This window comes from Prosthecobacter sp. (assembly GCF_034366625.1).
GTDB lineage: Bacteria > Verrucomicrobiota > Verrucomicrobiia > Verrucomicrobiales > Verrucomicrobiaceae > Prosthecobacter.
Map to the genome: position 1 here is coordinate 173,015 of NZ_JAXMIH010000011.1, position 113,013 is coordinate 286,027.

The 113,013-nt window shown below is 60.0% G+C and carries 106 protein-coding genes and 1 tRNA gene (2 of these 107 only partly in view); 66 read left to right on the plus strand and 41 right to left on the minus strand.

The window, feature by feature from the left end:
- From U1A53_RS14455 to U1A53_RS14480, 6 genes are all read right to left on the minus strand, one after another.
- Positions 1-199, minus strand: the beginning of a protein-coding gene (locus U1A53_RS14455) for a DUF1501 domain-containing protein (protein ID WP_322281991.1). The gene continues 1,271 nt to the left of window position 1, outside the view; the window shows 199 of its 1,470 coding nt (coding positions 1-199); its start codon is at positions 197-199; the stop codon falls past the left edge of the window.
- A gap of 39 nt (positions 200-238) precedes the next feature.
- Positions 239-1,276, minus strand: coding sequence for a tRNA pseudouridine(13) synthase TruD (locus U1A53_RS14460; RefSeq protein WP_322281993.1), 1,038 nt, complete (start codon positions 1,274-1,276; stop codon positions 239-241).
- Between the two features lie 49 nt (positions 1,277-1,325).
- Positions 1,326-4,088, minus strand: a complete 2,763-nt coding sequence (locus U1A53_RS14465) for a PSD1 and planctomycete cytochrome C domain-containing protein (RefSeq protein WP_322281994.1) — start codon at positions 4,086-4,088, stop codon at positions 1,326-1,328.
- A gap of 9 nt (positions 4,089-4,097) precedes the next feature.
- Positions 4,098-5,546 (minus strand): LamG-like jellyroll fold domain-containing protein, encoded by a 1,449-nt coding sequence (locus U1A53_RS14470; protein WP_322281995.1) that lies wholly within the window; start codon positions 5,544-5,546, stop codon positions 4,098-4,100.
- On the minus strand, positions 5,543-6,076 hold the full coding sequence (locus U1A53_RS14475) for a sigma-70 family RNA polymerase sigma factor (protein WP_322281996.1): 534 nt from the start codon (positions 6,074-6,076) through the stop codon (positions 5,543-5,545). The genes U1A53_RS14470 and U1A53_RS14475 overlap by 4 nt, the downstream gene beginning before the upstream one ends.
- 91 nt (positions 6,077-6,167) lie before the next feature.
- Positions 6,168-7,322 carry a glycosyltransferase family 4 protein gene (locus U1A53_RS14480; protein ID WP_345786490.1) on the minus strand — a complete coding sequence of 385 codons (1,155 nt, stop codon included), beginning with the start codon at positions 7,320-7,322 and terminating at the stop codon, positions 6,168-6,170.
- A 262-nt stretch (positions 7,323-7,584) separates the two neighbouring features.
- Here U1A53_RS14480 and U1A53_RS14485 point away from each other — a divergent pair, with 262 nt between their 5' ends.
- The gene (locus tag U1A53_RS14485) at positions 7,585-8,532 is read left to right on the plus strand and encodes a class I SAM-dependent methyltransferase (RefSeq protein ID WP_322281999.1); all 948 of its coding nucleotides are present in this window, start codon (positions 7,585-7,587) and stop codon (positions 8,530-8,532) included.
- On the opposite strand, the gene U1A53_RS14490 is transcribed toward U1A53_RS14485, so the two are convergent.
- The gene (locus U1A53_RS14490; protein ID WP_322282001.1) at positions 8,529-9,191 is read right to left on the minus strand and encodes a GNAT family N-acetyltransferase; all 663 of its coding nucleotides are present in this window, start codon (positions 9,189-9,191) and stop codon (positions 8,529-8,531) included. The two genes, U1A53_RS14485 and U1A53_RS14490, sit on opposite strands and share 4 nt — an antisense overlap.
- An 80-nt stretch (positions 9,192-9,271) precedes the next feature.
- Here U1A53_RS14490 and U1A53_RS14495 point away from each other — a divergent pair, with 80 nt between their 5' ends.
- Positions 9,272-10,987 (plus strand): DUF4407 domain-containing protein, encoded by a 1,716-nt coding sequence (locus U1A53_RS14495; RefSeq protein ID WP_322282003.1) that lies wholly within the window; start codon positions 9,272-9,274, stop codon positions 10,985-10,987.
- A 378-nt stretch (positions 10,988-11,365) separates the two neighbouring features.
- Here U1A53_RS14495 and U1A53_RS14500 read toward each other — a convergent pair whose 3' ends face one another.
- On the minus strand, positions 11,366-11,710 hold the full coding sequence (locus U1A53_RS14500; RefSeq protein ID WP_322282004.1) for a hypothetical protein: 345 nt from the start codon (positions 11,708-11,710) through the stop codon (positions 11,366-11,368).
- A gap of 1,019 nt (positions 11,711-12,729) precedes the next feature.
- On the opposite strand from U1A53_RS14500, the gene U1A53_RS14505 reads away from it, so the two are divergent.
- From U1A53_RS14505 to U1A53_RS14525, 5 genes are all read left to right on the plus strand, one after another.
- The gene (locus tag U1A53_RS14505; RefSeq protein ID WP_322282006.1) at positions 12,730-13,191 is read left to right on the plus strand and encodes a hypothetical protein; all 462 of its coding nucleotides are present in this window, start codon (positions 12,730-12,732) and stop codon (positions 13,189-13,191) included.
- 134 nt (positions 13,192-13,325) lie between these two features.
- Positions 13,326-13,991, plus strand: coding sequence for a hypothetical protein (locus U1A53_RS14510; protein ID WP_322282007.1), 666 nt, complete (start codon positions 13,326-13,328; stop codon positions 13,989-13,991).
- Between the two features lie 202 nt (positions 13,992-14,193).
- Positions 14,194-14,631, plus strand: a complete 438-nt coding sequence (locus U1A53_RS14515) for a hypothetical protein (RefSeq protein ID WP_322282009.1) — start codon at positions 14,194-14,196, stop codon at positions 14,629-14,631.
- A gap of 702 nt (positions 14,632-15,333) precedes the next feature.
- Positions 15,334-15,690 (plus strand): DUF5655 domain-containing protein, encoded by a 357-nt coding sequence (locus U1A53_RS14520; protein ID WP_322282011.1) that lies wholly within the window; start codon positions 15,334-15,336, stop codon positions 15,688-15,690.
- 264 nt (positions 15,691-15,954) lie between these two features.
- Complete coding sequence (locus U1A53_RS14525; RefSeq protein ID WP_322282012.1) at positions 15,955-17,367, plus strand: DUF1501 domain-containing protein; 1,413 nt, start codon at positions 15,955-15,957, stop codon at positions 17,365-17,367.
- A 389-nt stretch (positions 17,368-17,756) separates the two neighbouring features.
- On the opposite strand, the gene U1A53_RS14530 is transcribed toward U1A53_RS14525, so the two are convergent.
- Both U1A53_RS14530 and U1A53_RS14535 read right to left on the minus strand, forming a co-directional pair.
- Entirely contained in the window at positions 17,757-18,734 is a 978-nt protein-coding gene (locus U1A53_RS14530) for a S1/P1 nuclease (protein WP_322282014.1), read from the minus strand.
- 113 nt (positions 18,735-18,847) lie between these two features.
- Positions 18,848-21,139 (minus strand): DUF1549 domain-containing protein, encoded by a 2,292-nt coding sequence (locus U1A53_RS14535; RefSeq protein WP_322282015.1) that lies wholly within the window; start codon positions 21,137-21,139, stop codon positions 18,848-18,850.
- Positions 21,140-21,288: 149 nt separating this feature from the next.
- Here U1A53_RS14535 and U1A53_RS14540 point away from each other — a divergent pair, with 149 nt between their 5' ends.
- The 5 genes from U1A53_RS14540 to U1A53_RS14560 all read left to right on the plus strand — a co-directional run bounded on the left by U1A53_RS14540 (position 21,289) and on the right by U1A53_RS14560 (position 23,654).
- On the plus strand, positions 21,289-21,936 hold the full coding sequence (locus tag U1A53_RS14540; RefSeq protein WP_322282016.1) for a hypothetical protein: 648 nt from the start codon (positions 21,289-21,291) through the stop codon (positions 21,934-21,936).
- Between the two features lie 51 nt (positions 21,937-21,987).
- On the plus strand, positions 21,988-22,695 hold the full coding sequence (locus U1A53_RS14545) for an HAD-IA family hydrolase (RefSeq protein WP_322282017.1): 708 nt from the start codon (positions 21,988-21,990) through the stop codon (positions 22,693-22,695).
- Between the two features lie 26 nt (positions 22,696-22,721).
- Positions 22,722-22,796: transfer RNA gene (locus U1A53_RS14550), tRNA-Lys, on the plus strand.
- 160 nt (positions 22,797-22,956) lie between these two features.
- Positions 22,957-23,199 carry a hypothetical protein gene (locus tag U1A53_RS14555; RefSeq protein WP_322282018.1) on the plus strand — a complete coding sequence of 81 codons (243 nt, stop codon included), beginning with the start codon at positions 22,957-22,959 and terminating at the stop codon, positions 23,197-23,199.
- On the plus strand, positions 23,199-23,654 hold the full coding sequence (locus tag U1A53_RS14560) for a type II toxin-antitoxin system VapC family toxin (RefSeq protein WP_322282020.1): 456 nt from the start codon (positions 23,199-23,201) through the stop codon (positions 23,652-23,654). The genes U1A53_RS14555 and U1A53_RS14560 overlap by 1 nt, the downstream gene beginning before the upstream one ends.
- 9 nt (positions 23,655-23,663) lie before the next feature.
- Here the strand turns inward: U1A53_RS14560 and U1A53_RS14565 are convergent, their stop codons facing one another.
- Positions 23,664-24,569 (minus strand): ImmA/IrrE family metallo-endopeptidase, encoded by a 906-nt coding sequence (locus tag U1A53_RS14565; protein ID WP_322282021.1) that lies wholly within the window; start codon positions 24,567-24,569, stop codon positions 23,664-23,666.
- Between the two features lie 1,122 nt (positions 24,570-25,691).
- Between U1A53_RS14565 and U1A53_RS14570 the strand changes: the two genes are divergently transcribed.
- On the plus strand, positions 25,692-26,258 hold the full coding sequence (locus tag U1A53_RS14570; RefSeq protein WP_322282023.1) for a hypothetical protein: 567 nt from the start codon (positions 25,692-25,694) through the stop codon (positions 26,256-26,258).
- Between the two features lie 352 nt (positions 26,259-26,610).
- On the opposite strand, the gene U1A53_RS14575 is transcribed toward U1A53_RS14570, so the two are convergent.
- The 4 genes from U1A53_RS14575 to U1A53_RS14590 all read right to left on the minus strand — a co-directional run bounded on the left by U1A53_RS14575 (position 26,611) and on the right by U1A53_RS14590 (position 30,782).
- Positions 26,611-27,648: an AAA family ATPase gene (locus U1A53_RS14575; protein ID WP_322282024.1), complete on the minus strand. Its 1,038-nt coding sequence runs from the start codon at positions 27,646-27,648 to the stop codon at positions 26,611-26,613.
- Entirely contained in the window at positions 27,645-28,631 is a 987-nt protein-coding gene (locus tag U1A53_RS14580; protein WP_322282026.1) for a CHC2 zinc finger domain-containing protein, read from the minus strand. The genes U1A53_RS14575 and U1A53_RS14580 overlap by 4 nt, the downstream gene beginning before the upstream one ends.
- A 116-nt stretch (positions 28,632-28,747) precedes the next feature.
- Positions 28,748-28,996, minus strand: a complete 249-nt coding sequence (locus U1A53_RS14585) for a hypothetical protein (protein ID WP_322282027.1) — start codon at positions 28,994-28,996, stop codon at positions 28,748-28,750.
- A gap of 469 nt (positions 28,997-29,465) precedes the next feature.
- Positions 29,466-30,782, minus strand: coding sequence for a tyrosine-type recombinase/integrase (locus U1A53_RS14590; protein WP_322282029.1), 1,317 nt, complete (start codon positions 30,780-30,782; stop codon positions 29,466-29,468).
- A gap of 209 nt (positions 30,783-30,991) precedes the next feature.
- Here U1A53_RS14590 and U1A53_RS14595 point away from each other — a divergent pair, with 209 nt between their 5' ends.
- The gene (locus U1A53_RS14595; protein WP_322282031.1) at positions 30,992-32,551 is read left to right on the plus strand and encodes a PQQ-binding-like beta-propeller repeat protein; all 1,560 of its coding nucleotides are present in this window, start codon (positions 30,992-30,994) and stop codon (positions 32,549-32,551) included.
- Here the strand turns inward: U1A53_RS14595 and U1A53_RS14600 are convergent.
- On the minus strand, positions 32,535-33,419 hold the full coding sequence (locus U1A53_RS14600; protein WP_322282032.1) for a hypothetical protein: 885 nt from the start codon (positions 33,417-33,419) through the stop codon (positions 32,535-32,537). The two genes, U1A53_RS14595 and U1A53_RS14600, sit on opposite strands and share 17 nt — an antisense overlap.
- Positions 33,420-33,512: 93 nt before the next feature.
- Here U1A53_RS14600 and U1A53_RS14605 point away from each other — a divergent pair, with 93 nt between their 5' ends.
- The 3 genes from U1A53_RS14605 to U1A53_RS14615 all read left to right on the plus strand — a co-directional run bounded on the left by U1A53_RS14605 (position 33,513) and on the right by U1A53_RS14615 (position 36,147).
- A complete protein-coding gene (locus U1A53_RS14605) occupies positions 33,513-34,610 on the plus strand; it encodes a transporter substrate-binding domain-containing protein (protein WP_322282034.1) in 1,098 nt (365 codons plus the stop codon).
- A 106-nt stretch (positions 34,611-34,716) separates the two neighbouring features.
- Entirely contained in the window at positions 34,717-35,421 is a 705-nt protein-coding gene (locus tag U1A53_RS14610; protein ID WP_322282035.1) for a hypothetical protein, read from the plus strand.
- A gap of 174 nt (positions 35,422-35,595) precedes the next feature.
- Positions 35,596-36,147: a hypothetical protein gene (locus U1A53_RS14615; RefSeq protein ID WP_322282037.1), complete on the plus strand. Its 552-nt coding sequence runs from the start codon at positions 35,596-35,598 to the stop codon at positions 36,145-36,147.
- A 21-nt stretch (positions 36,148-36,168) separates the two neighbouring features.
- Here the strand turns inward: U1A53_RS14615 and cobA are convergent, their stop codons facing one another.
- Positions 36,169-37,692 carry a uroporphyrinogen-III C-methyltransferase gene (cobA, locus tag U1A53_RS14620; RefSeq protein WP_322282039.1) on the minus strand — a complete coding sequence of 508 codons (1,524 nt, stop codon included), beginning with the start codon at positions 37,690-37,692 and terminating at the stop codon, positions 36,169-36,171.
- Positions 37,693-37,794: 102 nt separating this feature from the next.
- Here cobA and tilS point away from each other — a divergent pair, with 102 nt between their 5' ends.
- Positions 37,795-38,766 carry a tRNA lysidine(34) synthetase TilS gene (gene tilS / locus U1A53_RS14625; protein ID WP_322282041.1) on the plus strand — a complete coding sequence of 324 codons (972 nt, stop codon included), beginning with the start codon at positions 37,795-37,797 and terminating at the stop codon, positions 38,764-38,766.
- Here the strand turns inward: tilS and U1A53_RS14630 are convergent, their stop codons facing one another.
- Genes U1A53_RS14630 through U1A53_RS14640 form a run of 3 tightly spaced genes read right to left on the minus strand, consistent with a single transcriptional unit; the run spans position 38,767 to position 41,933 of the window.
- Complete coding sequence (locus U1A53_RS14630) at positions 38,767-40,002, minus strand: DUF1015 family protein (RefSeq protein WP_322282043.1); 1,236 nt, start codon at positions 40,000-40,002, stop codon at positions 38,767-38,769.
- A 30-nt stretch (positions 40,003-40,032) separates the two neighbouring features.
- Positions 40,033-41,514 carry a CbiX/SirB N-terminal domain-containing protein gene (locus tag U1A53_RS14635; protein WP_322282044.1) on the minus strand — a complete coding sequence of 494 codons (1,482 nt, stop codon included), beginning with the start codon at positions 41,512-41,514 and terminating at the stop codon, positions 40,033-40,035.
- Positions 41,515-41,555: 41 nt separating this feature from the next.
- Entirely contained in the window at positions 41,556-41,933 is a 378-nt protein-coding gene (locus tag U1A53_RS14640; RefSeq protein WP_322282046.1) for a DUF721 domain-containing protein, read from the minus strand.
- Between the two features lie 102 nt (positions 41,934-42,035).
- On the opposite strand from U1A53_RS14640, the gene U1A53_RS14645 reads away from it, so the two are divergent.
- Positions 42,036-43,163, plus strand: coding sequence for an Lrp/AsnC family transcriptional regulator (locus tag U1A53_RS14645; protein WP_322282048.1), 1,128 nt, complete (start codon positions 42,036-42,038; stop codon positions 43,161-43,163).
- Between the two features lie 32 nt (positions 43,164-43,195).
- Here U1A53_RS14645 and U1A53_RS14650 read toward each other — a convergent pair whose 3' ends face one another.
- The 4 genes from U1A53_RS14650 to U1A53_RS14665 form a co-directional block, all read right to left on the minus strand.
- Complete coding sequence (locus tag U1A53_RS14650) at positions 43,196-43,786, minus strand: hypothetical protein (RefSeq protein ID WP_322282050.1); 591 nt, start codon at positions 43,784-43,786, stop codon at positions 43,196-43,198.
- A 167-nt stretch (positions 43,787-43,953) separates the two neighbouring features.
- Positions 43,954-44,661: an FkbM family methyltransferase gene (locus U1A53_RS14655; protein ID WP_322282052.1), complete on the minus strand. Its 708-nt coding sequence runs from the start codon at positions 44,659-44,661 to the stop codon at positions 43,954-43,956.
- A 122-nt stretch (positions 44,662-44,783) separates the two neighbouring features.
- Positions 44,784-45,647, minus strand: a complete 864-nt coding sequence (locus U1A53_RS14660; RefSeq protein ID WP_322282053.1) for a sugar phosphate isomerase/epimerase family protein — start codon at positions 45,645-45,647, stop codon at positions 44,784-44,786.
- Between the two features lie 113 nt (positions 45,648-45,760).
- A complete protein-coding gene (locus tag U1A53_RS14665) occupies positions 45,761-46,384 on the minus strand; it encodes a hypothetical protein (RefSeq protein ID WP_322282054.1) in 624 nt (207 codons plus the stop codon).
- Between the two features lie 125 nt (positions 46,385-46,509).
- Here U1A53_RS14665 and U1A53_RS14670 point away from each other — a divergent pair, with 125 nt between their 5' ends.
- From U1A53_RS14670 to U1A53_RS14690, 5 genes are all read left to right on the plus strand, one after another.
- Positions 46,510-47,124 (plus strand): PEP-CTERM sorting domain-containing protein, encoded by a 615-nt coding sequence (locus U1A53_RS14670; RefSeq protein ID WP_322282055.1) that lies wholly within the window; start codon positions 46,510-46,512, stop codon positions 47,122-47,124.
- Positions 47,125-47,177: 53 nt separating this feature from the next.
- Positions 47,178-48,230 carry an NUDIX domain-containing protein gene (locus U1A53_RS14675; protein ID WP_322282056.1) on the plus strand — a complete coding sequence of 351 codons (1,053 nt, stop codon included), beginning with the start codon at positions 47,178-47,180 and terminating at the stop codon, positions 48,228-48,230.
- 7 nt (positions 48,231-48,237) lie between these two features.
- On the plus strand, positions 48,238-48,594 hold the full coding sequence (locus U1A53_RS14680; RefSeq protein WP_322282058.1) for a dihydroneopterin aldolase: 357 nt from the start codon (positions 48,238-48,240) through the stop codon (positions 48,592-48,594).
- A 98-nt stretch (positions 48,595-48,692) separates the two neighbouring features.
- A complete protein-coding gene (locus tag U1A53_RS14685) occupies positions 48,693-49,010 on the plus strand; it encodes a hypothetical protein (RefSeq protein WP_322282059.1) in 318 nt (105 codons plus the stop codon).
- A gap of 42 nt (positions 49,011-49,052) precedes the next feature.
- Positions 49,053-49,961, plus strand: coding sequence for a peptidylprolyl isomerase (locus U1A53_RS14690; RefSeq protein ID WP_322282060.1), 909 nt, complete (start codon positions 49,053-49,055; stop codon positions 49,959-49,961).
- Positions 49,962-49,990: 29 nt separating this feature from the next.
- On the opposite strand, the gene U1A53_RS14695 is transcribed toward U1A53_RS14690, so the two are convergent.
- Entirely contained in the window at positions 49,991-51,520 is a 1,530-nt protein-coding gene (locus tag U1A53_RS14695) for a PQQ-binding-like beta-propeller repeat protein (protein ID WP_322282061.1), read from the minus strand.
- Positions 51,521-51,613: 93 nt separating this feature from the next.
- Here U1A53_RS14695 and U1A53_RS14700 point away from each other — a divergent pair, with 93 nt between their 5' ends.
- The gene (locus U1A53_RS14700) at positions 51,614-52,624 is read left to right on the plus strand and encodes a ThuA domain-containing protein (protein ID WP_322282063.1); all 1,011 of its coding nucleotides are present in this window, start codon (positions 51,614-51,616) and stop codon (positions 52,622-52,624) included.
- 46 nt (positions 52,625-52,670) lie between these two features.
- On the opposite strand, the gene U1A53_RS14705 is transcribed toward U1A53_RS14700, so the two are convergent.
- From U1A53_RS14705 to U1A53_RS14730, 6 genes are all read right to left on the minus strand, one after another.
- Entirely contained in the window at positions 52,671-53,447 is a 777-nt protein-coding gene (locus tag U1A53_RS14705) for a transporter substrate-binding domain-containing protein (RefSeq protein WP_322282064.1), read from the minus strand.
- 9 nt (positions 53,448-53,456) lie between these two features.
- A complete protein-coding gene (locus U1A53_RS14710) occupies positions 53,457-55,409 on the minus strand; it encodes an NAD(+) synthase (protein WP_322282065.1) in 1,953 nt (650 codons plus the stop codon).
- Positions 55,410-55,452: 43 nt separating this feature from the next.
- Positions 55,453-55,872, minus strand: coding sequence for a DCC1-like thiol-disulfide oxidoreductase family protein (locus tag U1A53_RS14715; protein WP_322282066.1), 420 nt, complete (start codon positions 55,870-55,872; stop codon positions 55,453-55,455).
- A 2-nt stretch (positions 55,873-55,874) separates the two neighbouring features.
- Positions 55,875-56,528, minus strand: a complete 654-nt coding sequence (locus tag U1A53_RS14720) for a DUF1361 domain-containing protein (protein WP_322282067.1) — start codon at positions 56,526-56,528, stop codon at positions 55,875-55,877.
- Positions 56,529-56,626: 98 nt separating this feature from the next.
- Positions 56,627-57,697: a 23S rRNA (adenine(2503)-C(2))-methyltransferase RlmN gene (gene rlmN / locus U1A53_RS14725; protein WP_322282068.1), complete on the minus strand. Its 1,071-nt coding sequence runs from the start codon at positions 57,695-57,697 to the stop codon at positions 56,627-56,629.
- An 18-nt stretch (positions 57,698-57,715) separates the two neighbouring features.
- Positions 57,716-58,333, minus strand: a complete 618-nt coding sequence (locus U1A53_RS14730) for an MBL fold metallo-hydrolase (RefSeq protein ID WP_322282069.1) — start codon at positions 58,331-58,333, stop codon at positions 57,716-57,718.
- Between the two features lie 110 nt (positions 58,334-58,443).
- On the opposite strand from U1A53_RS14730, the gene U1A53_RS14735 reads away from it, so the two are divergent.
- The 5 genes from U1A53_RS14735 (at position 58,444) to U1A53_RS14755 (ending at position 65,819) form a co-directional block, all read left to right on the plus strand.
- Positions 58,444-60,861 carry a carboxy terminal-processing peptidase gene (locus tag U1A53_RS14735; protein WP_322282070.1) on the plus strand — a complete coding sequence of 806 codons (2,418 nt, stop codon included), beginning with the start codon at positions 58,444-58,446 and terminating at the stop codon, positions 60,859-60,861.
- Between the two features lie 55 nt (positions 60,862-60,916).
- The gene (locus U1A53_RS14740; protein ID WP_322282071.1) at positions 60,917-61,393 is read left to right on the plus strand and encodes a MogA/MoaB family molybdenum cofactor biosynthesis protein; all 477 of its coding nucleotides are present in this window, start codon (positions 60,917-60,919) and stop codon (positions 61,391-61,393) included.
- Between the two features lie 98 nt (positions 61,394-61,491).
- The gene (locus U1A53_RS14745) at positions 61,492-62,211 is read left to right on the plus strand and encodes a (Fe-S)-binding protein (protein WP_322282072.1); all 720 of its coding nucleotides are present in this window, start codon (positions 61,492-61,494) and stop codon (positions 62,209-62,211) included.
- A complete protein-coding gene (locus U1A53_RS14750; protein ID WP_322282073.1) occupies positions 62,208-64,331 on the plus strand; it encodes a LutB/LldF family L-lactate oxidation iron-sulfur protein in 2,124 nt (707 codons plus the stop codon). Before U1A53_RS14745 ends, U1A53_RS14750 begins: the two co-directional genes overlap by 4 nt.
- Before the next feature lie 114 nt (positions 64,332-64,445).
- Complete coding sequence (locus U1A53_RS14755) at positions 64,446-65,819, plus strand: Gfo/Idh/MocA family oxidoreductase (protein WP_322282074.1); 1,374 nt, start codon at positions 64,446-64,448, stop codon at positions 65,817-65,819.
- A 9-nt stretch (positions 65,820-65,828) separates the two neighbouring features.
- Here U1A53_RS14755 and U1A53_RS14760 read toward each other — a convergent pair whose 3' ends face one another.
- Genes U1A53_RS14760 through U1A53_RS14775 form a run of 4 tightly spaced genes read right to left on the minus strand, consistent with a single transcriptional unit; the run spans position 65,829 to position 73,127 of the window.
- The gene (locus tag U1A53_RS14760; RefSeq protein WP_322282075.1) at positions 65,829-67,235 is read right to left on the minus strand and encodes a DUF1501 domain-containing protein; all 1,407 of its coding nucleotides are present in this window, start codon (positions 67,233-67,235) and stop codon (positions 65,829-65,831) included.
- Positions 67,235-68,635 carry a DUF1501 domain-containing protein gene (locus U1A53_RS14765; protein ID WP_322282077.1) on the minus strand — a complete coding sequence of 467 codons (1,401 nt, stop codon included), beginning with the start codon at positions 68,633-68,635 and terminating at the stop codon, positions 67,235-67,237. The genes U1A53_RS14760 and U1A53_RS14765 overlap by 1 nt, the downstream gene beginning before the upstream one ends.
- Positions 68,636-68,640: 5 nt before the next feature.
- Entirely contained in the window at positions 68,641-72,345 is a 3,705-nt protein-coding gene (locus U1A53_RS14770; protein ID WP_322282078.1) for a DUF1553 domain-containing protein, read from the minus strand.
- Positions 72,342-73,127, minus strand: coding sequence for an IclR family transcriptional regulator (locus U1A53_RS14775; protein ID WP_322282079.1), 786 nt, complete (start codon positions 73,125-73,127; stop codon positions 72,342-72,344). Before U1A53_RS14775 ends, U1A53_RS14770 begins: the two co-directional genes overlap by 4 nt.
- Before the next feature lie 104 nt (positions 73,128-73,231).
- On the opposite strand from U1A53_RS14775, the gene queF reads away from it, so the two are divergent.
- Together queF and queC are read left to right on the plus strand one after the other, a co-directional pair.
- Positions 73,232-73,663, plus strand: a complete 432-nt coding sequence (queF, locus tag U1A53_RS14780) for a preQ(1) synthase (protein ID WP_322282081.1) — start codon at positions 73,232-73,234, stop codon at positions 73,661-73,663.
- On the plus strand, positions 73,660-74,322 hold the full coding sequence (gene queC / locus U1A53_RS14785) for a 7-cyano-7-deazaguanine synthase QueC (protein ID WP_322282082.1): 663 nt from the start codon (positions 73,660-73,662) through the stop codon (positions 74,320-74,322). Before queF ends, queC begins: the two co-directional genes overlap by 4 nt.
- Here queC and U1A53_RS14790 read toward each other — a convergent pair.
- The gene (locus tag U1A53_RS14790; RefSeq protein WP_322282084.1) at positions 74,304-75,767 is read right to left on the minus strand and encodes a sigma-54 dependent transcriptional regulator; all 1,464 of its coding nucleotides are present in this window, start codon (positions 75,765-75,767) and stop codon (positions 74,304-74,306) included. The genes queC and U1A53_RS14790 overlap by 19 nt on opposite strands.
- A 123-nt stretch (positions 75,768-75,890) precedes the next feature.
- Between U1A53_RS14790 and U1A53_RS14795 the strand changes: the two genes are divergently transcribed.
- The 6 genes from U1A53_RS14795 (at position 75,891) to U1A53_RS14820 (ending at position 83,139) form a co-directional block, all read left to right on the plus strand.
- The gene (locus tag U1A53_RS14795) at positions 75,891-76,487 is read left to right on the plus strand and encodes a TetR/AcrR family transcriptional regulator (protein ID WP_322282086.1); all 597 of its coding nucleotides are present in this window, start codon (positions 75,891-75,893) and stop codon (positions 76,485-76,487) included.
- A 67-nt stretch (positions 76,488-76,554) separates the two neighbouring features.
- Positions 76,555-77,709 carry an efflux RND transporter periplasmic adaptor subunit gene (locus U1A53_RS14800; RefSeq protein ID WP_322282088.1) on the plus strand — a complete coding sequence of 385 codons (1,155 nt, stop codon included), beginning with the start codon at positions 76,555-76,557 and terminating at the stop codon, positions 77,707-77,709.
- A 30-nt stretch (positions 77,710-77,739) separates the two neighbouring features.
- Complete coding sequence (locus U1A53_RS14805; protein ID WP_322282090.1) at positions 77,740-80,919, plus strand: multidrug efflux RND transporter permease subunit; 3,180 nt, start codon at positions 77,740-77,742, stop codon at positions 80,917-80,919.
- A gap of 7 nt (positions 80,920-80,926) precedes the next feature.
- A complete protein-coding gene (locus U1A53_RS14810) occupies positions 80,927-82,435 on the plus strand; it encodes an efflux transporter outer membrane subunit (RefSeq protein ID WP_322282092.1) in 1,509 nt (502 codons plus the stop codon).
- Between the two features lie 45 nt (positions 82,436-82,480).
- Positions 82,481-82,690: a hypothetical protein gene (locus U1A53_RS14815; protein WP_322282180.1), complete on the plus strand. Its 210-nt coding sequence runs from the start codon at positions 82,481-82,483 to the stop codon at positions 82,688-82,690.
- The gene (locus U1A53_RS14820; protein ID WP_322282094.1) at positions 82,597-83,139 is read left to right on the plus strand and encodes a hypothetical protein; all 543 of its coding nucleotides are present in this window, start codon (positions 82,597-82,599) and stop codon (positions 83,137-83,139) included. Before U1A53_RS14815 ends, U1A53_RS14820 begins: the two co-directional genes overlap by 94 nt.
- Here the strand turns inward: U1A53_RS14820 and U1A53_RS14825 are convergent.
- Positions 83,136-84,110 (minus strand): squalene/phytoene synthase family protein, encoded by a 975-nt coding sequence (locus U1A53_RS14825; protein WP_322282096.1) that lies wholly within the window; start codon positions 84,108-84,110, stop codon positions 83,136-83,138. The two genes, U1A53_RS14820 and U1A53_RS14825, sit on opposite strands and share 4 nt — an antisense overlap.
- A 63-nt stretch (positions 84,111-84,173) precedes the next feature.
- Here U1A53_RS14825 and hemW point away from each other — a divergent pair, with 63 nt between their 5' ends.
- Entirely contained in the window at positions 84,174-85,262 is a 1,089-nt protein-coding gene (hemW, locus tag U1A53_RS14830) for a radical SAM family heme chaperone HemW (RefSeq protein WP_322282098.1), read from the plus strand.
- Here hemW and U1A53_RS14835 read toward each other — a convergent pair whose 3' ends face one another.
- Entirely contained in the window at positions 85,263-85,784 is a 522-nt protein-coding gene (locus tag U1A53_RS14835) for a DUF5362 family protein (RefSeq protein ID WP_322282100.1), read from the minus strand.
- A gap of 113 nt (positions 85,785-85,897) precedes the next feature.
- Between U1A53_RS14835 and U1A53_RS14840 the strand changes: the two genes are divergently transcribed.
- From U1A53_RS14840 to U1A53_RS14905, 14 genes are all read left to right on the plus strand, one after another.
- Entirely contained in the window at positions 85,898-86,665 is a 768-nt protein-coding gene (locus tag U1A53_RS14840; protein WP_322282102.1) for an RDD family protein, read from the plus strand.
- Positions 86,662-87,633, plus strand: coding sequence for a stage II sporulation protein M (locus tag U1A53_RS14845; protein ID WP_322282104.1), 972 nt, complete (start codon positions 86,662-86,664; stop codon positions 87,631-87,633). Before U1A53_RS14840 ends, U1A53_RS14845 begins: the two co-directional genes overlap by 4 nt.
- A 4-nt stretch (positions 87,634-87,637) precedes the next feature.
- The gene (locus U1A53_RS14850; protein ID WP_322282106.1) at positions 87,638-89,062 is read left to right on the plus strand and encodes a DUF4129 domain-containing protein; all 1,425 of its coding nucleotides are present in this window, start codon (positions 87,638-87,640) and stop codon (positions 89,060-89,062) included.
- Positions 89,059-90,369 (plus strand): DUF4350 domain-containing protein, encoded by a 1,311-nt coding sequence (locus U1A53_RS14855; protein WP_322282107.1) that lies wholly within the window; start codon positions 89,059-89,061, stop codon positions 90,367-90,369. Before U1A53_RS14850 ends, U1A53_RS14855 begins: the two co-directional genes overlap by 4 nt.
- Before the next feature lie 13 nt (positions 90,370-90,382).
- Positions 90,383-91,216, plus strand: a complete 834-nt coding sequence (locus U1A53_RS14860; RefSeq protein ID WP_322282108.1) for a KilA-N domain-containing protein — start codon at positions 90,383-90,385, stop codon at positions 91,214-91,216.
- Positions 91,217-91,238: 22 nt separating this feature from the next.
- The gene (locus U1A53_RS14865) at positions 91,239-92,261 is read left to right on the plus strand and encodes a MoxR family ATPase (RefSeq protein ID WP_322282110.1); all 1,023 of its coding nucleotides are present in this window, start codon (positions 91,239-91,241) and stop codon (positions 92,259-92,261) included.
- 5 nt (positions 92,262-92,266) lie between these two features.
- On the plus strand, positions 92,267-93,571 hold the full coding sequence (locus tag U1A53_RS14870) for a DUF58 domain-containing protein (protein WP_322282111.1): 1,305 nt from the start codon (positions 92,267-92,269) through the stop codon (positions 93,569-93,571).
- 87 nt (positions 93,572-93,658) lie between these two features.
- Positions 93,659-94,789 (plus strand): DegT/DnrJ/EryC1/StrS family aminotransferase, encoded by a 1,131-nt coding sequence (locus U1A53_RS14875; protein WP_322282113.1) that lies wholly within the window; start codon positions 93,659-93,661, stop codon positions 94,787-94,789.
- Positions 94,776-95,558 (plus strand): class I SAM-dependent methyltransferase, encoded by a 783-nt coding sequence (locus U1A53_RS14880; protein ID WP_322282114.1) that lies wholly within the window; start codon positions 94,776-94,778, stop codon positions 95,556-95,558. Before U1A53_RS14875 ends, U1A53_RS14880 begins: the two co-directional genes overlap by 14 nt.
- Positions 95,542-96,498, plus strand: coding sequence for a glycosyltransferase family 2 protein (locus U1A53_RS14885; RefSeq protein ID WP_322282116.1), 957 nt, complete (start codon positions 95,542-95,544; stop codon positions 96,496-96,498). Before U1A53_RS14880 ends, U1A53_RS14885 begins: the two co-directional genes overlap by 17 nt.
- On the plus strand, positions 96,495-96,938 hold the full coding sequence (locus U1A53_RS14890) for an FdtA/QdtA family cupin domain-containing protein (RefSeq protein WP_322282118.1): 444 nt from the start codon (positions 96,495-96,497) through the stop codon (positions 96,936-96,938). The genes U1A53_RS14885 and U1A53_RS14890 overlap by 4 nt, the downstream gene beginning before the upstream one ends.
- A gap of 5 nt (positions 96,939-96,943) precedes the next feature.
- Entirely contained in the window at positions 96,944-98,053 is a 1,110-nt protein-coding gene (locus U1A53_RS14895) for a sensor histidine kinase (protein WP_322282120.1), read from the plus strand.
- Complete coding sequence (locus U1A53_RS14900; protein WP_322282122.1) at positions 98,040-98,717, plus strand: response regulator transcription factor; 678 nt, start codon at positions 98,040-98,042, stop codon at positions 98,715-98,717. The genes U1A53_RS14895 and U1A53_RS14900 overlap by 14 nt, the downstream gene beginning before the upstream one ends.
- Before the next feature lie 114 nt (positions 98,718-98,831).
- The gene (locus U1A53_RS14905; RefSeq protein WP_322282124.1) at positions 98,832-100,802 is read left to right on the plus strand and encodes a tetratricopeptide repeat protein; all 1,971 of its coding nucleotides are present in this window, start codon (positions 98,832-98,834) and stop codon (positions 100,800-100,802) included.
- A 57-nt stretch (positions 100,803-100,859) separates the two neighbouring features.
- Here U1A53_RS14905 and U1A53_RS14910 read toward each other — a convergent pair whose 3' ends face one another.
- Complete coding sequence (locus U1A53_RS14910) at positions 100,860-102,020, minus strand: hypothetical protein (RefSeq protein WP_322282125.1); 1,161 nt, start codon at positions 102,018-102,020, stop codon at positions 100,860-100,862.
- A gap of 147 nt (positions 102,021-102,167) precedes the next feature.
- On the opposite strand from U1A53_RS14910, the gene U1A53_RS14915 reads away from it, so the two are divergent.
- Positions 102,168-102,503 carry a DUF433 domain-containing protein gene (locus U1A53_RS14915; protein WP_322282127.1) on the plus strand — a complete coding sequence of 112 codons (336 nt, stop codon included), beginning with the start codon at positions 102,168-102,170 and terminating at the stop codon, positions 102,501-102,503.
- Positions 102,500-102,841, plus strand: a complete 342-nt coding sequence (locus U1A53_RS14920; protein WP_322282129.1) for a DUF5615 family PIN-like protein — start codon at positions 102,500-102,502, stop codon at positions 102,839-102,841. Before U1A53_RS14915 ends, U1A53_RS14920 begins: the two co-directional genes overlap by 4 nt.
- Positions 102,842-102,901: 60 nt before the next feature.
- On the opposite strand, the gene U1A53_RS14925 is transcribed toward U1A53_RS14920, so the two are convergent.
- Complete coding sequence (locus tag U1A53_RS14925) at positions 102,902-103,675, minus strand: hypothetical protein (RefSeq protein ID WP_322282131.1); 774 nt, start codon at positions 103,673-103,675, stop codon at positions 102,902-102,904.
- Positions 103,676-104,149: 474 nt separating this feature from the next.
- On the opposite strand from U1A53_RS14925, the gene U1A53_RS14930 reads away from it, so the two are divergent.
- The 5 genes from U1A53_RS14930 to U1A53_RS14950 all read left to right on the plus strand — a co-directional run bounded on the left by U1A53_RS14930 (position 104,150) and on the right by U1A53_RS14950 (position 106,400).
- Positions 104,150-104,308 (plus strand): hypothetical protein, encoded by a 159-nt coding sequence (locus U1A53_RS14930; protein WP_322282132.1) that lies wholly within the window; start codon positions 104,150-104,152, stop codon positions 104,306-104,308.
- 162 nt (positions 104,309-104,470) lie between these two features.
- Positions 104,471-104,668 carry a CsbD family protein gene (locus tag U1A53_RS14935; RefSeq protein WP_322282133.1) on the plus strand — a complete coding sequence of 66 codons (198 nt, stop codon included), beginning with the start codon at positions 104,471-104,473 and terminating at the stop codon, positions 104,666-104,668.
- A gap of 101 nt (positions 104,669-104,769) precedes the next feature.
- The gene (locus U1A53_RS14940) at positions 104,770-105,072 is read left to right on the plus strand and encodes a hypothetical protein (RefSeq protein WP_322282135.1); all 303 of its coding nucleotides are present in this window, start codon (positions 104,770-104,772) and stop codon (positions 105,070-105,072) included.
- Positions 105,073-105,498: 426 nt separating this feature from the next.
- Positions 105,499-105,666: a DUF1328 domain-containing protein gene (locus U1A53_RS14945; RefSeq protein WP_322282136.1), complete on the plus strand. Its 168-nt coding sequence runs from the start codon at positions 105,499-105,501 to the stop codon at positions 105,664-105,666.
- Positions 105,667-105,722: 56 nt separating this feature from the next.
- A complete protein-coding gene (locus U1A53_RS14950; protein ID WP_322282138.1) occupies positions 105,723-106,400 on the plus strand; it encodes a response regulator transcription factor in 678 nt (225 codons plus the stop codon).
- Positions 106,401-106,432: 32 nt separating this feature from the next.
- Here the strand turns inward: U1A53_RS14950 and U1A53_RS14955 are convergent, their stop codons facing one another.
- The gene (locus U1A53_RS14955; protein WP_322282140.1) at positions 106,433-107,128 is read right to left on the minus strand and encodes a response regulator transcription factor; all 696 of its coding nucleotides are present in this window, start codon (positions 107,126-107,128) and stop codon (positions 106,433-106,435) included.
- 136 nt (positions 107,129-107,264) lie between these two features.
- On the opposite strand from U1A53_RS14955, the gene U1A53_RS14960 reads away from it, so the two are divergent.
- The 6 genes from U1A53_RS14960 to U1A53_RS14985 form a co-directional block, all read left to right on the plus strand.
- A complete protein-coding gene (locus U1A53_RS14960; protein WP_322282141.1) occupies positions 107,265-107,606 on the plus strand; it encodes a hypothetical protein in 342 nt (113 codons plus the stop codon).
- Positions 107,607-107,703: 97 nt separating this feature from the next.
- Entirely contained in the window at positions 107,704-108,534 is an 831-nt protein-coding gene (locus U1A53_RS14965; protein WP_322282142.1) for a CBS domain-containing protein, read from the plus strand.
- Complete coding sequence (locus U1A53_RS14970; protein WP_322282143.1) at positions 108,527-109,294, plus strand: ATP-binding protein; 768 nt, start codon at positions 108,527-108,529, stop codon at positions 109,292-109,294. Before U1A53_RS14965 ends, U1A53_RS14970 begins: the two co-directional genes overlap by 8 nt.
- 182 nt (positions 109,295-109,476) lie before the next feature.
- Entirely contained in the window at positions 109,477-111,639 is a 2,163-nt protein-coding gene (locus U1A53_RS14975; RefSeq protein WP_322282144.1) for a glycogen debranching N-terminal domain-containing protein, read from the plus strand.
- A 34-nt stretch (positions 111,640-111,673) separates the two neighbouring features.
- Positions 111,674-112,705: a glycosyltransferase family 4 protein gene (locus U1A53_RS14980; RefSeq protein ID WP_322282145.1), complete on the plus strand. Its 1,032-nt coding sequence runs from the start codon at positions 111,674-111,676 to the stop codon at positions 112,703-112,705.
- Positions 112,706-112,889: 184 nt separating this feature from the next.
- Positions 112,890-113,013, plus strand: partial view of an ATP-binding protein gene (locus tag U1A53_RS14985; RefSeq protein WP_322282147.1) — the 5' portion only. It continues 2,786 nt past the right edge of the window; 124 of the gene's 2,910 nt are visible here — the first part of the coding sequence; it begins with the start codon at positions 112,890-112,892; the stop codon falls past the right edge of the window.

Consider the following 113,013-nt stretch of genomic DNA (forward strand, 5'->3'; position numbering starts at 1 on the left):
TCGCCGGAAAATGTGGCTGTCGCGGCGCATAAGGTCGGCCGGGGTCGATGTTCGGACCATTGGCGGCGAGCAGGCCATCCAGCCCGAGCAAATTTGTCAACGCGACGGAGCCAAGTGCCGTGGCGCTGCTCGAAAGGAATCGCCGACGATCCAAAAGATGGCGTCCTGCGAGGGAGAGGTGTTCGGGGGAGTGTGTCATCGAGTCGTCACGGAGTAATCTCCCTGGCGCGGCCACATTTTACGGAGTTTCTCGCGGTTCTTCCAGCACCGCCAGTTCCCGCAGGATGGCTGTGGCATAGGTGCCGCGAGGCAGATCAAAGCTCAGTTGCAGATCACCGCCCTCCAAGGTCACGAATTCGGGATTCATCGGGCGCAATCGCATGACGCGTCGTTCCTGGCGCAGCCCGGCGGCTTCAAGCCCGGCTGTGAGCTCGGGGAAGCGAGACATTACCTCCATCTCCAGCTCACGGACCTCGCCCGCGGTGTGCAGATCACCGCAGCCCCACAGCGGCGCGGTGATTTCCACTTTTCCATCGGCGAAGCGCTGCATTTCATCTCCACGTTGGTTCTCGATGAGTAGCAGCGTACCGTTGTCGGGAAAGCCATACACTTCACCCGGCAGCGCCCGGTCCCAAATGCCACGCGCCATTCGCTCAGCCACCACCGCATTGAACAAATGGCTGCGCACTGCCGACAGCAGCAGCCCGCGCAGAAGACGATCCCCTGGCGTGAACTCACCGCGAAACATGGCGATCGCCTTCTCCACATTGCGGCCTTCATTGCCGAATCGTTGGCTGCCGAACACGTTCGGCACGCCGACACTCACGATCTGACTCCATCTCTCCGCAGCATCGAAGTCAGGCTCACGCAGCCGAATGGTGAAGCGATTGCCGAGATGGATGCCTCGCCGCAGCTTGCGGGTGTTTCGCGTGACGCGCAGCACGCGCAAACCTTCCGATTCCAGCGCCGCTGGCTCTGGTGAAGGTTGTCCCGGCATGTGCAGACTGAACCACTGCCGCGTCACGGCATGGCGGTCCTTCAGTCCGCAGTGGCTCACCAACCGCCGACGCAATCCCAGCGCATCTGCCAGTCGCGCACCCGCTGTGTTGCTGTCCAGATCACGCTTTTCCACCCACACCAGGCAATGCTCGCCGACACCGGAAGGCTCAAAGCCCAGCAGCTCTTCCACGATGAAGTCCTCAGGCTGCGTCTTGAATCCGACGCGACCTAGCGGGCCTCCGTGCAGGTAGGGTGGTTCGATTGAGTCGATTTCCATGAAGACTCATCCTATCTCACTCACGCGGTCCGGCCAATGAGGGATGCAACTAGGGGACAAAAAGAAACTCGTTCGAGTTGAACAACGCACGACAAAGAGTGGCGATGCCGTGCTGGCGCACGACGGGCTGGGTTTCGGCGAGTTCTTTGTGTGTTGGCGCACGACTGAGGGCGAGTTGGTAGGCACGGGTGATCTGTTTGGCGCTGTCTTCACCGGCTTCCTTTTTCACGCGGGCGGCGAAGGCATCAGCCTGGGCGAGAGTGAAGAGGCTGTTGAAGAGGTTGAGGGCTTGGATCGGAGTGGTGCTGGCGCGGCGGATGGCGGTGCTTTGGCCGGCGTCAGGGCAGTCGAATGCGCCGAAGACGGTCTCGGGCTCGCGGCGGACTTTGTGGGCGTAAATCATGCGGCGTTGGTTGTCGGGCGTGAAGGTCTCGATGGGATCAAAGCCGCTGAGGCCGCCGCGTTGATCGAAGAGATTGAACCCACGGCCATGCATCTTCACATTGAGCTGACCACTGACGGCGAGCATGGAGTCGCGGATGGATTCGGCTTCGAGACGGTGAGAGGGGAAGCGCCAGAGGTAGCGGACGTCGGAATCGATTTGAACAGGAGATAACGAAGAAAACGGAGAATCAGACTTCTGATCTTTTTTTGCTTCGTTATCTCCTGTTGAAGAACTCTGGCGATAGGTCTTCGAGAGCACGATCAAGCGATGCATGTGCTTCACGCTCCAGCCACTGCGGATGAACTCAGCGGCGAGCCAGTCGAGAAGTTCGGGATGGCTGGGCTTCATGCCCAAGTGCCCGAAGTCACTCGGTGTGGGCACAAGGCCGGTGCCGAAGTGGCCTTGCCAGATGCGATTCACCATGACGCGGGCGGTAAGTGGGTTCTGTGGATTCGCAATCCATTCGGCGAGAGCTTGGCGGCGTTGTTGCTCAGGCGTTTCTTTGGTGAGCTTCAAATCACCGAGGGCAGTGAGGACGGCGGGAGTGACGGGTTCCTTCGGTTGCTCGGGATCGCCGCGATTGAGGAGGTGGATGTCATCCGGCGTGCGGAAGGTGCCAGCGAAGACCTTTTGCGCGTTTTCTGCAGCTTTGATCTTGGCCTCGATGTCAGCTTTTTCCTGGATGAGAGGTTTGGCGCGCTTCGTCTCATCGGGGCTGAGGCCGCTGAGGTTCGGCTTCACGAGCTTTTTGCTTTTCGGGTCAAACTTTTGCCGGTCGCTCGCATCGGCGACGGTGTGCCATTGGCCTGCGCTGTCACCGATCTCGATTTGGTAGTCGATGGCGAGGCGGTCAGTGAATTTGCCCTCGCGATCACGGCCCCAGACGACGCGTTCGATGGTCTGCTCCTGCTTGAACTCTAGTTCGATCCAGCCTTTGCCCTTGTCGCTCGCCATCCAACTGCGCCCGTTGCCGTAGCGACCGTCGTTGATGAAGCGCAGCTCGTGACGCTCGGCCACGCCGATGTCACCGCCGGATTTGCGCAGCGTGCCCGCAGTGGCGAGCGCGACGTTTTCGCCGCTGGTGTTGAAGACTTCTAGTTCGTCGATGCAAGGCTCCAGATTGTTCGTGGACTTGATGGTGAAGCGCACGCGTTTGGCCTTCGTTGGCGCAAAACGATCCGCGTTTTCACGGGCGTTGATCATGGGGCGCTCGGTGCCGGATTTCGCCAAAGGGACAAAGCGGGCGAGTTCTTTGTCGATCTCGGCGAGGCGCGGTTTGAGTAGCGCAGCTTGCGCGCGGGCTGCCTCGGCTTCCGGCGTGCGCAGATCGCGGTCACCATACTCGACTCCGGCGACGAATGCCTGCATGGCGTAGTAATCTTTAGCTGTGATGGGATCGAATTTGTGATCGTGACAACGCGCGCAGCCGATGCTGAGGCCGAGGAAAGTCTGGCCGATGTTCACGACGATTTCGTCGATGGAATCTTGTCGTGCGAGGCGCTTCGATTGATCGTCTTTGCCGATCTGGCCCGGCAACAAAACGGAGGCTGTGACGAGGAATCCGGTGGCGGCATCCTGGCCCATCGCATCGCCGACGAGCTGCTCTTTGATGAAGCGATCATACGGCGTGTCGTTGTTGAAGGCGCGGATGACGTAGTCGCGGTAGGGCCAGGCATTGGGCCGCTCGGTGTTTACTTCAAAGCCGTGCGTGTCGGCGTAACGCACAACATCGAGCCAGTGCTGCGCCCAGCGTTCGCCGTAGCGTGGAGATGCGAGGAGGCGTTCGACGACGGCTGCATGGTCTTTACTCTTCAAAAACTCGGCGGCTTCCTCAGGCGTGGGCGGCAGGCCGGTGAGATCAAAGGTGACACGACGCAGCCAAGAGATCGGATCAGCCTCGGGTGATTTGGCGAGGCTGTTCTCTTTGAGCTTTGCCTCAATGAAGCCATCAATCGAACCAATCGTGGATTTGTTGAGTGGCTTGAAGCTCCAGTGATCGCGACGGTCTTCGAGTTTGGCGAGATCGACACCATCCGGCCACACGGCACCTTCGTTGATCCAGGCAGTGAGTGTTTCGATCTCGGTAGAGGAGAGCTTGCCTTTCGGCGGCATGAGTTCGTCCTCGTCATCGGTGGTGAGGAAGTGGATGAGTGGGCTGTCCTTCGCGTTCTTGGCGATGATGTCAGGCGCATGATTGTCGCCGCCTTTGAAGGCGAGCGATTTGATGTCGAGGCGCAGACCGGACTTTTGCTTCTTTTCGCCGTGGCACTCGTAGCAGTGCTTTTGGAAGATGGGGCGCACATCGCGCACAAAGTCGATGGGCGCGGCGAGAGCGGAGGTGGTGAGAAGAAGACAGAGGAACCTCATGAATCGTGATCAGCGGTAGGGATTGCCAGCGGCGTGGAGGGCGCGGATTTCGTTGTCGCTCATGGCACGACCGAGCAGGAGCAGTTCATCCACGCGACCGCTGAGTTTGCGGTCCTGCTGGTTCCAGTTGCCGATCTGCGCAGGGCCGAGCCGAGCGGGATGCGCGACCTGCTGGCGGGTTTCTTTATCAAACTGGCCGTTGAGGTAAAAGCGCACCGTTTTGGTCTGCGAATCATACACAGTGGCGAGGTGGACCCATCGGCCTTGTTCGGGCAGCACAGCGGTGCGCGAGTCGGGATGACCATCGCGTTCGTTGGCATCGGGCGCGAGCGTGTTGCCGATGAGGGCAAGGCGCATGGTGGTGTCGCGATTGATCATCCAGTGAACCTGGCCGGGGTTGTTTTTGCTCCAGCCATCGGTGTGCAGCAGCGATTGATACGGCGCGCCGAGACGGTCGATGCGCACCCAGGCGGCGAGCGTGAGCTGCGGCCAGTCACGGTCTCCACCGACATCGAGTTTCAAATGATCGCCAACATGGACGAACTCCGGCGCGTGAGAGCCGGGCCAGCGGCCTTGCACCCGACGAAACACACCCGGCTGAGCCTCGTCGGACTCGAAATCGAGCAGCGCGATCAAGGCAGGATCGTTTTTCAAATTCGTCAGCGCTGATTCGGCACGCGCACGCTGACCGGCGGCGAGACCGGCGGTGAGTTCGGACATCTCATCAGCTTGGATGAAGGCGGAGGAACGCAGTTCGCGCGACGTGCTGGCTCCTTGATCGAAAGTCACGGCATCACCACCGCGCAGGCTTTGCTTCGCTTTTTCGCCAGTGGCCTTGGTGATGACCTCGCCCTGAAAGACATGCACCTCTGCCGCGCCACTCATTGGCACATCCACGCCGAAGCGCGTGCCGAGGTCAATCGCATCACCAGTGGGCGTGATAACAGTAAAACCCTTCGCTGCGGGCGGCACATCGGCGGCGAGACGACCGCGCTTCATGTGCAATCGCTGTGCGGACTCAAAGCGGAACTCAGCCGGAGCCTCGATGACAATGCGCGCACCGCGTGCGGTGACGAGCGCCACGGAACCTGCTTTGATCTCGTGCGATTCACCGCGAAGTGACGACCCGTCAGCCATTTCGACGACCCCGGCGGCCTTCTCCACGGTGGCAAAGGCACTCTGCGAGTCCTGCCACCACCAGCCACCCAACAGCAGCGCCACACTGGCCGCTGCGGCCATCCAACGAGGTGTTGTCGCACGCCACTTTGTTTGACGAACCACTGGCGCTTCATCCTTCGTCCAGCCTGCGGCCATCGCCGCGAGCGCGGAGTCCACGTTCAAGATTTCGGCAAACTCGCGTCGGGCCTTCGCATCGGTCAGCAGCAACGCATTGAGTTGCTGCAGCTCTGGCGCGGTGATGGTGCCGTCGAGGTAGGCGTCGATGAATTTCGTGCTCATGACGCCACCTCCTGGGTCAAAGCGCGGCGAATGCACTCCAGCAGCAGCTTTCTCATGCGGTGCAGCCATTGATAAAAACCTGCGACTGTGCGCCCGCTGCCCTGCGCCACTTCATGGATGCGTGACTCCGGTTGATACGCCTGCATCAGCAGCTCGCGCTGATCACCGGGCACCTTCTTCATACAATGCTCCAGCGCCTCGCGTTGCTGCTCCAGGCGCGGCTCATCGGCGGTGGTTTCTTCGGCGATCTTGGTGATGACCTCTTCATCAAGCACCAAACGGTCACGTCCACGATCCCGCAGCCAGGCCAGCACCTCAAAGCGCGCCACGCCGAATGCCCAGGCTTTGAAGTCCGCGCCATCGCGAAACGAATCAAACTTCTCCCACAGCACCACGCTGATCTCCTGCATCACATCGTCCGCATCCGCCCGCGCCGGCACGAGCCGCCGCACATGGGCGCGGACGGCCGGTTCATGCGCGGTGAAGCTGCGCAGGAAGCGGTGATGGCGTTCGGTTTCGGTCGGGGACATGGGCGGTCATGTTTCTATCTCCGCCAGACGGGGTGATTTTACGGATGATTGCGTTTTTATTCCACGCAGGGCTTTCTGCTGCACAACTGGTCTATCCTTTTTTCGGGAGCAGCGTGGAGCAGAGCCGGAGCAATTTGTTGGCGCTTTGTTCCCACGAAAAATCCCGGGTGACGCGTACGAGTGCCTTTTCAGCGATGCTTTTGCGCAGGGCTCCATCCAGCAGCAGGCGCAGAATGGCCGCGCAGAGAGCAGGGGCGTCATCGGCCAGCAGGATCTCCTGCCCATCGCTGAGGTACAGGCCTTCGGCACCCAGGGTGGTGCTCACCACAGGGACACCAGAAGCCATGGATTCGAGGATCTTATGACGTACGCCGCTGCCAGCTCTCAGGGGGACCACCTGCAGAGCGCACTCACGCAGGTGGGGGAGAACTTCCTCGACCGTGCCGGTGATTTCAATGCCGGTGCTGGCGGTAGCAAGCCGGTACATGGCAGTGGTTGGTTCACGGCCAATGATGCGAAAGCGAACTTTGGGCAATGTCTGCCGGATCAGCGGCAGTACTTCATGGATGAACCAGAACACCGCATCTGTATTGGGCTGCCAGTTCATCTTGCCGACAAAGGCGATGCATGGCTCTGCCTCCTGCAGGAGCACCGCAGGGGGAGGCTCCTGCGTGATAAAGTCGATTCCAGGCAGAACGCTGCCGAGAATGTTGGTCAGGTGGTAAGTTTCACGATGATACGCCGCATCGGCCTCAGAAATCGCCGTGACGCCGTCAAGCAGGCGGCACAATTCCGGCTCACGCCGCTGCATGCGACGCGCCATGGTATGATAGAACAGCCGCGTGAACGGATTGCGCTGCAGCCGGGCCATGCCCTTCCAAATGTTGGCCTCGACGTTGTGCTGGAGCAGGATGGCTGGCACCTGACGCTCCTTTTCCCAACCGGCAAGGGCAGGCGCGCTGAGTAGGCCATCAATGAGGACGAGGTCGAAACGACCGCTCAGGGTGAGCTCGCGGGCACGCTCTACGAGTGCGGGACTGCGGCAGATGTCCAGGATAAAAGCTTCGCGGGAGGCGCAGAGATTGCGCACAATCGGCCAGAGGAAGGTGAGGAACTTGCGTGACGACCATGCGGGCATGAGCCGGGAATAAACGCGTTCTACTTCATGAGCATAGGGCACGGTTCCGGTTTTCCGACGCTCCTCCGAATTGTGCAGTTCCAGAACATGCACATGGCAGTGGTTCATCAGGTGAGTGAGGAGGTTATAGGAATAGATGGCACCTCCATAGTTGAGCGGCAGACAACTCCCCATGCAGACCCACAAGATGCGCTGCTGTTCTTTTGGGGGTGGTGTCTCCTGTATCATGAGAGCCTCTACTAAAGGGACGATTTTTGGTAAAGCTCTATCGGCTCAGAAGGCGCCAGAAACGGTCCCGCAGTAATTTTTTGCTTCCAGATTGGTTAAGAAAGGCTTATTATCAGCGAGTTACGTCTTTTTCACCCTCCGCATGCCGCCCCTTGTCCTCCAGGAACGAATGTACGACCGCCGGGGCGGTGTCGTGCCCTTGATGCAGTTTGATGATCTGCTGCGTGAATTGATCGCTAGTGGCGGGCCCATGCCGCAGGAGTATGCGCTGCTCAATCGAACCCTGCGGCAGCTTGGGGATGCAGTACGGGCCAAGGTGATCGCACGGGATGATGTGCTGGCCTATGCGCAGGACATCACGCACCGGCACCTCGAAGGAACCATGCAGGCGCGGGCGCTGGGCAAGAAGTTCGGCTACAGCGGCGACTTTGAGATGATCGAGGCGATCTACACCCTGCAGACCGCGCAAGAGCCGCATCTGCGCCGCTGGGACCTGTATTTTCATTCCCAGGCCGCTCCGAATGCGGTGCGCAACCGCAAAGCCTACTTCCACCAACTGCTGCATTCGCATTCGGTGGGTCGTTCCAAGGCACCACTCAATGTCCTGAACGTCGCCAGCGGCCCGGCGCGCGATGTGCGCGAGTGGGTGCTCGACAATCCCGAACGCGAGGTGTTTTTCGACTGCGTGGACGCGGAGATTCACGCCATTGAGCATGCGAAGAAACTCTGTGCGCCGTTTGCTCAGCGTGTGGAGCTTTATCACCGCAATGTGCTGCGTTTCCTGCCGGCGAAGGGCTACGACCTCGTCTGGTCGGCGGGCTTGTTTGATTACCTGGCCGACCGCTCGTTTGTGTATCTGCTGAAGGCGCTCATGGCCGTGACGCGTCGGGGCGGGGAAGTGGTGGTGGGCAATTTTTCCGACTTCAATCCCAGCCGCGATTACATGGAGCTTCTGGGCGACTGGGTGCTGCAGCACCGCACGCGCGATCATCTGCGCGAGCTGGCGCTCGAAGCGGGCGCGGCGGCGGATTCGATCGAGGTGCAGTGGGAGCCTGAGGGTGTGAATCTGTTCCTGCACATCCGGCGCTAGGAGGGACTGAGGGCGTGCCACTCGCCGCTGGTCCAATCCAATGTCTCGGTGCCGCGAAACTGTTTCTTATAGTCGTAGGCGCTGGGTTCGTGCGTGGCATAGCCGGGATAAAGCCAGCGCAGGCCAGAGGCGCGGCAGTGCTGGATTTCCAGGAGCATGGTGAAGATGCCGAGGCTGCGTCTCGCATGCCCGGGCTCAAAAACGCCATACACGCTGGAGGCAGCGGTCTGGCCCACATCGAAGAAACTGGCAGCGATGAGGCTTTCACCCTCGAACACGCGCACCATGCGGCATTCGCAGGGACCGTTTCCAGGATCGGAGCCGAGGAAGGTTTCGAGTGCGTCGGGGATGTTGTGGGTGAAACGCCGCTTGTGGTGTTGAAACATGGCCCGCAGGCTGTCATCGATGGTGGCAGGGACGATGTCGTGGCGCAGGCCGGCGTTTTTGTTCAGCACGCGGCGCTGGCTTTTGGTGAGGGAGAAGGACGCAAGGTCGATGCGCAGCGGCGTTATGGTTTGAGTGGTGCCCTGTGCGTCCGGTTGGGTGCTGTAACGAAAGAAATACCTGCCGAAATGCCGCCAGCCCGCCGCCCACAGCCCATCCATGATGTCCGCAGGCACGGAATCACAGATGAATGCGTCGTCGAGGGCGGGCGTCATAAGCCCTCAATAATCCGGCGGCGCGGATTGACAACCGCAGTCCCGCCAGCACACTCCGAACTGACAGCCCCCTCACGCGCATGAACTTCCTGCAACGCATCGAACGCGTCTTCTTCTGGCTCTCCGCAGCCTCCTCCGACAACCTCGACTCCTGCCCGGCCTGGGAACGGCGCAAATACGTGGCCTTCGGCGCGACGGTGTTGGTGCCCTCGATCTTCGCCATCATCGCCTGCGCGTATGCGCTGAGCACGCTCACGGACAACTGGCTCATCATCGCGCCCGTGTCGCTCGTGTGGTCGTTCATCATCCTCACCGTGGACCGCGCCCTGCTGGCCACCTATCGCGCCTACCAGAGCTTCTTCCGCAAGGCGGCGCAGTTCTCGCTGCGCATGGTGGTGGCGGCGCTGATGGGCATCACCATCTCGCATCCGCTGACGCTGCTCTTGTTCAAAGACACCATCAGTTCGGTCATCGAGAGGCATCGCCAGGGCGAGATCGAGGCGGCGCGTGAAACGTCCAAGCAGCAGAAAGTCGCCGTCGAGGCGCGCATCGTGCCGCTGGAGGCCGAGATCGCGAAACAGCGCGAGAACTGGAACGCGACCTTCAGCGCCAAGTTCCTCGATGAAAACGGCAAGCCCGTTGAAAAGCCGCTCACCGACGAGGAAAAGCAGCTCAAGGCCGAACGTGATGCCAAGATTGCCGAGGCTATCGCTCCTGGCAAAACGCGGCTCGAAGTGCTCGACAAGGAAATGGCCAAGCAGAGCGCCGATTACCAAAAGATCGCCGAGGAACTCAATCACTGGCAGACGGAGTTCGAGCGCGAGGTCAATGGCCAGCGCAGCGGCATCATCGGCCTCGGCCCGCGTGCCAAAAGCATCCAGGAAGACCAGCTCACCTGGCGTCGCGCCGAGTCCGCCCGCCTCAGCAGCGTGCTGGACACGATGACGAAGAACCGCGTGGTTCTTGTGGCCGAAATCAAGGCCGCCGAAGACGGTGTGAATGCCGCGCTCGATGCCAAAGCCGCCGAGGAAGCCGCCGCCAACAAGCCCGAGCAGGTGCGTATTCTCGCGTTGAAGCAGAAGGTGCAGACGGAGCAGGCGGATCAGTTCGTTTCGCAGCAGAACGCCATTCGCGAGACCTTGAAGACGCAGATCGACACGCTGCTGCTCCAGGAGAAAAACATGCACGAGGAAATCACCGCCATCACGGCGGATGAGACCACCCGCATCGCCAAGATCCACGCCGAGCCGCGGCGCGACATCCTCACGCAGACGCTGGCGCTGCACGAGCTGTTCCAGAGCGGGGCGCAGGGCGGCATGTTCGCGCTCGTCGCTTATCTCGTGCTCACCATGCTCTTCATGCTGGTGGACACCATTCCTCTCATCGTGAAGTTCTTCTCCAAGCCCGGCCCCTATGACACGATACTCGACCGCGAGGAGATGGGCTATGAAGGCGAGCGCAAAGCCTTCCTTGATGGCTTCAGCCGCCAGATGAAGGAACTGGGTGAAAGCAAGCTGCTCAACCTGACGCGGAACAAGACGCTCGAACGCGCCTTGGTCACGGGCATGGACGGCGCTCGCTCGGCGAAGGAGTTTCTGGTCTATCTGATGGACCTGGAGCGTGACTTTGAAGAGAGAAGCCGCATCGCGCGGGAAATGGCCGCCAAGAGCGGCGTCAGCCACACGGCGGAAGCGATCGAGGAGATGTCCCGCAATTTCTACGCCGACCTGCGCGAACGCATGGAGAAGTTCTTCCGCGAGGACGGCCGCCACACGCCTGCCACAGGCCGGGCGTGATCAGGGCCGCCGTAGGTAGGGCGGCTGGTCCCCAGCCGCCGCTGCGGCGCAGGTAGGGCGCTTGGTCCCCCAAGCGCCGGTTTGGAGGCGCTCAGTGACACAGGCTGCCTGTCCCCGATCAGAAGTTGGCAGTGGTTGACGGTTGTTTGCGATTGTTGACGGTGGTTGAGGGTAGCAGCGGACGTGAGTCCGTGTTCGGGGGGCGTTGTTCTCGGTTCGCAGTTCGCAGTTTCCCGGTAGCAGCAGACGGCGGCGAGATCGGCATTCATCACCTCGCCGGGCAGGCCTGGCGGGCTATCACTGACGCAGCGGGTGGGTCCGGTGAAAATCGTCACTGCCACCCGGCCTCCGGCGCCCTGCCTGGAGGGAAAACCGGTTTCACGGATGACGTTGTCGTACGCAGGAATCGTCCGTCAGCCATGACGCGCGGCCCGTCAGCTTGCACGGATGAGCCGTCAGCTTTGACGGACAGTCCGTCAGGTACGCAAACTCGCGCGTGAAACCGTCCGGCAGGCTCTTGCGCCGCTTGCCGTCCTGCTGCTGCTCCGTGATCCACGCCTTCAACTCCGCCGCCTTTTCCACCGTCAATCCCGCCGCCGCCAGCACCTCCTCCACCCGCCGCTGCGGCCCGGTGCCTTCCGCGTTCGGTTTCGGGTTTTCCAAAGGCGGTCCTTGCCGGTTTGGGCGACGAGACTTTGAGAGAGAAGACGTCTTCGTCCGCATGACATGCGGGTGGTTGGTTGGCGGAATCCAATCAGGTCCGTCCCTGAGACACCACTGAATAAGGATTCAAAGTGGATGCACCGAAGGGATCACCCCCCCGCCGCATCCAGGAGCCGTTGAAGCTCCTGCGGAAGCATCGGGAGAAGTGAGGCTTGAGCGAAGGGCGAAGGGCGAAGGGCGAAGGGCGAAGGGCGAAGGGCGAAGGGCGAAGGGCGAAGGGCGAAGGGCGAAGGGCGAAGGGCGAAGGGCATTGATGCCTGAAGGACTTCCTCCCCATGGCTTGCTGTCAGGAATCGACTCCCGCCCCTTTCTTGCATTGACTGGTATGAAAACACCCGCTGCCTCGACCACTCGCCGCACCCAAGGCTTGACCTCCGGCAACTTTTTCGCTGCAATCGGCTCATTCATAAAATTCTTTTTGGGTTCGTGATACCCATTTTACCTCAATCCACCCCGCCAAACCACACTAAACTGTGGGCGAATCTGATTCGCCCACAGTTTAGTGTGGAAAAACAACGTTCGATGCAAAATGAAGAACTCGCAACCGGCTGCAATCACTGAAGGCCACGACGCAAGAAGCTCTAGCGTGCGAGTCGAGCGTGAACATGGATTCAAGTGGAGATCCTTGTCCACTTGGATTCTGATATTGGCTCCGATATCAATTCTCACTTCGGATTGGATGTTGTTTCACGCGATCATCCTTTTTTCAGTTGGACCGTCCCTGGTTGGAAGTTCAATGAGCAAGCGGGGAGCATACTTGTTGCCATTCACCATTGCTCTTTGCCTTTCACTGTCGATTGCGGTTTTTGGTCATTCCTTTTTGACTGAGATCGGCGTGGCAGGATTTCTGCCTGAGCTACTCGGCCAAGGCTCCACAAAATGAAGAATCGAACAAGCCGCATCGTGCAACCACTACCAGCCGTTCAGTTTCGATGATTTCACCTGACTACAACCTTAACCCCGTGATCGACGCGCGCCCCCGCTGGTAGTGGTGCATGTGCTCATCGTTCGCCTCACCCATGAATACCCGCGTAGAGTTCAAGTCGGCAGCGTTCCCGAAGTATCCAAATGAGGATGCTGAACTTGTGAACTCGAACTGCTGGGGAAAGCGGCTGGCGGAGTTCGTCCGTGATAGTCTCCCGAAGCACGGCATTCCCACCGAAGATATTCTTTGCGAAGATTGGGGCTGGCTTGTGAACGTGAAGAACGATGACTTCCCACTTTGGATCGCCTGCGGTGTTCAGGACGAGTTCTCCGACTCCGACGAAGAAAGCGAGGATGAAGGAAACACTTCTCAGAGCAGTCCTGCTGGAAACAACGGCATCACTCAGTTCTGTGTCTTCGTGACAGCGGAACCCAGCCTCGTTCAGAGATGGTTCAAGCGCGTGGATACGAAACCAGCCGTTCAGAAGGTTGTTGATGGCCTCCGTCGACTGATCGAGGCATCACCAGACATTCAAGAAGCCACATGGACAGAATGACCATCAACCTCCAAATCCAAGGCGAACAAAACGGATGCAGGCAACGGCTCGGATGGCATCTGTCGTGTCATCGACGCTTCCCGCTCGCCGTCGCCTGATCCGGGACGTTCGCCCAACCAACAGCGTCACCCGTAATGAAGCAGAAGGAGTTCACACTCTCAGGAGGATGCCTGAAGATAGTGGCTGGCATGGTGCTGATCGGCATCATGATTTGGGGCACTTATCAGCTCGCTTCGTTTGTTCTACCTTCGGCATGGAAGAGCGACATGGCGATGTTTGGCCTTTGCTTTGCCATGCTCATTTTCGGCATCGAGTTTGCCACCGTGATTCTTAGCCCAGGTTCTTCGACACCTTTTGGCATTCTCGGTGCTAAGCCGAGTAACTCGACACCGGATGCATTGCGTTCACGGGGCCTGTTGGTTTCTGAGACGTTTCATGCCCAAAGGGCCTTTGAGGTTGAACCCAGAGGAGACGAAGGTTCACAGTATTTCATTGAACTTACCGACGGGAGAGTGCTGTTTTTGGCTGGGCAGTATCTTGATGACTATGGCCCGATCACAGACGACCCCGAGCTGAGTCAGCCACGTTCATTCCCCAGCACTGAGTTCACTGTCCACAGCGATGCACGTCATGGGGGATGTGTTCAGATTGATTGCTCCGGCGATGTCATAGAACCATCGCCTGTCACTCCGCCATTTACGAACGCCGAATACAGATTGAAGCAGGTGCCAAGCGATGGAGAAGTTGTGGATTCAGAGAGTTACGACACGATCTTAGCTAGGAGGCTTGCGCCAGCATGACATCCCACACAAGAACGAGGGCGAACAAAACGGATGCAGGCAGCGGTTCGAATGGCATCAGTCGTGTCATCGACGGTTGCCAGCGCCCCCCGGCGCTGCCCTTCGGGTTGCCTTCTGCAAGCTATGTCGCTCCGCTCCATTCCCGCTCGCCGTCGCCTGATCCGGGACGTTCGCCCAACTTCAGACGCCACTCACCAAGCACATGAAGACCGTTCTCGATCGCATGGTTTCAGCGGGGTGTCTTCTCTTGCTGGCCGCCTTCGTGGTGGCGATTGTTTGGACGTTCATTGCAGGCTGGAATCACAGCATCTGGATTGGGGTCATCTTGGGACTCGGCCTCCTGCTAGGGCAGTATTCGCGTTATAGGCTTTGCCGTGCAGTTCAGGCCATGATTGACTCAGCGTTTGTCTCACGAGGTATTCAGTCACCCACATTCACGCAGGCTGGTAGCTATGGCTATCCCGGTTATCGGCTCTCGTTCGCCAGTAAAGAGGCTGAGCAGGCTGCACTGAGCAGCGGTGCTTTGTCGGCATTCAAGGCCAGTATTCAGGACTATCATCGAGACGACGGATCGAAGAGCCGTCCGTTTGACGTTGAGATGGCAGTTCACACCACCTACCCGAACAAGCCACTCTTCTGACTCACCTATGAGCAGCAAACATCCACAACCAAAGGCGAACGGATGCAGGCAACGGCTCGAATGGCATCTGTCGTGTCAGCGACACTTCCCGCTCGCCGTCGCCTGATCCGAAGCGTTCGGCCTATGGGTAACCTTCTTGTCCCCATCATGATGAGCACTCAACAGCCTGAGATCTCTAGTAGAACCGATCACCAACGGCGCAGCTCGGGAGGGGCTGGCGGCATCGTTCTTGTTGGCTGGTTTTTACTGATGTGCTCTATCAACACTCTCTCCGCGGCCCCTGGCGCACGCGCGCATGGGGCCACCGCGTCGGAGGTGCTTGTCCTGCTACTCGTGCTTCCTTGCCTTGCCGTGATGCTGCTCGCGTTTGCTCTTTTTCGCGGCGAGCGAGCAACTCGTATCTCCGCGTTGCTTGGACTTGGCTTCGCAGTTTTTATCTTTTACTGCATCTTCTCATAACGCATGATCACCCACCAAAAAATCCGAACAAAACGGATGCAGGCAGGGGGCTCGAATGGCATCTGTCGTGTCATCGACGCCTTTGCCAGTGCCCCCCGGCGCTGCCCTGCGAGTTGCCTTCTGCAAGCTATGTCGGTTGATGCGAGCTTCCGCTCGCACCCTGCGGGCAGCCTTCGGCTGTCTATCTCACTCGCCGTCGCCTGATCCTTGAGCGGCACGCTTGCCCAACCAATGCCCCCGGCGATGACCCCTGACGACTTGTTCGGTGATGACGCTGCTGCAAAGAGGATCTTTGCTGCCATCGCACGGATGGTGGCCAGGCTTGGTGAAACGACGCTGCGGACAACCAAGAGTCAGGTCGCCTTCCGACGCCGCAGGAATTTCGCCATCGCCTGGGTGCCGCGTCAGTACCTGTCACCCAAAGCAGCCCCGCTCGTGCTCACCTTCTCATTCCCCAAGAAGGACAAGTCTGCGCGCTGGAAGGAGATCACCAGGGTTTCGAAGGATCGCTACTCCCATCACCTGGAACTGTGGTACGTCAAGGACGTGGACAGGGAGGTGAGGAATTGGCTCAAATCGGCATGGGAGGCTGCGAGGTGAACCTCATGACGGGTCCGGGGTCATGACGGTGCCGGGGTCGGGCTGCAACTGGCTGACAAACCAAATCGCGAAGAACGCAAGCAGCCGGGTCCCCATGGAAGGCATGGCCGAATGACCTGAGATCAAGGGGCAGGAGGGTGGCGGGTTCCTGGTTCCTGGTGCTTCGTTGTCTCCTGTGAGGGGGCTGATGGGGAAGGGTTGATGCCATCTCAACCCATGGGCAAGACGCCGCTCTTCCGGGGCGTATGTTTTGGCGTGAAAGCCATGCCTCCCGTTCATCCCTTCAGCCGCCGTGAGATGCTGCGCAGTTCCTGCGCGGGCTTCGGCTATCTGGCGTTGCAGGGGGTTCTCGGCCTCGAATCGGCCCAGGGGGCGGTGATTGACCCGCTGGCACCGAAGCGGCCGCATTTTCCGGCGCGGGCGAAGCGGGTGATCTTTCTGCTGATGAAGGGCGGCCCCTCGCAGGTGGACACGTTTGATCCGAAGCCGCTGCTGGACCGCGATCATGGCAAGCCGCCGCCGTTTGCGCTGCCGCGCGTGAAGTTTGCCCAAACGGGCAATCTGCTGAAATCGCCGTGGAAGTTCAAGCACTACGGCCAAAGCGGCCTGCCGGTGAGCGATCTGTTCCCGCATGTGGCGAAGCATGTGGATGATCTGTGCGTGATTCGCTCGATGCATGGCACCAATCCGGCGCATGGCGGTGCCTTGCTGAAGCTGCACACGGGCAGCGACACGTTTGTGCGGCCGAGCCTGGGGTCGTGGGTCAGCTACGGGCTGGGCACGGAAAACTCCGATCTGCCGGCCTTTGTCACGATCTGCCCCACGCTGGCGCACGGTGGCGTGAACAACTGGGGCTCTGCTTTTCTGCCTGCACACTGCCAGGGCACGCCGCTGGGCAATGCGAGCATTCCCGCCGACCAGGCCGTGGTGAAGCACATCCGCAGCAAGTCGTTGACGCCGGATTTGCAGCGTGCGCAGCTTGACCTCGTGGCGCAGATGAACCAGACGCATCTGGAAACGGCGGGGGAGAACGCGGCGCTGGAAGCGCGGATCAATTCGTTCGAGCTGGCCTACCGCATGCAGTCCACGCTGCCGGACTTGCAGGACATCTCAGGTGAAACCGAGGCGACACGCAAGATGTATGGCCTCGACGATCCGATGACGGCGAATTTTGGCCGCCAGTGCCTCATGGCGCGGCGATTTGCCGAGCGCGGCGTGCGTTTTGTGCAAGTGACGCACAGTGATGGCTTCGTGCAGTGGGATCAGCACGGTGATCTGCTCAAAGGCCACACCAAAAACGCCGCAGAGGTGGATAAACCCATCGCGGGGTTGCTGGCGGACCTCAAATCACGCGGCCTGCTGGATGACACGCTGGTGATCTGGGGCGGCGAGTTTGGCCGCACGCCGGTGGCGCAGGGGACGGATGGACGGGACCACAATCCGCACGGGTTCACGATGTGGCTGGCCGGTGGAGGCAGCAAACCGGGCACCGCGTATGGCGCGACAGACGATTACGGCTATTACGCGGCGGTGGACAAGGTCCACATCCATGATCTGCACGCCACGATCCTGCATTTGCTCGGCCTCGATCACCTGAAGCTCACGTATCGCTACGCGGGCCGGGATTTCCGTCTCACGGATGTGGCGGGCGAGGTGGTGAAGGGCGTGATGGCGTGAGCATGGGGCGGCTGTCGCGAAGCGCGGCCGTCTGTCAGCGGGTCGCTGACTCTTTTGGGAAACACTGATTTACACCGCAGAGACGGGAACGCCGCAGAGCACCTGAACTCAAGGCGGCTTGATTGTAGAGCAGAGAGGGTAACTTTCTTTGGTAAAAGATTGGCGGTAAAAGATCGGAAAACAGGGTTCCCATTTTTTACCGGTAATTTTTTACCAGCCAAGTTATTCGGGAGAAGGCCCTTCAGAATCAAGCCTCTGCGGCGTTTCAAACTTTGCGGTGTGGCATTAATCAGCGGCTGCTTTGGACTCCGCACGTTCCCAGAAGCCGGATAGTTCGGCGGCGAGTGTGATAGAAGCAGCGGTGTTTTTTTGCGCCGAACACATCCGGCCTACGGCCAGATGGCATTCAACACTGCAGCCATGCGTGCCGCCGCCTTCACCAACTGAGAGCCAGCGACGGTCTTCTGCTTGTCGATGTAATCAGCGGTCAGTTTGACCTCGATACGCTCGATTTTCGGGCCTTTGCCCGTGGTATTCAGCGTGCAAGCACCGAACTCAATGCCTGCGTAAGCCTCCTTCGCGAGCGCGACGGATTCACCGGCCCAATGTTCCGCCCATGCATGAAGATCACCAGGTGTCGTGGTGTTGATCTTCGGCAGGGCATCCTGCAGCAGCTTTGTCAGGTTCTTCAGGCCGGCGAGACGCTTCACGAGTTCAAAGTCCCACAAGGCGTGCATTTGATCGTACTTTTCGGGGCCGAAGAACAACTGGTTCGCCCCGCGATCTTCCAGCTTTTCCTTCTTTAACGGCAGACACGAAGCGGGATCGGTGCGCAGCACGGGATGCTGTGTGTCGGTCACATCGAAGAAGCCGCTGGCGCAGTGCATGGGCTGGTGGATGTCGCCAATGAGATGCACCAGCACGCGCAGGGCGGTGCGTGCGTCGAACTTGGTGGATTTGCCTTCGAGCACGGCGATGCAGAGGTTGATCTGCTGCACGATGTCATCGCGGGTGGTGAATCCGGTCGCTTCCTGATACGATTTCACATCGAGCGGCATGTCCACATAGTGCCAGGTGAAGTGGAATGGGAAGGCTTTGATAAAATCAGCGGCTTCCGCGTCGCCGACGAGCGGTCCTTCATTTTTTCCCACGTCACGCACGCGGTCGAGCCAGACGGCAGTCATGTCGAGCTTGTCACCGGCCAGGGCGGCATCCACACGCTGCTTCGCCTGCGGCGTCAGCAAGGATTGCGCGACTTCCCACATGGCTGTGTGGCCTTGATCAGCCCAAGCGCAGACTTGTGAGGGGAACGCGCACAGCAATGCCGTGGTGGCACAAAGAACGGACGGAAGATGAAGCGTGCTCATGCCGCCATGGTGAAGCGGAACGGTCAAGGCTCAACCAGCACTTGGGTGGGGCGCGATTTGCAATCGCCGTGTGTCCCCGCGAGGGAAATGGCGATTAAAAATCGCCACCCCGGTTACTGGATGAAGAAGAACTGGCGGGTGTTCAGCACGGTCCAGAGAACGTCGCCCCGGTCGGTGGCATCAGCGTTGTCAGCGATGGGCTTGAGCAGCGCGTGTTCTTCGGGTGTTGCCTTGCGGCTGAGCAGGCTGAGATAGACAGCGTTGACGACAGCCTCACCGCCTTCTTTTCTGGCCCTGTCCAAAGTGCGGGAGATGCTGGTGTAGCGGTTCATCAAGTTGCTGAAAATCTTGCCATTGAGGAGCATGAGAGCCTGAGAAACGCTGGCTTCATCGTTGGAGTTCTCAACGAGTTCGCGGTCGCTCTGGCCGAACTCACGCAGGAAGTGACCGTTCGGAGCCGGGCTGCGCAGGTCGGCGGCGCGAAGCATGTAGGTGTCGCGGAAGTTTTCCCAGGCGGCGAGGGAGGTCTTTTCATTTTTTTCCTCGACCTTGAAACGCTCGGCGTCAGCCTTGAAACGGGCCTTGGCCTGCTCCTGGAGACGGGCGCGGCGTTGTCTGGCGAGGATGCCGAGGGCTTCCTCCATGCTGAGGTCTTCGCCATTCTTGGCCTTGATGACTGCGGCGACTTCTTTGGCGAATGCCTCGTCCTTGGTGAAATCGTCGAGTTTGCCTTCTCGGGCGAGTTCGGCAAAGCGCTTGAAGCCCGTGTCATAGACGATGGCGTCCACGGCTGCGTCGATGCGCTTGCGCTGGCTCTGGATGAGGCGGCGGGCCTCGCGGATGGCGTCTTCGTCCTTCGCTTTGGAGGCGGCCTCCATTCTTTCCTGCGCGGTGCGGACTTCGGCGGCGAGTTCCTTCTGTTTGAGGGCGACTTTGACCGAGCAAGCCTGGAGTTGCTGGGGGGTGAGGCTGTTGAGGGCGCGGTCAAGCCACTCGATGCGACGGAGAGTGATCTCGGCCTCGACTTTGGTCTCAATGCTGGGGTGGTCAGGGTTGGGCTTGTACAGCGCGACCATGCTGTCCCATATCTGCTCGGCGCTCATGCGGCGGAGCAGGGGACCGGGGAAGTTGTACACTTCACCGAGCTCGACATCCTTGGTGTAGGCCTCGCGTTGGTAAGCTTGGGAATTGAGGATCGCGCTCAGGAGGGCCTTCATGTCGTAGTTGGAGGCCTTCAGGGTGTCTTCGAGGAAAGTCATGAGCGGCGGATTGCTCGGCACAGTGCTGTCGGTGATCTCATCGACGGGTTCGATGATGCCCTGGCCCATGAGCTTCTTCCAAAGACGGTTCGCGATGACCGTGGTGAAGCGTGGGTTTTCTTTGCTCGTCATCCAGGAGGCATAGGCCGTGATGGGCTGCTGGCCTTCTTTGATGATCTTGCCGTCTTTGCTGAAGGAGGCGGGGATGACTGGGTCGATCTTTTGTTTCGGCTTGGCGTCGGTGTACTGATAATCGTGGGGGAGAGCCAGCGCTTTCTTGTCGGTCTGGTCGAGCACGGTGTTGTAGCGCAGGGGACGGAGGATCTCGCTCATGGCGCGGCCGATGTCTTTGCGTTCGACACCCTCGGGCAGGTCGAACTTCGTGACAGTGCCGCCGTAACGGTTTTTCACTGCCTTGCCGTTTTTTGGAGAGCCACCGCCATAGATCGCCTGGGCGAGGAGCGGATTGGTGAGGCCGTTGCTGCTGGTCATGCCGTAGGTGTGGGCGGCCATCTGGTAGTAGTCCATCTGCGTCCATTTATCGAACGGATGGTTATGGCACTGGGCGCAGACCATGCTGGTGCCGAGGAAGATCTGTGTGGTCACCGCCATGTTGTCGAGCGGCATGTTGTAATCGCGGATGTAGAAGCCGATCGCGCCGTTTTCGTAGCTCTTGCCATCGGCGGTCACGACTTCGCGCACCATCTGATCGTAGGGCTTGTTGTCACGCAGGCTGGACTTGAGCCAGTTCGAGTAGCCGTAGAAGGCGGGCAGGCTTTGGCCGCCACCGACCATGTTGCTCTTCATGCGCAGAATGTCGGCCCAGTAGTTGTAGAAATTTTGCACGTAGCCGTCGCTGGCGAGCAGTTCGTTGATCAACTTGCCGCGCTTGTCCGCATCGCTGCTTTTGAGGAACTCGGTGGTTTCCTGAATCGTCGGGATGCGGCCCACAACATCCAGATAGACACGACGGACGAAGACTTCGTCGCTCGCGGGCTTGTTGGGCTGGATTTTCTCCTTGGCGAGCTTGGCGGTGACGAGTTCGTCGATCTTGGTGGCCGTGGCCTTGAGATCTGGGGCGGCGGAGGCGGTCAGTGCCATGCCGATAAAGAATGTGAGGAGGCTGTTGAGGGGATTCATCTTCATTGAGGAGCCGAGGGGTGGGGGTGGCGCGATAACGTCCTGCTGACAGGGGTCTTTCACCCTCTTTGTCATTCCCGTCGCCACGACAGGCAGATTCCCGGATTTTAGCTTTGACAATTGATGCTCCTTTCCGACAGAATCAGTGATTATTTATGAAATTACTCCTGCCCCTCGCCCTGATTTCAACTCTCGCCTCCTGCACCAGTTTGCAGAACAACCCACGCCCCTCGGCTGAGCTGCCTTGCCGGGTTGCGCCAGAGACGAACAGGGGGCTGGCTTATGTCAGCGGCGGAGTAGGCCAGGTAGCCACCAGTTCGTTGGATGTCACAGATGACACCCTTAACTATGGCGGCAAGGTGGTTGACCGTCAGGCACGGGACTACACCAACATCGGCATGAATGCGATTCGCCGCACCGATGACATCGTTTACCGCGAGACAACGCGTTACCTCGACTATGGCTTGGACACGGTGGATGACGGTACCAGTTATGCAGCCAGTGCCATCACTCGCTGGCCGAATGTCGCCACTGGTGTTGTCCAGCGCGGTTTGGGCTCCACTCGAAAAATTTATCAGAGCACGGTGGCTACGTACGGAGAGGCCATCAACCGCACTTACTGGCCGTTCTGGAACATCTTCACCCCGCCGGAGCCCAAGCCCTACATGGTTGGCAGCCTCAACGACCTGCATCCAGGTTACAGCATGCCAGGCTCAGGCTGGCATTGCAGACTGCCACAGCTTCCGGTGGAGCCTATGGTTCAGGAGACCGCCGCCAAGAACCCCTACACCGTCTCGAAGTAAGACTTTTCACACACGGGGACGGCTGAAAAGCCGTCCCTTTTTTTTGCCCCTATGTCGCTCCAGGCGTTGTTCTTTGACGCCGCTGGCACGCTTATCCGGCCCGCGCAGCCCGTGGGACTGACCTACTCACTGTTTGCGGCGCAGTCTGGCGTTCAAACGGAACCGGAAGTTGTGATGAAGGCGTTCCGTGAGGCTTGGAAGGCGACTCCGCAACCGTTGCATCCCCCAGGCCGGCCATCCGAGGATGATGACCGCGGCTGGTGGCGGGGGATGGTTGGCGATGTGTTTGCCCGCGTGCTGGGCGGGCCGCTGCCGGAAAACACGCTGGGTGATCTTTTTGATGATCTGTATCTCCACTACGAGCAGCCGCAGGCATGGACGGTGTTTGACGATGTTGTGCCGGTCCTGAGTGACCTCGTGCGTGATCACCGGTTGTTTGTGCTGTCGAATTTCGACCGCCGTTTGCGCCGCATCCTCGCCGGGCATGATCTGCTGCGTTTCTTTGGGCATGTCATCATCTCCAGTGAGGTGGGAGCTGCGAAACCGCATGCCCGCATGTTTCAGGCGGCTCTCGAAGTGGCAGACTGCCTGCCAGAGCATTGTTTGCACGTCGGCGACGACATGATCTGCGATATTGAAGGCGCGCAAAGCAGCGGAATGCATGCCTTTCGTGTGAAACGGCCTGAAAGCGGCCTCGCCGTGCTCATGCAGAAAGTCCGCGAGGGGGCATATTCCGGCTTGCGTAGCACGCTCTCGTGAATACATACCGCCCCCGTTTCGGAAATGCGCAGGTAGCTCAGCGGTAGAGCAGTTGGCTTTTAACCAATTGGTCGAGGGTTCGATCCCCTCCCTGCGTACCATTTTCATACTGAGTGGTTTATGAGCAAATAAGGCAAAAGCTGGCCGCAAAGGGAACATTATGGGAACAGATTCCCCCGTTGCTCGCCTGTTTCCATCCATGTCCATGCATGCTGCGGGAGGGCTTGCCACAGGAGGGGGAAACGGTTATTCTCCGCCATCATGTCCACCCTGACACTCGATCAAACGACGCCTTACGCCAGCCTGCTGATGGCTGGCGAGGTCGTGTCTGTGATGCAGGGCGGGAAGAAGCTGGGCGTTTTCCTTCCGACCACGCCCAAGCCGCAAAGCGTGCCGCTGCCTGATTTTCGCGCCCGCCTGCGCAAGACGTGGGGCAGTCGCGTTTTCAGTGATGCGGAAGTGAAGGAGATGCGCGAGGCGGAGCTTGAACACTGCCACGGCTGATGCACTGCGCGGACACGTCTTTTCTGTGTGCGCTCTACCGGCAGCAAAGTCATTCAGAGCGTGCCATTGCCACGCTGGAGGCCATTGGCGGGCCGATTGTGATTTCTTCCCTGCTGGCCTACGAGTTCAGGCAGGCGGTGCGCTTCCAAGTGTTCCTGCGCTCCCGTGACGCGACGAAAGGCTATCTGGAGACGGAAGGCATGATGATGCTGGCGCAATTCGAGAACGATCTGGAATCCGGCGTGGTCATTGAAGCCGGGGCGAACTGGACAGATGTGGCGGCAATCGTGGAAGGCTTGAGCGAGCGGCACACGATGCGGCGCGGCGCACGCTCCTTTGATCTGCTTCACATCGCCACGGCGCTGCAATGGGAAGCCTCGGTGTTTCTGAGCTTTGACGATTTGCAGCGCGAGATCGCAGCAGCGGAAGGGTTGAGCGTGCTGCCTGCCCGCTGATTCGCGGATTCAGGTGGCTTCCCTCCCCATGTTGAGAGGTAGGAGCCGCTGACGCGGCTTCGATTCAATGACCTTCTTTCGCCGTGCCCTTTCTTTGGCTGGCAGCTTGCCGCCTGCCATTTCTTCGACTGCTCCCGCTGCTTTGAGGATGTGCTCCAAGCTGATTGGTGGCAGGGCTGCGTTGGGATGAAGGTAATGGGAGAGGTACTTCTTCGATGCAGTGTGCAGCTTCCGACGGGAGGCGACGAGGTAGGCCACAGCTTCGGCCTCCAGTTCGCGTACTTCGATGGCGAGGTCGCCGCGATGGTCCCAAAAATCGTTCTCCGTTTTGCCCACATGCCCGCAGAACAAGTGCCCCAATTCGTGGGCCAGCGTGGCAAACTTCGTGGGACGGTCGTGGCATTCGTTGATTCGCAGGTCATAGCCGCCACCAGACGGTGCGCATTGAACGTATCCGGCCCCGTCCACATGCATCACTTCCTCCGCCACGGTGATGCTCATGCTGGCGCACAAGCCCAGCATCCTGCCCCATACCAGTTCATTGATCTCCCCTTGGGCATGAAAGGGGTCTTCAACGGCATTCCTGACGGCTTCGGGCAAAGCGTTGCCATAGGTGTCGGCGACATCGAAGACAAAGCGCACCGGCCCCATGATTTGCAGGACCACCAGCGGGCGCGAGCCGGGCTTGACCTTGAGACCCATTTCCGCCCATTCCTTGGCGGAGGCGATGTAGCGGGCCTTGGGGTGCTGGATGTGCAGCAGCATCGCGTTGTAGGGCGCGTAGCGTGGCATCCGGCTGGCGAACTCCATCAGCTCGTGAAATCGCTCCGGCGTGTGGTAGGCCAGGGCGCTTTCGATCAGCTCGTTCACGGCTGATTTGGCTTCCTCACGCTCTTTGTCATCCACGTTCAGCATGGCATGGACTGAAACGATGAGCGCAGGCTGTGCAACTCAGAACAGTGGCAGGAAGCCATCGCGGTCATGGCGATGTGGCTAAACACGCGTGCAATTCGAGCACACTCTGCTTGGTCTTTGAATGGCTTAATCGCAAGAGTCCTTGAGCATCCATGGTGGCATGTTCAAGGGTCTTGCCGGTCAGTCTTTGGAAGGCATCAACGAATCCCAAGACTTCCCGCCCGCCACTGGCAGGATTTGGACGTTCCCGTACCGTCCCCACCTGTACCACGCGATGCGGCGCAGTTGCTCCGGCGTCTTGTTGCCACTTGGTTTCAAGCCGAGAAAGGTTCTCATCGAGTCGGGAGGCTGGGACGGGGAGGCGTTCATTGTTTCACTTTGGCTTGTTCGCCCCCTTGAATAAAGGATGCAAGGGATCTTCCTCGGCTATCGGCAGCGGTCGATATGCGGCGATACTTGAGAGCCGAAGCCGCTCCAGTTGCTCCGGCGTCTTGACGCCAGATTTCCGCAAGGGCGCGGAGGTCGTCGCGGAGGCGCTGAGGGGTGGAGTCGGCTGGAACATGCTCGAATTGAAGCACAGAGGCTTTGACCGGCCAAGGTGTTCCACTCGTTCCCGTGCAAAAATTGAAATCGTCCCTTCGCAGGATGGCAGCAAAAGTTTAAATCAGGCCCGTTTGACTGCTGAAGTGCAAGAGGCCTTGAGTACAAAACGACTCGCCCCGTTCGCGTTCCTCTAGCGAATCCCGCCTGGACTGAATGTTTTCCAGAAGTTCGGATTTTTGGCGACTCGACTCTGCCAAGAGGGACTGGAGGAAGATCGCTCGGCGCAGAGTTGCCTCACCCGCTCGACTCGCTCGGCCACGTTCACTAGCTCCTGCTCTGTGTAAAGCTCGCCAGTCAATGGGCAGATCATTTTTGCCGAGGTATTGTCCTGTGGTGAAGTCATAGCGGTATTCGGAAAGGGTTGGGAACGGTGTCGCGACGTTGGCGAGGAATGTCTGGTCTTCAACCAAATCACCGCCTGTGTGTAGGAGCGTTTTGAAGTCGCCACATGTTGCAAGGATGGTGTTGGATTCGCAATTGCGGCCTTGCGTGGCGCGGAAACGGGATAGGCTCGTGGGCATGAAAACGCGTATTGCAGCACTGGTGTTTTTTGCCGCCACCTGCCCTAATCTGACTCAGGCGGGCGATCTGTTCTCCACCAAGGAGAACATCAAGGCCAGAGGGATTGATCTGAGCTTCGAGGTTCCCGCAGGCATGAAGAAAAGGGACGATGAGTCCTTCGTTCAGGTATGGGTGACTGAGACACAGGGAATGCGAATCCGCATTCACCTGCTGATGTCGAAGCATCACATGCACACTCACGCCGAAAAGCTCAAAGCCTTAGCGGACGCCGAAGCCGCAAACGGCACCAGAACCATTTCGTCAGAGCGTCTGAAAATAGGGCGCGAGCCAGCGATAATTGTGGAGCATGCATGGACGCCTCATCCTCCATATAATCAGGCTGATAAAGACGCCAAAAAGGTGGAACAACACGACATCGAATTATCGCTGTTCCCCGGTGACACCACAATTAAATTGACCTGCCTCATTGGGAAACCTGATTATGGCGGCGAACCGCTGGCGGAAAGCATCGCCGCTGTGCGCCCCGCCCTGTTGAAGATGTTGAAAAGTGTGGAGTTGAATTAGCGCTTTGCGTTCCTGCCTGTCATTTCTTCGCCCTCGCACGTCACTCCCACGGCGGCAATTGCGCGGTATCAGTGCTCAAGCCACGCTTTGCCCCTTTTGCCGCGATTTGAGCTGCCAGCCGTGCCTGCGTCCATCACAGCCACGTTCGGGCGTCGCAGGAGGGCAACAAGTGCGTGGTAAGCCTTGGCGCGGTCTTCGTGCCGTTTCCCTGCTGACTGCGATGGTGGAGCTTCGTTTCCGGTTCGTTTCCCGAAAACCGCCCTCGTTTCCGGCCTGCTTCCATCTCGTTTCCATCAGGCATTCTTCGTTTCCCGTTTCCCGCCTATAGGTTGGAAACTGGAAACGAGGAGCATCATGGCGTTTCGACGGCTTCGTAGTCACGTCCTTTCTTGCGCACGAGTCCGGCAGTCATGAGTTTCTTTGCCCACTTGCTGATGGTGCTACACTTGACGTTCAGCATCTCTGCAAGATCAGAGGCGCTACCAACTCCATCGCGGATATGAGCCAGCAGGGCGTCTGTGCCATTAAATGCCTCGCAGGTGATAGAGATGCGTGCGCCCTCATCAAGCAGTGTCCAGCGAAGCGGTTGAGCCTCACGCCCTTGACAATTGCGACACTTGGAAAAGCTGGTGATGAACTGCTTGCACCGTGCGCCGTCTTCGCTGGCGTCCTTCAAGCTCAGAATCCAGTGAGCCGGGTCTTCACGCCGGGAGCCTCCCCGCATCTCGCCATTGCGGCCTGCATGGTGAATGATCATCACCGTAATGCCACGGCGGCGCAGACTCAGCAGCCAGTCTTTGATCTTGTCGAAGTCGTCATTTTCATTCTCCCGCATGCCGTTCTGGCTCGTGCTCAAATTGTCGATCACAAACAGCGAGCCGTCTGGGAGCATCGCGGACAGCCCGGCCTGATGCGCAGGGTTGGCAATGTTCACACTAATGGCCTGCTCCATGTATAGATGCTCGTTGCTCAACCAGTGAAAATTCTGAGACAGGATGCCGATCTTGTTAGCGCGGTCTTGCACGTCGGGCAGGTTCATCTCGGCGTCGAAGTAGAAAACAGGCCGCGAGCCTTCCCCCTTGCTCCATGAGCCGAGCGCACTGCCTTCTGCCACGGCATTGCTGATGATCATTGCGAGCCATGTCTTGCCATGACCACGCGGGGCGAACAAATAGCCAAGATCACCCTCGCGCAGCCATGAGCCAAGCAGTGGGCGACGTTGTGGAAGATCCTTGCTAGCGAGCATGTCGGCGCTCAGTAGTGATCTAGTGAAATCGGGCGCTTGCGGCACCGTGCCATTGTTAGCGGACGGCGGCGAATCTGCTGCGGCACCCTTGGCTTTGACGGGTAAATCGGCGGCAGCGGGGGTGAAAGGAATGACATGGTTCATGGTAGGAGATCGTGGAGATGGGGTTGTTGTTCGGCGCAAAGCACAGAGCAGTCGTTCAAGTCATTCACGGGTCTGCCATCGCGGCGGTTCAGGCCGGTGAAGTCGAAAAAATCCACCTGACAGCCTTTGGCGTGGAGTTGGGCGGCCCATATCTGAGCGCTGGTCATGCCACCGCCATCGGCGTCGGCGTGCGGGTAGATGCGCACCCTGCGGCCAGCGAGTAGAGACAGCGCGGTGGCCTCCATCTGAGTGCCTGCGCTCCTGCCAAGCATGGCGACGGGCAGCACGCCCCATCTTTCAAAGAGGAAGGCGAAATGCAACGCGGCGAGGTAGTCGGGACCGCCTTCCACGAGCATGATGGCGCGGAACTGCGGGATGCGGCGCAAGACAGCCGCGCCGACAGGCCATGCTTTGGAAGATCCTTTGAGTGTATGGGCTTTACGCTCGCCAAGTTTGTCCATCTCTGGAAATGGCTTGCCGTCGAGGCGGCGTGCTTCTGCGATGCGCCTGGCTTGATCGGTGAGAATCCAGCAAGGGAATCCGCACACATCGCCAAAGGCCAGTGTGGGCAGGCAATGAGCGAGCGAGACGGCCTCCGGGCAAAGGTGGCGGGTCTTGGCGACTCTTTCGATCTCGGTCGTCGAGCCGCGATGCAGCAGCGGCATGACAAGAGAGGCAGGACGCATAGAATGCGAGCATGATGACGTGACGGCCAACGGAACGCCTGCCATCGCGAGAAAACGTCTGGTGGCCTCCTGTGTGTCGATCTTGCAGGCAGTGGCTATGAAGTCGATCACATCGCCACCTTCATTGGCGGAGAAGTCCTTCCAGCGCCGACCGCCGTCGTAGATGGAGAATGAAGGTGACTTGTCAGTACGGAAGGGCGAGCGGCAGGACGCGGCAGGCTGGCCGGGAAGCCCGAGACGCTGCCACACATCAGGGATCAGCAGGCGCTCTTTGAGCGCGGGAATGTCGTTGTTCATGGAGCGCGGTTTGTGCGCTTGCCTGTGAACTGCTTTTGGCTACTCTATGCGGTATCTGAACTCCACAAACAGCAGCCGCTTTGCCGTCACCGGGAAGCGGTTTGTTGTTGGTGGAATTAGCGGGTGACTTCGACTTGCTCTGCTTGGAGAAACTCACGAATGCTTGCGCAATCGAATAGCCTGCGGCCCTTGAGCGCCCCCTTCTTTCTGATGCTCACGGAGCGAATCTTTCGTTCGCCAGCGAGGATGTATAGATGCGAGCGAGACAGCCCGAAGAGTGCGCGGGCGGTGCGGTGATCTGCAAATTCTGGCAGCACTGCGACTGCCGTTGATTGAGGTTTGGTATCAAGTGCGGATGTGGACATGGGTGTGCGGAGTGGATGTGGATTGCCCAGCGCCTTGATGAGGCGATGGAGTTGAGCGAGTCCGAATGGGCGCAATGGTCCCCTTGGCCGATTAGGCGGTACTCGTGGGTGGAACTGGCTGGATGCTCACACGGTGGCGGCATCGAGATTTCCTATGGTCTTGTGCTCAATCGGCGGTTGCTCACCGGCTCCTTGAGAACTTGCCCGACACTCAGTCAGCGGTTTTGCACCAGCCCTCTGATAGCCCAAGCATGCATGGAATGGCGGTCACTCTGTCAGCGATGTACACCAGCTTCGAGATAGATCGTTCATTCGATGAACTGACTTGGCCGTGCGATACATCCATAAATACGCAAGGACTATTTTAGACGACCGTGTGGGAATGTGATCGAATCACTTCTGATGTGGTGCCGATACCGTTAATCATGCGTGCTTCTGACTCAGCACCAGATGGACGATAGGTGGCGTCTCAGGCTCGTTTCCGTTTGAGGGCGGGAACCTTATCCACGGCGCTGCGAAGGGCTGCCAGTTCGGCGTGGGTGTAACCGGCATTGGTCTTGGTGTCAGCATGGCCGACCAGCTTCATCCGGGTTTCTTGGGAAACGCCGCTGTTGAACATGCTGCTATTGAAGGTGTGGCGAAGGCTGTGGAAAGAAAGGGAATGAGCGGAGCGACCAGCCGTCCCAGCGATGTGCTCCCGCGTCTCTCCGCGTGAGACACCAGCTTTAGCCATGATCCTGATGAAGCCCGTGGAGAGGCCGTGTTTGCCTGCCACGCTGACGCGGGCGAGAGAAGGGAAGACGGGTGCAGTTAAGTCTGCGGGCAGCTCGATGCTTTCAAAGTAGCCCACCAACTCCGCATGCATTGGCAGAACGAGAGTGGATGCCTTCTTCCCCTTTTTAGCCAATTTCTGCCGGGTGGTTTTCTGGGGGATGAACCGAATGACCTTTTCTTGGAGGTCGATTCTGTCACGAGTCATGCGCGCAGCATCACCCAAACGAAGGCCGCCGAAGGCTGCCAGCAAGATAATGCCACGCCAATCTTCAGAGGGAGCGGCTTTCAGGATCTTGGAGATTTCGACGAAAGTGAGCGGTTCTCGACTGGTGGAGTCCTCTTCGGGCAGCGGTTCCAAATTGTCGGCGGGGGAGCGCGAGATGTGTCCCTCCTTGGCAGCAGCGAGAAGGGCGCTATTCACGTCCTTGAGGTAATGATTGGTGGTCTTAGCGGTGCGGCCTTCGGCTTTGAGCTTGTCGCGGAACTCACGCAGTTTACCGATGGTGAGAGAATCCAGTGGCAAGACGGCCTGCTCCTCGCCCAGATGCGTTAGAATGGCCTTCACGCTGGCCTTGTAACGTGCCTGTGTGGCGGGCTTTGTGTCGGCGGTTTTCAGTTTGAGCCATTCATTGAACCAGCCTGCAATGGTCTTCTCTGCGGGCAGCGCCTCACCCGTGCTGGCCTCCACCAGCCTACGGATGTAGTCGCGGCCCAGATTGGCAGTAAGGCGCTTCTGCGCGGCTTTGTCTGCTGCCTCGCGGAGAATGGCCAGGATGCGCAGAGAGCCTTCATCACCCGCGCCTGCCGCACGAAAGGCGTTCTGCTCAAACTCCATCGCTATCTTGAGTGCCTTCTGCTGGTTTTTGTTTTGCTCGCTCGTGTTGTCGCCAACAAGTACTTTCGTTACCTTCTTAACGAGCTTCCAGCCCTTCTTGCCACTGGCGTCTGTGACGGGCAGGCGAAAGGCTGCGTAGTAGAACAGGGAGTTAGGACGGGTAAAGGTGCTAGCCATGATGGGAACATAGTGGGAACAGTCACGGATGTCCAGCATCATCCAAGGAAAGCTATTCCTCTAGTGAGGAGTGTTGTTCGCATTGGTTTCCAGGGGTGTGTATCGAATCGAGGGTTCGATCCCCTCCCTGCGTACCATTTTCATCGAAACGATTCAAGCGGCATGGTGGATGAAACTTACCAAGCAGCGGAGGCGTTCAGACCGGACGCATGAAATCACCGCTTCTTCTTTCCGCCGCCTGTCTCTTCACTTCCACGCTCGTTGCCGGTGATTGGAATCAATGGCGCGGTCCTGACCGCAACGGCGTGTCACAGGACACCAGCCCCATCGCCAATGCATTTCCGGCGGAAGGATTGAAGAAGGCCTGGGAGAGCGAGTTCATCCCCAGCAACGAATACGGCGGCCACGGCAGCCCGGTGGTCAGTGGTGAACGGGTGTTTCTCAGCGTCGTGTGGCATGAGCGCGTGCCCTCGGAGACGCGCGAGATCGACACCGAGGTCATGCAGCAGCTCAATCATCGCGGCACCACGCCGGAACTGGCGAAGAAGCTCGAAGAAACACGCCTGAACCTGCCGAAGTTGCGCGGCGAGAAGTTCGACGAATGGGTGTTGCAGTGGCGGAAGGACAACCTCACGGAAAAAGAGGAGATCAACATCGGCACCTGGGTCGCCTCGCGTTTCAAGGCCGGCAAAGCCGCCATCGCCCTCGAATGGCTCGAAAAGATGTCGGGCCGCCAAGGCAAACCGTTCGCGAATGCCGAAGCTTTCACCCAATGGCTCGATGACGAAGGCTTCCCGCCGGACGTGAAGGAGAAGATGATCGCAGTGATGCCTAACACGGTGAAGATCGCGCAAGACGTGATTTTGTGCCTCGATCTGGCCACGGGCAAACAAGTTTGGAAGTACACCAAGCCCGGCAAACCGAGCGGCCGCCAGTCCTCCAGCACCTGCGCCGTCGTGGATGGCAAGGTGTATGCCGCCTGCAGCACGGAACTCCTCTGCGTGAACGAAGCGGACGGCAAGCTCGTCTGGTCCACGCCGTTGTCCGCGAAAGGCCCCGCCGCTTCACCATTGGTCGTCGGCGACCGCATTTACATGGCCGCCGGTGTGGCCTGCGCGTTCTCGAAGGCCGATGGCAAACTGCTGTGGGAGCAGAAAGACGCCAAAGGCACCATCGCCAGTCCGACGTGGTGGGCACCGGCCAGCGGCAAGCCCGTGCTCGTCATTCATGGCAACAACGCGCTCTACGGCATCGATCCCGAAACCGGCAGCATGAAGTGGACAGCCGAAGGCGGCAGCCAGAGCACGCCCGTGGCCAGCGGCGACTGGCTGGTGCTTTACAGCGGCACCGAGGGCGTGGGCCTGCGCGCTTACAGGATGCAGGCCGATGGCAAGCCCAAGGCCGCATGGTCGCATTTCTGGGTCACGCGCCGCTACACCGGCAGTCCCATTATTCATGAAGGCAACGTCTATCACTGCTGCGGCGAGAAGCATCAGTGCATCGATCTCGAAACCGGCGCGGTGAAGTGGGTCGTGAACGAAATCAACAGCACCATCACCTCCCCGCTGCTGGCGGATGGCAAGCTGCTCGTCTATGAGAACAACGGCACGCACGTTCGCATGGTCAAGGCCACCAACGCGGCCTACGAACAGCTTGGCCGCGCCAAGACGGATGCCATGGGCTGCTCATCGCCGGCGATTGCGAATGGCAGGCTCATCGTGAGGCAGAAGGACAAGCTGGTGTGCTTCGATCTCAGGCCGGTGAAATAGGCTGTCCGTCGCTACCTCCCGCACGCAGGCCGGCTGCGGCGATTCCCTGCCGCACCATTGCCAGGCCGCTCGTCAAGCTGGTCACCGGGTGTTTGGCGATGCTTGTGATCTTCCCGACAGCTTTTTCAGCCCAAAGCTCCTCACCGACATTCACCACGGCCTCCGTTTCGAATGCAATCAACTCCCTCGGCATCTTCCCGGTCGTTTTGATGCGTGAAAGCACCTCCTGCCCGATGTAGCAGCCTTTGGCGAAATCCATCGCGCGGGTTTCGATGCCGGCCTCGGGCGGAAACGTCTCCGTGTTCAGTTCATGTGGCCAGCGCGGCACCTTTTGCAGGATGCGCCAGGTTTCGATCTCCTCGTCGCTCAGCACACGGCATCCCGGCTCGAATGAAGCTCCTGCTGGCAGCCACACGTCCACGCCATCGACGCCAAATCGTGTCGAACGCAGGGAGTACGACGGACACTCCTGTCCGTCGATGTCGCGCTCCCGACAGACAGGAGTGTCTGTCGTACTGCCCCAGACATGCCAGATCTGCCATTCGTCGCTGACATCGGTCAATTCGGCGTCATCCGCCACGATGTAGCGTTCCAGGCGCATGCCGAGTGTTTCACGCAATCCGGGTTCGGCATCAAGGAAGAGCGCATCCTCCCGCGTGTGAATGAACACATCACCGGCGATGCGGCCCTTCGCATCCGTCACACAGGCATAGAGCGTCTCATCCGTCTTCACGCGGCGTACGTCATTCGTCACCTGACCGTTCAGGTAGCGCACCCGGTCCGCGCCGGTGAGGCGGAACTTGGCGCGTGACGATAGATTAACGGCGGCTCCATGCGTGGTGATGTCTTGAAACAGTTCGGCGGTCATGCGGCATGAATGGGCGGGCGCTGCGGTGTGGCAAGCCGCCAAAGCTCACGGATCGTTTGACTCGTCACTCTGTGCGAGTATTTGCCTCAACCTATGCGTCCTCTTTTTCTCCTTCTCGCCGCCGCTGTTTTAACCACGCTGGTCCCGCAGGCCGCCGCCCAGGCTCCAGCGGCCGCCCCGGCCGCCAAGGTCCGTGTCGTTACTCGCAATCTCGAACCCTTCTCGTTTGATAAAGAGGGGCGTCGTGTCGGTTATGCCGCCGAATTGTGGGACCAGCTCGCCCGCGAGACCGGCCTCGAATACGATGTGCAGGTGGTCAAAACCGCGCAGGAAATCATCGACGCGGTGAAGAACAAGACCGCCGATGTGGGCGTCGGCGCCATCAGCGTGACGGCCAAACGCGAGGAGATCATCGATTTCACGCAGCCGTTCTATGAGTCCGGCCTTCAGGTGCTCGTCGCTGGTGGTGGTGGCAGCTTTGCGGACAACATTCTCCAGCTCCTTGGCAATCTGTTCAGTCTGGAGCTCATCGGCATGTTCCTGCTGCTCATCGGCACGATGTTTTTGATCTCTCATCTCGTCTGGCGCTACGAGCACAAGGTGAACGGCGACCAGTGGCCGGAGGACTACAAGGCGGGCATCTGGGAATCGTTCTGGTGGACGCTCAGCACGCTGCTCGTCGGTGGTGCGGACAACAAAGGCCCTGTGGGCGTTGGCGGACGCATCGTCGCCATCGTGTGGATGCTGCTGAGCATTGTGCTTGTGTCCTTGCTCACGGCTTCATTTACCACCGTGCTGACCGTCAACTCCCTCAAGGGCGACATCAACGGCCCTGGCGATCTTCCTGGTCGCAAAGTCGCCACGGTCAAAGGCAGCACGACTGAAGGCACGCTCACCACCAAGGGGGTCAAGGTCGTGTCCTTCCTCACTCCGGCGGAATGTGTCGTGGCGCTCAAGGGCGGCGATGTTCAGGCGGTTGTGTATGACGCTCCGGTGCTCCAATACGAAGCTGGCAAGATGAATGACGAAAAACTACAAATGGTCGGCCCCGTGTTTGAGCGTCAGAACTACGCCTTCGCCCTTCAGCAGGACAGCCCGCTGCGCGAGCGTCTCAACCAAGCCCTCTTGAAACTCTCGGAGCAAGGCGTCGGCAACGAGTTGCGGAAGAAGTACTTCGGCGAGGATCAGTAGCTCCCGAGGTAGTTGATAGTGGATGGTTGATAGTGGATCGACGGACCAGCAACGGCTGGCGAAGTGTCGGGCCATCAACTATCAACTCTGAACCATCAACTGCTCCATGTCCTCCATCCCATCTCCCGGCATCCTCGCCACGATAGCGGCGGTGTTTCGGCAGAACCGTGTGCCCTGCCTCGTGCTGAACCTTTTCGCGGTGGCCTTGGTGGCCAGCTACTACCAGGTTCCGTCGCTGGCGGGTTTCTGGGAGTTGGTGGGAGATTTTAAGACGCGCTGGTCGTTCGTCTTTTCCTGCGTTTCCACGATGTTCGCCGCAGCGGTGATGCCCTTCTTCATCCTGATGGCGATGGGAACGCTGCCGTCTGAGGGAAGATGGCAACGTCTCGCGCTGCTCATGCTGTTCTGGGGCTATCGCGGCATGGAGATCGACCTGTTCTATCGCTTTCAGGGCTGGCTGTTCGGCCAGGGTAATGATGCACGCACACTCCTCATCAAGGTCGTCGTCGATCAGTTCGTTCTCAGTCCGCTGTGGTTCGTGCCCACCTACGTCATCGCGCTGCGCTGGGTGGATCTCGGTGGCTCGTGGTCGCACCTTCGCGCCTCCCTCGACCGCGAGTTCTGGACGCGCACCTGTCCGATGGTGCTCATCACCAACTGGATCATCTGGATTCCCGCCCTCGCCTGCGTTTACAGCCTCCCCGCCGCCCTCCAGTTCCCGCTGTTCACCATAGTCATGTGTTTTTTCATTCTCGTCGTGACGGTGATGACGCGGAGAAAGAATGAGGCTGACAAACCGGCGAAAATGTGAACGTTGGATTACTGGATGGATTGAAAAAGCAAACGCATGCCAAAGCCAAGATCACTTCTTCTCCGATATCGACAATTGAGTGTCTGGAACAAGATCGGCTTCTGGGGGTCTGTAACTTCGTTGATTGGGATTTGTTTATACTTTTTACCCAATGGCTCGGGCATTCAGCAAACGATGACTAATTCTCCTGGTGGGATTCAAGCAGGTCGTGATGTTGTAATTAATTCGGACAAGCATCTGATCCATTCGCTTTCACTTCATGTGGCTGTAGCAGCAGACACACTGCCTGCTGAACCTTCAGGGCCTCGAATCGCAGCCGGACTTGGTTCGTTTATCGCTCTATTTAGTGCCGATAAAACACGAATCCGGTTCAAGACTGATTTTACGTTGAGTCATCAGCAAGTAGGCAGAACGAGAAGGCGGGTTGAATTTATTTATACCCCAGAGACACCGGACCAGATCCTTGGCAAGGAGATAGATTTTCTGGGTCAGATTGAGTTGCTCGTCGTCAATTACTCCGAGATTTTCGACACTCTCAAATTCAATACGAAGAACAAGAATGCCCAGCTTCAATGTCTTGTTTTCCTCAATGGTGTAAAGATCGCGACTTTCAGCACTGGAGAAGAATTTGAGGGAACGCTGAACGTTGGCCAAATCAATCTCAGCGTTACTGAAGCGTTTGCCCCGATTCCCTCGGCTTATGCCGGCCTTATTTCGAACCGCTGAGTATTAAAATCTCGCGTCCAATCACCGCCAAAACTTCTCCACCGCCGCGACCAGGCCGGGGATGCTGTTCTCCTTGGCTTCGACATCGACCTTGAGACCGCGCTCGGTGATGGCGGCGCTGGTGACGGGGCCGATGCTGGCGATTTTGATGCCTTCAGGGAGCGTGACTTTGAGATTGAGGAAATGCTCGACGGTGGAGGCGCTGGTGAAGGTGATCATGTCCGCGCCTTCAGCCTTCAGGCGGGCGAGGGCTTCGAGATTGTCCTCGGTTTCTGCCACAGTGCGGTAGGCGATGGCTTCATCGACGATGGCACCCATGCCGGTGAGCTCGTTGGCGATGACTTCGCGTGTTTCCTCAGCACGTACCCAGAGCACTTTGACGTTCTCCATGTCCTGATGATCCTTGAAGGCTTTGACGAGGCCTTCGGCGACGAATTTTTTGTCGGGCATCAAATCGACGGCGAGGAAGCGTGCTTTCACCTTGTCAGCCGTGCCGGGCCCGATGCAGGCGATGCGGACGCCGCCGATGCAGCGGGCGTCGTTGAAGAGCTTGTCGAACATGGTGAAGAAGGCATCCACGCCGTTCGGGCTGGTGAAGATGATCCAGTCGTAGGTGTGGCAGTCGTTCACCAGTTCGCCGAACGTTTTCTGATCGGTGGCGGGTTCAGTGCGGATGGTGGGCACCTCGATGACATCAGCGCCGATTTGCGCGAGCTGTTTGCTGAGCACACCGGCCTGCTGACGCGTGCGGGTGACGACGATCTTCTTGCCAAACAGCGGACGGTCTTCAAACCAGTTCAAGTGCGGACGCTCGGTGACGACATCGCCGATGACGGCGACGGCGGGGGCTTTGAAGCCTGCGGCTTTCACTTTGGCGGCGATGTCGGCCAGTGTGCCGACGAGCGTCTGCTGGCAGCCATGCGTGGCCCAGCGCACGAGGGCGACGGGGGTTTCCGGCTTCGCGCCGTGCTTCAAGAACTGCGCGGTGATCTCGTCGATGCGCTCGACGCCCATGAGGAAGACCTTGGTGCCGTCGGCCTGCGCGAGCTTGGCGTAGTTGAGCGAGGTGTCCGGCTTGGTGGGATCTTCGTGGCCGGTGAAGATGGTGAGCTGGGACGCATGCGAACGATGTGTGACCGGAATGCCCGCGTAAGCCGGACCGGCGATGGCGGAGGTGATGCCGGGCACGATTTCAAATTTCACGCCCGCTTCGTAAAGCTCGGCGGCTTCCTCGGCTCCGCGTCCGAACAGCACGGGATCGCCACCCTTCAAGCGCGTGACGGTTTTGCCCTCCGTGGTGAGCTTGACGATGAGCTTGTTGATCTCCTCCTGCGGCAGCGTGTGATCGCCTGCCTTCTTGCCGACGTAGATGCGCTCGGTGCCGGGCTTGGCGTAGCGGAGATGCTCGGGATTGCAGAGGTAGTCGTACACGAGCACGTCGGCGGCCTCAATGCAGTCCTTGCCCTTGAGCGTGAGAAGTCCGGGATCGCCGGGACCGGCGCCGACGAGGTAACAAATGCCAGGGGTGGTTGTCTTGGAGGCCATGATGGGAAAAGGGCCGCCAAAGTGTCGAAACCACGGCTCACCGCAAGGAGGGATGGTGTTGTTTCCCTTTTGCGACGGGTCGTCGGTGTTCCATAGTCGCGGATGCCGCTCCCTACCGCCATTCTCCTGAATCTGCCTTCCGCCTGCGATCCGTCTGAAGCGGTGCTGCTGGCGATTTCGGGCGGGCGGGACTCGGTGGCGCTGCTGCATCTGCTGCGGGAGGCCGGATTCACGAACCTGATTCTCTGCCATCTCAATCACGGCCTGCGCGGCAAGGAATCCGATGGCGATGCGGCGTTTGTGCGGCGTTTGGCGAAGAAGCTGGAGTTGAAATGCGAGATCGAGCAGGCTGACGTGATGGCGCTGGCGGAAAAACGCCGCCTTTCGGTCGAAACAGCGGCCCGGGAAGCGCGGCATGCGTTTCTGCTGCGCATGGCGGAGAAGCATGACACCTGGATCGTCTTTCTTGCTCATCACGCCGAAGATCAGGCGGAGACGATTCTCGCCAATCTTTGCCGTGGCAGCGGTCTGGCGGGATTGGCCGGCATGCACGCGGTTCAGCGGCTCGATTCGGGCCTGCACCTCGTGCGGCCTCTTCTGCACGTCCGGCGTGGCGAGATTGATGCCTATCTCAAATCGAACCGCTGCAAGTTCCGCGAGGATTCGAGCAACACGTCGCCGAAGCATCGCCGCAACCGCCTGCGGCATGAGGCGGTGCCGTTGCTGAATGACATTTTCGCACGTGATGTGGTGCCGCAAGTACTGCGTCTCGGATCACTGGCGGAGCAGGATGACGACTGTTTGGAGCGTCAGGCTTTCGCGTTCTTAACCGCTCCGCATCAGGTGAATGAGGATCGCTCGCTTTCCATCACCACGGAACTGCTGGCACTGCATCCTGCCGTGTTGTCACGCGTGTTCGCGCTGTGGTTCCGTGAGGTGATGGAACTGCCCGGCATCGAGCATGATGAGATTGAAGCCGCAATGTTGATGCTGGCACCCAAGGGGGCGGCGAAGATCAACCTGCCGCATGACCGCCACCTGCGTCGCAAGGCAAAGCGGCTGTGGGTGGAGTGATCAGCCTTCCAGCGTGTGGATGAACAAACCGCTGCGAAGCTTCGGCTCGAACCAGGTGCTCTTCGGCGGCATGATCTGGCCGACGTCGGAGATGGCCATGAGTTGATCGACGGTGGTGGGGAACATGGAGAAGGCGACGCTGAAGTCACGGCTGTTCACGAGCTTTTCGAGTTCTGCCGTGCCACGGATGCCGCCGATGAAATCAATGCGCTTGCTGGTGCGTGGATCGTCGATGCCGAGCACGGGCTTGAGCAGGCGGTCTTGCAGAATGCTCACGTCGAGCTGGTCGATCGGGCTGGCGTCCTTGGCGGCTTCCCAGGTCAGTTCATACCACTGGTCCTTGAGATACATGCAGCACTGGCCGGGCTTGGTCGGTGATTTGAGCGTGGTGGTCTTCAGCGTGAAGATTTCGCCGACCTTCTTGAGGAACTCCTCGCGGTCGTTGCAGTTCAGATCCTTCACTGCCCGGTTGTAGGGCAGAATTTTCAGCTCGTTGCCGGGGAAGAGGACGCTGAGAAACCAGTTGTAGTTTTCCTCGCCGGTGTGGTTCGGATTGGCCTCGCGGCGCAGCTTGCTGACGCGGAAGGCGCTGGCGGCGCGGTGATGGCCGTCAGCCACGTAGGCGCAGGGCACCTGGCTCTCAAACAGGCTCGTCAAAGACACGCAGAGTCCCAGCGAGACACGCCAGACCTGATGCCGCACGCCATCGGGTGCGTTGATGTCGTAGATGGGCTTCTCCGCTTTTAGGAAGCCATCAATCAGGGCGCTGATGCCTGGACGCTGGCGGTAGGTGAGGAAAATTGGCCCGGTGTTCGCGTCGAGCGCGTCCACGAGGTTGGTGCGGTCGTCTTCCTTGTCCTGCCGGGTCTTCTCGTGCTTCTTGATGATGTCCTTCTCGTAATCCTCGGTGTGGCAGACGGTGACGAGGCCGGTCTGGCTGTGCCCGGCGATGGTCTGGCGATACAGATACATCGTGGGCTTCGCCTCGCGTGTCAGCACACCCTCCGCCTGCATGCGCTGGAAGTTTTCTTTCGCCTTCGCATACACCGGGGCCGAGTAGGGGTCGATTTCGAGATCAAGATCGATCTCCGCGCGGTCCACATGGAGCAGGCTGTTCGGTTTGCCTTTGGCAAGAGCGGCGGCTTCCTCGCGGTTTACCACGTCGTAGGGGACGGCGGCAACCTCGGTGGCGAATTTGGGGGAGGGGACGAGACCTTTGAATGTGCGGATGCGCATGGGGCGGGATAGTGCGCCGTGCGGGGCTTGTCAATCCGCACTCTTGGGCTGATTCGCCTCATGGTTTTCACGGGCAATCTTGCGCGCGGCGGAGACGATGTGGGTGCAGGCTTCGATGCAGAGCAGGGGGATGGCGTTGGGCGCGTGATTCGGCTGTGTTTTGGTCGCGGCATCTTTCGTCATCGGTTGTGTGGGCGTGAGCGGCCAGAGGATGCGGCGCAGGCAGTTTTCGTTTGCGCAGCACTTGCCGATCATCGCGTGCGCCTGCTCGTCGGTGATGGAATTCGCGAAGCGATACATGCCGGTCTGGCGGCCCAGCACTTCACGCAATGGCACAGAGGCGAGTTTGTCCTGCTCCAAGGCATGCGTCATGCCGAGAGCGGCGGGGTAGAAGAAGTCGAGGGCAAGCCGCAGTTCGTCGAGCGTGGCGAGATCGAGCCGCCAGCCGCGATTCAACGTCGGCGCGGAGTGCAGCGGGCGAAACGCCCCGCTGGCGTCGTAGCGGGCGATGAACAGAGCCTCCTCGGCATCATGGTGGACTTGCAGATCGTCCTGGCCGCGATCCGCGCTGTGGCAGATCGAAAACGTGCCATCGGCATTCGCGGTGATGGCGATTTCACCGATGGAGTCACGACCTTGCTTCAACCACGCAGCCAGCGCCGGAATGATTTCTGCTTTCTGCTTTCCGCTTTCTGCTTTGATCCCATGCTTCGCATCAAAATCATGCACCTGATCAAGAATCACGTCCGCCATGTGCGCTTCAGTGCCGATGGCGCCGCTGTAGTAGAGCAGGCGGCCTTGAAGCTGATGCGGGTTGTGATGGAAGACGCCCAGTTCGCTGAGTGCGGCCCCAGTTTCTTCGCGCATGCCGAGGAGGACGGGGATGTCCTGGAAACTGTGCAGGCCGTCGGCGATGAAGAACGGGACGACGACGACATCCGGTGCGGTGGTCAGTTTGGCCCAGTCGGCGATGAACGGGGCCTCCTCCATGTAAGTATCGACGACTTCGGCGAATCCGTGATGGCCGTCGCGAATGAGGGCGACCTGCGTCTCGATGACCTTGCGGGAGTTCTCGTTCAGGTTCGTGCCGTGGCCGACGATGATGAGGCTGGTGCGATCTCGTGGCACGCCGGGCGCGACTTCATCGGCGCGCTGGAGCAGCAGCCGCGTCATGTTGGGATGAATGCCGACCGGATCGCAGTAATAGATCGTCTTGCCATCGCGCTGGGTGACGGGGCCGTCGAGACGCAGTTCACGCGGCAGCACCTGCTGGCAGAAGTAGCCTTCGCTGATGAAGTTCGGCACGATGTAGATGACATCGCTGTCCACCATCTCGAACACCTCGCGCATGTTCGGCTCCTCCTTCCAGAAGCAGCAGACGACCTCGCGGAAGAGGCCACGGCGGCGGATGGCGTCGGCGTGCAGGTGTGTCGGGGCGCTGGAGTCGGGGTTTACGGTGGAGCCGTGACCGACGATGATGAGGGCGGCGTGGGAGTGCGAAGCGGAGGGCACAGGGCGAAGGGCAAAGAGTTGAGAGAAGAAACGTGGCTACGTCAGCCGTGGCGGAAGCGGATGTCGCGGATCTTGGCGTCGGGCAGTTTTTCCTGGAGGCGTTTGAGGATCTTCACTTTTTCGAGCGAGAGGGCGTGATGCGCGGTGGGCTGCATGAGGCGCACGGTCAACACACCGCGCTCAAAGGCATCGGGGCGCGTCATCTTGAAAAGAAAGGTGCCGACGATCTCCTCCCACGCGGCGAGGATGTCCTCCAGCTTCACGCGGTTGGCCATGCCGTACTTCGCCATGATCTGCGTGGCGAGATCACCGACCTTGAGCGTGGGCAGGTCGATGAGCGGGCCGTTGTCCACGCCACGCCACGCGGAGAGCAGGTTGTGGCGCAGGCGCATGGTGGCGGTGGGCTTGCGGTTGTTCATGGGCGCATGCTAGACGGCAATTGCCGCGTGCTAAATCGCAAATTTCAAATCTCGCAATCCGTCGGGCCGCCGCTATGGATTCCGCCCGCCATTTTCCCAGCCATGTCCGACGTTTCCCTTCCCATCGAGCACACCGATCCCATCAACGCCCAAATCCTCTCTGTGAGCGAGGATCGCGTGAAGGGCTTCCATCAGCATCCGTTCCAGTTCATCGCGGAGCAGAGCGGGCTGCCGTTTGACACGGTGGTGGAGCGCATCCGCGCCATGCTGAAGGGCGGCGTGATTCGCCGCGTGCGGCAGACCTTGCTGGCGAACAAGCTTGCTGAAGGCGCGCTGGTGGCCTGGAAGGTGCCGACGGAGAAGCTGGAGGGCGCGTTTGAGTTCCTCTTCAAACAAGACCCGTTCAGCGGCCACGTCGTGCTGCGCAGCACCGACCGCGAGGTCAGCGGCAGCGATTTCCGCCTGTGGACGACGCTCAAGGTGCCGCAGGACCGCGCCATCAACGAGCACTGCGATGTGCTGAAGCGCCTTATCGGCGCGGAGGATTACTACACCATGCAGGCGCACGGCATCTTCGCCCTCGGCGTCGGCCATGTGCGCCGCAAGACGATGGAGCCTGGCGAAAAGGCCGATGAGCCTGCCGTGATGATGACCACCAACATCGCTGACCTCGATGCGGAGGAATGGAACGTGTTGCTGCATCTCAAAGGCGATCTTTCGTCCGAAGAAATCGGCCCCGAGCCGTGGGCGGGCCGTGCTAAGGACGCGGGCGTCTCAATGGAGAAATTCTGCGAAGTGGCGAAGCGTCTGGATGCCAAAGGCGTCATCGGCCGTTTCTCGACTTTCTTGGAGCACGTCAAACCCAGCGCCACAGGCCAGCGCGTGACGCGGTTCAATGCGCTGTTCCACTGGAAGGTGCCGAAGGGCATGGAAGAACGCGCCGGCGGCGAAGTCGGCCGTCATCCCATCATGACGCATGCTTACTGGCGTGAAGGCGGCGACCGCTTCGCCAACGTGAACATCATGGGCGTCATCCACGGCACCGACAAGGACACCGTGCTCGCCCACAAGGCCGCGATTGACAAACATCTCGTCGAGGCCGGCATCCCGGTTGAATACACCAACGTCTTCTGGGGCGGCCGCAGCGAGATCAAACCCAGCGAGATCTCACCGATCGTCTTCAAGGAATGGCACGCCAAGTGGGCGGATGTGCCGGGACCGGTGGTGTGAGCCAGGTCCGCCTCAATGTTTCTCGTCCAGGACTAGAGAGGGGCTTCAGCGCTGACTGGCGGTTTTGTCGAAATGATCTTGGCAGGAATGCCCGCCACGATGCAGTCCGGCGGAACGGACTTCAGGACCACGGCTCCAGCGCCGACCACCACGTTGTCGCCAAGGGTGATGTCGCCTATGACGGATGCTCCTGCATAAATGGTGACGTTGTTGCCGATGAGCGGGCTGCCTTTGGCGGTGTGCCCGATCGTGACCATCTGGTTGATGTGCGCGTTCGCACCGATAGCACGTGCGCTGATGATGGTGGCAAACGCATGCTCGAGATACAGACCGGGTCCGATGTCGGGGCAGCAAATGAAGAGAGCCGATTGAGGCGGGAAGATGATCTTGAGAAGCCGCAGGAAAACAGTGCCTCGGTCTGCCCGGTAATAGAGAAGGCTGCGGAACTCCGGGAAGTCGATGAACTTTTGCAGAATGAATGGAAACATCGACTCAGGAGTGATCTTGCCACCCTGCCAGTTCTGACAATCGGCCAGCAGCACGAGAAGGCGCTGCGACGAAAATGCGGACCGCAAAACTGCCGTGATGAAAGAGTTTCGAGTCTTTTTGATGAGAGAAGTCATGAATGTTTTTGGCAGGCCTTGGGGGTGACCGGTTCGTTTCCTTGCAAGCATCTTGATGTCCAACAAAAGACTGCCCGGCACAGCGATGGACGTTCATGGCGGTGGGTTCACACCCCGTGCCGGTTTGCATGTCGCCGGATGCGCGAACGGTGGTCGAGCGGTACCATTCACCGGCGCGCCCAGAGGACGCCGACTTTGTAGAGACGGTATTTCAGCCAGCGCTTTTGAATCTGCACCTCGAAGCCGGCGGACTCAAGCCGGCGGACTAAGCGACGGTGATCATGGGAGGGATGAAACTCATGAAACTCCATGGCGATACGTTCCACTTTTCCCAGCAGGCCATGGCTGATGTGTTCGAAGATGGCGTACTCCGCACCTTCGCAGTCAATCTTGAGGAAGTTGATTTGGGGCAGGTTTTCGCTCTGGACAATGTCCTCGAGCGAACGGCAGGGGGCGGTGGTGACCTGGTTGCCGGCCTTGCTGCCGCCGATCCAGCGCATCAGCATTCGTGTTGCCAGCGGCAGCCGAAACACGGTCGAATGGTTCAGGGCACCGAAAGCAGGGCTGTCGATGAATTCCAGATGCGTGCCGGGCTGGCCGACCGCACAACGAAGGATCCGGACATTCTGGAGGTTGTTGGGCGCGAGGCTTTGAGCCAGGCATTCAATGGACCGGGTGGGTTCAATGCAGACCACGCGGCCCTGCGGAACCTGGGGGGCTGCCCAGAGCGCGAACAAGCCGGCATGGGCGCCGACGTCCACGACGATGTCCGTCGGGCGGAGTTCAAAGCCTGGTCGCTGATAGCTGTGCGTGCGAAATATTTCCCCGGCGATGTAGTTGCAGTCGCCCAGGCGATCTTGGGTGTCGAGCTGCAAGTGGAGCCCGTTGGGGAGATGGAGGATTGGACGGGACATGAAACAAAGGCGCAGCTACAAAAAACCGGATGTCATTGGCCGTGGGCTCATGACATCCGGTGGTCGAAAAAAATGTCAAATGGCTAAGCGACGAGCGGATGCAGGTTGGCTTTGCACCATTCGCCGTTCTGCTTGGTGACACCATCGGGATCATCGACGGCGACGTGGGCTTCATCTTCGCAGATGATCCAGCCTTCGTAGTCGCGGGCGACGAGCCATTCGGTGATCTTGTGGAAGTCGAGCTTGCCGGTGCCCATCTGCGCCCAAGGCTCGGCGCCGTTGCCGGAGAAGTCCTTGTAGTGGATGTGGTTCACGAGGTGCTGCCACTTGTTGAGCGTGGCGATGACATCCATGCCGCCACGGATGATGTGGCCGACGTCGGGCGTCCAACCGGTGACCTTGGGATCAAGGCTGCTGAGGACGACATCGTAGTCTTCCTGGGTGCGGACGAGCGATGGGGGCGGGCTGTTCGGGTGGTAGGAGCAGCGCAGGCCGGCATCGACGGCGCGCTGGGAGACGGCGTTGACGTTGCGGGCGACGTTGAGGCGGCGCTTTTGCAGATCCTTGGTGCGGCCGCTCGGAAGGGTGACGGTGCCGAGCATGGCGCCGGGGAAGTGCTGCAGCAGGTTGATGGTGAAGTCGGCGGCGGCTTTTTCGTTCGGCGCTTCGGTGTCGCCGTCCCAGGCGCAGACGAGGGCGAGGCCGGCGAGCTGCATGTTGTGCTTCTGAAGGGTGTCCTTGAGCTTGATGGGGTCGCAGAAGTCACCGAGCCAGTATTTGCAGCAGCCGAGGGCGCTTTCGGAGATTTCGAGCACCATCGGCTCGATGCCGGTGAAACCCGCCTCGGAGGCGACCTTGATCATGTGGTCGAGTTTGTTGTCGTAGCCCTTGCCGGTGCCCTGCATGAACCAGGTATAGACTTCGGAGCCGAATTGGATTTTGCCCATGGTGTGTTGTTGGTGTTGTTGGATGAAAACAAACGGCCTTACGAGGCCGAACGTGTGCCATTGGAGACGAACGCGTGCGAGCTGTCCAGCGCCAAAGTGACGAGGCCACCGGGTCAGGGAGATTCTGGAGGCGGCGGCAGTGCCGAAGGGATGTCCATGTTGTCACGGTGGCGCATGTCGTGCCAGAGCTCGGCGCAGATGAAAGTGCTGTCGCGCCGGTTGGTTTTGCTCAAGGAAAGCGGGATGCGGAGGGTGCCACGTGCAAGTCCGCCGCTACGCATGACTTCCACGTCCGCCTCCAGCACGATGTTGCGCTGCTTCCTGGTATCGAGATGGACATGTGGGCCCAGCAGCAGGCTGGCGCGGGTGAGGCCGGCAGTGTTCGTGGGTTTGAACTCGGCCCGGCCTTCAAAACCGCGCGCCTCCATCGGTGCTTCGAAATGATCCGAGCTGGTGATGCGCAGGCGCTTGATTTCAAACCAGCGCTGATCGCCGTCTTTCCCAAAGGCATGCATCCTTATCAGATAGGGGCCGATTTCAGCAACGACGGCACCGCCGAGCACCACGGCGCTGAGGGCGATGCCTGATTCCGAGTGCTGGGGGATGAATTCCGCCCGGAAGGCGCTGCCACCCACGCTCTGAGCCGGGCTGGTGGCCTTGTATTCGAAGCGTGTGGTGAGGAGGTGGACGCAGGAAGGCAGAAAGAGGAGGCAGTGCAGGAAAAGTAGCAGGCGCATGACGGCCAAAATGGCGGCTGGAACCGGGATGGCGAGGCTGAAATCATGACCCGCTGAAGGTTCGTGGAAGGAAATCAACAGGTTCTATTGACAATATTGAATACATTTTATATAATTACTGTAATATGTCGTTCTCACGAGCACTTCCCTTGCTAGTTGCCATCGCCCTGCCTTTTGGTACGGCCAAGGCGCTGAATTGGAATGAAACGATCGATGGGGAGCTTTCCGGAGATGGCAACTCTCCCACAGCCATCCTGTTCACCGATGGTTCCAACCTGATTGAGGGCACCATGGGAGCCCTCGGCGGTGTGGGGCCTGTGGATGCGGATGTGTGGACATTCACGATCGCCGCCGGCTACTATCTGACGGGCATCAGCTTGGTTTCCTACTCGGCCCCCACCTCGGGGCACGATTCTTTCATGGCGATCGACGACGCCACCTCAATCAATATGGGTGATCCCTCTCTGCACCTGAGCAACGGCCTGTGGACCGAGGAGCTGGATGGCTTTGGCAACACTTACACTGACCTGATGGCCATCCTCGACTTAGGGCCGATGTTTGGTGGCACTGGCTTTGATGGGCCGCTGGGGCCTGGGGACTACACGTTCTGGGTGCAGGAAGGGTCAGAACAGATTCAATACTGCATCAATTTCGATGTGACGCCCGTGCCAGAACCGGGCAGCGCCTTGCTGCTTGGGCTTGCGGGCGTACTGGCGTTGCGCTGCCGCCGCCGTCGGTGAATGACGCATCGACGTTTGCAAAGCATGGCCGCCGCAGCTAATGCGCCGCGCGCATGATTCGGAACCTCCTGTTCGACTGGTCCGGCACGCTGGCGGACGATCTGCCCAGCGTCCTGCGTGCTGTGAACGGCATGCTGTGCGCTGCAGGGCGCCCGGAACTGACGCGCGAGGAGTTCAAATCGCGATTCCGCCTGCCCTACACCGAGTTTTTTGAGGAAATGCTGCCCGGCACGCCGCTGGAGCGGTTGCAGCAGCTCTATCTCGATCATTTTCCCCATGCGCATGAAGGCGTGGAACTGCTGCCGCATGCGGGTGAGTTCATCCGTTACGCCGCCGCCACGGGACGGCGCCTGGTGGTGCTCAGCAGCGCACCAGCCCAGCATGTCGAGGCGCAGGCTCAGGCGCTTGGCGTGAAGGATGCGTTTGAGGTCATGCGCTGTGGCGTCATCGACAAACGAACGGAAATTCACACCCTGCTCGCTGAACTCGACATGCACGCCGGGGAGACCGCCTTCATCGGTGACATGCGCCATGACATCGATGCCGGCAAGGCCGCCGGTGTGGTCACGATTGCCACCTGCACGGGCTATGAGAACGCTGAAACACTGCTCACGGCAGCCCCCGACATGCTGGTGGCTGATCTGTCGCGGCTGCCCGTCTTGCTGGGCGGAATGCAGGTTCGGAACGATGCGATGCCAGTGGCCACCGTGGGTGCGCTCATCTTGAACCGGGCAGGGGAGATGCTGTTGATCCGCACGCACAAGTGGAGCCACCGCTGGGGCATCCCTGGTGGCAAGATCAAGCGTGGTGAGACCTGCGAGGACGCGCTCATCCGTGAGATTGCCGAGGAAACGGCGCTCGCGCTTCGCGACATTGAATTCGTCATGGTTCAGGACTGCATCGAGCCGCCTGAATTTCAGCGTTCCGCGCATTTTCTGCTGCTCAACTATGTCGCGCATTGTGCCGACGATCAGCAGCAGGTCGTTCTCAACGAAGAGGCGCAGGCGTTTCAATGGCTGCCGCTCGCTGATGCCCTGCGGGTCGATTTGAACATGCCCACGCGCATCCTCATCGGCGAATGCGTGAGGCGTGGACTTGTGTCATGATCTGCCCATGAACCCGCCTGACGAAATCCGCATCTCCGCCCTGCGTCTGAGCACGCACATCGGCGTTCCTGAGGCCGAGCGGGCCTCCAGCCAGGTGCTGGAGGCTGACATCACCCTCCGCATCACCGGGCGGTTCGAGGCGATGAACGATGACATCGCCGCCACCATTGATTACGCCGCCGTTGCCTCCCGGCTCCAGACGCTCGCCGCCGAACGCCCACGCAAGCTGATCGAAACTCTCGCTGCCGAGATGGCGGCCTGCCTGCTGGATGAATTCCATGCCTCCGGCGTCACCATCGAGCTGCGCAAACGCATCCTGCCAGACACCGATCACGTGGCTGTGCGCCTCGTTCGCGGAATTTGAACCGCAGTGCTGCCAGATGGGTCACAGACTTCGATCTTGCCAGCCACAACCACCCCGCCTAGTATCGCGGCCAGTTTAGAATTCAATTCTGCCAAACAATGACACCGTTGCGCCTCCTTTTTGCCGTCTTGCTCGCCTCGACCACGCTCATTTCATGCGATGGTGGTATTGGACGTGTTGATTCCCGCTATCCCTCTGTATCCCAGCAGGACGCCTATGATGTCAGTTGGGGGCTGCCGCCGCGCAAATCGCGTGGCAATCCGAAGCTGCGCTATCAATACAACGCCAAGAGTGACTATTCCCAGCCCGAAAGCGCCGCACCTTCGGCACCTGCTCCATCAGCACCTGCTCCGGCCCCGGCACCTGCGCCGAACACCGCTCCCATCAGCCCGACGATTCCTCCCACCCTGCGCTAGTTCGTCGATCCCATCGCATCCCCCTATCAACGCGAACGCCACGTGAAGACCTCGCTCCTGCTCTGCCTGCTTGCCTTTGGCTGCCATGCCGCTTTGAACGCCCAGCAATTGAAGGCCCCTGAGACACTCCGGCCCAGCACGGTGCCGGTGGTTCCGGCTCCTCCCACGGCGGAGATCGACAAGCTGGCCGAAGAGGCGCAGAAATCACTCTACAAGACGGTGGACAAATCCGGGGACACCGCCTCCTCCGGCACGAAAAGCACCGGAGCGCCTACTTCCTTGCGTCTTCCTGCCCAGAGGCCGGACGATCCGTCGCTCTGGGCGAAGGATTCGGTGCGCAAGATCGCGGTCATGGAAGTCGCCTTCGGCGGCATGCGGGACACCGTCATGATCGAGCTGTTTCCAAATGATGCACCGCAGACCGTGGCCAACTTCATCAACCATTGCGAGAGCGGCCTCTACAACGGCCTGGCCTTCCATCGTGCCATCGAAGGCTTCCTCGTTCAGACCGGCGATCCGCTGACATCGGACGAGTCCGCCCGCGAAAAGTGGGGCACCGGAGGCGAGGACAAGACAATTCCCGCCGAAATCAAACGCCCGCATCGCATCGGGGCGGTGGCGATGGCGCGTCGTTCCGACAAGGTCAACCCCCAGCGCCGCTCGAACGGGTCGCAGTTCTATGTCACTCTGGGCAATTATGGAGCGATCGACAGCAAGTACACCGTTTTCGGCCAGGTCGTGTCCGGCTTGGAGGCATTGAAGCGTATTTCGATCATGCCAGTGGATGCCAACGACTGCCCCATCGCCCGCATTGAGGTCAAGTCCATCAAGGTGATCGACCAAAAAGGCCCGATGCAGGTCCAGAGCGCGGTTGCTGGCGAAGGTCAGCGTTACAGCAAGCCGGATTCGGCCCGCGGTATGGTCGGCCGTTTCCTTCACCGGATCTGGTAGCGAGGTGGGCGCTTCTTGCTCGTATTCAATCACTTCGCCGGAATCTCGTAGCACACCGCTTCGCGGTCATTGCGCACCAGCAGCCAGCGTCCCGCCAGTGTGGGCGGATTCCAAGTCTTGGAACTCAGCGCCTCCAGGCGTGACACCTCCTCCAGCCGCTCAGGGTTGGCCTTCACCAGCGCCACGAAACCTTTTTCCGCCTGCACCAGCATCCACTGCTCGCCAACGCGGATCTGCTGACCAAAGCCGTAGCGCCCTTCGCGCCAGCCGCGTTCGCCCGTGGTCAGATCCACACAGCAGAACGTGCCCTCGTCAGACGCATACGCATGCGTGCCAAACACACTCGCGCTGCTGAACTTTGTGCGAGGGTGACTGCTGCTCCAGATCGACGTGGCGGCCAGTTTGCCATCCGCTCCAGCCTTGATCTCCAGCAGATGGCATTTCACGCCATAACTTGAGGTCACGAAGAGGCGCTCGGGCGTGATTTGTGCCGGCTGAGCGACCTTGGGAAACGCCCCTGGCCAGTCAAACCGCCACAGCACCGCGCCTGTGGCCGGATCATGGCCTGTGACCGAGCCGTTGTTCACATTCACGATCTGCTCGCGTCCCGCCAGCGTCCGCAAAACCGGTGAACTGTAGCTGCCGCCATCTTCGCCTGCCTTCCAGGCGATCTCGCCTTTGTCTTTGCGATAGGCGATGAGGGACAAACCACTCTCACCTCCGCTGCACACAATGAAATCACCCACCAGCAACGGCGAGGAACTCTTCCCCCACTGCAAATTCGTTTTGGCAGCAGCCTCCTTGATCGTCTCACGGCTCCAGCGCGCTGCCCCTGTCGCCAGATCCAGGCAGTTGAGAAGCCCCTTGGACCCGACCGTGAAAACCACGCCTTTCACCACATCCACCGTCGGCGTCGCACGCGGTCCGATACCGCCCATCGCTTCATCAAAGCGTGCCTCGTCCGCATGCGACCACAGCAGCTTGCCCGTGGCGATGTCGTAGCACGTCACACATTCTTCTTTTCCCCGCTGCTCCTGGGTGATCGCCCGGTTTCCTATGACCGCGAAGCCCGACCAGCCATCTCCCATCGCAATGCGCCATACCTCACGCGGCGGATGCTTCTTCCAATCCGTCTGCCAGCTCGGTTCAGGCAGCACACCATCGCCAGCGGGGCCCAAAAAGCGCGGCATGTCGATCACGCCCGCCGGAACGCTCGCAGTTGTCGTCGCTGTGCCCGCGATGTTGTGCAGCTCCGGTAGAGATGCCTTTTTCTGCCAGCGCCAGCCCAGGCTCGGAAAAGCCGAGCCATCGGCGGAACCTTCGTAGCGGACCAAAAAGCGGAACGCGGTCACCACCACGACAAACCCCAGCACAAACAACCCCAGCCTCTTCAACCGTGCCCCTTTGAGCCTGAGCGCCCACCATAGCCCGATCAGAATCAGCCACAGCGGCACGCCAATCATCAGCATGCCCGAGCGAAACACGTGATCCGTCAGCCACTGCCAGGCAAGCAGACCGCCGAGGATTAGTGTGACGAAGAGAGGAAATTTAGGAATCATGGAGGATGTCAGGTTACGCCAAATGCTGCTCCAAGGAAACTGCTGGCGCAAACGAGCGTATGTCTCATCCTCCGCCTGTTCACGCCAACCATCATGAAACAATTCGTCCTTTCTCTCTGCGCCCTTGCACTTGGCTCCACCAGCCTGCTCTCTGCCGATCACGTCGCTTACCAGCCTGCCGGTGAAACCAAATCGAAGCACATCGTCCTCCTGGCGGGCGATGAGGAATATCGCAGTGAAGAGGCCTTGCCCATGCTCGGCAAGATCCTCAGCCAGCGCCACGGCTTCAAATGCACCGTCTTGTTCAGCCTCGGTGCTGATGGCACCATCGATCCCACCGCTGGAGCCAGCCTGAGTCATCCCGAGGCGCTCGATTCTGCGGATGCCATCGTCATGCTGCTGCGCTTTCGCCATTGGGATGAGGCCACGAGCAAAAAATTTGAGGCCGCGGTCAATCGTGGCGTGCCGATCATCGCCCTGCGCACCAGCACACACGCCTTCAACGGGTACGACAAGGACAGCCCCTTCGCCGCGTGGAACTGGAACAACCCCGAGGGTGGCTGGGGTCGCAAAGTGCTCGGTGAAACCTGGGTCAGCCATTGGGGCAAACACAAGGTCGAGGCCACCAAGGGCATCATCGAAGCCGCCAACGCCAATCATCCCGTTCTGCGCGGTGTGAGCGATCTTTTCGGCAACAGCGACGTTTATGAAGCCGCTCCGCCCGCTGACTCCATCATCCTCGCCCGTGGTCAGATCCTCCAAGGCATGACCGCCGACACGCCTCCAGCGAGTTACAAGAAGGCTACTGCCGCCAAAGTCGAGCAGGACGTGAATTCCCCCATGATGCCCGTCGCCTGGGTTCGCGTGGTGAAGAACGATGCCGGCAAAGAAAACAAAACCCTCTGCACCACCATGGGTGCCGCCACCGATCTCGCCAATGAAGACCTCCGCCGCCTCGTTGTGAACGGCGTCTTCTGGGGACTCGGTCTCGAAGTGCCGGAGAAAGCCGACGTCACCCTCGTTGGTGATTACCAGCCGACGATGTACGGCTTCAAGGGCTTCAAAACCGGGTTGAAGCCCGACGACTTCGCGCTCGGAAAGTAGCCCTGTTGCTGTGCAACAGGAGTCATCCAGTTGCGAAGCAACTGGACTACTTCAGCTCAAACACAAACGGCAGTCCTTGCGCTGCCATCATCTGCTTCTCCTTCGCCATGAAGCGTTCCGCCAGCTTGGCGAAACTGCCGTCGGATCGCATGCGGGCGAGGACTTCATTCACCTTCGTTTTCAATTCGTCATTGCCCTGCTTCAATCCAACCGCCCAGACTTCCTCCCGCAGCGGGGCAAGCAGCGCGCGAGTTTTGTCGGCGTTCTCAGCATGGTAGTTCATGATGGAAAGCTGGTCGTAAACCCACGCATCGACGTTCGCGTTCACCACCTCCAACACGCAGGACACATCCGCGTCGAGGGCAGTGATTTTGGCCTCCTTGAGGTTCTCACGCACCCAGCTTTCACCCGTGGTGCCGAGGCGGACGACGATCTTGCGTCCCGGTGTCTTCAAATCGGCCGCACTTTGCACAGTGGAGTGCTTGGCGGCCAGAATCGACAAACCGGTCTTCACATACGGTTCGGAAAAATCAATCGACTGCCGCCGCTCCGGCGTGGCGGTCATGGAGGAGATCACGAGGTCGATGGAGCCGGTGCGCAGCGCGGTGATGAGACCGTCAAAGTTGATGTTGCGAAATTCCACTTCGCGACCGAGCGCCTTGCCAATCTCCCGGCCCACTTCGATGGAGACGCCGACGATCTCGCCCTTTTCATCCACATACTCAAACGGCCGATACGTCGCGTCGGTGCCGATGATGAGTTTGTTGCTGCGTGAGCAGGTGCAGAGAGTGAACAGCAGGCTCAGGGCAAGGAATCGTAGCATGGCAGTATTTTATGAGTTCAAATCACCGGCGAAATCACTCGGCATGCGCCAGTCGCCACGCGGGGAGAGCGCCACGGAGCCGACCTTGGGGCCGTCCGGCACGCTGGAGCGCTTGAACTGGTTTTGCGCGAAGCGTTTGAAGAACAGCGCGAGCCACTTGGCGATGGTTTCGTCGTCGTACTTGCCCGCAAACGCCTGCGCGGCCAGCCAGCGGATTTTTTCGGCGCTGCTGCCGTGACGCACGAAGTGGAACAGGAAAAAATCATGCAGCTCATACGGCCCGATGGTGTCCTCGGTCTTCTGTTGCAGCGATGCATCCGCCGCGAGCGGCAGCAGTTCGGGCGTGATCGGCGTGTCAGCGATGTCGCGCAGAATCGCGCCAGCCTTTTCAGCAAACGGGCCTTCGGCGCACCATTCGATGAGGTAACGCACCAGCGTCTTCGGCACGCCGGAGTTCACATGATACATCGACATGTGATCGCCATTGAAGGTACACCAGCCCAGCGCCGCCTCGGACAGATCTCCCGTGCCGACGACGATGCCACCGGTCTTGTTGGCGATGTCCATGAGGATCTGCGTGCGCTCGCGCGCCTGCGAGTTCTCGTAAGTCGCGTCGTGCTGCGTTTCAGAATGACCAATGTCGGCAAAATGCTGTCGCACCGCCTCATTGATCGAAATCGTGCGCAGTTCGATGTTCAGCGCCTCGGCGAGTTGCTCCGCATTGCTCTTCGTTCGCGTTGTGGTGCCGAAACCGGGCATCGTGATCGTCAAAGCGGCGCTCATGGGCATTCCGGCGCGTTTCAGTGCCTCCAGCATCACCAGCAGTGCCAGCGTCGAGTCCAGTCCACCGGATAAACCAAGCACCGCCGTCTTCGCGCGGGCTTGTTTGAGCCTGCGGGCCAGTCCGGTGGCTTGAATCGCAAAAATTTCCTCGCACACCGCCGCACGATCCACTTTGGCCGAAGGTACGAACGGATGCGCCGAGATCGTGCGCAGCAGTTTGTCATCGCCGCCGAGTGCAGGGCCGAGATCGAAGGCGATGCGATGCATCGGCACTGTGCTGGCTTCATCGCGGAACGAAGCGCTTTTCAGCCGGTCATGCGCGAGATGCTGCACATCGACATCGGCGACGGTTTGCCGTGTCTCGAAGGAAAAACGCTCGCTCTCGCTCAGGAGGATGCCGTATTCAGCCACGAGGCAATGACCCGAGTAAACCACATCCGTGCTCGATTCACCCGCTCCGGCACCCGCATAGACATAGGCCGCCAGACAACGTGCCGCCTGCTGCGCCACGAGGTGACGACGATACGGTGCCTTCCCCAAAACTTCCGTGCTGGCCGAGGGATTCGCCAGCAGCGTGGCTCCGGCGAGCGCCAGATGACTCGACGGCGGAATCACCGTCCACAAATCCTCACAAATCTCGACGCCGAGCACGAAGCCGGTCACATCGCGTGCCTCAAACAGCAGTTCTGCGCCAATGGGCACGTCTTCACCGTTCAGCGTTGTCATCGTGGTGACCAGCGTATGCGCCGGTGAGAACCAACGCCGCTCGTAAAACTCCGCCGAGTTCGGCAGGAACGATTTCGGCACCAGCCCGAGCACGCGGCCTTTCGCCAGCACCGCCGCCACGTTGTAAAGCCGGTCTTGAACGAGCAGAGGCAATCCCACGACCAATACCGTCGGCAAATCATGCGTCGCCTGCGCCAGTTCACCCAAACAACGCACCGCAGCCGACCTCAGCGCTTCCGTGTGAAACAAATCCGCGCAGGAATAGCCCGTGAGGCTCAGTTCCGGGAAGACGACGAGCCTGCACCCACGATGTGCCAGCGAACGCGCCTCACGCGCGAGGATCGCGACATTCTTCCCCACATCCCCCAGCACCAGTTCCGGCGACACCGCCGCCACCCGCACGAAACCAAGTCGTTCGCGGGTGGAAGTCGGGGAAGGGGCTGCCTGCTGCATGCGGGAGCTTAGCACGCAGGGTTTGGGGTGCGCGAGGAGGAATTCACTGCGTCACTACTCGCGCCTTCAACTCCGCCGTCGGCATCATGCAGGTCTCGTCTTTACCGAACCAGCGGTAGCGGTTGCGGGCGATGAAGAAATAGAGCGGGTCACGCAGCGCTCGTGGCAGCGGTTTGAAGACGAGGGCGAGCTTCCACAGGCCGCCGAGGGTGCGCGCGATTTCGAGACCGGCGTCGCTGGCCTTGAAGGCTCCATGCGGCGTGATGAACAGCATGGCGTTGGGCGCTTCGGGATCGAGGCCGTGGCGGGTGTAGAGTTCGCGGCCCAGCGGACTTTGAATGGGGGCGAACTTGATTTTGCCTGCCGGATCACGTCGCACGATGAAACGCACGCTGGCATGGCAGAGATGGCAGACGCCGTCAAAGAGCAGCAGATGATCGTGGCTGGGGTCGTAGTGGGACACGGCTATTGGATCTTACGCTGCTCAGGCTGCATCGTCGTCGCCGAAATCCAGACCAGATAGGCGAGGATCAGCAGCGTGCCGAAACCGAGGGTGAAACTCCACGTGTTGCCGTGGTGCAGCGGGTTCAGAACGCGTGAGACAATGTCTTGCAGCAGATGTTGGGGCTGGTGGACGATGTCCCAACTGTTCCAGCGTAAAAAGCGGCCGAGATAGACGCCGAAGCCGCTCAGGACGAGCGAGCCAAGGGTCACGCTCCAGGCGGTCATGCGGGAGAACCGCCGCGCGAACCAATGCTGGACGATGCGCAGCGATTGAAAGCCGAACCAGAGCGACACGAGAGCGAAGGACAGCAGCATCAGCAGGTCGAGCCAGAGCGGGACGTGGCCGCGATTGTGGGGCGAGAGATGAATGAGATCGGTCAGGACGTAGGGCGCGTTCGGGAAGAACAGCAGCCAGATGGCGAGCAGCGGCAGCGCGAACACGAGGCGCTTGATTCGCACCAATCCGAGGCTGAGGCCGAGTGGAATCGCCGCGAGAAACAGATTCCACAGCAGGAAGGCGTAGTTGTGATGTCCGGCGAGGTGAAACCGCACATTGAGCACGGCGCAGCACCAGAGGCAGGCAAGGAGATTGAGGAGAAGCAGGCGGGCGGGCATGCGGCATGATACGAGTGCCTTCGCCTCTGCGGCAAGTGGGCGCTTGTTTGTGGAGATGAATTCACGTTCGGTTCACGCAAACTTCATCCATAACGGAATCAAGCGGCCTTTCGCCGCGCCTGCTTCGCCGCTTTGAGCTGTCCGCAGCCGGCGGCGACATCGATGCCGCGGCGTTGGCGGATGGTGCAGGGGAAACCGGCGTCTTGGAGGATGCGGTGGAAGGTGTCGGCTGCGGTGTCGCTGCTTTCGGTGCCGGTGTAGCCTTCGGTGCGGTTGAGCGGGATCAGATTGATGTGGGCGTCGAGGCCGTGGAGCAATTCAGCGATGCGTTTCGCGTGCTCGGGCGTGTCGTTGACGCCGTGGATCAAGGTCCACGCGAAGAAAATGCGACGACCGGTTTTCGCATTGTAGCTGCGGCAGGCGGCGATGAGATCGGCCAGCGGCCAGCGCTGGTTGGCGGGGATCAATTTCGCGCGTTCCTCCTCCGTGGCGGCGTGGAGGCTGACGGCGAGATTGTAGGGCCGGTTTTCCGCCGCCATGCGCAGGATGCCGGGCACGACGCCGACGGTGGAGACGCTGACCTTGCTGGGGCCGATGTTCAGGCCGCGAGTGTCGCAAATGATGTCGAGGGCGGTCATCACGGCGTCGTAGTTGTGCAGCGGCTCGCCCATGCCCATGAAGACGAGGTTGCGCAGTCCGCGTTCGCCTTTCGCACGCAGGATGCGCTGCGCATGGAGCACCTGGGCGACGATTTCGCCCGGCCGCAGATGCCGCACGAAGCCCATCTGGCCCGTGGCGCAAAACACACAGCCCATCGCGCAACCGGCCTGCGTGCTGACGCAGGCAGTGTGGCGGCCGGTATAGCCCATGATGACGGTCTCGATCTCCTGCGCGTCGGCCATGCGCAGGAGGAATTTGTGCGTCAAACCATCGCTGCTCGGTGTGTCGGACGAGACGGGCGGCACGTCGAGCATCCAGGAGCCGTCGCTGAGCACCTTCATTAGCCATTGGCGCAGCGGCGGCACGAGATCTTCACGGGCGAGCGGATCAGCCATCGCCTTGAAGTGAAGCGTGTTCCAAAGCGTACCCGCATGCGCCGGGCGCAGACCGGCGGCCACGATCAGCTCGCGGAGCTGGTCGAAGGTCAGGTCATGGAATGATTGTGGCATCAGGGGGAAGGGATGAGGTCAGGCGAGAAAGGGATTCTCCAACCGTTCGCGACCGATGGTGGTGTCGTCGCCATGGCCGGGAAAGACGCGGGTGGCATCGGGCAGCGTGAATAGCTTCTTCTCAATGCCGCTGAGCAGTTGCTCCGTGGAGCCGCCGGGGAAGTCGGTGCGGCCGATGCCGTCGAGAAAGAGCACGTCGCCGCCAAAAAGCAGGTGTTGCGCTGCGAGATGAAAGCACACGCTGTCTGGCGAATGGCCGGGCACATGGTAGAGCCGCCACGTCTCGCCGATGGCATCCAGGGTGTCCTTGCCTTCGAGGACTTCATCGACTTCAAAATCCGGCACGGAGAAGGAACTGCCTGTCACCGCGCCGTAGAGCCGTTCCAGGGTCAGCTCGCGCGAAAACGGCGCAAAAGCGTATATCCGGCAGCCGTGCTGCGCTTTGATCGCTGCGGCATCGAGAACGTGATCGAAATGCTGGTGCGTGAGAAAAAGCGCGTCCACGCGCACGTTTTGCCTGCGCAGCCAGTCCGCGATGCCATCGGGCGCATCCACCAGCACGTTGCCGCCGGGCAGGGACAGTAGATGACCGTTCGTGGCGGCGATGCCGCCGGTGAAAGTGGAGATTTCAGGCATGGGGGAGGCGAAAGACGGGAAAGAGGTGGACTTTTCAACTCGGAAAAGGCAAAATCTGAACGCAAAACGGTCCGCGAGGTTCGTTATAGCTCTGGACGTCCATCCCCCCAATGACTCGATTCATCCTCACCCCCGTCGCGGCAGCGGCTTCCGCCCTCGCGCTTCTCATTCCCTCGGCGCAAGCGGAGACCAACTTTGGCCAGGTGGCCATGCATGTGGCCTACATGCTGCAGAACCACCACTACTCGAAGCAGGACTTCGACGACAAGGTGTCCGGCACGATGCTGCACAACTACCTGAACATGCTCGACTTCAAGCACATCTTCTTCACCGAGCAGGATGTCGCGGGATTCAAGGACAAGTATGATACCACGCTCGATGATCATGTGCTCATGCGGAACATCAGCCCCGCTCTCGAAATTTACGACATCTACAAGGAGCGCGTGAAAGACCGCGTGGACTTCCTCAAGAAGGCCATCGAGTCCGAGAAGTTCACCTTTGACTCCAAACGTGCCATCGAGATCAAGCGCGACAAGGCGCCCTGGCCCAAGGACAAGGCTGCCCAGGACAAGATCTGGCTCGACATCATTGAGGACAACCTACTCGCCGAGCGCCTGGTCGATGAAGCTCGCGCCCGTGATGAAAAGAAAAAGGCCGAGAAAGCTGCTGCCGCCAAAAAGGACGGCACCGCTGAGGCGAAACCCAAGGACTCCTCCGAAAAAAGCGTGAACGTGGCCGCAGGTGCTACAAAGCCTGAGGTGCAAGCCCCCGAAACGCCCAAGACACCTGGTACTCCTGAACTTCCGAAGGTCGCGGCCAAGAAAGACAAAGACGAGAAGGACATGACTCCCAAGGAGCGCGTCTTGAAAGACTACGAGCGCTTGCTCGAAAGCATCGAGGAGAACGACAGCAAGGATGTCGTGAATTTCTTCCTCTCCAGCCTCGCGACCGCGTATGACCCGCACACCGAGTACATGAGCACCGACGAGAGCGACAACTTCAAAATCCACATGTCGCACAAACTCGTGGGCATCGGCGCGTTGCTCGGCCAGAAGGACGATGGCGCTGAAATCCAGGGCATCGTCGTCGGCGGCCCGGCTGACAAGCAGGGCGAACTCAAGCTCAACGACCGCATCATCGCCGTCGCACAGGGCGAAGAAGAGTTCGTCGATGTGAAGTACCTCAAGCTCCAGAAAATCGTCGATATGATCCGCGGTGAAAAGAGCACCACCGTCCGCATCAAGATCGTCCCCGCCGACGATCCTTCCGGCAATCGCATCATCGCCATCGTTCGCGACGAAGTGCCCCTCAAAGAAAAACTCGCCAACGCCGAGATGCTCGTCACGCCCCCTGATCTTGGCAAACCGCTCAAGGTCGGCTGGATCAACCTCTCCAACTTCTACGCCGACATGGAGAATCAGACCGTTAGCACCAGCGTCGATGTGGAGCGCCTGCTCCGCCGCCTCATGAAGGAAAAGATCGACGGCCTCGTGCTCGACCTCCGCGACAACGGCGGCGGCTCCCTGGATGAAGCCATCAAGCTCACCGGCCTTTTCGTCCCCGCCGGACCCGTCGTGCAGGCCAAAGACTGGCGCGGCAGCATCTCCTGGCGCGACTGTGAAAACGAAAAGCCTGTCTATGACGGCCCCATGATCGTTCTCACCAACAAGGCCAGTGCCTCCGCCTCCGAAATTCTGGCCGCCGCCCTCCAGGATTACCGCCGCGCTCTCATCGTCGGTGACAAGTCCAGTTTCGGCAAAGGCACCGTGCAGACCATCCTCCCCGTCGAGCGCTACATGCCCTTCTTCAGCGATAAAAAAGCCGCCGGAGACCTCAAGGTCACCATCCAGAAGTTCTACCGCATCGCCGGCGGTTCCACCCAGCTCAAAGGTGTTGAAGCTGACATCCCATTGCCTTCGATTCGTGACGTCCTCGACATCGGCGAATCCTCTGCCGAAAACCCGCTGCCCTACGACACCATCCCGCCGCGCAAATACCCTCTCTTCCGCAAAGATCCCTTCCCCATCGAAGAGATCAACTCCCGCGTGAAAAGCCGCATCACTGCCAATCCCGAGTTTCAGTACGTTGTGGATGAATCCAAGCGTCTGAAGGAAAAAATCGACCGCAACAGTGTGACTCTGAATCTCCAAGAGCGTGAAAAAGAGCGCATGGAGACCGAAGCCCGCCGCGACAAGCAGAACGACGAACGCGAAAAACGCGCCAAGGAAACCGCCGAGCGGATCAAGGACAGCGGCTTCAAAACCTTCCACCTCACCCTCGACAATGTGGACAAGCCAGAACTCGTCCCCGAGTCTGCCTTCACCAAGGAAATGAACTCCGGCATGCGCACAGCATCCAAGGATGACGACAATCCCAACGACGGCTCCAAGTTCCCCTACGGCATCGAGCCGGTGAAACTGGAAACCATCCACATCCTGCGCGATCTCATCGAGCTGGACAACAAGCCTACCACGGCGGCCAAGTCCGATGACAAAGCCCAGGTCGGCGCGAAGCCCCAAGCCCAATAAAGTCACAACCCGGTTGCTTGGGTTCTTCGCAAATCGAATCGGCATCGCGTTCTGAATGCAAGTCGGCATCATCACCGTCTCCGACCGCGCCAGTCAGGGCGTGTATGACGACCTTGGCGGCCCCGCATTGCGGAAAGCCGCCGAAGGCTACGGTTGGAGTGTCGTCGCTGAGGCAATCGTGCCGGATGACATTACCCGCATTCAGGAAACCATCCTATCCTTCTCCGCCCAAGGCTGCGGCCTCATCCTCACCACCGGCGGCACCGGCATCGCCGAGCGCGATGTCACGCCCGAGGCCATTCGTGGCATCATGCGTGTCGAAATTCCCGGCTTCGGCGAGTTGATGCGTATGAGATCGCTCGATCTCACGCCCAACGCCATTCTCAGCCGATGCATGGCTGCCATTGTTGATCCCTGTCTCGTCATCGCCCTGCCCGGCAAGCCTCAGGGAGCCGTTGATTGCCTCGGTTTCGTCCTCGGAGCCATTCCGCACACCGTGAAGCTCGCCCAGCGAGTTCCGACGAGCTGCTAAGGAGGAAAACGGCCATGGGTTGGTGGAGGAGTGGAGAAATGGAGGGTTGATAGCATCCCTCCAAAACTCCAGTACTCCATCACTCCGCTTTTCCGCCCATGCTCATCACGCTCTTCATCCCATGCTTCGTCGATCTCATCAGCCCGCAGGCGGGCATCAGCATCGTCAGCATCTTGGAGAAACTCGGGCATGAGATCGACTATCCTGAAGAACTCGGCTGCTGCGGCCAGCCGCCCTTCAACGCCGGCTACTGGGACGAGGCCCGCGATGCCGCACGTCCCGTCCTGAAACGCCTGCGCAACTCCGAAGCCGTCGTCATCGCCTCGGGTTCCTGCGGCGCGATGCTCAAAGTCTTCTACAAAGAACTGTTTCACGGCCAGCCTGAAGAGGCGGAAGCCAAAGCGCTCTCCGACAAGTGCTGGGAGTTCACCGACTTCCTCGTCAACAAACTCGGCGTCACCGATCTCGGGGCCGAGTTTCCGCACAAAGTCACCTACCACGACGGCTGCCACGGTTTGCGTGAGCTGAACCTCAAACAGCCCGCCCGTCAGCTCCTCGAAAAAGTGCGCGGACTCGAACTCGTCGAAATGAAGGAAGCTGAAACCTGCTGCGGTTTCGGCGGCACCTTCGCCACCAAGTTTCCGATGATCTCCACTGCCATGGGCGAGGTGAAATGCGCCTCCGCCCGCGAGACCAACGCCGAATACATGATCTCCGCCGACTCCAGTTGCCTCATGCACCTTCGTGGCCTGCTAGACCACCAAAAGCAGCCTTTGAAAACCATCCACCTCGCCGAAGTCCTCACTTCTCACTCATGAGTGCCCGCGAACAATTCCTCGCTGACTCCACCCGCGTCACCGCCGACCTCACGCATCGTGAGCGCATCATCAGCGCGATGGACAAGTACCGCGCTGCCCGTGGCAACACGCAGGGCGCGTTTCAAGACTGGCAGGAGGCCCGCAACATCGCCGCCGCCACGAAAAAGGCCGCCATCAGCCGCCTGCACGAGCATTTGATCGAGTTCGAGCGCCACGCGACCGCGCGCGGCACCGTGGTGCATTGGGCCAAGGATTCCGACGAGGCACGCGCCATCATTCTTGGCATCATCCGCCGCCGAAACGCCAAGCGCATCATCAAGAGCAAGGTGATGACCTCCGAGGAGATTCATCTCAACGAGTTGCTCGAACGCGAGGGCTTCGGCGTCATCGAAAGCGATCTTGGCGAGTTCATCCAGCAGCTCAAAAACGAAGCGCCTTACCATTTCGTCTTCCCGTGCATGCATCTGAGCCGCGAGGAGATCAGCGAGCTGTTCGAGGACAAGATCAAATCCGCGCCGTCGAACGATCCTGAAGAACTCACCATGATCGCCCGCCGCTGGCTTCGGGACAAATACCTCCAGGCCGATGTCGGCATCACCGGGGCCAATTTCATCGTCGCCGAGACCGGCATGATCTCGATCACCGAGAACGAAGGCAACGCCCGCCTCACCGGCGCATTGCCCAAGACGATGATCTCGCTCATCGGCATCGAAAAAGTCGTGCCGAAGCTCGCTGATCTCGCACTCTTCCTGCCCATGCTCGCCACCGCCGGCACCGGCCAGCCGCTGACCTGCTACAACACGGCCTACGGCGGCCCTAAACAGCCCGGCGAGGCTGATGGACCCGAGGAATGGCACGTCGTCCTCATCGACAACCATCGCACCGCTCTTCTGGCCGATTCCGAGCAGCGCGACGCGCTCCAATGCATCCGCTGCGGTGCCTGCCTCAATGTCTGCCCCATCTTCAAAAACATCGGCGGCCTCAGCTACGGCACGACGTATCAAGGCCCCATCGGCGCCGTCATCACGCCGCACCTGCGTGGTTTGCAGGACTGGAAACACCTCAGCAGCGCTTCCTCACTCTGTGGAGCCTGCACCGCCACCTGCCCGGTCAAAATCGACCTCCATCATCATCTCCTCCAAAGCCGTCGCAATGCCGCCAAGGAGAAGCCGGATGCCCTCGAAGGCCTCGCGTGGCGTCTCTTTGCCCGCAGCATCAACCAGCCCATCGTTTACAACCTCGGTACCAAGCTCGCCAAATTCGCCCAGCCGCTGCATCGCCTCGTCAGCGCCACGCCGCTCGATCCCATGCGCGGCTGGACCAAAAGCCGCGCCGCGCCTCAACTCGCCAAACAAAGCTTCAAAGACTGGTGGCGCACGCGTAGCACGGGTTTTCAACCCGTGAAAACGGCGCCCGCAAGCACTCCCGTGCTCACGAAACTCAAATCTGCACCGCAGTCGCCGAAGTCGGAGCTTCCATCATCCAACTCCCGTGACATCACTCTTGCACGCATTCGCGAGGCCCTCAGTGATTCGCCACCCATCCAATACCAAGCCTCCAGCACTCAGCAGCGCTCCGTCCTGCCCAGCGTTCACGATTTAACCGCCCAATTCGCCCAAAACGCCGCCACGCTTCGTGCTGAATTCTTCGATCTCCCCGACGAAGCCGCTGCCAAAGCCAAACTCCTCGAACTCACCCAGCAACACGGCTGGAAAAAGCTCGCCACCCATCAAGGCAGCCTCACCGACGCATTGGTCACGCGTTCATTGCCACTGCTCGATACCACCCACGGCTACGACGTCACCGAACTCGAATCCTGCGACGCTGGCATCTCCGAATGCGACGCGCTCATCGCGCAAACCGGCAGCGTTCTGCTCACCAGCCGCAGCGGCGGTGGTCGGGCGCTCAGCGTGCTGCCAGAGCATCACGTCGTCCTCGCACGTCGCTCTCAATTGCTCGCCGATCTGCCCGCTGCCTACGAGTTGCTGCATCAGCGATATGGTGATGCCTGGCCCAGCCTCATGACCTTCATCACCGGCCCAAGCCGCACCGGCGACATCGAGCGTATCCTCGTCCTCGGTGCGCATGGTCCGAAGAAGCTGACGATCCTGCTATGGTAATGTAGCCTTGTTGCTTCGCAACAAGCTCATCCAGTTGCGAAGCAACTGGGCAACTTTCACGCTGGACTTGTCGTCCCGTTTTCGATTAAACCTGTCCATTCACCCAACCCCACCATGAAACGCATTCCAGTTTCCTCCCGTCGTCAATTCATCGGCCGCACAGCCGCCGCCATCGGCTTTCCCACGATCATTCCCGCCAGCGTGCTCGGACAGAACGCGCCCTCGAACAAGATCACCATGGCCGTCTTCGGCTGGGGCATGATGGGGCCGGGCAACACGGCCAAATTCCTCCAGGAGCAGGATTGCCGAATCGTCGCCGCCTGCGACATCCATAAAGGCAATCTCGAAAAGGCACTCAACACCATCAATGGCGCTTACAAGAACACGGATTGCAAAGGCTACCACGATTACCGCGAGGTCATGGCCCGCAAGGACATCGACACCGTCATGCTCGCGCTTCCTGACAACTGGCATGCGCTCACCGCCATCGAAGCCGCGAAGAACGGCAAGGACATCTATGGCGAAAAACCGCTCGCTCGCACGATTGCGGAGCAGCAGGCCATCGTGAAAGCCGTGCAGAAGCACGGGCGCATCTGGCAGACCGGCTCCTGGCAGCGCAGCGAGGACAATTTCCGCATCGGAGCCGAAATCGTCCGCAACGGCCTCATCGGCAAGCTCAAGGAAGTGCATGTCGGCCTGCCAAGCGGCCACAACGATTTCGCCGGCACGAAAGACAAGCGTTCGGTGACACCACCGCCCGCAGAACTTGATTATGAGATGTGGATCGGTCCCGCCACGATGCAGGACTACATTGAGTGCCGCATTCACAAAAACTGGCGCTGGGATTACAACATTGGCGGCGGCCAGCTTCTCGACTGGATCGGCCACCACTGTGACATCGCGCATTGGGGTATGGACATGGACAGCAGCGGCCCGCTGGAGATCAATCCCATCCAGGTGGACATGCCGCCGCGCACCGACATCTGGAACACCGCCACCAAATATCGCGCCGAGGCCAAGTATGCCGGTGACATCACCATGACCATCGCCGGTGGTCATCCCGACATTGCGATGGGCACCAAATGGATCGGTACCGACGGCTGGGTGCATGTGAACCGGGGCAGCTACGATTCATCGAATCCTGCGCTCAAGAAGGTCATCAAGAAACGTGAGAGCGACAAACCCGACGCCAAAGTCATCGAAGCCGCCTCAGCGCCGAAACTCGGCGATGATGTCATCAAGACTCGTCTGTACGAGACCAAGGGCCATCACCGCAACTTCCTCGACTGCGTGAAGAGCCGCCAGCCGACCGTAACCCCTGTCGAAACCGCCCACCGCAGTGCCACGCCCGGCCACCTCGCCCTCATTTCCTTCCTCACCGGCCGTTCCATCAAGTGGGATCCTGCCAAGGAAGAGATCATCGGCGATGCTGATGCTTCAAAGCTCCTCGGGCGCGAGTATCGCGGTCCTTGGAAGCTCGAAGCGTGATCGTCCGGCCTAAGCGATCACATCCCGCAGCACGTTTCCATGCACATCCGTGAGCCGCAGGTCGCGGCCGCTGAAGCGGTAAGTGAGCTGTTCGTGATCAATGCCCATGAGATGCAGCACCGTGGCCCACATGTCATAGACGGTGCAGGCGTTTTCGATGGCGTGGTAGCCGAAGTCGTCGGTGGCTCCGTAAATGTGGCCGGGCTTGATGCCGCCGCCAGCCATCCAGATCGTGAAGCCATACGGATTGTGATCGCGGCCATCGGTGCCTTGGGCGAAAGGTGTGCGTCCGAACTCACCAGCCCACACGACGAGCGTGCTGTCGAGCAGGCCGCGTGATTTGAGGTCTTTGACGAGCGCGGCGATGGGCTGATCGACCTGATAGGCCATGTTGCCGTGGCCTTTTTTGATCTGGCCGTGCTGATCCCAGGGATTCGGTGCCTGTCCGGCGCCGAGTTTTTGCGGAAGACAGCTCAGCTCGACAAAACGCACGCCGCGCTCCACCAACCGCCGCGCGAGCAGGCACTGCCGCGCATACGCGGTGCGCGTGGTGTCAGGACCGTCCATGCCGTAGAGCTTCTTGGTCGCCTCGGTCTCGCTGGAGATGTCGCAAAGCTCCGGCACGGCGGATTGCATGCGCCAGGCGAGTTCGTAGTTCGAGATCGCGGCTTCGACGTGGATGTCGTGTTGCGTGGTGTTGGCGAAGCGGCGGTCCATCGCGCCGATGAAGTCGAGCTGGCGGCGCTGGCTGTCGCGAGGCTGCTGCGGGCGGATGTTCTCCACGGCCTCGGCTTCATCCGCCTTGATGATGCTGGCCTGATGCTGTGCGGGCAGGAATCCATTGCTGAACAATCCCACACCGCCATGCGGCACGCTGGCACCGCCGCTTTGCAGCACGACATAGCCAGGCAGATCGCGCGACTCGGTGCCGAGGCCGTAGCTCGTCCACGCTCCGGCGCTGGGATAACCGAGAAACGGAAAGCCGGTGTGCATGAAGAAATTGCCCTGAGCATGTTCGCTGAACTTCGCGGTCATGCTGCGGATCACGCAGATCTCATCGGCAAGTGTCGCCATGTGAGGAAACAGCTCGCTCACCGGCATGCCGCTCTGCCCGTGACGATGAAACACCCAGTGCGCGGGCTGCACGGTGCCGTTGTTGTTGAACTGCGTCTTCTTCACCTCGCCGGGCATCGGCTGGCCCGCGTATTTCTCCAGCAGCGGCTTCGGATCAAACGAGTCGAGGTGCGACACACCGCCGCTCATGTAGCAAAAAATCACGCTGCGTGCCTTCGGTGCGAAACGTTTCGCGCGATGCACCATCGGCGTCTCCGCCTGCATCAATCCCGCCAACGCCGCCATTCCAAAGCCCGTGGAGGCGCTGGAGAGAATCTGACGACGTGAGAGGTGTGAGTTCATCAGGCAAAGATGTCGCGCAGCACATTTCCATGCACATCGGTGAGCCGCAAATCACGTCCGCTAAAGCGATAAGTCAGTTGTTCATGATCCACGCCCATGAGATGCAGCACCGTGGCCCAGAGGTCATAGACGGTGCAGACGTTTTCGGTGGCGTTGTAGCCAAATTCGTCGGTGGAGCCATAGACGTGGCCGCCTTTGACGCCGCCACCGGCCATCCAGACGGTGAAGCCGTAGGGGTTGTGATCGCGGCCGTTGCTGCCTTGCGCGAAGGGCGTGCGGCCAAATTCACCGGCCCAGACGATGAGCGTGCTGTCGAGCAGGCCGCGTGAGCGAAGGTCTTTGATGAGCGCGGCGATGGGCTGGTCGATCTGGTTCGCCATCTTGCCGTGGCCTTCATTGAGTGAGCTGTGATGATCCCACGGATTGGCTCCGTTGCCGCCGCCGAGGTTGTAGGCCAGCGTGCTGAGCTCGATGAAACGCACGCCACGTTCGACGAGTCGCCGTGCGAGCAGGCACTGGCGGGCGTAGGCGGCTTTTTTCGGCTCGGGATCGTCGAGGCCGTAGAGTTTGCGAGTTGCTTCGGATTCACCCGAGATCTCGCACAGCTCGGGCACGGCGGATTGCATGCGCCAAGCCATCTCGTAGTTTGAAATGGCAGCCTCAACATGCATGTCGTGCTGCGTGGTGCTGACAAAACGGCGGTCCATCGCGCCGATAAAGTCGAGCTGTCTGCGCTGCATGTCCTGCGGCTGACGAGGTCGGATGTTGGCGACAGCTTCGGCTTCATCAGCTTTCACGACGCTGGCCTGATGCTGCGCGGGCAGGAATCCATTGCTGAACAGGCCCACGCCGCCATGCGGAGTCGCCGCGCCGCCGCTTTGCAGCACGACGTAGCCCGGCAGATCGCGTGACTCGGTACCGAGGCCGTAACTCGTCCACGCTCCCGCGCTGGGGAAGCCGAGGAAGGGAAAACCGGTGTGCATGAAGAAATTTCCCTGCGCATGCTCGCTGAACTTCGCCGTCATGCTGCGTATCATGCAAAGGTCATCCGCCACGCCGCCGATCTGCGGAAACATGTCGCTCACCTCAAGGCCCGACTGCCCGTAGCGCTTGAAGTCCCAGTGCGAGGGCTGGACGGTGCCGTTGTTGTTGAACTGCGTCTTCTTCACGTCCCCAGGCATCGGTTTGCCCGCGAACTTCTTGAGCATCGGCTTGTGATCGAACGAATCGACATGCGACACACCGCCGCTCATGTAGAGGAAGATGACCGAGCGTGCTTTGGGAGCGAAACGCTTGGCGCGATGCACGAGCGCAGCTTGCGACTCTTCCTGCATCAATCCGGCGAAAGCCGCCATGCCGAAGCCGGTGGAGGCGCGAGAGAGGAGTTGGCGGCGATTCATAGCATTCATTGCAGGTAGATAAACTCTTTGAGGTTGATGAGGCTCTGCGCGAGGCTCGTCCAAGCTTGCACCTTCGGATCATCGCCGCTGGTGCTGTTGCGAGCCGATTCGATGGATTGCGTGTGTTGGTCTCTTTGAGACTGTAAAATGGCGAGTTGCTGGCGCTGTGCGTCGGTGAGCGTGGCGAGGATGTCAGTCTCGGTGAGGGTGGTGAATTCGACGCGTGAGGTTTGGGCGATTTCATCGGCGGTGAGGGCGCGGTCGTAGAGACGAGCGCGGTAGATGCGGCCGCTGAGACCTTTGTTGCCAGCCGGGTTGCCGTGACGGCAGCCGAGGAGGATCTGGCTCTTGCCTGGCTCGAAGAGGAAGCCGGGAGCCTTGCGATAGCTGCGTCCGTAAGGCTTGCCATCGCGGTAGCCGGTGATGGTGCCATCGGCTTGATACACGACGGCGACATGCACGGGGCGTGTGGCGGCGTCGGTCTCGGGCGGGCCTTCGAAGAGTTCGCTGCGATTGAAATGATCGCTGCCTGCGACCCAATGCGCGGGTGTTTTTTCGCCGAAGACGAGCGAATCAAACACGCCGCCGTCACGCTCCTGCACCGTGATGACGCCTCCACCGCGCTGGGTGAGGTTGTCGAGCATGACCCAGGCTTCGAGAGTCTTGGTGCTGAGCTTTTTCGGCAGGGCACCGCTTTCGGCCATGGATTTGCCATCGAGAACCAACGCGCCGTTTTCGATGCGGGCAGAGCCGGTGAAGGTGAGCGAGAGCTTGCCCTTTGTGTCGTTCGAATTCTTATCGAAGGTCCATTCGGCGAGGGGAGATGGGGCGGATAGGATGGATGGGGCTGATGGCTGGCCGACGAGGAGTTTGTTGCGCGCAGGATCGAGAATCGCGGCGATTTGACCATTCAAAGTGGAGAGCTGCTTTTCTTGTTCGGCGAGTTTTTGTGCCTGCTCGGTGCTTTCGGTCTGAAGCGTGATCAAATAGGCGAGGCTTTGCTTCACCTCGGTGTCGGTGGCTTCGCGGGAGAAGGCTTCGCGGAACATCTGGCGGATGCGGAGGTCGTCGGGGCGGTCTTTTTCATCGTTGATCGTGCGCAACGCCCAACCGCGTGACCAGTCGATGACACGCGTGTCATTGAGCAGCGCGAGCGATTGAGCGGGGACGTTGGTGATGTCACGCTTGCCGCGCGTGGCGAAGGGTACGGGCGAGTCGAAGGTGGTGAGGAAGGGGTTCAGGGAATTGCGGATGACTTTGATGTAGATGCTGCGTCGTGGATCGCCCGCGTCGGCGGACTCGCCGAAGGGAGTGGGATCAAATTTGCCGGAAAGCGTGACGATGGAGTCGCGGATGGCCTCGGCCTCCAGACGGCGGATGCTCCAATGGGCGAGCAGCTTGTTTTCCGGGTCCTTGGCATTGCTGCCTGCGGCGCGTTGGAAGGTCTTGGAGAGCAGGATGTCACGCAGCAGGCTCTTGATGCTGCCACCGGAGGCGATGAAGCGTTGAGCGAGGAAGTCGAGCAACTCGGGATGCGTCGGCAGGTCACCGAGCTTGCCGAAATTATCAACGCTGGCGACGATGCCGCGACCGAAGACATGATGCCACACGCGATTGACGATGACACGGGCGGTGAGCGGATTGTTTTGCATGTCCGCCATGTGCTCGGCGAGTTCGAGGCGGCCGCTGGATTTTGTGTTGAAGGGCGTGGGATCGAGGGCATCGAGAAAACGGCGCGGGACGAGTTCAGCAGGCTGTTTGTGCTCGCCGCGGACAAAGAGCGGCGCGTCTTTGGCATCGGCCTCGATGATGCCGGGAACGCGCGTGGGCATCGGTAGCGTCGATTCGAGATCGCGATAGCGTTTCACAAGCGCGGCAGCCTCGGGCATGTCGGCGAGATTATTCGCCAGTTTTCCGGTTTGCAGGAGCTGGTCGAGCGCCTCCGCGTGCTCGTCGTTGAGCGTGCCGCTTTGCCAAGCACGAATCGTCTCAGGCACGGAGAAGACCAGGCGCTCCTCGGTGGAGGGCGGCGGATTTTTGTCCTTGGTGATGGCCACATCCGTGAGGCCAAACCACGAGCGCGAGTCCTTACTATACTCCGCTGGCATGTCGGCGGAGGTCGTCACCTGGATGAATATCTCGTCTCCCTTCCAGAATTCGAGGTCGAGCGAGCGCCAGCCGAGCTTTTCCTCTTTGGCTTCCTTGAGTTCGACAGCTTTGTGGATGGTGCCGGTGCGAGGGTAATTTTGCACCACATACTTCGCCTTCACGCCACCATTGCCTGCTAACCGAAACCACAGCGTGCCGCCCTCGCACTTGAAGCGGTTGGAGAAAAGCACGACGCGTTCCTTCGTGCTGAGCACATCACTGAAATAGCCGGAAGGGTGAATCCGTGATAGCAGGCGGTCGCCTTCCAGCGCCACGGAGAATTCGCCCGCTTTCGTGAGGGAAACACCGCTGGCAGTCCACTGATAAGCCGAGAGACCAGGACGTTTGGGATCAAAGCGATCCGCTGAGTTGCCCTTCGCTGACTTGAGCCAATGCGCGGCCACCGCGTCTTTGATCTGCTGCTTGAGCTTCGCCAGTTCTTCACGCGCCGCTTTGCCTGTGCCGGGAGCATTCACGTCAATGACGGCTGGATGCGTGCTCGTGAAGATGCCGTAGAGAGCGTAGAAGTCGGCCTGCGAAATGGCGTCGAATTTGTGATTGTGGCAGCGGGCGCAGCTCACGGTGAGGGCCTGGAAGGCCTTGGTGACGGTGTCGATCTGGTTGTCGGTGAAGGTGACCATTTCATCGAGCGAATCGACCGGCGAGAAGCCATGCAACACCATGCGAAGCTGCGCGATGCCGATGGCGCTTTCGTTGATGCCGTTTTGGAGGCGCGGTTTTGGTAGTAAATCACCAGCGATGGCTTCTTTGACGAGTTGCGGATAAGGAACGTCGTCGTTGAAGGCACGGATGAGGTAGTCGCGGTAACGCCACGCATACGGGATGGCGGGGTCGCCTTCGGATCCGTAGCTTTCGGCATAGCGCACCCAGTCCATGAAGTGGCGTGCCCATTTTTCGCCGAAGGCGGGGCTGGTGAGCAATTGATCGACAGTTTGATCACCACTCGGCGGAAGCCCGGTGAGGACATAGCTCGTGCGGCGGCGAAGTGTCTGCGCATCGGCTTGCGGTGCGGCGGGAATGCCTTGTTTGGCGAGTTCAGCGTCGATGTAGTCGTCGATGGTCTTGTTCGCGGGCTGCTTCGAGATCGGCAGGAAGGCCCACCAGTCCTTGCGGCGTTCGAGGATGGCTTTCCAATCGGTTTCTTTGGCGACTTGCTCTTTTGAAGGCGCAGCGTCGCGTGGATCAGCGGCACCGTCACGAATCCAGCGTTCGAAGTCGGCGATGACTTTGTCGTCAAGCTTGGCTCCGGCTTTGGGCATCTTGAGATCTTCGTGCTCGTGCTTGATGGTTTGAATCAACAAGGATGCAGCGGGATCGCCGGGTTTGATGGCATCGCCGGACTCGCCGCCGGATTGCCAACCAGCGCGGGAGTCGAGCACGAGGCCGCCTTTCTTCTTCGTGGCGGCGCTGTGGCACTCGTAGCACTCCTGCGCGAGGATGGGGCGGATCTTCGACTCGAAGAACTCGATTTGAGCTGGCGTGGCGGCAGTGGATTGGCCGCAAAAAGCCGCAAAAAGGATCAAAAAGGAACACTGTTTCATGCCAGGAGCCTCCGGGTGATGTTTTCAGCGGCTTCGATGCACATACGACCGGCTTTTTCGAATTGGTCGCGCTTCAGGCGAAAGGAGGGGGACATGACGGTGATGGCGGCGACGGGGTAATGATACTCGTCGAGGATGGTGGCGGCGACACAGTGAATGCCTTCGAGTCCCTCGGCGATGTCAGTGGAGAAGCCTCGTTTGCGAGTTTTGGCGAGATCGGCTTCCAAGGCGCTGCGCGTGGCAAGAGTCGTCGGCGTGTATTGCTTGAGTTTCACGACGGCGAAAAATTTGTCGAGTTCAGCGGGCGGAAGATGCGCCAGAATCGCTTTGCCGGGCGCACAGGAATACATGGGCACTTGCAGGCCGACGGTACTGCTGACTTTGATCGGCTGGGAGGAGATGCACTGCTCCAGCACGGTCATTTTGTGATTGGCGCAGGCGAGGACCTGCGTGGTCTCGCCGGATTCATCGCGCAGCCATTTGAGGGACTCCAAAGCGCAGACGACGAGGCTTTTCTCGCGCACTTGAGGCCGGGAGAGATCGAAAAGCTTGTTCGTGAGAACGAAGCGTTTGTCGTCCTCGCGGCGCTGGAGGTAGCCGCGATTGTGGAGGGTGCCGGTGATGCGAAAGACGGAGTTCACCGGCAGATCAAGCTCGCGGGCGATCTCGGTGAGGCTCAGTCCGGCACGATGACGACCGAGGAGTTCGAGGATGGCCAGCGTGCGCTCGGTGCCTGGGGCGAGGGTGTCTTCGGTGGGAAGGATGGGGGCTTCTTTGAGCATTCTAGATTTAGAAACGATTCTGGATTTGGAAAACTATCGAGTAATCTTGGACTGACGGCTCATCGCATTTGCAATCCGGCCTCTCTCCCGCATTCTGCGCGGACATGAGCCAGGAAAATGACCTCACATTGCTCGGAAAATCGGAAAACCGCCTGCCGGCCTCGCCGGATGTGGCGGTGCTGGAGACCTTCCCGAACCGCACGCCCGGGCGGAACTACCGCATCCATTTGAGCGCGCCGGAATTCAGCTCGATCTGCCCCGTGACCGGCCAGCCGGATTCGGCGCACCTCGAAATCTACTACATCCCCGCCGAGAAGTGCGTGGAGACGAAGTCGCTGAAGTTTTACCTCGCCTCGTATCGCAATCACGCCGCCTTCAATGAGGCGATCGTGAATCGCGTGCTCGATGACATCGTGAAAGCCTGCGCACCAAAGCAGGTCGTGGTGCGTGGTAAATTTGGTGCCCGCGGTGGCATCCAACTCACCTGTGAGGCCCGTTTCCCTGATCTCGACGAAACGCTGCGCCTGCCGGAATGAAAACGCTGGTATTGCTTTCTGGCGGAATGGACTCCGTGACGGCGCTGCATTGGGCGCGGCAGGAGCATGAGGTCGTGGGTGCGGTGAGCTTTGATTACGGTGCCAAGCATAATCATCGCGAGATCCCGCTGGCGGCGTGGCATTGCGCGCAATCGGATGTGAAGCATGACATCATCGACCTGGACTTCGTGAACCGGCTGTTTGCCTCCGACTTGCTCAAAAGCGGCGGTGAAGTGCCTGATGGCCACTACGCGCATGAAACCATGAAGCAGACGGTGGTGCCGTTCCGCAACGGCATCATGCTCGCCATCGCCTGTGGCCTTGCCGAGAGCCGTGAGGCTGAGGCGCTCGTCATCGCGGCGCATGCGGGCGATCACACGATTTATCCCGACTGCCGAGAGCCGTTCATGCAAGGGATGGCCGCCGCGATGCGCGAAGGAACGTATGCGCGCCTCGAACTGCTGCGCCCGTTCATCCATCTCGACAAAGCGGGCATCGCAAAGCTTGGTGCGGCACTGGGAGTGGATTACGGCAAGACTTGGTCGTGCTACAAAGGCGGCGATTTGCACTGCGGGAAGTGCGGCACATGCGTGGAGCGCGTCGAGGCGTTTGCGCTCGCGGGATTGGATGATCCGACGATTTACGACGCGGGCGTTTGAGCCTCGGGCTGCACACGCCGGCGATGCGTGCGGACCATGTTCAAGTCCTTGAGCTTGCGTTGAAGCGTGCGGCGGCTCATGCCAAGCATCTCGGCGGCGACGGTGCGGTTGTTGCCGCTGCGCTGGAGGGCTTGGAGAATGAGCTGGTGCTCGACTTCGGTGATGTCGAGGTCGCTCTTGGGTTTGATAGACGGATCGGCGGGCAGAGCCGATGCAGCGTCTTTGGTGGGTATTAAAGAAGGCGCGCGCAGGCCGATGCCGAGGCCGTGCGGGTTGAGCAGGTAGGACGGCAGGTGTTTGAGCATCACGCGGTTGCTGTTGCTCATGACGACGCCGTGCTCGATGGCGGCGCGGAGTTCGCGGATGTTGCCGGGCCAGTCGTATTTCATCATCGCGGGCAAGGCGTCCTCGCCGAGCGGCTTGAAGGCCTTGCCGTTGGTTTTGGCGAGTTCTTTGAGGAAATGGTCGGCCAGCACGGGGATGTCGCCTTTTCGAACGCGCAGCGGTGGAAGCTGGATGGTGACGACGCGCAGCCGCCAGTAGAGATCTTCGCGGAATTTGCCTTCCTCGACCATCTTCGCGAGATCGCGGTTCGTGGCGGCGATGACACGGACGTTGATCTGGATTGGCTTGCTGCTGCCGACACGTTCGATGGTCTGCTCCCCGAGAGCGCGGAGCAGTTTGACCTGTGTGGAGGCGTCGATCTCGCCGATTTCATCGAGGAACAGCGTGCCGCCGTTTGCCTGCTCGAAGCGGCCGATGCGGCGCTCCTGAGCGCCGGTAAACGAGCCTTTTTCATGGCCGAACAGTTCGCTTTCGAGGATCTGCGGCGAGAGCGCGGCACAATGCACGGACACGATGTTCGCCTTGGGCCGGCCGCTGAGATTGTGAATGGCGCGGGCGACGAGTTCTTTGCCGGTGCCGCTTTCGCCTTCGATCAAGACAGTGGCGCGGGAAGGGGCGACTTGCTGGATGGTTTCGATGATGGGCTTCATCACCTCGGACTGGCCGAGGATGCCTTCGATGGAGAATTTGCGCTCGACCTGCTGCTTCAACGCGACGTTTTCGTGCTCCAAGGTGCGACTGCGGAGGGCACGTTTGATGAGAAGCTCCACTTCATCGAGATTGAGAGGCTTGGTGACGAAATGGTAGGCACCACGGCGCATCGCCTCCACCGCAGTGTCCACGCTGCCGTAGGCGGTCATCATGATGCACACGGGTGGCTTCGGCTGGGCGAGAGCGGCATCCAGTAGCTTCATGCCGTTGTCCTCGCCGAGACGCAGGTCGGTGAGCATGACGTCGATGCGGTCGTTTTGGAGGTATTCCATCGCCTCGGCGGCGTTGGAGGCGACGTAGCAGTCAAACTCGTCCTCCAGCGAGAGGCGCAGGCCATCGCGGGTGTGCTTTTCGTCATCGACGATGAGGACGGTGGCTTGGTCGTTCATGAGTGAAGGAATGGCTCACTATGAGAGGCGAAGCGCGTGGCGGCAAACCGTGAAGTGAAAATATTGTTGACTGATCGTCTAGTTGCGGATAAACCCTGCCACTCACACCTCAAACAAACCTTCATGGGACGCACCTCCACCGCCAAAGAACGCCTGATCGAAGCCGTGCTCGAATTGATCTGGACGGGCAGCTACGGCAGCACGTCAGTGGATCAGATTTGCGAGCGGGCAGGGGTGAAGAAAGGCAGTTTCTACCACTTTTTTGAGTCCAAGACCGAACTGGCGGTCACGGCCATCGATCATGGCTGGACGGAGCACCGCAAAAAGCTCGACGAGATGTTTTCGCCGGTCGTGCCACCGCTGGAGCGCATCTGGCAGTGCTTTCGTGATTTCACCGACGAACAGAGGGAATTGCAGGCAAAACACGGCCGCGTGCTCGGCTGCCCGATCCACACGCTCGGGGCTGAGATCAGCACGGTGGATGAAAAACTGCGGCAGAAACTGCAGGACATTTTGGGCCAGTTTGTGTGCTATTACGAGTCAGCGATCCGCGATGCACACGCTCAGGGCGTAATCCAGGCTCCTGACGCGCCTGCTCTGGCACGAATCCTGTTTGCCTATGGCGAGGGTCTGCTCGCGCAGGCACGCATCTGGAACGATCTCACGCACCTCGATTCGATGGAAGTCGGTGCCCGGCTCATCTTGGGCGTGAAGTCCTGATTCTGCCTCTCTTTTGCCCTCATTTTAAACCAACTGGTCAACTTTCACCCCAAAACCAACGCGCCCCGTGAAACCTCAAACCCTCCTCCCGTTCGTCCTGCTCCTCGCCGCCTGTGGCAAACCGCCTGAGGGCGGTCACGGCGGCGGCCAGATGCCTCCGGCACCGGTGACGCTCGCACCGGTCGAGCAGAAGGAACTCGTCGAGTGGGAGGAGTTCACGGGGCGCGTCGAGCCGGTGGAGTTGGTCGATCTCAAGCCACGCGTGTCCGGCTACATCACCGAAGTGCATTTCCAGGCCGGAGCGCTCGTGAAAAAGGGCGAGGTGCTGTTCACCATCGACCAGCGGCCGTTTGAAACGAAGTTGCGTGCCGCTAAGGCCGAGGTGCAGCGTGCCGAGGCCAATGCACAGGCGATGAAGCGCGAATTTGATCGCGTGAGAGCGTTGCTGGCCGCCAAGGCCATCGCCCCCGAGCAGGCAGAGTCGCGTGAGTCGATGAATTTGCAGGCGCAGGCCGGATTGGAAGCCGCGAAGGCCGCCGAGCACAGCGCCGAGATCGAATTCGAGCACAGTTCGGTCAAAGCGCCGATCAACGGCCGCATCAGCCGTGCGATCACGACCACGGGCAACTTTGTCACGGCGGGTACCACGCTGCTCACCACCATCGTCACCGTCGATCCCGTCTATGTGTACGCCGACATCGACGAAAACAGCCTCCTCAAGCTCCAGGCGCTGCAACGTGACAAGAAGATGTTCACCAACGGCGGCAAGCAGGTGCCGGTGGAACTCCAGCTCTCGAATGAAACCGGCTTCCCGCATCACGGCCACATCGAGTCCTTTGACAATCGCCTCGACGCCGGCACTGGCAGCATGGTTCTTCGCGCTGAATTTGCGAATAGCGACGGCGTTCTGACTCCCGGCCTGTTCGCTCGTATTCGCCTGCCGATGACTGGCAAATACGCTGCGCTGCTGGTCGATGAAAAAAGCATTCTCACCGACCAGGCGAATAAGTATGTGCTTGGCGTGGATGAATCGAAGACACCCGCGATGTCTGTTTACAAGCCGGTGGTGATCGGTCCGTCCGTTGAGGGCAAGCGCATCATCCGCAGCGGCCTCAAATTCGGCGACAAGATCATTGTGAACGGCCAGGCACGTCTGCCGCAGCCCGGAATGCCCGTGCAGCCGACCGAAGCTGCTCCGGCAAAGGAAACGGCGGCCAAGTAATCGCGAAGCGTCTTAAACCTCACTCGCTTCATGAACTTTTCCTCCTTCTTCATCACGCGTCCCATCTTCGCGGGCGTGTTGTCGCTGCTCATCTTCATTCTTGGCGCGATCTCATTGTTCCAGTTGCCGATTTCGGAGTATCCCGAAGTCGCACCGCCCACTGTGATAGTCACTGCGACATATCCCGGCGCGAATCCAAAGACTATCGCTGAAACTGTCGCTTCGCCCATTGAGCAGATTCTCAATGGCATCGAGAACATGCTCTACATGTCGTCACAGAGCACGGCGAACGGCGTGATGACACTCACTGTCACGTTCAAGATCGGCACGGAGCTCGATCTGGCGCAGGTGCAGGTGCAGAACCGTGTCTCGCAGGTGCTGCCGAAGCTGCCGGAGGAAGTGCGGCGCTTTGGCGTCACCACGGTGAAGTCTTCGCCGAACATGACGCTCGTTGTGCATCTGCTCTCGCCCAATGAGCGCTACGACGAGATTTACCTGCGCAACTACGCCACGCTGAATGTGAAGGACGAGCTTTCGCGACTCGGCGGCGTGGGCCAGGTCAATATCTTCGGTGGTGGTGACTACGCGATGCGCGTGTGGATTGATCCCGACAAAGCCGCCGCACGCGGCCTGACCTCCGGCGACATCGTGAACGCCATCCGCGAGCAAAACATCCAGGTCGCCGCCGGCACGATCGGTCAGCAGCCGGTCAAAGACGCCGCGTTTGAACTGACCGTGAATGCCAAAGGCCGCCTCATCAGCGAGGAGGAGTTTGACCAGATCATCGTCAAAACCGGTCCGAATGGCGAAAAGCTACGTCTCCGCGATGTCGCCCGCGCAGAGATGGGATCGGGCGATTATTCGCTGCGCAGCCTGCTCAATAACAAACGCGCCGTCGGCATGGGCGTTTTCCAGCTTCCGGGTGCGAACTCGCTCGCCGTCTCGCAGGCCGTGCGTGCCCGCATGACCGAGCTGAAGGCCAAAATGCCCGAGGGGGTCGATTACGCCATCGCTTACGACCCGACGGTGTTTGTCCAGAAATCCATCGACGCCGTCATCCACACGCTGATCGAGGCGCTGTTGCTCGTCGTGCTCGTCGTGATGATCTTCCTGCAAACCTGGCGTGCCTCCATCATCCCGCTGGCCGCAGTGCCGGTGTCGCTGATCGGCACCTTCGCGGTGATGCACGCGCTGGGCTTCTCCATCAACAATTTGTCGCTGTTCGGCATCGTGCTCGCCATCGGCATCGTCGTCGATGACGCCATCGTGGTCGTCGAGAACGTCGAGCGCAACATCCGCAACGGACTCAAGCCCATGGCGGCCACGCAGCAGGCCATGAAGGAGGTCACCGGTCCCATCGTGGCGACTGCGCTCGTGCTGTGCGCCGTCTTCATCCCCACCGCATTCATCAGCGGTCTCAGCGGCCAGTTTTACAAGCAGTTCGCCGTCACGATTGCCATCTCGACGGTGATCTCAGCCATCAATTCGCTCACGCTCAGCCCCGCGCTCTCCGCGCTGCTGCTGAAAGATCATCAGGCGAAGAAGGACATCATCTCCCGCATCATTGACGCGCTGTTCGGCTGGTTTTTCCGGCCCTTTAACCGCTTCTTTGAATGGTCGTCGAATGTGTATGTCGGTCTCGTGAAACGCATCATCCGCTTTAGCTTCGTCGCACTCGTCATCTACGGCGGACTCGTCTGGGCGACGTGGAAGGGATTCGAAATCGTGCCCCAAGGCTTCGTGCCGGGCCAGGACAAACAATACCTCGTCGGCTTCGCGCAATTGCCCGAAGGCTCCTCGCTTGATCGCACCGACGATGTCATGCGCCGCATGTCGCAGATCGCCATGAATCATCCCGGCGTGAAGGACGCCATCGCCTTCCCCGGCCTCTCGATCCAGGGTTTCACCATCAGCCCGAACGCCGGCATCGTTTTCGTCAGCCTCGATGAATTCGAGAAACGCAAGTCGCCCGAATTGAGCGGCGGTGCCATCGCTGGTGCGCTCAACGGCAAATTCATGGCAATTCAGGACGCCATGGTGATGATGTTCCCGCCACCACCCGTCAATGGCATCGGCACCACTGGCGGCTTCAAGCTCATGGTCGAGGATCGCGGCAATCAAGGCTACGCGGCGTTGTATCAGGCCACGCAGAAGCTTGTCGGCGCGGCGTATGGCAGTGGCAAACTCACGCAGGTCTATTCCGGCTACACCGTGAACGTCCCGCAGCTCGAAGCCGACGTGGATCGTGAAAAAGCCAAGATGCAGGGCGTGCCGCTCGCCAATTTGTTTGAGACGCTGCAAATCAATCTTGGCAGCCTTTATGTGAACGACTTCAACCGCTTTGGCCGCACCTATCAGGTCGTCGCGCAGGCCGAGCCGCAGTTCCGTGACGACGCGAGCGACATCACACGCCTCAAAACTCGCAACGCCGCCGGAGACATGGTGTCCATCGGATCGCTCGTGAAAGTCAATGAGGGCTTCGGCCCGGATCGCGTCACGCATTACAACGGCTACCTCGCCGCCGACCTCAACGGCGCTCCGCTGCCGCCGCTCAGCTCCGGTCAGGCCGAGGAACTCATCGCCGGCCTCGCCAAAGACGCGCTGCCCGGCGGATTCGAGTTCGAGTGGACCGATCTCACCTACCAAAAGATCATCGCAGGCAACACCGCCATCTTCATCTACCCGCTGTGCATCCTGCTCGTCTTCATGGTGCTCGCCGCGCAATACGAAAGCCTGCGCCTGCCGCTCGCCATCATCTTGATCGTGCCGCTGTGCCTGCTGTTCGCGTTGGCGGGCGTCTATCTCACAAATGGTGACAACAACATCTTCACGCAGATCGGCTTCATCGTGCTGATCGGTCTAGCATGCAAAAACGCCATCCTCATCGTCGAATTTGCCAAGGAGAAGTTTGACCACGGCCTCAGCCCCTTCGAAGCCGCACTCGAAGCCTGCCGCCTGCGGTTGCGCCCCATTTTGATGACCTCCATCGCCTTTATTGCCGGCGTGTATCCCCTCGTCGTCTCCACCGGCGCCGGTGCCGAAATGCGCCGCGCCATGGGCACCGCCGTCTTCGCCGGTATGATCGGCGTGACCTTCCTCGGCCTGTTCTTCACGCCGGTGTTTTATGTGTTGGTCATGAAACTCGGACGGCAGAAGAAAGCTGCCAACGCAGATGAATTGCCAGCCGCCGCCCTTCCCACTCCTCATTGATCCCGTCATGCGCACCTTGCTTTTCATCGCTCTCACCACCTCGGCGCTCGCTCAAGTCGGTCCCAATTACGAACGTCCTGCCACGGCGACACCGCCGCAGTTCAAAGACGTGACTTGGCGTGCCGCATCACCCTCCGCGCATCTTTCGAAGGGCGAATGGTGGAAGGTGTTCAATGATTCGCGGCTCAACAGCCTCATGGTCGCCGCCACGGCGAACAATCAGCAGCTCAAAGGAGCGATTGCACGCTTCGATCAAGCTCGTGCCGCCGCCCGCATGTCGCGCTCGGACTTTTTTCCGACACTCAGCCTGCCATTGACGGCGGAACGCCAGCGTACCTCGGAGAACATGCCGTCGGCGTTTCCATTGAACGGCTTGAGCTACAACGGCCCGGCTTACAACGCACCGCTCGAATTCAGTTGGGAACTCGATCTGTGGGGCAAGCTTCGCCGTCAGAGCGAAAGCACCCGTGCGGATGCCGCTGCGGCGGCAGATGCGATGCACAACGTGCTGCTTGGCATTCAGGCCGAAGTCGCCGTGAACTACTTCAAACTCCGCACGCTCGACAACGAGATGCGCATTGTGCGCGAGGCCGTCGGCTGGCGCAATGAGGCGCTCAAAATCGCGGGCGCACGCGTGCAGGCTGGTGCGGGCAGCGAATTGGAACAGGCGCAGGCCGAAACGGAGGTCGCGACGGCTGAAGCGGAGATTTCATCGCTCCAAGCGCAGCGCGATCAGCTTGAAAATGTCCTCGCCATTTTGATTGGCACCAGCGCATCGTCGTTTCGAGTGCCCTCATCGACTGGAACGCTTTCCTCGCCCCCCAGCGTGCCAGCGGGCATGCCGAGCGATTTGCTGGAGCGTCGTCCCGACATTTCCCAGGCCGAGCGTGCGCTCCAGGCTGCCACCGCGCGCATCGGTGTCGCCAAATCGTACTTTTTCCCGAGCGTGAAGCTCATGGGGCGCGGTGGCTTCCAGAGCGGCGACATCGACATCCTGTTCGAGCCGACCTCCCTCATGTGGAACATGGGGCCGAGCATCAGTGTGCCGCTGTTCTCCGGAAACAAGAACCGCTGGAACCTCACCAAATCGAAAGCCGCGCATGACGAAGCTCTCGCTAGCTACCGTCAGGCCTTTCTCGCCGCGTTGGCCGATGTGGAGACCAGCCTGTCCTCGATTCGCAATCTCAGCACACAGGCCAGTTCCCAGCAACGCGCCCGCGTCAGCGCTGAAAGGGCAGCGCAACTCGCCAAAACCCGCTACGAAGCCGGAACAAGTCCGTATCTCGATGTGATCGAGGCCAACCGCACCACTTTGGCAACACAACGTGCCACCGCGCAGATCGCCGGACAGCGTTTGATCGCGTCGGTGAGTTTGATCAAGGCACTGGGCGGTGGCTGGGATCAGAAGATGCCGACGGCGGTGCCTGCGATGACGCCTGATCCTGCGGCGAAGAACACGGATCAAGACAAGCCCGGCTTCTTCTCGAAGGTGAAGGGCTGGTTCAAGCGCGACTGAGCACCATCTTGCGCAGCAGTCGAATCGTGCCATCATCCGCCGTGTATGAGCTACATCCCTGGCACCATCAAGGCCGCACGCCTGAAGCAGCCGCGTCTGACTACCGAGCAAGTCTGGCAGCAGGTGGAGCGGCACCTTGGAATATCGTTGACCAGACCCGCGTGCTCCGAGAATGGGGACTGCGGCATGGAACCCTCTTTGAAAGAGACACCATCGCATTATCAGGCCGACGGCCCGGAATGGAGCACGAAGTAATCTTTGATGAGCCGCAGCAGCGGTTCATCAAAATCACCCTCCCCGGTTTCTACGGCAACACACTCAGGCTTCGTTCCGGTGCTGTGGGCCTCGGTCCTGCCACGCCGTTGGAGTATTTGGATCGCTGGACGTGGTCGAATGAGCTGTTTGAGGATGATGCCCGCGTCCTCGGTCTTGTGAATGACTCCGCAGGTCCACGCATCGCTGTCTCCCAGCCGCTTGTCGTCGGGACACGGCCTGAGCGTGAAGAAATCACCACGTTCATGGAAAAACTCGGCTTCCAGCCAGTTCGTGACACCCATCTCTTCTTCGATGCGCGGCGTGATCTGCTCGTTGGCGATGCGCATCCGGGCAACTTCCTGTGCAACGAGGACGGTCAGATCTTTGCCATCGACGTGCTTCCCCTGAAGGCCACGGGCAAGTTGCTGGCCTTTGTATTGGGAATTTAGGCCGCCAGCTTTCGATACAGCTTCTCCATGGCCTCAGGACTGCGACACGCGATGGCGGCTTGAGCTAAAATGCTCGCGACATCGAGACGTGAGATCTTGATGCCTTGCTGGACTTTGTCCCACGACGCAGAACGCATCTTGGCGACGGTTTGAATGCCGAGGAGCAGCGGAAGGGCGGTGGCGTAGCGAAGTTTGCCGTGGGCGACGTGTTGCACGTAGCGCAGGCCGCATTCGAGGTGCTCCGTGCAGGTTTGCAGCCAGTGGCACCATTCGATTTGGATGTCAGAAGGCTTGCACGGCAGGTAGCAGCGACCATCGCGGGTATCCTCGCCGATGTCACGGAGGATGTTGATGAGCTGGAGCCCTTTGCCCATGCGCGCGCCCCATTCCTGCATTTGCGCGGTGGTGACTGCGGGATCGAGTGACGATGGCAGTTCGCTGGCGCAAAGCTGGGTCCAGAATTCGCCGACACAACCGGCGACGAGCCAGGTGTATTGATCGAGCTCTTCAACGCTGGCAAGGCTGCGAAGCAGGCCGTCGGACGGAAAACGGCGGATGTCGAGCATCTGGCCGTCGATGATGTGTTCCAGCACGTTTTGAATCGCAGCGAGCGGCGTGGGCTTCATGGTGCGCAGCCAGGCGATGCCATCGGCGAATTTTTCCATGAGGCGGCGTTCGGCGTCGTCGGACTGTTGCGGGCAAAACTGCTCCCGCAGGGTGCTGGCGAGCACATTGACGGCAGAATCGCCACGGACGAGCGTGCGATAACGTTCGAGGCAATCGAGACGCACTTCCGCGCTCACGCTGGCGGTGTCGGCGATGGTGTCTGCCGTCCGGGCGAGCAGGTAGGCGAGGGAAATGGGCTCACGCAGCTCTTTGGGCAGTGCTTTGAGCGTGAGGTAGAACGAGCGCGACACTGCCGCCAGCAACTGGCCGCCGAGTTCGCGTTCGTGGTGGGTTTCGTCGGACATGACTGGATTCTAGATGCTGGATGCTGGATGCTGGAGCAAGCATTCTCTGCAAGTATCCAGCTCGTGAACCATCTCTACGTCCACATCCCGTTCTGCCACCGCATCTGCCCGTATTGCAGCTTTCACAAGCACACGCCGGGCGGCACGGACATGATGGCGTTCGTGGATGCGATGCTCAAGGAGGCGTCAAAGCAGCCGATCAAGCCGCGCACGATCTTCTTCGGAGGTGGGACGCCAACGATGCTGAGTGATGTACATCTGGAGCGCCTGCTGCGTGGACTGCGTGAGCGGGTGGACATGACCGAGGTGGCTGAATTCACGATGGAGGCGAATCCGCGCACGGTGACGGCTTCGAAAGCGGCGTTGATGCGTGAACTCGGTGTGACGCGTGTTTCGCTCGGCATTCAGGCTTGGGATGAAGCGACGCTGAAGACGCTGGGTCGTGATCATGAACCGGCAGAGGCCGAAGAAACATGGCAGGCGCTCAAAGAGGCGAAGTTTCCGAGTTTGAACCTCGACCTGATGTTTTCGATTCCCGGCCAGAGCCTCGAAACGTGGCGCGAAACGCTGGAACATTCGATTGCACTGAAGCCGGACCACATTTCGGCCTACAACCTCAATTATGAAGAGGACACGGACTTTTTCAGACGGCTCAAGACAGGGGAGTTTCGTGAGGATGAAGGCCGCGATGCGGAGTTTTTCCATCTGGGCATCGATTTGCTCGAAGGTGGTGGTTTCGAGCACTACGAGATTTCAAATTACGCGAAGCCCGGCCATCGCTCGGTTCACAACGAAGCCTACTGGCTTGGCGAGGATTATCTCGGCATTGGACCCGGCGCGTTTTCGACCGTGGGTGGCCAACGCTGGCACAATGTGAAGGACACGCCACGCTACATGGAGATGACGCTCGCCGGTGAAAGCACGGCGATGGAAGTCGAGGAACTCACGCCGGAGCAGCGGCGCACGGAGCGCTTTGGACTGGAACTGCGCACGGCACGCGGGCTGCCGCTTGAATTGATTGCCCCCGAGTCACGTCGCATGCTGGACACGCTGCGTGATCAGGGGCTGCTGAATTTTGACGCGAGCCATGTGCGGCTCACGCGGGCGGGAAAACCGCTCGTCGATCCGATTGCAGTGGCCTTGATGGGGTGATCAACGCGGGATCGCACCGGCTTTCATGGCTGCGGTGGCTCCGAAGCCGATCATACCGATGATGAAGATGATGTAGATGCAGATCACAATGATCATCATGATGCCGAAGAACTTCCAAAAACGGCGTTGCTCGGTCAACGCGGCATCCAAATCAGCCACGGAACGTGTGGAGTTGAGCGAGCCGATGCGGTTGGCGAAAGCCCACAGTTTCATGGCCGGATAGATGTAAAGGAAGGCCATGATGCCATAAAGGACCACCAGCACGATCATTTCAGCACCGCCGAAGGGGCCTGATTTCGTCTGGCTGGCAAAGCCCATGGCCATCACCGCTCCCATGCCGATGGAAACCAGGATCATGAGCCCGACACCGATCCATAGCATGACGGAAATGAAACGCACCCACGGCTTGGTGCCGGCGAGCTGTGCGATCGTGCCTGGTGAAACGGCATCCGCCTCACCACTGGCGGCACCGTAGAGGTTGGCGGAGGGGGTGGAGTAGGGGTTGGGGAGATTGGATTCCATGATGGGGAGGGGTGTGTGGTGAGCGCGTGCCGGAATATCCCCGGCATTTGCTGAGGCTACGAAAATAATTCGGTGGTTGTCAAAACCAAACGCCACCGCTTGAATAAGCGGCAATGGCGGCACCTCGCGCGGACACCTTGCAATCAGTCGAACTCGCGGACGGCGTGGAGATACAACTCCGTGTCGCCGGTCTGACGGTGCGCAGCATGGCCTACATGATGGATCTGCTCATCCGCATCGGCATTTATATCGTGGCGGCGATCCTGGCTTTCTGGCTGCTGGCCGGGGTGATCGGTCCCCAGATGACAGGCGGGTTGATGATGTTGTTCATGTTCTTCATGGAGTGGTTTTACAATGTGATCTTCGAGGCCGGGCCGCGTGGAGCCACGCCGGGGCAGCGGTCCATGAAGCTGCGTGTGATGAGCCTGACCGGTGGGCCGGTGACGCTGGCGCAGGCGGTGATGCGCAACTTTCTGCGTGTGGTGGATTTCATGCCGGGGCTGTATCTCACCGGCATTGTGTGCATGCTTTTCACGAAACGCTTTCAGCGTGTCGGTGACCTGGTGGCAAACACCGTGGTGACGTATGCGGACCCGCCGCCGGTCATCACGCCGAATGTCGAGGTGCGGGCGGAACGCCGCGCACCCTCCCAGGTGCTCACGCGCGAGGAGCAGGCGGCACTGCTCCAGTTCATCGAACGTGCGCCGCTGTGGGCGGATGAGCGCCGTCTCGAACTTGCCGCGCTGGCGCAGCCTTTGACGCACGCGCCGGGCGTTGAGGGGCTGCGCCGTCTGTGCGGCATGGCGCTGTGGCTGCAGGAGCCTGAGGAGAAACGCGCCGCGCCGCCGCCGCTGAAAGGAGCTTCGCTGTTTCAATCATGACTCCGGCTCAGTTTGAAAAAAACATCGAGCCGCGCTGGCAAAAACTGGAGAAACTGCTGACCGAGGCAGAGAAATCAAAGCCTGCGGTGGCCGTGGAGGAACTGCCCGCCACTTTTCGTCAGGTCTGCCATGACCTGAGCGTGGCACAGCATCGCATGAGCCCGCAGCGTCTCACGCAGAAGCTGAATGCGCTGGCGATTCGAGCCTACCGTGTGCTGGAGCGCCGCAGCGCCGGCGGCTGGGAGGCTTTTGTGCGTTTGTTTCTGGTGCAGTTTCCGCAAGCGGTGCGGGCGGAGTGGAAGCTGTTCTGGTGGTGCACCGCGCTGTTTTACCTGCCGGCGGTTCTGATCGCGGTCATCACGCCCGCTCATCCCGAATGGGCGATGGCGTTGCTGGGGCCGGACAGCATGGTGCAGATCGAGAGCATGTATGGCGAGTCCAGCAAGCCCTCCGACTATGTGCGCGAAAATTTCGGCTCGGAATTTGCCGCGTTTTGTTTCTACATCTGGAATAATGTCAGCATCGACTTCAAAACCTTTGCCGGGGGCGTTCTCGGCGGTGTTGGCTCGTTGTTTGTGCTGCTGTTCAACTCGATCTACCTCGGCGCGGTGTTCGGCTACGTGCATTACTCCGGCAATCCGATGACCCTGTACACCTGGGTGGTGGCCCACGGCGCGCCCGAGCTCACCGGCCTCGTGATTTCGGCCATGGCGGGGCTGCGGGTCGGCCTCTCGGTGCTGCGGCCCGGAAGATTGGAACGACGCGCGGCCTTGGTGCTGGCGGGGCGCAAGGCGATGCCGCTGCTCATCGGTGCGGCAGTTTTGACCAGTCTAGCGGCGGTGCTGGAAGGTTTCTGGTCGCCGTTGGATCTGCCACCGGCAATGAAATTCACCGCCGGCGGCGTGTGCTGGCTGCTGGTGGCGGTTTTTCTGATGTTCAGCGGAAGGAGGCAGGCGGATGCGGCTTGAGGACATGACCGTCACGCTGCGTCCGCGCCAGCCGTGGGAGGCCGTGGACCTGGGCTGCGCCATGGTGCGGCGTGATTATGGGCGGTTGTTCGTCTTGTGGGCCAGCACGGTGTTTCCGCTGTGGGTGCTGGTGTGCGTGCTGCTGCGTGATGCGCCGGTGTGGATTCCGCTCGTCGTGTGGTGGCTGAAGCCGCTCTATGATCGCGTGCCGTTGTTTTTCCTGAGCCGCGCGGCGTTTGGCGTGCGTCCAGGTTTTGTGGAGACGTGGAAGGAATGGCCGCGCCTGTGGATCACGAATTGTCTGCCCGCGCTGCTGTGGCGGCGTTTCTCCTTTATCCGCAGCTTTGCCCTGCCTGCGCAGATGCTGGAAGGATTGAGCGGCTCGGCGGTCAATCGTCGCATCCGAACACTCGCGATGGATGGCGGCGGTTCCGGCTTCTCGCTTTCCTATGCATTCTCCAAGATCGAAGCGGTGGCCTGGATCGGCCTGATGTGGGGGACGTATGATCTGCTGCCGGAATCGGCCACGCCGGACTGGCACGGCATCTTCAACGCCTTTGATTTCGAGAACACCATTCCCAATGCCTTCCTGTGGTGGGGCGCGGCCTGCCACATGGTCATCGTCACCTTGGTCGAGCCGTTTTACGTCGGCGCTGGTTTCGGTTTGTATCTGAACTGCCGCACGCGCATCGAAGGCTGGGATGTGGAGCTGGCGTTCCGCCGCATGGCCACGCGTCTGACTTCTGCCGCAGCAGCGATTGTGACCGGTGTGCTGCTGGTTGGTGGCATGCCATCGTCCATGCAGGCGGCGGAGGGTGATGAGGCCGCCAAAGTCGTTCAGGAGGTGCTCAAGAATCCCGAGTTCGAGATTCACAAGGTGCAGACCAAGCGCTGGGTACCGGAATTTGAGGAATCGGACGCGCCGGAAGTGCCGAGCCTCGATTTTCTCGGCGTCATCGGCGAACTGCTGTTCTGGCTGCTGGTCGTCGGCCTGGTGGTGTGGTTGGTCATCTATCTCGTGAACAACCGCCATGTCTTCATCTCCCGCGGCGCCAGCAAAGCTCCGGTGCAAGCGCCGAAGGTGCTCATGGGCATGAACATCACGCGCGAAAGCCTGCCGGATGACATCGTGGCCGCCGCACGTGCCGCGTGGGCAGCGGGAGACTTCAAGGAAGCGCTCAGCCTGCTGTATCGGGGCTCATTGTCATGGCTGGTCACGCGGCGCCGGGTGCCGATCACAGACAGCGACACGGAGGAGGACTGCCTCGTGCAGGTGCTCAGTGCAGGGGATAAAACCGAGGCCGATTATTTCCGCCAGCTCACCGGAGCGTGGGTGCAGGTGGCCTATGCGTCTCTGCCGACATCGAACGCCGAGATGGAGACTCTTTGCGATCAATGGCCGTTTGTGGAGAAAGGAGGCGCGGCATGAGACGATTCGCGGTTCGCGGTTTGATGGCGCTTTTAGCGTCGCTGATTCTCTGCGGGTGCAGCGGGAAATGGGAGGATTATGAAAAGACGCTTGGCTATCGCGGCAGGGCACGGGTGAATCCGTTTCTCGCGGCGGAACGCCTGCTGGATGAGCTCGGTCACGATGCGCATGGCGCGAAGTCGCTCACGAAAATGCCCTCGCACGATGCCGTGATCCTGGTCTCGGGTGAGAACGGGCTTCCCGAGGGCCGTGCCAGGCAGTTGCTGCGCTGGACCTTCAGCGGCGGGCACCTCATCTACTGCCTCGGCGGCACACGGCCCTACAACGATTTTGAAACGCAGTACGGCTCGTTCATTGCCGCCATGCTGCTGGAGGAGGAAAAAGATCCGGTGCTGGAGCAGCTCGGCGTCGGTGTGCAAAAGCGTCTCCCGGATGATGAGATCAAGGAACTGGCCAAAGACATGCTGAACAAGGAAGGCGTGAAAGATAGCAAGAAGGCCGCGCCGCCTGCCAAAAAAGATGAAACCAAGAAAGACGACACGAAGAAAAAGAAGAAGCAACCCGAGGATGATGAGGATGAGGAAGCGTGGCTCGAATCCGTGCAGGAAGTGACGTGGAACGGCCAGACCTACAAGCTCAGTCTCGGTGGTTACCAGCATCTGATCCTCAAACGCAAGTTGCGCTCTGGCGAGTTCTCCGCCGGATCGAAGAACGAGTCATTGGCGCTGCATTTGAATCACGGCATGGGCAGCGTCACGCTGCTGGCGCATGCGCGGCCCTTCCGCAACCGCTGGATCGGCGAACGCGATCACGCGCGCTGGCTTTCTGCGCTGGTGGGAGAGCACGGCTCCAAGGAGGTGCTGTTTGTGGCCGCCACCACCGGCAGTTTCATGGCGCTGCTCTGGCAGCACGGCTGGATGGCGCTCGTGGTGCTGGCGCTGTGCCTCATTTTCTGGCTCTGGCAGCAGATGCCGCGTTTTGGGCCGCTGGCGGAGGTGGAACTCGATTCCACACGTCATTTTGCCAGCCACATCGGCGCGCTGGGCGAATTTTTCTGGCGCATGCGCCGTGGTGCGCTGCTCGTGAATGCCGCGCGTGATGCCGTGTGGGAGCGGGTGCGCGAACGGCACCGCTCGCTCGATGACGGCAGCCGCAAAATGAACGATCACCTCGCCGAGGAAATCGCCCGCCGCGCCGGACTGCCGGTCAAACGTGTCGCCGCCGCCTTTGATGTGGCACCGCCTGAGAGCGCCCACAACTTCGTCACCCTCATGCGCGATCTTCAGGCCATCCGCCGCGCGCTTTGAACTGCCTCCTTTCATGAAACGCACCCAAAAAACCACCATTGACGTGCAGGGAGCCGCCATCACGATCCTGAAGCACAACGAAAGCGACTATATATCGCTCACCGACATGACGAAGAAATTTGGTGATGACACGCTGATCTATAGCTGGCTGAGGAACCGCAACACGCTGGAGTTCATCGGTATTTGGGAGCAAATCCACAATCCCGGTTTTAAACCTCTCGAATTCGAGACCTTTAAAACCCAAGCAGGCTTGAACAGCTTCTCCATGACTCCCAGGAAGTGGGTGGACGCCACCGCGGCCATCGGCATACAATCCCGTGCCGGACGGTATGGAGGAGGAACCTTTGCCCACCAGGACATCGCCTTCGAGTTTGGTTCCTGGCTCAGTCCTGAGTTCAAGCTCTACCTCATCAAGGAATTTCAACGTCTCAAGGAGGACGAGAACCGCCGCCTTTCCCTCGACTGGAACCTGAACCGCACGCTCTCAAAGCTCAATTACCGCATCCACACCGACGCGATCAAGACGCACCTCATCCCGCCGGAGGTCACCCCGCAGCAGGCGGCCTTCACCTACGCCAGCGAGGCCGACGTGCTCAATGTCGCCCTGTTTGGGCGCACAGCGAAGCAGTGGCGGGAGGCAAATCCGAAATTGGAGGGCAACATGCGCGAGTATGCCACTGTGGAGCAATTGCTGGTGCTGGCGAACATTGAGGGAATGAACGCCGAGTTCATCCACATGAAGCTGCCTCAGGGAGAACGATTAAAACGCCTCAATCAGATCGCCATCCGCCAGATGCAGACATTGACCTCGCCGAAGCTAAAGTTCCCCTCCACCTCCGCTGAATAACAAAATCGTCCATTTACCTTTTATGAACCCGATCCCCACCGAAACGCCCAGCACGTTCGCGCCGCCTCCCGCCGGTTACACGCCGCCGTCTTTGCCGAAGAGCACGACGATCTTTCAGCAGATTCACGCGGCGGTGGGGCAGGTTTTTGTGGGGCAGCCTGAAGTGTTGCATCAGGTGCTCGCTGCGCTGCTGGCAGGCGGTCATGTGCTGCTCGAAGGCAAACCTGGCCTGGGCAAGACGCATCTTGTTCTCGCTCTTTCGCACACGTTTGGCGGCAGCTTCAGGCGCATCCAGTTCACGCCCGACTTAATGCCCTCGGATGTCTGCGGCCACACCTTGTTCGACATGAGCAGCAGCACGTTCCGCGTGCGTCACGGCCCGGTGTTTGCCAATTTGCTGCTGGCGGATGAAATCAACCGCGCTCCGGCCAAAACGCAGTCCGCGCTGCTCGAAGTGATGCAGGAGACGCAGGTCACGATTGATGGTGAGAGCCACAAACTCGCGCCGCCGTTCATGACCTTCGCCACACAGAATCCCATCGAGCAGGAAGGCACTTATCCGCTGCCAGAGGCCCAACTCGACCGCTTCCTGCTCAAGGTACTCATCGACTACCCCGACGTGGCGAATGAAACGTGGATTGTGAAGGCGGTGTCCTCGCGTGCATCTGGTGGAGGTCTTTCGACATCGAGCGTGCCGCAGATTTGCACGCCACAGGACATCATCGACGCTCAGGAAGAAGCCGCCGCCGTGCAGGCGGTCGAACAAGTCGTTGATTACGCGGTGAGCATCGTGCGCGCCACGCGTCAGCACAGCGCGATCTCGCTCGGAGCAGGCACGCGTGGCGCGATCAGTCTCGTGCGCATCGCCAAATCGTATGCATTGCTCGAAGGTCGTGGCTACATCACGCCTGCGGATGTGAAACGCGCCGTGCTGCCGGTGCTGCGGCACCGCGTGCAGCTCGCGCCGGAAATCGCCATCAGCGGCCAGAGTGTGGATGACATGCTGACCTCGCTGCTCAAGACCGTCGAAGCTCCCCGCGTCTGATTTTCATGCGCCCGACCGCACTGCTGCTGAAACTGCTCATCGCCTGGCTCATCCTGGCGGTGGCGGCGTGTGTTTGGGAGAAGTTTGTGATCTTGTGGCAGATCGCGGGAGGTGTTCTGCTGCTGGTGCTGATCGTGGATGCCTGCACTTTGCCGCGTCGTGGGCGCATCACCGGGAAGCGTTCGCTGCCGGGACGTTTTGCGCTGGGTGTCGGATCTTCGGTGACGTTGACGGTGACGCATTCGATGCGGCGCACGCTTGCCCTGGAGGTGTTCGACGGCATTCCGACCGCCGCGGAGGCGGAAGGTCTGCCGCATCGCGTGAGCGTACCGGCAGGCGAGTTTGCAGCGATCAGCTATCAGGCTCGGTTTGTGCGTCGCGGGCAGCATGCCTTCACACCAGGGCATGTGCTTGCGGGTTCGATGTTCGGACTGTGGCAAAATCTGCATTTCGTCGCGGGTGAGAGCCAGACGAAGGCTTATCCAAACTACGAGCCGGTCGTGCGTTTCGCCATGCTGGCGATGGCGAACCGCGTCGAGACCATGGGCATCATCAAACGCCGTCGCATGGGTGCCTCGCTCGATTTCCATCAACTGCGCGACTATCAGGACGGCGATGTGCTTTCCCGCATCGACTGGAAGGCCACCTCGCGTCGTTCGACTCTCGTCAGTCGTGATTACGAGGAGACACGCAATCAAACCATCCTGCTCGTGCCTGATTGCGGCCGCCGCATGCGTGCGCTCGATGGCGGGCTCAGTCAATTCGACCACTGTTTGAACGCGATGCTGCTCATCGCCTTCATCGCGCTGCGTCAGGGCGATGAAGTCGGCGTCGTGGGCTTTGGTGGCGTGCAGCGCTGGCTGCCGCCGGTGAAAGGCGCGCACAGCATGCCGAAGCTGCTCAATCATCTCTACAATTACGAGGCCAGTGCCGAGCCGAGTGATTTCATCGAGGCTGCCGAGCGCGTCATGACGCTGCAACGCCGCCGCGCGCTCGTGATCCTGCTCACCAACCTGCGCAGTGAGGACGGCGCGACGCTGGCTTCCGCCGTCAGTGCCATGCAGCGCCGCCATCTCGTGCTCACAGCCACCTTGCGCGAGCAGGAGCTCGAACACCGTGCCGAGGCACCGATTGGTCATCTTCACGACGCGCTGCAATACGGTGCCATGACACATTATTTCGGTGAACGCCGCCGCTTGCTCGAATCGCTGCGCTCACAGCGTGTCCTCACCGTGGATGAATCCGCGCAGATGCTGCCGGTGGCGCTGGCGAACAAGTATCTGGATGTGAAGGCGGGCGGGCTGCTTTAAAGCCAGCGCCACGCTGATGTAGCGGAAAGCGCCACATGTGGCGTCATTTGCGACAAACGTAGTGGAGGGAAGGGTGTCATGCGCCGCATGACACCGCCTTCCAACCCATTGTTTCCGCCGTATCCACTCGAGGATCAGCGGCGGCATCAAATCGAGCTTTCACACACGATCCGCCGTGTCCTCGATAGCGGCAGCTACATTTTGGGCGAGGAAGTGACCGCCTTTGAAGCCGAGTTTACCGCTTTTCTCGGTGTGAAGCAGGTCGTCGGCGTGGCGAGCGGCACAGATGCGATCGAGGTGATGCTGCGGGCGCTTGAAATCGGACCTGGAAGCAAGGTGGTCGTCCCATCCTTTGCTCCATCCGCCGTGGCGGCAGGGGTGACACGCTGTGGCGCGGAACCGCTGTTTGCGGACATCGAGGCGGACACATTCACGCTATGTCCCGAGTCACTGGACGCCGTGCTGCGTTCTCCGGCGGGGCAGGGGGTGAAAGCGGTGCTGGCAGTGCATCTTTACGGGCATCCGGCGGACTGGCAGAACCTGAGACAGGTGGCCGATGAGCATGGCATCGTGCTGCTGGAGGACTGTGCGCAGGCGCATGGCGCGGTCTGGCACGAGCACATGGCCGGAACTCTCGGCAGGGCGGCGGCGTTCAGCTTTTATCCGACCAAAAATCTCGCGGCGCTTGGTGATGCGGGAGCGGTGGCGACGAATGACGAGGAACTTGCCGAACGCATGCGGTTGATCCGTCAGTATGGCTGGAAGAGCCGTCACATCAGCGAGGTTGCAGGTGTGAACAGCCGGCTCGATGAACTGCAAGCGGCGGTGCTGCGGGTGAAGTTGCCAACGCTGAGGAATGGCGTTCAGCAGCGGCGGAGATTGGCGGCAGAGTATGATGCCAGGCTGATGAACAGCAATCTCGTGACACCGCCTTCGGTGAGGGGCGGCTGCGAGCACGCTTATCATCAATACGTGGTGCGTTGTGGTCGGCGGGATGAACTCATGGAGCATCTGCAACGAAGCGGGATTCCGGCGGCGGTGCATTATCCGGTGCCGTTGCACCGGCAGCCGGCTTTTGGCGGCAGCGAGCAGGCACTGCCGGAAAGTGACCGGGCTGCCGCTGAAGTGATTTCTCTGCCGCTGCATCCCTACCTGTCCGAGGACGCGGTGGATGCTGTGTGTTGTGCCATCGAAAGCGAAGATTATGCATGCTCCTGAATATGACACACTCCGGGCGGTGGAAGACCGTCACTGGTGGTATGCAGTTCTGCGCAGCCTGGTGCTGTGTGCGCTGGCAGGCAGGCTGCCGCCACGTGGCCATTTGCTGGACGCAGGCTGCGGAACCGGGGGCATGCTGGATTTTTTACGCGGGCGAATCCGCCATCTCGATGTGGAGGGCATCGATGTTTCGGCACAGGCGGTGGGGCATTGCCAGCGGCGCGGTTTGAGCACCATACGCGAGGGGTCGGTGCATGAGCTGCCGTTTGATGATGGTGATTTCGACGCCGTGCTGAGCCTGGACGTGTTGTATCATGCCGAAGTGGATGAAGAACGGGCTCTGGCAGAGATGAGCCGTGTGCTGAGGCCGGGCGGTCTGCTGGTGCTGAACCTGCCCGCGTTTGAATGCCTGCGCGGATCGCATGATGCGGCGGTTTGTGGTGTCAGGCGCTACATGGCGTATCATGTGCGGTCGCTGCTCGAACATCATAGTCTCCGCGTCGAGATGATCCATTACTGGAACGCCTGGCTGTTTCTGCCGCTGCTCATTTGGCGGCGCTGGAGCCGTCTGGGCCTGAAGCCGGAGATGGAACCCGCCTCAGACGTCAAGCTGCCGCCCGCATGGTTGAACCGATCCCTGAAAACTGCGGGCAGGCTGGATGCCTGCCTGTGCCGTGTGCTGCGCCTTCCGTTTGGATCGTCCGTCTTTGCCGTGGCGAAAAAATTGAATCCGCAACCGGGAGGACAGGATCATGGCGCTGGTCGATGAGACTCCTGAGGTGAGTTTTGTGGTGCCGCTGCACAACACGGGAGAGTCGCTGCCACGGCTGCTGGAGGCCTTCCGCGTGGCAGAGATCGGGTGTTCCTGGGAACTGGTGCTGGTGGATGATGGCAGCGTGGATGGCACGTTCGCGCGTGCGAGTGAGCTGGCGCGTGATTACCCGGTTCCGGTCACGCTGGTGGAGCTGGTGCGAAATTTTGGCGAGCACGCGGCGGTGCTGGAGGCGTACCGTCGGGCACGAGGCCGGTTCGTGGTGAATCTGGACGATGATCTGCAAAACCCGGTGAGCGAGGCACTCAAGCTGCTGAAACACCTGCGCGAATCCAATGCCGAGGTGGTTTATTCGTCGTACACGGACAAGAAGCACTCCTGGCCGCGCAATGTGGCGAGCTGGCTGGCGAACCGCTGCGCCACTTTTCTGCTGGGCAAGCCGCGTGATCTTTATCTGTCCAGCTTCCGGGCGCTGCGGCGCGAGCTGATCGGACGAATCATCACCTACCGCGGTCCGTATCCCTACATCGACGGTTTGATTCTGGGCGCCACGAACCGCATCGCAACCCTGGAGGTCGAACATGTGGAGCGGGCGGATGGCCGGAGCGGTTACACGCCGCGCAAGCTGATCCGTCTGGCTTTGAGCCTGCTGTTTGATTTCAGCGTCATGCCGTTGCGTCTGGCCAGCGTGCTGGGAGTCGTGCTTTGTGTGGTGGGAGCGCTGATTCTGGTCGAGGTGGTGATCGAGACGATGTTTGTCGGCCAGCGGCAGCTTGGATGGGGATCATTGATGGGAGCGCTGGCCGTGTTCAGCGGCGCGCAACTGCTGATGCTGGGCATCATCGGCGAATATGTCGGACGTGCGTTCCTGACGGTTTCCGGCAAGCCGCAGTCCCTGGTGCGCACGGTCATTCAACATGAAACACAAACCGCATGATCCACGAGACCACCATCGAGACCTGTTCTGTGCGCGGTGTGCGCCTGTATGAGATGCGCCATGTCGTGGACACGGTGCGCGGCCATCTGGCCGTCGTGGATTTTCAGCAGGAACTGCCGTTTCAGCCGCAGCGTTGCTTCCTCACCTACGCCATTCCTGGAGAGCAGGTTCGTGGCGAGCATGCACACCGGCGGTGCGCGCAGTTTCTCGTCTGCACGCATGGCGAATGCCATCTCCGCGTCGATGATGGCGAAAACTGCGAGGAGTTCTGCCTGAACCGGCCGACATTTGGTGTGCTGGTGCCGCCGATGGTGTGGGCCACGGAGCATCTGCACTCGCCGGACTCCGTGCTGATGGTGCTGGCTTCGCGACCGTATGAGCCGGAGGATTACATTCGTGACTACCGGGACTTTCTGAACGCGGCAAAACAGAGTAAATAGAAACCATGAAAGCGACCACGCTCTCCGCATTGCTGCCGCCGCCGGAACACGACAGTGCCGTGGCGGGCTTGTGGACACGGACCACGCTGATGATGCGCCGCCAGCCGGCATGGCTCGCCTCGTTGCTCCCGTTGTTGATGACGCTGTTCATGGGCTGGCTGGATGAAGTCACCGGCTGGGAGGTCAGCTTGTTCATTTTTTATGCGATCCCCATCATCCTGGCGGTGTGGTGGTCAGGCAGCGGAGCCGGTTTGGGAATCGCAGCGGTGGCCGGCGCGGTGTGGTGGCTGGCCAACGAGACGGACCATCCTTATGAGACCCAACTGGGATATGCCTGGGCCTTGCTCAATCGCGAGTTTTACTTCTGCGTCGTGGTTTTTGCGGTCATGACGGTGCGCAACAAGCAGGACGCCGACGAGGCGCGCATCCGCATGCTGGAGGAGAGACGCCAGTTGGAGCATGACATCGTCAGCGTCAGCGAGCATGAGCAGCAGCGCATCGGCCGGGATTTGCATGACGGCCTGTGCCAGCATCTGGCGGCCATCGGCTGCGCCGCCCGGGTGCTGGCGGAGGATTTGCAGGAGCAGAACGTGCCTGCGGCGCGTGATGCCGTCATGATCGAGGATTCCATCCAGCAGGCGGTGCTGGAGGCGCGCAATCTGGCCCATGGCATTTTCCCGGTGCATGTGGACCGCAGCGGACTCGCGGCCGCATTGTCTGATCTGGCCAGGATGACGAGCCGTCTCACTGGCGTGCAAATTGAAGTCAGTGAGGGCATCGAGGCCCATCTGGAAGATCCCGAGGCGTCCATGCACTTGTACCGGATCGCGCAGGAGGCGGTGGCCAACGCGGTGCGCCATGGTGGTGCCAGCCATATTGTGATCAGCCTCGCTCTTGCTGGAGAAGTGTTGGAACTGAAGATCGAGGACGATGGCCGGGGAATGGCCGCCACCCAGGCCGCACAAGTGGAAGGCATGGGACTGCGCACGATGCGCTACCGCTCCCAGGCGCTGGGTGCCTCGCTTCAATTTCTAACACCCTCCAGCGGCGGCACACGGGTGCTTTGCAGGCTGCCAGTTCAATCCCAACCCGACGATCATCATGCCGAAAAGTGAGACCAAAGATGCCAGCCCCTGCAAAGTGTTGCTCGTGGAGGACCATCCCATGTTCCGCGATCACCTGGGGCAGTTGATCAACCGTGACCTCGGCATGTCCGTCTGCGGAGAAGCGGACAACATTCGTGACGCCATGCGCTTGATCCACGAAACCAAGCCTGACATTGCCATCGTGGACATCACGCTGCGCGGATCGAGCGGCCTGGAACTGCTCAAGGACATCAAGGCCCAGGGGCTGTCCGTCAATGTGCTCGTGCTTTCCATGCATGATGAGGAGCTCTATGCCGAACGTGCCCTGCGTGCCGGGGCCAAGGGCTACATCACCAAAAATGAGGCTTCGACCGAGGTCATCAAGGCCATTCGCTGTGTGATGAATGGCGAGGTGTATGCCAGCAGGCAGATGACCACGAAACTGCTGGAGCGCATGACTCAGAAGCGTTCGTCGCCTGAACTGGCCGGCATGGAGACACTGGCGGATCGTGAACTGGAGGTGTTTCAAATGCTCGGCCGGGGCAGGAGCACGCGTGAGATCGCCCAGTCGCTCAGCTTGGGCGAATCCACCGTGGAAACCTATCGTGCACGCATCAAGGAAAAGCTCCAGTTGCGCAGCGCCGCCGAGCTGTATCTGCGTGCCGGCCAGTGGGTGCGTGAGCATGGCGCCTGAAGCTGCTTTGAGCGGGCGGGGGCATGTAGCGCCGACCATGACAAGGCATGTCACTTGTCGGGCAGGTGAGGTTTAAGGCAAAATGCAGCCATTAAATCCAATCGTTGAAAAGCCATGTCGAAACGCAGCCGCAACCAACACCCCAAGCACAAGCCCAAGGCGCCGTGTGCGCTTCATGAGCCTGTTGCCGTCCCCGCGCCTTCAGCGCTCGCAGCTTCGACAGAGGTGCCTTCGGCCCGGCCTGCCGGATCACGGTGGGCTCACGTCACCGTGGCAGTCTTGTTGATGGGTCTCTGCGCCTCCCTGTACACCTGGACGGCGGACTTCCCCATGGCGTTCGACGACCACACCTATCTGATCGACAACCCGTTCTTCCGTGAGGCCGGTTATTTCGGCTATCTGGAGGACTTCAAGGAATTCGCCAATCGTCCGGCGAAGATGGGCTCCGATCCCGACTATGCCGTCAATGCCATCCTGCGCCCCGTCGCCTACACGAGTTTTTATCTGAACTACCTGATGGATGGCTTCAATCCGCGCTGGTTCCGTGGGGTCAATATCATCATCCACGCACTGAATTCGCTGCTGATCTATGCGCTGGTGAACGTCCTGCTGAATCGTTCCAGCCAGGAAGGCGGTTTCAAGCGCGGTTCGGTGCTGTTCATCTCCGCCACTGCGGCCCTGCTGTTTGCCGCGCATCCGCTCGCCATCGAGTCCGTCACCTACATCGTTCAGCGCTTCACCTCGCTGGTGGTGCTGTTTTCGCTGCTGGCACTGTGGCTGCACTTTGTCTCCTTCTCGGCGAGATCACGCGCCGCTCTTTGGCTGCTGCGTTCCGGCTCCGTCGTGGCGGTGCTCCTGGCCATGCAGACCAAGGAGGACGGTTTCTTTGTGCCGGTTCTGGCGGTGCTGATGGACTGGCTGGTGCTCGGCTCACGGCTGCGTCCGGCCGTCACCCGGGCGCTGCCGCTGCTGCTGTGCATGCCGCTCATTCCGGGGCTGGTCTTGCTCACCGCCGCGGCACAGAGCGGTGGTTTCGACTGGCATGCCGCCGTCAACATCGTGAACTCCAGGGACACTCCGCTGAACCACTGGCATTACATCGTGACGCAACTGACCGTGCTGGCGCACTATTTGCGGCAGTGCTTCTGGCCCGTCGGACTGAACCTCGATCCTGAGTGGCCCATGTACCAATCGCTCTGGGAGAAGCCCGTGCTGCTGGCCTTGGGAGTGCTGGTGGGGCTGCTGGCATCCGTCGGGTGGTTGTTCCGCCGTTTTCGTGGCGATGCGCGCTTTGCCCTGGGCTTCACCTGCGTGCTCTGGTTCTTCATCACCGTGTCGGTGTCCTCCGGGCTGGTGCCGCTGCCGGATCTGGTGGCGGAGCATCGCTCCTACCTGCCTTCCATCGGCATCTTCATCCTCGTGGCCTGCCTGCTGGACCGGCTGCGCATCGCGGACATCCGCTCTCGTTTGCCGCGCGTCCTGGTGCCCGTTGTCACCCTGGTTTGTGTGGGGGCGTTGTCCTGGAAAACCTGTGTGCGCAATGAGGTCTGGCGCACCAACGAAAGTCTCTGGAAGGACACCGTGGTGAAAAGCCCCGGCAAATACCGCACCTGGGGAAATCTGGGCGCGGCCTATTCCAACGTCGGGAAAGAGGAAAAGGCGGTGGAGTGCTATCGTGCGGCGCTCAAGATCGAGCCGCAGTTTCAAAACGGACTGCTCAACCTCTCCAATTCACTGCTCCGGCTCAATCGTCCCAAGGAGTCGCTCGATACCACCCTGCAGCTCATCCAGATCGACAAGACCGCCTCCACCAAGCAGCCGGTGGCGTTTACCCTGGGTCTTGGCCTCGCTGGCGTGGGCAGGTATGATGAGGCGGTTTCCGTGTTCCGGCAAATCATGGCGGCCAATCCCGATGACCCGCAGACACGCAAGGCCCTGGGCTTCGTTTATCTGCAAACCGGCCTGCCTCACCGCGCGCTGGATCACTTCCACCATGCCGCATCGGTCCAGCCTGAGGACAGCCATCTCCAAATGCTCATCAAAGCGGCTGAGACCGCCATGATTGAGAAACGCCGGGCGCGCTGAGTCGGAAGAGACCGCCGGACATGGGGCATCGCGGACCGGAAACGGAAGTGCCCCGGCTCAGGGTGCCACCGCCGGTTTCGGCAGTGATTTCAGCCATTCGGCGACGAATCGCAGAACTTCCTCTCGTTGTCTGAAAAACAAAAAGTGATCGTCCTCGGCAAACGGGTGGGTCGTGACGCTCAGACCGCCTGCTCTCAGTTTCTCGGCGTAGCTGGAAACATAATCCCAAGGCACGCGGTCATCGTTGCCGCCGGAAAGGATGAGCACAGGGCGTTGTTTCAAGCGTGCGGCGAGTTCCGCAGGTTTGATTCGGTTGTGAAACACACCGGACAGGAAAATCAGCGACCGAAACTGCGGTCCCGGCTGCGACTCGGCCAGACACACGCCCTTGCCGCCATTCGAGAGGCCCATGAGATGGATTTGATCTGGATCAATCGCCGCATGCTTGCCCGCGTCGGCAATGGCAAGGGTGATCGCTTCGTAGGCCCCGCGCTTTTCCCAGTTCCCCATGCCAAACGTGGGTGCGATGACGGTACAGCCAGTCTCATCGGCCACCTTCGACAGCAGCCACAGATACACTTTGAAGTTGCCGCCGCTGCCATGCAAAAAGACAAGCGTCGGCGTGGGTTTGGCGCGATCCACACTTGCCGGAATGTAGTGGAAGTAATGCCCGTCGCGAAACTCCTCGAAGCTCATCTCGCGATAGATCGCCGGAAGCGCCGAGCCGATGGCGATGAACTCGGGATCAGCATTCATCTCGGCATACAACGTGTCCGTCATGGCGGACAACTCGGTTCGTTGCTTGCGCGTGAACAAGGGATCAAAGGCCACTGCCACCGCATAGCCGAGGTGAATCTGATCGACCTCCGGCAGCAGGCTGCCGATGGACCAGGGAACGTGTCGCCCGTCACTTTTCGAGTAGCGCGTGTGAACCCTCGCGCCCTCTGCCGTGCGGCCATCGGGTGACTGCCAGTCCACCACGGCAAATCCGGCGATGCTCGCCAGCAGCAGGCTTTTTCCCATTCGCCCTTGGAGCAGCGATTCCCGCTCATGGCCGACGCACCACATCAGCGGCCCGAGACCGATCATGCCGACGGACGAACTCAATAATATGCCCTGCCAGGTCACCGTGCAGCACAGGCCGAAAACCGCCATTGGCACCAGGATCAGCGCCAGCAGCAGAACGAAGGCTTTCAGGAGGACGAGCGGCGAGGACATGCCGTCATGCAATCCGGCAGACACGGAATGACAACGAGTTCTTTCCGCAGGTGCATTGAGTTTGGCTTCCGAACTCAGAGTTCATGGCCAGTTCTCCAACTGAGAAAAAGCATTTTCGCCACCAACGGCCTGTGATAGGCTTGGCACATGATTGCCACTTTTGATGATCTCCGTGACGCTGTGCTGCATCTCCCCAAGGGGGACCAGATGCGCATTCTCTCGGTGGTGGCGATGGAGGTGGCGGATGCGCATCCGGGGATCGATTTTCAAGACAACGTTTGTGGCGGCGCGGCCCGCATCATCCGTACGCGCATCCCCGTCTGGCTGCTGGAGTCGCTGCGTCGGCAGGGAAAGACGGATGCCGAGCTGCTGGCGGCCTATCCCACGTTGAACGCGGAAGATCTCACCAATGCCTGGAACTACGCCCGTTCCCATCGCGAGGAGATGGATCGTGAAATCGCGGCGAATGGCGATGAGTCATGATCGCGCGGTTGTATTCCAACGAGAACTTTCCTCTGCCCGTGGTCGAGGAACTTCGCCGTTTGGGGCACGACGTGCTCACCACCCGCGATGCGGGCAAATCAAATGAGGGCATCCCGGATGACGAGGTGCTGCGTTTCGCCAAAGAGAATGGCCGTGCTGTCATCACCCACAACCGCCAGGACTTCATCCGTCTGCATCGCCAGAGTCCCGGCCATGCCGGGATCATCGTCTGTACCGACAACCCCGACTTTCCCGCCCTCGCCGCCAAGGTGCATGCGCAGCTTGAAGCGATGGAGTCGCTGAAAGGCCAATTGGTGCGGGTCAATCGGGGTTCCTGAGTTGATCAAATGCTTCCACCGCAAGAGACGAAACCGCGATAGAAGGGACAGACACTTTTCCTAGTCCCGACAGGCGTGCCCGAGGATTCTCGCCGCCACAACTTTGCCATCCACCAGCAGCGCCTGACCATCGTCGTAGAGTGCCAGGTCGTTGAGATAGCGTCGTTTGAATCTCGCAATGTCCACCTTGGGTTTCCCAGAGGCCGCATCCATACGGCATGCAGCCAGGCCACCTTCACTGTCCAGGTACTCCCAAATCGTGTAGTACAATCCTTCCTTCACAGTGGAGAAGCCGCCGCTCTCCAGTTTGATGGAACTCATCACACAGGCCTCACCATCCCGTCCCCCGACGAGGCGCGTGACGACGGTCTTCTCATCCAAGCTGGCCATTTTCAACTGATGGGTGAGCGCATTCTCTGAGGTGCCGACGAACGCCACCAGCGAGCTTAGCCCGAGTTCCAATTCACCTCCAGCGAACTGCACCAGAAGCCTGCCTGCGCCCTCAGGCTGCTCGTAGAGCAAGCGCTTGTGCGTGGTGATGGATTGCTCAATGGACGCTGGCGCTGGCTTCTGGAGTGGCGGAGGGCTGGGAGTCGCCGTGGCAGCCGTGGTCATGCGCGGCTGCTCTGGAATTGGCTGCACCAGACTCGGCGCGGCAAGGGGGCACACCTCGTATGAGTGGTCTGCGCTTCGACTCAAATACAGCGTCTCGCCGGCGAGCACGCGCCCAGCCCGTGCGGATTTGGAGGTGGTGGACACCAGCGAACATTGGGTCCCCAAGAAGCATGACCCGAGCATGAACCAGCCTTTGAATTCAGACACGGTGGATTTCATGCGCCACAGCGTATCGGAAGCCGTGATTTTTGGCAATAGGCTTGGAAAAGTGAGAAATGGCCAAAGAAAGCTTCCCGTCATTGCAAGAAAGGGGCTGGAGTTCGATTCTTGACAAAAGCCCTGCAGTCACGAATCGACTCCCGACCCTTTCTTGCGAATAAGGGCCGCCTTGGCGGGAAAAGGAACTTCTCTCCTCCCATAGGTTTCCCCAATGCACACGGCCATCCGCCTCAGCCAAGGTTGGACTCGATCAATCCTACGGCTGGCTCAATCAATCCATGGGCTGGCTCGTTCAATCCTACGGCTGGCTCAATCAACCCAAGGGCTGGCTCGATCAATCCGACGACTGGCTCAATCAACCCAAGGGCTGACGGAGCCGACACGGCGCAAAAACGTGATTTTCAGAGTTCTGCCTGCCTCGCCGGGCCGCAGGGCATCCAGGGCGAGCAAGGACTGCCCGGCGCCCCCGGTGAGGTGTCGCTCCAGCAGCTCACGGACGCCGTGGCCACCTCCAGCAGCAACAGCAACAACGTGGCCACGCTCGGGATGACGGTGAGCGATCCGCCGACGCAGGGCGAGATGCAGCAGATCGCGGACAAGATGAATGAGCTGATCGTGATGCTGCGGAGGTAGGGAGGGCGCTGCGCCGTTGACGGTAGTTTTCAAAACCATCGTCAACCACTCTGCCCTTCTCCCCTATTCCCAAACGAGGCATTGCCCTGACAATGGAAGGAGCGCCAGGAACGAATTCCACCGCCGCCATAAGGCGATAAAAAACATCCACCTCAAACTGATATGACTGCAACACAAACCAAAGGCAATTGGAACATCGTGAAGGGCAAGCTTAAACAAAAATGGGCCAGCCTGACCGATGACGATCTCACGTATGTGGAAGGAAAAACGGACGAGCTCATCGGCCGCATCCAGAAACGCACCGGGGAAACCCGGGAGGAGATCAAACGCTACATGCAGGAAGACTGTGACTGCGATTGACCGCCCGCAGCGGGCCGGCATGGGACAGTGGTCGCATGCCGGCCCCCTTTGCGTCCGACGCGCCGTGTTCCAGTGCTGCTAAATCACCCCCCCTCAAACCCATGCCACGCGGAGACAAATCCAGCTACACTGACAAGCAGAAGCGTCAGGCGGAGCACATCGAAGAAGGCTACGAAAAGCGCGGCGTGTCCAAGCCAGAAGCCGAGGCGCGCGCCTGGGCCACCGTCAATAAATCTTCGGGCGGCGGCAGGAAAAGCGGCTCCGGGCGCGGCAAGCCTGAGAACAAAGCACCGTTCCGCAAAGGCGGCCGCCTGGGCGGCAAGGCGGCGGCAGCGCGACCTGCGGCGCAACGCTCCGCCTCAGCACGCAAAGCCGCGGCCACCCGCCAACGGCGTGCCGGGTAGCGCAACGGCGGCGGTAGCAGGCCGGACCGCGAACTGCGAACAACCGCGAACAACGATCCCGGAATGCGGACTCACGTCCGCAGCTACCGGGCGAACAGCGAACCGCGCCGTCAGCGCCCTCACGCGGCCAAAAAAAATCACGGAACATACAACCGCACGGATGACGAGCGGCGATGTAAGGGTGGTCAACGACTTGATCTCGCTTTTCACAGAGAGAGAAACAATGACCCGATGACCAAGGCGTGGGGTTTTCACCAACTTCACGCCTTCTTTGTGTCTCCGGCTTCGATGAATACATGGTCAAGCCGGTGCATCTCGCCCAACTCGATAACTGGCTGAAAAGCCACCCCGTGAAGTGACGCCAGGCAAGGAGACACAGCCGGTTGCCGCCCGGCGTGCGAAGTACGGGAAACAGAAAGGCCCATCATGCTATCCTATACTCTGACATTTCTCATCATCGCGATCCTTGCCGGCGCGCTTGGGTTTAGCGGCGTCGCGGGCACTGCGGCATGGATCGCGCACGTTTGTTTCGTGTTGTTTCTCGTCTTGTTCCTGGTGTCGCTCATTTCAGGCCGCCGTCCGCCTGCCATGTGAGTCAATACCCGGTGGCAGGCCTTGTCTGCGGCTAAACAGCACGCCCCATCTTTCCTATGAATTCGATCACCGTGCTGCTCTCTGAAGATCACATGATTCTGCGTGAGGGCCTGCGTGCGCTGCTGGCGGGCGAGCGGGACATCCAGATTGTCGGTGAAGCCGCCAACGGACGTCAGGCCGTGGAACTATGCCAGCATCTGCAGCCTCACATTGTGGTGATGGACATCCGTATGCCGCTGCTCAACGGGCTGGAAGCGACCCGGCAAATCCGCCGGGCATTGCCTGCCACCAAGATCCTCATTTTATCGGCATCCAGCGATCCCCTCCATCTGGAGCAGCTGATGAAGCTCAATATCGCGGGGTATCTGCTGAAGCAGTCCGAAGCGGAACTGCTGCCCGCCGCCATTCGGGCAGCGCACAAGGGCGGGACGTATTTTAGCCCCGCCATTGCCAAACATCTGGAACGCCAGGCCAGCAACCATGCCGAACCGGTCCACCACAGTGTCTCCCAGCTCACCTCACGCGAAGCCGAGGTGCTCCAGCTCATCGCGGAAGGCAACGCCAACAAGCAGATGGCAGCAGCGCTGCACATCAGCGTGAAGACGGTGGAAAAACACCGCCAGAACCTGATGGACAAGCTGAACATTCATGACACCGCCGGACTCACCCGCTACGCCATCGACCGGGGCGTCATTGACAGCGAGGTCCGGGTGGCCGTGGCAGATTTGGCTTGAGCGGGACAAGCATCAGCCTGGACAAGGGCGGCTCAGTCTTGCGTCACCGTGACCCATTCGATGGCGAATTTCATCATTTCGTCCGCGTCTTTGAAGCCGAGCTTTTCTTTGATATGCATCCGATGGGTTTCGACGGTCTTCACACTGAGATGCAATGCGTTGGCGATCTCGCGTGTCTTCTTGTCGCGCCCGAACAGTTGCAGCACTTCGAGTTCACGATCGGAGAGCTTGTCCACTGGCGAGCCCATATCACCGTCACTGCCCTGGATGGTCTTAAAAATCAGCTTTTCACTGAACTGCGGACTGACGTAGATGCCGCCGCCGATGATTTTGCGCAGCGCCTCGAGGATGTTTTCCATCGCCTGCTGTTTCATCACATAGCCCTTGGCGCCGGCCCGCAAGGCCCGCAAGGCATAGAGCGATTCATCGTGCATCGAGATGATGAGAATGATGAGCGAGGGCTGCTCAGCGAGCATGTGTTTGATGAGTTCGATCCCATTCGTGCCCGGCATGGAAACATCGAGCAGCACCACCTCGGGCTTGAGCTGTCGCATGGCTTCGAGCGCGAGTTGCGCATTGGCCGCCTCACCACAAACAGCCACATCGCTGAACTGATCCAAAAACTGACAGATGCCATGCCGGAAGACCGGGTGATCGTCCACGACCAGCAGGCGTTTGCTGGCTGTGGTTACAGGAGAACCAGGGGTGGTCTGTGCGTGCGTGCTCATGTTCGCCGGGGCAGCAGCGCCCAACTAATGCTCGTGCCACAACGACATGGCGCATGGTTCATGGATGAATCATTCATTCCCCAAATTTCGTAATTGCCGTGGTGTCTGGCCGTGCTGATTTCAGGGTGTTGCCGTCATGAGCACCACCTTTTCTCACTCCTTGAAGGGCGAAGCTTTTTCAGCGAGGTATTTCAGGCGTCCCCCTGAGCTGACCGGTCAGCATATCCGGTTCATTCTCGGACACGCTATCGGGCTCCCCCGGCTCATGCCTGAGGCCGCGAATGTCGGCAGTGACGCCCCAGACCGCCAACGTGCCGAGATCACGGAGAAATGCCACGGCCAGGCCAACGTCATGGAAAGTTTCGTGGGAGAAGCGCTGCAAACAGTCGCCGATGCGTGGACGATTTTCCGCACTCATGCTTTAAATATCGCGGGAAAGCAGGGGCGCGGTTGCCTGCATCAGCACGTCTGCGAGTAAAAATTGGCCCGCGTGCTCCTTTGGCTGCCGGCATACCGCAGTACATCCAGCCACAGAAGCAGTGCCGATGTATGAGAAACACCGCCAATCCATTTTCATGCCTGAAAAACCCACCCCGGCCGACATCCCGTCCCTGGCCGCCTCCATTCCTTTAAAAGCACTCGCCGCAGTGAGAACCACTGCTTTGCACCCGCATGACAGCGTGGCAACCGCCGGAGCCCGGATGCGTGAGCATGACGCCAGCACCTGGCCGGTCGCAGAAGATCACAAACTGGTGGGCGTGATCGACATGGAGAATCCTGACTGGAATATTGGCAGGCACGGTCACGATCCGAAGACCTCCCAAGTCCGGGAGATCATGAACCGTGAACCGATCTTTTGCCATGAAGATGAAGACTGCACGACCGCGCAACAACTGATGGAAGAACATGACTTGTGCCATCTGCCTGTCGTTGACCAGCAGATGCGTATTGTCGGAATTTTCAGTCGCGACGAAATTCAGGAGAAAGCGGACGCGGTCGTTGTCGCGAAGAGCGGCGCACCGCATTCGGCTCTCCCCACGCGCCTCAAAGCCGGATCACCCGGCCTGGGAGAGGCCAGCCAGATTGAGGTCGAGGACCGCGCCACCGAACTGGCACTGATCGATGGCCGCGAAACCGTCTCAGATGCCGACCTCGCGCAAGCAGCGGCAGAATTGGCAGGCGGCGGCACCACAACGGAAGCGCCTGAGGCTGATCCGGCTCTCGAAGCATTGACCGCCAGGGACGACCCGCCGCCGCAAACCGGTCATCTGGTGGCTGCCGTCCCGCTCCAGGACGAGGATAACATCGCGGAGCAGCTCATTGAAGATGGGCTCGAAGAAGCGGAACATGACAGCCGCGTGGTGGCGGAAAACGAGAAGAAATACAACGGGCATCGTGATGCGTGACAACAACAGGAGCACCGATGCAATCATCCGCCCTGCGGCATTTGAAAAGCTGGGAATTCGTGACAGCATGCAACCTGGGCTTAGTGTAACAATGAGAGACATGGATTCCGCACCCGAAATTCCTTGGACGCGCGTCGCTGAATTTGTGCGGCAGCACACACATGATGTGCGCAACGGGCTGAACAGCCTTGATCTTGAAACGGCGCTCCTGAACGAGCTGGTGGCGGACGGAGAAGCAACGGCAAGCGTTGGACGCATTCGGAAACAGTTGCGTTCGCTCGCGCTGCAATTGCGCGCGCTTTCCGCACTTTTTCAAGACCCGCAGCCGGTCGCTGCTCCCATCCCCGCCCGGGTGCTGCTGCAGATCTGGCGCGAGAAACATGCTGCGCTGCAGGACGTGCTGGAGGTTTGGTGGGTGGATGAACTCGGCGACGAACGGGTGAGCGTGGATGTGGAAATGATGGCGGCGGTTTTTCGCGAACTGCTGACCAATGCGGCTGAGTTTTCAACGGGCGATCCGGTGGCAGTCACCGCCCGGGCAAAGGGCGGCGAAGTGATCTTTGAGCTGAGAGAGCCGAAGAAGGAGGCACTCGATACAAGCGCCTGGGGACAGCCGTTCTCCTCGACGCGACGTGGCGGCTATGGACTGGGCCTGTGGACGGCCCGCCGGATGATGCAGGCAAATGGCGCGACCTTGGTGCAGCGCTACGTCCCCGAAGACAGTTGTCTGATGACGCAGATCATCCTTGCCGTGTTGTGATTGAGACGTGGTGCTGAGAAGTGCTGGCGAACTGGCGCATGCATGCTGTCGGCCCGAATGCACACGACCGCAGCACCCCTGCGATGTGGTTTATCCCGAACAGGATTTTCGCTGCATTGACAGAACCACCTGAGTGTCGTCAGCCGAATGACAATGGCGAGCGCTTCACTGCTCCGATTTCCATGCATACTCATGATACCACAGCAGGAGAAGACCACGAACTGGTGCCAGGCGTGGCAGCAATCACGCGCAGCATCACCCATGCGGTGGTCATCAAGGAAGAGGACATTTTCTTCCTCTCTGAAGCGGACGGCAGCGTGCCGCTCGCTGCGGGGCATGGCTTCGGGCTTTATTACCATGACTGCCGTTTCCTTGGCGGTTACGAGTTCCGCATGGGCGGGAAAAAACCGGAGGCCCTCGTCCGCCATGCCGAGCGCGGCAATGCCGCCGTGTTCGGACTGTCCAACCCCAGTCTGCGGATGGTGGATGGAACGCAACTGCTCAAACATCAGGTCGAGATCAAGTGGTCGCGTGTACTTTCGAGTGAACACCTTGTGCTCAATGACACCCTCATTTTCCACAGCCTGTCACCACGGCCCATCGACACCCAGGTGACGCTGACCTTTCAAGCCGGCTTCGAGGACATCTTCGCGATCCGTGGTCTGTTTCAGAGCCAGCGCGGCCAAATACAGCCTCCCCAGTGGGACGGCAAAACGCTGCGCTTCGATTACGACGGCGCCGATGGCATCAAGCGCTCGCTGACGATTACATTCGATTCCGCTCCGGTTCGAGTCGAAGGCACGTCCGTCAGCTTCGAACTGCATTTGGAACCGAAGGAGTGCTGGCAACTTCGAGCTTCGCTCCGACTGGCTGAATCACCGGCAGACACTGCAGGGACGGCTTCCCAACGACCAGCACAAACTCTCGGCGGCCCGGACACTTGGGGAAAGTTTTACAGCGACAGCCTCATGCTCAATCTCGTGATGGAGCGTTCGCTGCGTGATCTCGACATGCTCAGGAGTCATATCGGCGGCACGGCCTACTTTGCGGCTGGCGTTCCATGGTTTGTCGCGCTGTTTGGTCGCGACAGCATCATCACGGCGCTGCAAACTCTCGCGCTGAATCCGCGCATCGCGGAGGACACCATCCGCCTGCTCGCCCGTTATCAAGGGACGGAGGTCAACCCATGGCGGGAGGAGGAGCCGGGCAAAATTTTGCATGAACTCCGAGTGGGTGAGATGGCGAACCTGAAAGAGATCCCCCACACGCCCTATTACGGCACGGTGGATGCCACGCCGCTCTGGCTCGTCCTGCTGGGGCGGCATGCCGCGTGGACGGGGCGTCTGGATCTATTTTTAGAACTGAAGACGCATGTCGAGGCAGCGCTGAACTGGCTGGATCGCTACGGGGACGTGGATGGCGACGGCTACATCGAATATCAATGCAGGATCGAGAAAGGGCTGACGAATCAAGGCTGGAAGGATTCTGGCGACTGCATTGTCAATGCCGATGGTTCTCTGGCAACACCGCCAATCGCTCTCGTGGAACTCCAGGGCTACGCCTACCAGGCGAAGCTCGAAATGGCCGCACTTTATCACAAAGCAGGCGAACCAGCACGAGCCAGCGCGCTGGAACTGGAGGCACAACGCTTGTTCGACTGGTTCAATCGCGATTTCTGGGTGGCGGAAGGCTACTATGCGCTCGCGCTGCACGAGGGCAAACGACAGGCCGCCGTGCTGTCCTCAAACGCAGGTCACGCACTCTGGTCTGGCATCGCCAGCATGGACAAGGCCCGTCAGACCGCCGGCCACTTGATGTCCCCGGAAATGTTCAATGGCTGGGGCATCCGAACGCTTTCTGCCAAAGAACTCGCCTACAATCCCCTCGGCTATCATCTTGGCACGGTCTGGCCACACGACAATGCTCTCATCGCGGATGGCTTCAGGCGCTATGGGTGCGATGAGGCTGCTTTGCGCGTGTTTAGCGGCATGATGGACGCGACCATGCACTTCGACGACCACCGGCTGCCGGAGTTGTTTGGCGGCTTTCACCGCGAGGACTATGGCGTGCCGGTGCATTATCCGGTGGCCTGCCAGCCACAGGCATGGGCGGCAGGCACGTTCCCATACCTGCTGACCACCCTGCTGGGTCTGCAGCCACAGGGATTCGACAAGCGCCTCAAAGTGGTGCGACCGGTCCTGCCTGAACATATCAAGCATGTGGAACTGCGTGGCATTCAGGTGGGCACGGCACGGGCGGATCTGCTCTTCGAGAACGATGGCAAGGCCATCCATGTGAAGGTTCTCAAACTCGAAGGAGAACTGGGTGTCGCCGTCGAGTTGTGACAACCAATCCATTCCTCTGCTGCGAAATTCAGGCATGCGCATTGCCCAAGTCAGCCCGTTGTATGAAAGCGTGCCTCCCCATGGTTACGGCGGCACGGAACGTGTCGTATCCTATCTCACGGAGGAACTGGTTCGGCTCGGCCATGACGTCACGTTGTTTGCGAGTGGCGATTCGGTGACACAGGCGCGGTTGGTGCCGTGCTGTCCCCGGTCTTTGCGCCTTGATGCGCAATGCGTCGATTCCCTGCCCCACCATTTCCTGATGCTGGAACGCGTGTTTGCTGCGGCAGACAGCTTTGATGTGATCCATTTTCACGTGGACTACCTTCACTTCCCGCTTTCCAGGCGTTGTGCCGCCCGCCACGTCACCACGCTGCATGGCCGGCTCGATCTGCCCGACCTGCCGCCGCTCTACCGCGAGTTCCATGACATGCCGCTGGTCTCCATCTCGGATGATCAAAGAAAGCCGCTCCCACACGCGAACTGGGTGACTACGATCCACCACGGCATGCCGGTCGATTTTTTCGAGCATCACGATGTGAGCGATGGCTACCTCGCTTTCCTGGGGCGCATTTCGCCCGAAAAACGCGCAGATCATGCCATCGAGATTGCCAAACGAACGGGCATCCCGCTGAAGATAGCGGCGAAGGTTGACAAAGCAGACCAGCAGTATTTCGAGCAAGTCATCAAGCCGCTCCTCGACCATCCCCTGATTGATTTCGTCGGCGAAGTTCAGAACGACGCCAAGAATGTCCTGCTGGGCGGCGCACGCGCCTTGCTGTTCCCGATTGACTGGCCGGAGCCTTTCGGCCTCGTCATGATCGAGGCGATGGCCTGCGGCACTCCGGTAATCGCCTTGCGCCGTGGTTCCGTACCCGAAGTAATCACCGATGGAGTGACCGGCTTCATTGTGGATGATCTGAATGAAGCCGTAGCAGCCGTGGGCAAACTGCCAGCCTTGAGTCGTAGCCGCTGCCGGGAAGAATTCGAGCGGCGCTTCTCTTCAACGCGCATGACGGAAGATTACGTGAACCTGTATAGACGGCTGTGCGAGCGCCCCGTCTAACCGGTCATGTCATGGCTGCATGGATTTGCCATCGTGAGCACAACATCTGCGCAAAGCGGTTTCTCCCGCGGCGTTGTTTGGTTGCGCAGCCCGTTCCAAGGCTCGAACATCCGCCAGCCCTGAATTCCTATGAGGCTGCGGTGCTCGCCGGTGCCGTGGACTTATGCCTTGTTTCCACAACGCCATGAAACATTCGCCGCTCCAATCCGCCATCCTCGCCGCTATTTTCGCGCTGCTCGCCGCGGGCATCTATCTCTCACGAGAAATGGGTGGTGGTGATTTCTTCATGCCCCATTCGCATTGCTATT

Excerpts from the sequence above, each read along its gene's own strand:
- U1A53_RS14460 (WP_322281993.1), bottom strand. The coding sequence starts at position 1,276 with ATGGAAATCGACTCAATCGAACCACCCTACCTGCACGGAGGCCCGCTA.
- U1A53_RS14465 (WP_322281994.1), bottom strand. The coding sequence starts at position 4,088 with ATGAGGTTCCTCTGTCTTCTTCTCACCACCTCCGCTCTCGCCGCGCCC.
- U1A53_RS14470 (WP_322281995.1), bottom strand. The coding sequence starts at position 5,546 with ATGAGCACGAAATTCATCGACGCCTACCTCGACGGCACCATCACCGCG.
- U1A53_RS14475 (WP_322281996.1), bottom strand. The coding sequence starts at position 6,076 with ATGTCCCCGACCGAAACCGAACGCCATCACCGCTTCCTGCGCAGCTTC.
- U1A53_RS14480 (WP_345786490.1), bottom strand. The coding sequence starts at position 7,322 with ATGAACCACTGCCATGTGCATGTTCTGGAACTGCACAATTCGGAGGAG.
- U1A53_RS14485 (WP_322281999.1), top strand. The coding sequence starts at position 7,585 with ATGCCGCCCCTTGTCCTCCAGGAACGAATGTACGACCGCCGGGGCGGT.
- U1A53_RS14490 (WP_322282001.1), bottom strand. The coding sequence starts at position 9,191 with ATGACGCCCGCCCTCGACGACGCATTCATCTGTGATTCCGTGCCTGCG.
- U1A53_RS14495 (WP_322282003.1), top strand. The coding sequence starts at position 9,272 with ATGAACTTCCTGCAACGCATCGAACGCGTCTTCTTCTGGCTCTCCGCA.
- U1A53_RS14500 (WP_322282004.1), bottom strand. The coding sequence starts at position 11,710 with ATGCGGACGAAGACGTCTTCTCTCTCAAAGTCTCGTCGCCCAAACCGG.
- U1A53_RS14505 (WP_322282006.1), top strand. The coding sequence starts at position 12,730 with ATGAATACCCGCGTAGAGTTCAAGTCGGCAGCGTTCCCGAAGTATCCA.
- U1A53_RS14510 (WP_322282007.1), top strand. The coding sequence starts at position 13,326 with ATGAAGCAGAAGGAGTTCACACTCTCAGGAGGATGCCTGAAGATAGTG.
- U1A53_RS14515 (WP_322282009.1), top strand. The coding sequence starts at position 14,194 with ATGAAGACCGTTCTCGATCGCATGGTTTCAGCGGGGTGTCTTCTCTTG.
- U1A53_RS14520 (WP_322282011.1), top strand. The coding sequence starts at position 15,334 with ATGACCCCTGACGACTTGTTCGGTGATGACGCTGCTGCAAAGAGGATC.
- U1A53_RS14525 (WP_322282012.1), top strand. The coding sequence starts at position 15,955 with ATGCCTCCCGTTCATCCCTTCAGCCGCCGTGAGATGCTGCGCAGTTCC.
- U1A53_RS14530 (WP_322282014.1), bottom strand. The coding sequence starts at position 18,734 with ATGAGCACGCTTCATCTTCCGTCCGTTCTTTGTGCCACCACGGCATTG.
- U1A53_RS14535 (WP_322282015.1), bottom strand. The coding sequence starts at position 21,139 with ATGAAGATGAATCCCCTCAACAGCCTCCTCACATTCTTTATCGGCATG.
- U1A53_RS14540 (WP_322282016.1), top strand. The coding sequence starts at position 21,289 with ATGAAATTACTCCTGCCCCTCGCCCTGATTTCAACTCTCGCCTCCTGC.
- U1A53_RS14545 (WP_322282017.1), top strand. The coding sequence starts at position 21,988 with ATGTCGCTCCAGGCGTTGTTCTTTGACGCCGCTGGCACGCTTATCCGG.
- U1A53_RS14555 (WP_322282018.1), top strand. The coding sequence starts at position 22,957 with ATGTCCACCCTGACACTCGATCAAACGACGCCTTACGCCAGCCTGCTG.
- U1A53_RS14560 (WP_322282020.1), top strand. The coding sequence starts at position 23,199 with ATGCACTGCGCGGACACGTCTTTTCTGTGTGCGCTCTACCGGCAGCAA.
- U1A53_RS14565 (WP_322282021.1), bottom strand. The coding sequence starts at position 24,569 with ATGCTGAACGTGGATGACAAAGAGCGTGAGGAAGCCAAATCAGCCGTG.
- U1A53_RS14570 (WP_322282023.1), top strand. The coding sequence starts at position 25,692 with ATGAAAACGCGTATTGCAGCACTGGTGTTTTTTGCCGCCACCTGCCCT.
- U1A53_RS14575 (WP_322282024.1), bottom strand. The coding sequence starts at position 27,648 with ATGAACCATGTCATTCCTTTCACCCCCGCTGCCGCCGATTTACCCGTC.
- U1A53_RS14580 (WP_322282026.1), bottom strand. The coding sequence starts at position 28,631 with ATGAACAACGACATTCCCGCGCTCAAAGAGCGCCTGCTGATCCCTGAT.
- U1A53_RS14585 (WP_322282027.1), bottom strand. The coding sequence starts at position 28,996 with ATGTCCACATCCGCACTTGATACCAAACCTCAATCAACGGCAGTCGCA.
- U1A53_RS14590 (WP_322282029.1), bottom strand. The coding sequence starts at position 30,782 with ATGGCTAGCACCTTTACCCGTCCTAACTCCCTGTTCTACTACGCAGCC.
- U1A53_RS14595 (WP_322282031.1), top strand. The coding sequence starts at position 30,992 with ATGAAATCACCGCTTCTTCTTTCCGCCGCCTGTCTCTTCACTTCCACG.
- U1A53_RS14600 (WP_322282032.1), bottom strand. The coding sequence starts at position 33,419 with ATGACCGCCGAACTGTTTCAAGACATCACCACGCATGGAGCCGCCGTT.
- U1A53_RS14605 (WP_322282034.1), top strand. The coding sequence starts at position 33,513 with ATGCGTCCTCTTTTTCTCCTTCTCGCCGCCGCTGTTTTAACCACGCTG.
- U1A53_RS14610 (WP_322282035.1), top strand. The coding sequence starts at position 34,717 with ATGTCCTCCATCCCATCTCCCGGCATCCTCGCCACGATAGCGGCGGTG.
- U1A53_RS14615 (WP_322282037.1), top strand. The coding sequence starts at position 35,596 with ATGACTAATTCTCCTGGTGGGATTCAAGCAGGTCGTGATGTTGTAATT.
- cobA (WP_322282039.1), bottom strand. The coding sequence starts at position 37,692 with ATGGCCTCCAAGACAACCACCCCTGGCATTTGTTACCTCGTCGGCGCC.
- tilS (WP_322282041.1), top strand. The coding sequence starts at position 37,795 with ATGCCGCTCCCTACCGCCATTCTCCTGAATCTGCCTTCCGCCTGCGAT.
- U1A53_RS14630 (WP_322282043.1), bottom strand. The coding sequence starts at position 40,002 with ATGCGCATCCGCACATTCAAAGGTCTCGTCCCCTCCCCCAAATTCGCC.
- U1A53_RS14640 (WP_322282046.1), bottom strand. The coding sequence starts at position 41,933 with ATGAACAACCGCAAGCCCACCGCCACCATGCGCCTGCGCCACAACCTG.
- U1A53_RS14645 (WP_322282048.1), top strand. The coding sequence starts at position 42,036 with ATGTCCGACGTTTCCCTTCCCATCGAGCACACCGATCCCATCAACGCC.
- U1A53_RS14650 (WP_322282050.1), bottom strand. The coding sequence starts at position 43,786 with ATGACTTCTCTCATCAAAAAGACTCGAAACTCTTTCATCACGGCAGTT.
- U1A53_RS14660 (WP_322282053.1), bottom strand. The coding sequence starts at position 45,647 with ATGGGCAAAATCCAATTCGGCTCCGAAGTCTATACCTGGTTCATGCAG.
- U1A53_RS14665 (WP_322282054.1), bottom strand. The coding sequence starts at position 46,384 with ATGCGCCTGCTACTTTTCCTGCACTGCCTCCTCTTTCTGCCTTCCTGC.
- U1A53_RS14670 (WP_322282055.1), top strand. The coding sequence starts at position 46,510 with ATGTCGTTCTCACGAGCACTTCCCTTGCTAGTTGCCATCGCCCTGCCT.
- U1A53_RS14675 (WP_322282056.1), top strand. The coding sequence starts at position 47,178 with ATGATTCGGAACCTCCTGTTCGACTGGTCCGGCACGCTGGCGGACGAT.
- U1A53_RS14680 (WP_322282058.1), top strand. The coding sequence starts at position 48,238 with ATGAACCCGCCTGACGAAATCCGCATCTCCGCCCTGCGTCTGAGCACG.
- U1A53_RS14685 (WP_322282059.1), top strand. The coding sequence starts at position 48,693 with ATGACACCGTTGCGCCTCCTTTTTGCCGTCTTGCTCGCCTCGACCACG.
- U1A53_RS14695 (WP_322282061.1), bottom strand. The coding sequence starts at position 51,520 with ATGATTCCTAAATTTCCTCTCTTCGTCACACTAATCCTCGGCGGTCTG.
- U1A53_RS14700 (WP_322282063.1), top strand. The coding sequence starts at position 51,614 with ATGAAACAATTCGTCCTTTCTCTCTGCGCCCTTGCACTTGGCTCCACC.
- U1A53_RS14705 (WP_322282064.1), bottom strand. The coding sequence starts at position 53,447 with ATGCTACGATTCCTTGCCCTGAGCCTGCTGTTCACTCTCTGCACCTGC.
- U1A53_RS14710 (WP_322282065.1), bottom strand. The coding sequence starts at position 55,409 with ATGCAGCAGGCAGCCCCTTCCCCGACTTCCACCCGCGAACGACTTGGT.
- U1A53_RS14720 (WP_322282067.1), bottom strand. The coding sequence starts at position 56,528 with ATGCCCGCCCGCCTGCTTCTCCTCAATCTCCTTGCCTGCCTCTGGTGC.
- rlmN (WP_322282068.1), bottom strand. The coding sequence starts at position 57,697 with ATGCCACAATCATTCCATGACCTGACCTTCGACCAGCTCCGCGAGCTG.
- U1A53_RS14730 (WP_322282069.1), bottom strand. The coding sequence starts at position 58,333 with ATGCCTGAAATCTCCACTTTCACCGGCGGCATCGCCGCCACGAACGGT.
- U1A53_RS14735 (WP_322282070.1), top strand. The coding sequence starts at position 58,444 with ATGACTCGATTCATCCTCACCCCCGTCGCGGCAGCGGCTTCCGCCCTC.
- U1A53_RS14740 (WP_322282071.1), top strand. The coding sequence starts at position 60,917 with ATGCAAGTCGGCATCATCACCGTCTCCGACCGCGCCAGTCAGGGCGTG.
- U1A53_RS14745 (WP_322282072.1), top strand. The coding sequence starts at position 61,492 with ATGCTCATCACGCTCTTCATCCCATGCTTCGTCGATCTCATCAGCCCG.
- U1A53_RS14750 (WP_322282073.1), top strand. The coding sequence starts at position 62,208 with ATGAGTGCCCGCGAACAATTCCTCGCTGACTCCACCCGCGTCACCGCC.
- U1A53_RS14755 (WP_322282074.1), top strand. The coding sequence starts at position 64,446 with ATGAAACGCATTCCAGTTTCCTCCCGTCGTCAATTCATCGGCCGCACA.
- U1A53_RS14760 (WP_322282075.1), bottom strand. The coding sequence starts at position 67,235 with ATGAACTCACACCTCTCACGTCGTCAGATTCTCTCCAGCGCCTCCACG.
- U1A53_RS14765 (WP_322282077.1), bottom strand. The coding sequence starts at position 68,635 with ATGAATCGCCGCCAACTCCTCTCTCGCGCCTCCACCGGCTTCGGCATG.
- U1A53_RS14770 (WP_322282078.1), bottom strand. The coding sequence starts at position 72,345 with ATGAAACAGTGTTCCTTTTTGATCCTTTTTGCGGCTTTTTGCGGCCAA.
- U1A53_RS14775 (WP_322282079.1), bottom strand. The coding sequence starts at position 73,127 with ATGCTCAAAGAAGCCCCCATCCTTCCCACCGAAGACACCCTCGCCCCA.
- queF (WP_322282081.1), top strand. The coding sequence starts at position 73,232 with ATGAGCCAGGAAAATGACCTCACATTGCTCGGAAAATCGGAAAACCGC.
- queC (WP_322282082.1), top strand. The coding sequence starts at position 73,660 with ATGAAAACGCTGGTATTGCTTTCTGGCGGAATGGACTCCGTGACGGCG.
- U1A53_RS14790 (WP_322282084.1), bottom strand. The coding sequence starts at position 75,767 with ATGAACGACCAAGCCACCGTCCTCATCGTCGATGACGAAAAGCACACC.
- U1A53_RS14795 (WP_322282086.1), top strand. The coding sequence starts at position 75,891 with ATGGGACGCACCTCCACCGCCAAAGAACGCCTGATCGAAGCCGTGCTC.
- U1A53_RS14805 (WP_322282090.1), top strand. The coding sequence starts at position 77,740 with ATGAACTTTTCCTCCTTCTTCATCACGCGTCCCATCTTCGCGGGCGTG.
- U1A53_RS14810 (WP_322282092.1), top strand. The coding sequence starts at position 80,927 with ATGCGCACCTTGCTTTTCATCGCTCTCACCACCTCGGCGCTCGCTCAA.
- U1A53_RS14815 (WP_322282180.1), top strand. The coding sequence starts at position 82,481 with ATGAGCTACATCCCTGGCACCATCAAGGCCGCACGCCTGAAGCAGCCG.
- U1A53_RS14825 (WP_322282096.1), bottom strand. The coding sequence starts at position 84,110 with ATGTCCGACGAAACCCACCACGAACGCGAACTCGGCGGCCAGTTGCTG.
- U1A53_RS14835 (WP_322282100.1), bottom strand. The coding sequence starts at position 85,784 with ATGGAATCCAATCTCCCCAACCCCTACTCCACCCCCTCCGCCAACCTC.
- U1A53_RS14840 (WP_322282102.1), top strand. The coding sequence starts at position 85,898 with ATGGCGGCACCTCGCGCGGACACCTTGCAATCAGTCGAACTCGCGGAC.
- U1A53_RS14845 (WP_322282104.1), top strand. The coding sequence starts at position 86,662 with ATGACTCCGGCTCAGTTTGAAAAAAACATCGAGCCGCGCTGGCAAAAA.
- U1A53_RS14850 (WP_322282106.1), top strand. The coding sequence starts at position 87,638 with ATGACCGTCACGCTGCGTCCGCGCCAGCCGTGGGAGGCCGTGGACCTG.
- U1A53_RS14855 (WP_322282107.1), top strand. The coding sequence starts at position 89,059 with ATGAGACGATTCGCGGTTCGCGGTTTGATGGCGCTTTTAGCGTCGCTG.
- U1A53_RS14860 (WP_322282108.1), top strand. The coding sequence starts at position 90,383 with ATGAAACGCACCCAAAAAACCACCATTGACGTGCAGGGAGCCGCCATC.
- U1A53_RS14865 (WP_322282110.1), top strand. The coding sequence starts at position 91,239 with ATGAACCCGATCCCCACCGAAACGCCCAGCACGTTCGCGCCGCCTCCC.
- U1A53_RS14870 (WP_322282111.1), top strand. The coding sequence starts at position 92,267 with ATGCGCCCGACCGCACTGCTGCTGAAACTGCTCATCGCCTGGCTCATC.
- U1A53_RS14875 (WP_322282113.1), top strand. The coding sequence starts at position 93,659 with ATGACACCGCCTTCCAACCCATTGTTTCCGCCGTATCCACTCGAGGAT.
- U1A53_RS14880 (WP_322282114.1), top strand. The coding sequence starts at position 94,776 with ATGCATGCTCCTGAATATGACACACTCCGGGCGGTGGAAGACCGTCAC.
- U1A53_RS14885 (WP_322282116.1), top strand. The coding sequence starts at position 95,542 with ATGGCGCTGGTCGATGAGACTCCTGAGGTGAGTTTTGTGGTGCCGCTG.
- U1A53_RS14890 (WP_322282118.1), top strand. The coding sequence starts at position 96,495 with ATGATCCACGAGACCACCATCGAGACCTGTTCTGTGCGCGGTGTGCGC.
- U1A53_RS14895 (WP_322282120.1), top strand. The coding sequence starts at position 96,944 with ATGAAAGCGACCACGCTCTCCGCATTGCTGCCGCCGCCGGAACACGAC.
- U1A53_RS14900 (WP_322282122.1), top strand. The coding sequence starts at position 98,040 with ATGCCGAAAAGTGAGACCAAAGATGCCAGCCCCTGCAAAGTGTTGCTC.
- U1A53_RS14905 (WP_322282124.1), top strand. The coding sequence starts at position 98,832 with ATGTCGAAACGCAGCCGCAACCAACACCCCAAGCACAAGCCCAAGGCG.
- U1A53_RS14910 (WP_322282125.1), bottom strand. The coding sequence starts at position 102,020 with ATGTCCTCGCCGCTCGTCCTCCTGAAAGCCTTCGTTCTGCTGCTGGCG.
- U1A53_RS14915 (WP_322282127.1), top strand. The coding sequence starts at position 102,168 with ATGATTGCCACTTTTGATGATCTCCGTGACGCTGTGCTGCATCTCCCC.
- U1A53_RS14920 (WP_322282129.1), top strand. The coding sequence starts at position 102,500 with ATGATCGCGCGGTTGTATTCCAACGAGAACTTTCCTCTGCCCGTGGTC.
- U1A53_RS14925 (WP_322282131.1), bottom strand. The coding sequence starts at position 103,675 with ATGAAATCCACCGTGTCTGAATTCAAAGGCTGGTTCATGCTCGGGTCA.
- U1A53_RS14935 (WP_322282133.1), top strand. The coding sequence starts at position 104,471 with ATGACTGCAACACAAACCAAAGGCAATTGGAACATCGTGAAGGGCAAG.
- U1A53_RS14940 (WP_322282135.1), top strand. The coding sequence starts at position 104,770 with ATGCCACGCGGAGACAAATCCAGCTACACTGACAAGCAGAAGCGTCAG.
- U1A53_RS14945 (WP_322282136.1), top strand. The coding sequence starts at position 105,499 with ATGCTATCCTATACTCTGACATTTCTCATCATCGCGATCCTTGCCGGC.
- U1A53_RS14950 (WP_322282138.1), top strand. The coding sequence starts at position 105,723 with ATGAATTCGATCACCGTGCTGCTCTCTGAAGATCACATGATTCTGCGT.
- U1A53_RS14955 (WP_322282140.1), bottom strand. The coding sequence starts at position 107,128 with ATGAGCACGCACGCACAGACCACCCCTGGTTCTCCTGTAACCACAGCC.
- U1A53_RS14960 (WP_322282141.1), top strand. The coding sequence starts at position 107,265 with ATGAGCACCACCTTTTCTCACTCCTTGAAGGGCGAAGCTTTTTCAGCG.
- U1A53_RS14965 (WP_322282142.1), top strand. The coding sequence starts at position 107,704 with ATGCCTGAAAAACCCACCCCGGCCGACATCCCGTCCCTGGCCGCCTCC.
- U1A53_RS14970 (WP_322282143.1), top strand. The coding sequence starts at position 108,527 with ATGCGTGACAACAACAGGAGCACCGATGCAATCATCCGCCCTGCGGCA.
- U1A53_RS14975 (WP_322282144.1), top strand. The coding sequence starts at position 109,477 with ATGCATACTCATGATACCACAGCAGGAGAAGACCACGAACTGGTGCCA.
- U1A53_RS14980 (WP_322282145.1), top strand. The coding sequence starts at position 111,674 with ATGCGCATTGCCCAAGTCAGCCCGTTGTATGAAAGCGTGCCTCCCCAT.